The 81,833-nt window shown below is 62.0% G+C and carries 74 protein-coding genes (1 of these 74 cut by a window edge); 33 read left to right on the top strand and 41 right to left on the bottom strand.

Translation table 11 applies throughout. From position 1 onward, the window contains the following. Positions 1 to 182: 182 nt before the first annotated feature. Both lpxH and J1G35_RS12230 read right to left on the bottom strand, forming a co-directional pair. Positions 183 to 932 carry a UDP-2,3-diacylglucosamine diphosphatase gene (gene lpxH / locus J1G35_RS12235; RefSeq protein WP_053134038.1) on the bottom strand — a complete coding sequence of 250 codons (750 nt, stop codon included), beginning with the start codon at positions 930 to 932 and terminating at the stop codon, positions 183 to 185. Beyond that, on the bottom strand, positions 929 to 1,432 hold the full coding sequence (locus J1G35_RS12230) for a peptidylprolyl isomerase (RefSeq protein ID WP_032889796.1): 504 nt from the start codon (positions 1,430 to 1,432) through the stop codon (positions 929 to 931). Before J1G35_RS12230 ends, lpxH begins: the two co-directional genes overlap by 4 nt. 261 nt (positions 1,433 to 1,693) lie before the next feature. On the opposite strand from J1G35_RS12230, the gene J1G35_RS12225 reads away from it, so the two are divergent. Together J1G35_RS12225 and cysS are read left to right on the top strand one after the other, a co-directional pair. Next, complete coding sequence (locus J1G35_RS12225; RefSeq protein ID WP_223015076.1) at positions 1,694 to 3,394, top strand: glutamine--tRNA ligase/YqeY domain fusion protein; 1,701 nt, start codon at positions 1,694 to 1,696, stop codon at positions 3,392 to 3,394. Positions 3,395 to 3,414: 20 nt separating this feature from the next. After that, complete coding sequence (cysS, locus tag J1G35_RS12220) at positions 3,415 to 4,803, top strand: cysteine--tRNA ligase (RefSeq protein WP_223015075.1); 1,389 nt, start codon at positions 3,415 to 3,417, stop codon at positions 4,801 to 4,803. Here cysS and J1G35_RS12215 read toward each other — a convergent pair. The 8 genes from J1G35_RS12215 to J1G35_RS12180 all read right to left on the bottom strand — a co-directional run bounded on the left by J1G35_RS12215 (position 4,794) and on the right by J1G35_RS12180 (position 12,466). Further along, positions 4,794 to 4,955, bottom strand: coding sequence for a hypothetical protein (locus J1G35_RS12215; RefSeq protein ID WP_223015074.1), 162 nt, complete (start codon positions 4,953 to 4,955; stop codon positions 4,794 to 4,796). The genes cysS and J1G35_RS12215 overlap by 10 nt on opposite strands. A 417-nt stretch (positions 4,956 to 5,372) precedes the next feature. After that, on the bottom strand, positions 5,373 to 5,711 hold the full coding sequence (locus J1G35_RS12210; protein WP_027606290.1) for a Na+/H+ antiporter subunit G: 339 nt from the start codon (positions 5,709 to 5,711) through the stop codon (positions 5,373 to 5,375). Further along, a complete protein-coding gene (locus J1G35_RS12205) occupies positions 5,708 to 5,986 on the bottom strand; it encodes a K+/H+ antiporter subunit F (protein WP_003211751.1) in 279 nt (92 codons plus the stop codon). Before J1G35_RS12205 ends, J1G35_RS12210 begins: the two co-directional genes overlap by 4 nt. Further along, positions 5,983 to 6,471: a Na+/H+ antiporter subunit E gene (locus J1G35_RS12200; protein ID WP_053134049.1), complete on the bottom strand. Its 489-nt coding sequence runs from the start codon at positions 6,469 to 6,471 to the stop codon at positions 5,983 to 5,985. The genes J1G35_RS12205 and J1G35_RS12200 overlap by 4 nt, the downstream gene beginning before the upstream one ends. After that, positions 6,468 to 8,150, bottom strand: coding sequence for a monovalent cation/H+ antiporter subunit D (locus tag J1G35_RS12195; protein WP_053134051.1), 1,683 nt, complete (start codon positions 8,148 to 8,150; stop codon positions 6,468 to 6,470). The genes J1G35_RS12200 and J1G35_RS12195 overlap by 4 nt, the downstream gene beginning before the upstream one ends. Then, positions 8,147 to 8,491 carry a Na+/H+ antiporter subunit C gene (locus J1G35_RS12190; RefSeq protein ID WP_003192163.1) on the bottom strand — a complete coding sequence of 115 codons (345 nt, stop codon included), beginning with the start codon at positions 8,489 to 8,491 and terminating at the stop codon, positions 8,147 to 8,149. Before J1G35_RS12190 ends, J1G35_RS12195 begins: the two co-directional genes overlap by 4 nt. Continuing rightward, the gene (locus J1G35_RS12185; protein WP_053134054.1) at positions 8,491 to 11,412 is read right to left on the bottom strand and encodes a monovalent cation/H+ antiporter subunit A; all 2,922 of its coding nucleotides are present in this window, start codon (positions 11,410 to 11,412) and stop codon (positions 8,491 to 8,493) included. Before J1G35_RS12185 ends, J1G35_RS12190 begins: the two co-directional genes overlap by 1 nt. A 124-nt stretch (positions 11,413 to 11,536) precedes the next feature. Then, entirely contained in the window at positions 11,537 to 12,466 is a 930-nt protein-coding gene (locus J1G35_RS12180; RefSeq protein ID WP_053134057.1) for a DMT family transporter, read from the bottom strand. A 92-nt stretch (positions 12,467 to 12,558) separates the two neighbouring features. On the opposite strand from J1G35_RS12180, the gene J1G35_RS12175 reads away from it, so the two are divergent. From J1G35_RS12175 to J1G35_RS12125, 11 genes are all read left to right on the top strand, one after another. Continuing rightward, the gene (locus J1G35_RS12175; protein ID WP_223015073.1) at positions 12,559 to 13,122 is read left to right on the top strand and encodes an XRE family transcriptional regulator; all 564 of its coding nucleotides are present in this window, start codon (positions 12,559 to 12,561) and stop codon (positions 13,120 to 13,122) included. 154 nt (positions 13,123 to 13,276) lie between these two features. After that, a complete protein-coding gene (locus J1G35_RS12170) occupies positions 13,277 to 14,473 on the top strand; it encodes an SfnB family sulfur acquisition oxidoreductase (protein WP_223015072.1) in 1,197 nt (398 codons plus the stop codon). Between the two features lie 11 nt (positions 14,474 to 14,484). Continuing rightward, the gene (locus tag J1G35_RS12165) at positions 14,485 to 14,811 is read left to right on the top strand and encodes an acyl-CoA dehydrogenase (protein ID WP_223015071.1); all 327 of its coding nucleotides are present in this window, start codon (positions 14,485 to 14,487) and stop codon (positions 14,809 to 14,811) included. Then, on the top strand, positions 14,811 to 16,259 hold the full coding sequence (locus J1G35_RS12160) for an LLM class flavin-dependent oxidoreductase (RefSeq protein ID WP_223015070.1): 1,449 nt from the start codon (positions 14,811 to 14,813) through the stop codon (positions 16,257 to 16,259). The genes J1G35_RS12165 and J1G35_RS12160 overlap by 1 nt, the downstream gene beginning before the upstream one ends. A gap of 126 nt (positions 16,260 to 16,385) precedes the next feature. After that, entirely contained in the window at positions 16,386 to 17,234 is an 849-nt protein-coding gene (locus tag J1G35_RS12155) for an AMP-binding protein (RefSeq protein ID WP_223015069.1), read from the top strand. After that, positions 17,231 to 18,001: an ABC transporter ATP-binding protein gene (locus tag J1G35_RS12150; protein ID WP_053128436.1), complete on the top strand. Its 771-nt coding sequence runs from the start codon at positions 17,231 to 17,233 to the stop codon at positions 17,999 to 18,001. Before J1G35_RS12155 ends, J1G35_RS12150 begins: the two co-directional genes overlap by 4 nt. Then, positions 18,001 to 18,882: a branched-chain amino acid ABC transporter permease gene (locus J1G35_RS12145; protein WP_027606301.1), complete on the top strand. Its 882-nt coding sequence runs from the start codon at positions 18,001 to 18,003 to the stop codon at positions 18,880 to 18,882. The genes J1G35_RS12150 and J1G35_RS12145 overlap by 1 nt, the downstream gene beginning before the upstream one ends. A gap of 4 nt (positions 18,883 to 18,886) precedes the next feature. After that, entirely contained in the window at positions 18,887 to 19,936 is a 1,050-nt protein-coding gene (locus J1G35_RS12140) for a branched-chain amino acid ABC transporter permease (RefSeq protein ID WP_223015068.1), read from the top strand. A gap of 18 nt (positions 19,937 to 19,954) precedes the next feature. Next, positions 19,955 to 21,295 (top strand): ABC transporter substrate-binding protein, encoded by a 1,341-nt coding sequence (locus tag J1G35_RS12135; RefSeq protein ID WP_065948364.1) that lies wholly within the window; start codon positions 19,955 to 19,957, stop codon positions 21,293 to 21,295. Between the two features lie 3 nt (positions 21,296 to 21,298). Next, positions 21,299 to 22,066: an ABC transporter ATP-binding protein gene (locus J1G35_RS12130; RefSeq protein WP_053128442.1), complete on the top strand. Its 768-nt coding sequence runs from the start codon at positions 21,299 to 21,301 to the stop codon at positions 22,064 to 22,066. A gap of 12 nt (positions 22,067 to 22,078) precedes the next feature. After that, the gene (locus J1G35_RS12125) at positions 22,079 to 23,473 is read left to right on the top strand and encodes an FAD/NAD(P)-binding protein (protein WP_223015067.1); all 1,395 of its coding nucleotides are present in this window, start codon (positions 22,079 to 22,081) and stop codon (positions 23,471 to 23,473) included. 162 nt (positions 23,474 to 23,635) lie between these two features. On the opposite strand, the gene J1G35_RS12120 is transcribed toward J1G35_RS12125, so the two are convergent. The 4 genes from J1G35_RS12120 to J1G35_RS12105 are packed head-to-tail and all read right to left on the bottom strand — an operon-like array spanning position 23,636 to position 28,241. Continuing rightward, positions 23,636 to 24,880 carry an HlyD family efflux transporter periplasmic adaptor subunit gene (locus J1G35_RS12120; RefSeq protein ID WP_223015066.1) on the bottom strand — a complete coding sequence of 415 codons (1,245 nt, stop codon included), beginning with the start codon at positions 24,878 to 24,880 and terminating at the stop codon, positions 23,636 to 23,638. Next, entirely contained in the window at positions 24,870 to 26,348 is a 1,479-nt protein-coding gene (locus J1G35_RS12115; protein ID WP_223015065.1) for a TolC family protein, read from the bottom strand. The genes J1G35_RS12120 and J1G35_RS12115 overlap by 11 nt, the downstream gene beginning before the upstream one ends. Further along, positions 26,341 to 27,540 carry an ABC transporter permease gene (locus tag J1G35_RS12110; RefSeq protein ID WP_223015064.1) on the bottom strand — a complete coding sequence of 400 codons (1,200 nt, stop codon included), beginning with the start codon at positions 27,538 to 27,540 and terminating at the stop codon, positions 26,341 to 26,343. The genes J1G35_RS12115 and J1G35_RS12110 overlap by 8 nt, the downstream gene beginning before the upstream one ends. Further along, positions 27,537 to 28,241, bottom strand: coding sequence for an ABC transporter ATP-binding protein (locus tag J1G35_RS12105; protein ID WP_053128448.1), 705 nt, complete (start codon positions 28,239 to 28,241; stop codon positions 27,537 to 27,539). Before J1G35_RS12105 ends, J1G35_RS12110 begins: the two co-directional genes overlap by 4 nt. A gap of 360 nt (positions 28,242 to 28,601) precedes the next feature. Here J1G35_RS12105 and J1G35_RS12100 point away from each other — a divergent pair, with 360 nt between their 5' ends. Continuing rightward, positions 28,602 to 29,354 carry a TetR/AcrR family transcriptional regulator gene (locus J1G35_RS12100; protein WP_053128450.1) on the top strand — a complete coding sequence of 251 codons (753 nt, stop codon included), beginning with the start codon at positions 28,602 to 28,604 and terminating at the stop codon, positions 29,352 to 29,354. Positions 29,355 to 29,522: 168 nt separating this feature from the next. Here the strand turns inward: J1G35_RS12100 and J1G35_RS12095 are convergent, their stop codons facing one another. Both J1G35_RS12095 and J1G35_RS12090 read right to left on the bottom strand, forming a co-directional pair. Beyond that, positions 29,523 to 30,584: an FUSC family protein gene (locus J1G35_RS12095; protein WP_223015063.1), complete on the bottom strand. Its 1,062-nt coding sequence runs from the start codon at positions 30,582 to 30,584 to the stop codon at positions 29,523 to 29,525. Positions 30,585 to 30,633: 49 nt separating this feature from the next. Further along, positions 30,634 to 32,250: an NADP-dependent glyceraldehyde-3-phosphate dehydrogenase gene (locus tag J1G35_RS12090; protein WP_223015062.1), complete on the bottom strand. Its 1,617-nt coding sequence runs from the start codon at positions 32,248 to 32,250 to the stop codon at positions 30,634 to 30,636. A 152-nt stretch (positions 32,251 to 32,402) separates the two neighbouring features. Between J1G35_RS12090 and J1G35_RS12085 the strand changes: the two genes are divergently transcribed. The 3 genes from J1G35_RS12085 to J1G35_RS12075 all read left to right on the top strand — a co-directional run bounded on the left by J1G35_RS12085 (position 32,403) and on the right by J1G35_RS12075 (position 35,945). Next, positions 32,403 to 33,266 carry a Dyp-type peroxidase gene (locus J1G35_RS12085; RefSeq protein ID WP_223015061.1) on the top strand — a complete coding sequence of 288 codons (864 nt, stop codon included), beginning with the start codon at positions 32,403 to 32,405 and terminating at the stop codon, positions 33,264 to 33,266. A 120-nt stretch (positions 33,267 to 33,386) separates the two neighbouring features. Continuing rightward, a complete protein-coding gene (locus J1G35_RS12080) occupies positions 33,387 to 34,754 on the top strand; it encodes an MFS transporter (protein ID WP_223015060.1) in 1,368 nt (455 codons plus the stop codon). A 57-nt stretch (positions 34,755 to 34,811) separates the two neighbouring features. Next, positions 34,812 to 35,945, top strand: a complete 1,134-nt coding sequence (locus J1G35_RS12075; RefSeq protein WP_053128460.1) for an MFS transporter — start codon at positions 34,812 to 34,814, stop codon at positions 35,943 to 35,945. Position 35,946: 1 nt separating this feature from the next. On the opposite strand, the gene J1G35_RS12070 is transcribed toward J1G35_RS12075, so the two are convergent. After that, entirely contained in the window at positions 35,947 to 36,468 is a 522-nt protein-coding gene (locus J1G35_RS12070; protein WP_223015059.1) for a DUF3087 family protein, read from the bottom strand. Positions 36,469 to 36,602: 134 nt separating this feature from the next. On the opposite strand from J1G35_RS12070, the gene J1G35_RS12065 reads away from it, so the two are divergent. After that, positions 36,603 to 36,782 carry a hypothetical protein gene (locus J1G35_RS12065; RefSeq protein WP_053128464.1) on the top strand — a complete coding sequence of 60 codons (180 nt, stop codon included), beginning with the start codon at positions 36,603 to 36,605 and terminating at the stop codon, positions 36,780 to 36,782. Positions 36,783 to 36,794: 12 nt separating this feature from the next. Then, entirely contained in the window at positions 36,795 to 36,995 is a 201-nt protein-coding gene (locus J1G35_RS12060) for a DUF6021 family protein (RefSeq protein WP_053128466.1), read from the top strand. Between the two features lie 31 nt (positions 36,996 to 37,026). Here the strand turns inward: J1G35_RS12060 and J1G35_RS12055 are convergent, their stop codons facing one another. Then, positions 37,027 to 37,263 carry a DUF6555 family protein gene (locus J1G35_RS12055; RefSeq protein WP_053128467.1) on the bottom strand — a complete coding sequence of 79 codons (237 nt, stop codon included), beginning with the start codon at positions 37,261 to 37,263 and terminating at the stop codon, positions 37,027 to 37,029. Between the two features lie 120 nt (positions 37,264 to 37,383). Between J1G35_RS12055 and J1G35_RS12050 the strand changes: the two genes are divergently transcribed. The 11 genes from J1G35_RS12050 (at position 37,384) to tssK (ending at position 51,571) form a co-directional block, all read left to right on the top strand. Next, entirely contained in the window at positions 37,384 to 38,208 is an 825-nt protein-coding gene (locus tag J1G35_RS12050; protein WP_223015058.1) for an arylamine N-acetyltransferase, read from the top strand. A 253-nt stretch (positions 38,209 to 38,461) separates the two neighbouring features. Next, complete coding sequence (gene tssA / locus J1G35_RS12045; protein ID WP_223015057.1) at positions 38,462 to 39,496, top strand: type VI secretion system protein TssA; 1,035 nt, start codon at positions 38,462 to 38,464, stop codon at positions 39,494 to 39,496. A gap of 38 nt (positions 39,497 to 39,534) precedes the next feature. Beyond that, the gene (tssB, locus tag J1G35_RS12040) at positions 39,535 to 40,035 is read left to right on the top strand and encodes a type VI secretion system contractile sheath small subunit (RefSeq protein ID WP_223015056.1); all 501 of its coding nucleotides are present in this window, start codon (positions 39,535 to 39,537) and stop codon (positions 40,033 to 40,035) included. A gap of 79 nt (positions 40,036 to 40,114) precedes the next feature. After that, a complete protein-coding gene (gene tssC, locus J1G35_RS12035; protein ID WP_223015055.1) occupies positions 40,115 to 41,614 on the top strand; it encodes a type VI secretion system contractile sheath large subunit in 1,500 nt (499 codons plus the stop codon). A 31-nt stretch (positions 41,615 to 41,645) separates the two neighbouring features. Further along, positions 41,646 to 42,128 (top strand): type VI secretion system tube protein Hcp, encoded by a 483-nt coding sequence (locus tag J1G35_RS12030; protein WP_223015054.1) that lies wholly within the window; start codon positions 41,646 to 41,648, stop codon positions 42,126 to 42,128. 64 nt (positions 42,129 to 42,192) lie between these two features. Next, entirely contained in the window at positions 42,193 to 42,711 is a 519-nt protein-coding gene (gene tssE, locus J1G35_RS12025) for a type VI secretion system baseplate subunit TssE (protein WP_053128476.1), read from the top strand. Beyond that, positions 42,708 to 44,585, top strand: a complete 1,878-nt coding sequence (gene tssF / locus J1G35_RS12020) for a type VI secretion system baseplate subunit TssF (RefSeq protein WP_223015053.1) — start codon at positions 42,708 to 42,710, stop codon at positions 44,583 to 44,585. Before tssE ends, tssF begins: the two co-directional genes overlap by 4 nt. Next, on the top strand, positions 44,570 to 45,589 hold the full coding sequence (tssG, locus tag J1G35_RS12015) for a type VI secretion system baseplate subunit TssG (protein WP_262417261.1): 1,020 nt from the start codon (positions 44,570 to 44,572) through the stop codon (positions 45,587 to 45,589). The genes tssF and tssG overlap by 16 nt, the downstream gene beginning before the upstream one ends. After that, complete coding sequence (tssH, locus tag J1G35_RS12010) at positions 45,582 to 48,203, top strand: type VI secretion system ATPase TssH (RefSeq protein ID WP_223015051.1); 2,622 nt, start codon at positions 45,582 to 45,584, stop codon at positions 48,201 to 48,203. The genes tssG and tssH overlap by 8 nt, the downstream gene beginning before the upstream one ends. 36 nt (positions 48,204 to 48,239) lie before the next feature. Further along, positions 48,240 to 50,201: a type VI secretion system tip protein VgrG gene (locus J1G35_RS12005; protein ID WP_223015050.1), complete on the top strand. Its 1,962-nt coding sequence runs from the start codon at positions 48,240 to 48,242 to the stop codon at positions 50,199 to 50,201. 38 nt (positions 50,202 to 50,239) lie between these two features. After that, a complete protein-coding gene (gene tssK / locus J1G35_RS12000) occupies positions 50,240 to 51,571 on the top strand; it encodes a type VI secretion system baseplate subunit TssK (protein WP_053128586.1) in 1,332 nt (443 codons plus the stop codon). Between the two features lie 294 nt (positions 51,572 to 51,865). Here tssK and nuoN read toward each other — a convergent pair whose 3' ends face one another. The 22 genes from nuoN to J1G35_RS11890 all read right to left on the bottom strand — a co-directional run bounded on the left by nuoN (position 51,866) and on the right by J1G35_RS11890 (position 77,982). After that, a complete protein-coding gene (nuoN, locus tag J1G35_RS11995; protein ID WP_053128487.1) occupies positions 51,866 to 53,329 on the bottom strand; it encodes an NADH-quinone oxidoreductase subunit NuoN in 1,464 nt (487 codons plus the stop codon). A gap of 7 nt (positions 53,330 to 53,336) precedes the next feature. Continuing rightward, a complete protein-coding gene (nuoM, locus tag J1G35_RS11990; RefSeq protein WP_048728604.1) occupies positions 53,337 to 54,869 on the bottom strand; it encodes an NADH-quinone oxidoreductase subunit M in 1,533 nt (510 codons plus the stop codon). 39 nt (positions 54,870 to 54,908) lie between these two features. After that, positions 54,909 to 56,762, bottom strand: coding sequence for an NADH-quinone oxidoreductase subunit L (gene nuoL / locus J1G35_RS11985; RefSeq protein WP_053128488.1), 1,854 nt, complete (start codon positions 56,760 to 56,762; stop codon positions 54,909 to 54,911). Then, a complete protein-coding gene (gene nuoK, locus J1G35_RS11980; RefSeq protein ID WP_003174727.1) occupies positions 56,759 to 57,067 on the bottom strand; it encodes an NADH-quinone oxidoreductase subunit NuoK in 309 nt (102 codons plus the stop codon). Before nuoK ends, nuoL begins: the two co-directional genes overlap by 4 nt. 2 nt (positions 57,068 to 57,069) lie before the next feature. Further along, positions 57,070 to 57,573, bottom strand: a complete 504-nt coding sequence (gene nuoJ / locus J1G35_RS11975) for an NADH-quinone oxidoreductase subunit J (protein WP_003174726.1) — start codon at positions 57,571 to 57,573, stop codon at positions 57,070 to 57,072. 9 nt (positions 57,574 to 57,582) lie between these two features. Continuing rightward, a complete protein-coding gene (nuoI, locus tag J1G35_RS11970) occupies positions 57,583 to 58,131 on the bottom strand; it encodes an NADH-quinone oxidoreductase subunit NuoI (RefSeq protein ID WP_003174725.1) in 549 nt (182 codons plus the stop codon). Positions 58,132 to 58,142: 11 nt separating this feature from the next. After that, positions 58,143 to 59,150 (bottom strand): NADH-quinone oxidoreductase subunit NuoH, encoded by a 1,008-nt coding sequence (gene nuoH, locus J1G35_RS11965; protein ID WP_017737147.1) that lies wholly within the window; start codon positions 59,148 to 59,150, stop codon positions 58,143 to 58,145. Beyond that, positions 59,147 to 61,861 carry an NADH-quinone oxidoreductase subunit NuoG gene (gene nuoG / locus J1G35_RS11960; RefSeq protein WP_223015049.1) on the bottom strand — a complete coding sequence of 905 codons (2,715 nt, stop codon included), beginning with the start codon at positions 61,859 to 61,861 and terminating at the stop codon, positions 59,147 to 59,149. The genes nuoH and nuoG overlap by 4 nt, the downstream gene beginning before the upstream one ends. Positions 61,862 to 61,996: 135 nt before the next feature. Then, a complete protein-coding gene (gene nuoF / locus J1G35_RS11955; RefSeq protein WP_027606325.1) occupies positions 61,997 to 63,352 on the bottom strand; it encodes an NADH-quinone oxidoreductase subunit NuoF in 1,356 nt (451 codons plus the stop codon). Beyond that, complete coding sequence (gene nuoE / locus J1G35_RS11950) at positions 63,349 to 63,846, bottom strand: NADH-quinone oxidoreductase subunit NuoE (protein WP_003232080.1); 498 nt, start codon at positions 63,844 to 63,846, stop codon at positions 63,349 to 63,351. Before nuoE ends, nuoF begins: the two co-directional genes overlap by 4 nt. A gap of 2 nt (positions 63,847 to 63,848) precedes the next feature. Beyond that, positions 63,849 to 65,633, bottom strand: a complete 1,785-nt coding sequence (nuoC, locus tag J1G35_RS11945) for an NADH-quinone oxidoreductase subunit C/D (RefSeq protein WP_053128491.1) — start codon at positions 65,631 to 65,633, stop codon at positions 63,849 to 63,851. A gap of 72 nt (positions 65,634 to 65,705) precedes the next feature. Beyond that, positions 65,706 to 66,380, bottom strand: a complete 675-nt coding sequence (locus J1G35_RS11940; RefSeq protein WP_003174719.1) for an NADH-quinone oxidoreductase subunit B — start codon at positions 66,378 to 66,380, stop codon at positions 65,706 to 65,708. 10 nt (positions 66,381 to 66,390) lie between these two features. Further along, positions 66,391 to 66,804, bottom strand: coding sequence for an NADH-quinone oxidoreductase subunit A (locus J1G35_RS11935; protein WP_003219575.1), 414 nt, complete (start codon positions 66,802 to 66,804; stop codon positions 66,391 to 66,393). A gap of 593 nt (positions 66,805 to 67,397) precedes the next feature. Beyond that, positions 67,398 to 68,723, bottom strand: coding sequence for an isocitrate lyase (gene aceA, locus J1G35_RS11930; RefSeq protein ID WP_003219577.1), 1,326 nt, complete (start codon positions 68,721 to 68,723; stop codon positions 67,398 to 67,400). Between the two features lie 493 nt (positions 68,724 to 69,216). Beyond that, positions 69,217 to 69,954 (bottom strand): secretin N-terminal domain-containing protein, encoded by a 738-nt coding sequence (locus tag J1G35_RS11925; RefSeq protein WP_223015048.1) that lies wholly within the window; start codon positions 69,952 to 69,954, stop codon positions 69,217 to 69,219. A 168-nt stretch (positions 69,955 to 70,122) separates the two neighbouring features. Continuing rightward, the gene (locus J1G35_RS11920; protein WP_053128494.1) at positions 70,123 to 70,545 is read right to left on the bottom strand and encodes a GNAT family N-acetyltransferase; all 423 of its coding nucleotides are present in this window, start codon (positions 70,543 to 70,545) and stop codon (positions 70,123 to 70,125) included. Beyond that, entirely contained in the window at positions 70,538 to 71,704 is a 1,167-nt protein-coding gene (locus J1G35_RS11915; RefSeq protein ID WP_027606329.1) for a cupin domain-containing protein, read from the bottom strand. Before J1G35_RS11915 ends, J1G35_RS11920 begins: the two co-directional genes overlap by 8 nt. A gap of 84 nt (positions 71,705 to 71,788) precedes the next feature. Next, positions 71,789 to 73,159 carry an adenylosuccinate lyase gene (gene purB / locus J1G35_RS11910; protein ID WP_032889684.1) on the bottom strand — a complete coding sequence of 457 codons (1,371 nt, stop codon included), beginning with the start codon at positions 73,157 to 73,159 and terminating at the stop codon, positions 71,789 to 71,791. Between the two features lie 125 nt (positions 73,160 to 73,284). Then, on the bottom strand, positions 73,285 to 73,908 hold the full coding sequence (gene hflD / locus J1G35_RS11905; RefSeq protein WP_027606331.1) for a high frequency lysogenization protein HflD: 624 nt from the start codon (positions 73,906 to 73,908) through the stop codon (positions 73,285 to 73,287). Next, positions 73,905 to 75,029 carry a tRNA 2-thiouridine(34) synthase MnmA gene (gene mnmA / locus J1G35_RS11900; RefSeq protein ID WP_223015047.1) on the bottom strand — a complete coding sequence of 375 codons (1,125 nt, stop codon included), beginning with the start codon at positions 75,027 to 75,029 and terminating at the stop codon, positions 73,905 to 73,907. Before mnmA ends, hflD begins: the two co-directional genes overlap by 4 nt. A 59-nt stretch (positions 75,030 to 75,088) precedes the next feature. Continuing rightward, on the bottom strand, positions 75,089 to 75,535 hold the full coding sequence (locus J1G35_RS11895; protein WP_223015046.1) for an NUDIX hydrolase: 447 nt from the start codon (positions 75,533 to 75,535) through the stop codon (positions 75,089 to 75,091). 221 nt (positions 75,536 to 75,756) lie between these two features. Further along, positions 75,757 to 77,982 (bottom strand): NADP-dependent isocitrate dehydrogenase, encoded by a 2,226-nt coding sequence (locus J1G35_RS11890; RefSeq protein ID WP_223015045.1) that lies wholly within the window; start codon positions 77,980 to 77,982, stop codon positions 75,757 to 75,759. A gap of 493 nt (positions 77,983 to 78,475) precedes the next feature. Here J1G35_RS11890 and icd point away from each other — a divergent pair, with 493 nt between their 5' ends. After that, positions 78,476 to 79,732, top strand: a complete 1,257-nt coding sequence (gene icd / locus J1G35_RS11885) for an NADP-dependent isocitrate dehydrogenase (protein ID WP_053128506.1) — start codon at positions 78,476 to 78,478, stop codon at positions 79,730 to 79,732. Between the two features lie 79 nt (positions 79,733 to 79,811). On the opposite strand, the gene cspD is transcribed toward icd, so the two are convergent. Continuing rightward, positions 79,812 to 80,087, bottom strand: a complete 276-nt coding sequence (gene cspD, locus J1G35_RS11880; RefSeq protein WP_223015044.1) for a cold shock domain-containing protein CspD — start codon at positions 80,085 to 80,087, stop codon at positions 79,812 to 79,814. A 225-nt stretch (positions 80,088 to 80,312) separates the two neighbouring features. Between cspD and clpS the strand changes: the two genes are divergently transcribed. Both clpS and clpA read left to right on the top strand, forming a co-directional pair. Then, the gene (gene clpS, locus J1G35_RS11875; protein ID WP_010567912.1) at positions 80,313 to 80,681 is read left to right on the top strand and encodes an ATP-dependent Clp protease adapter ClpS; all 369 of its coding nucleotides are present in this window, start codon (positions 80,313 to 80,315) and stop codon (positions 80,679 to 80,681) included. 29 nt (positions 80,682 to 80,710) lie between these two features. Next, positions 80,711 to 81,833 carry the 5' end (the start) of an ATP-dependent Clp protease ATP-binding subunit ClpA gene (clpA, locus tag J1G35_RS11870; RefSeq protein ID WP_053128508.1) on the top strand. Its footprint extends 1,148 nt past the window's final position, so only the first 1,123 of its 2,271 coding nucleotides appear in the window; it begins with the start codon at positions 80,711 to 80,713; the stop codon falls past the right edge of the window.

The following is an 81,833-nucleotide window of genomic DNA, read 5'->3' as shown; positions in this document are numbered from 1 at the left end:
CAATAAGAGCACTGCAGTGTGCCAGACAGCTCCGGGGCTATGTTTTGGGGCTGCTTCGCAGCCCAACGCGGGGCAAGCCCGCTCGCCACAGTTACAGTGTTCATCCTTAACTGACTGGCATTAGGGCAAGACCCCTTCCACACTTTGATCTCTGTTCACATTGGATCAGTGGGGTTCGAGGATCAGGCGCCAGGCAACGCCAGCTGCGGATTGACGAAGTCAAACGCTGCCAACTGAAACCCTTGCTCATCTGCCTGCAACGCCCAGCCCTGCTTGTCCCAATCCCCCAGCACAATGCGCTTGGCCGCCTGGTCACCAATCTGCAACTTATGGATCGCCGGGCGGTGCGTATGGCCGTGGACCAGGGTGCGCACGCCGAACTGCTGCATCACCCGTGGTACTTCCTCGGGTGTGACATCGACAATATCGTTGGCCTTCATGCGCGTTTGCGCGCGGCTTTCACTGCGCAGCTTGCTCGCCAGGCGGTGGCGGGTGCGCAATGGCAAATGCCGCAGGATAAACAGCACAACCGGGTTGCGCAGGATGCGCCGCAGCTTCATATAGCCAAGGTCGCGGGTGCAGAGGCTGTCGCCGTGCATCAACAGCACGGGTTCGCCTGCAAGCTGCACGACACTCGGATCCTTGAGCAAGGTGGCGCCTGCTGCTTTGCAGAACGCCTTGCCAATCAGGAAGTCGCGGTTGCCATGCATGATAAAAATCGGGGTGCCGCTGTCGCTCAGCTCGCGCAGAGCCGCGCAGATCGAACGCTGGAAGGGCGTCATCCCATCGTCGCCAATCCAGGCTTCAAAGAAGTCCCCCAGAATGTACAACGCCTGGGCGCCACGGGCGCGGCCGTGGAGCAGATCCAGAAACGCCCGGGTAATGTCCGGGCGCTCCTCTTCCAGATGCAAATCTGAAATCAGCAATATCACCCAACGATCTCGGCTTTCTCGACGATCACGTCTTCTGCTGGAACGTCCTGGTGACCGGCTTTGGAAGTGGTCGACACACCTTTGATCTTGTCGACAACGTCCTGGCCTTCGGTGACTTTACCGAACACGGCGTAGCCCCAGCCCTGTACGTTCTTGCCGCTGTGGTTCAGGAAGGCGTTGTCGGCGACGTTGATGAAGAACTGCGCGGAGGCCGAATGCGGCTCCATGGTACGGGCCATGGCGACGGTGTACTTGTCGTTGGAAAGGCCGTTGTCCGCTTCGTTCTGGATGCTTGGGCGCTTGTCTTTCTTTTCTTTCATGCCAGGCTCGAAACCGCCGCCCTGGATCATGAAGTTACCGATGACACGGTGGAACACGGTGTTTTCGTAGTGGCCGGCGTTAACGTATTCGATGAAGTTGGCGACGGTGATCGGCGCTTTCTCGGCGTTCAGCTCGATGACGATTTCACCGTGGTTGGTGGTCAGTTTAACTTGGGTCATGTTCACTACTCTTTTCAGGGAATTCGTGGGTTTGGACGCCTGGGGCGCCTTACCGGGTTGGCGCAGTCGCGGCCAAGGCGCGCAGTTTAGCGTGCCCGGCAGGAATTTCGAGGTGGTTTTTTACCGCGTGCGCCATTAAAGCAGTAATTAAAGCAGCAGTTTTTGGTCGCGGCCTGTCAGTGTCTTGACTGCTTCGGCTATTATGAGCCCTTTGTTTTATCTGGCCCCACCTGGCCACGAACCTGTCTGTTCAAGGATCCTATGAGCAAGCCCACTGTCGACCCTACCTCGAATTCCAAGGCCGGACCTGCCGTCCCGGTCAATTTCCTGCGCCCGATCATCCAGGCGGACCTGGATTCGGGCAAGCACACGCAGATCGTCACCCGGTTCCCGCCAGAGCCCAACGGCTACCTGCACATCGGTCACGCCAAGTCGATCTGTGTGAACTTCGGCCTGGCCCAGGAGTTCGGTGGCGTCACGCACCTGCGTTTCGACGACACCAACCCGGCCAAGGAAGACCAGGAATACATCGACGCCATCGAAAGCGACATCAAGTGGCTGGGCTTCGAATGGTCCGGTGAAGTGCGCTATGCCTCCAAATACTTCGACCAGCTGTTCGACTGGGCCGTCGAGCTGATCAAGGCCGGCAAGGCCTACGTCGACGACCTGACCCCCGAGCAGGCCAAGGAATACCGTGGCACCCTGACCGAGCCGGGCAAGAACAGCCCGTTCCGCGACCGTTCGGTGGAAGAGAACCTCGACTGGTTCGCCCGCATGCGCGCCGGTGAGTTCCCGGATGGCGCCCGCGTGCTGCGCGCCAAGATCGACATGGCCTCGCCGAACATGAACCTGCGCGACCCGATCATGTACCGCATCCGTCACGCCCATCACCACCAGACTGGCGACAAGTGGTGCATCTACCCGAACTACGACTTCACCCACGGTCAGTCGGACGCCATCGAAGGCATCACCCACTCCATCTGCACCCTGGAGTTCGAGAGCCATCGCCCGCTGTACGAATGGTTCCTGGACAGCCTGCCGGTCCCGGCGCACCCGCGTCAGTACGAATTCAGCCGCCTGAACCTGAACTACACCATCACCAGCAAGCGCAAGCTCAAGCAACTGGTCGATGAAAAGCACGTGCATGGCTGGGACGACCCGCGCATGTCGACCCTGTCGGGCTTCCGTCGTCGCGGCTACACCCCGGCGTCGATCCGCAACTTCTGCGACATGGTCGGCACCAACCGTTCCGACGGCGTGGTCGACTTTGGCATGCTCGAGTTCAGCATCCGCCAGGACCTCGACGCGAACGCGCCGCGCGCCATGTGCGTGCTGCGTCCGTTGAAAGTCGTGATCACCAACTACCCGCAAGACAAGGTCGACCACCTCGAACTGCCGCGTCACCCGCAGAACGAAGCACTGGGCGTGCGCAAGCTGCCGTTTTCGCGTGAAATCTACATCGACCGCGATGACTTCATGGAAGAGCCGCCAAAAGGCTACAAGCGCCTGGAGCCCAACGGCGAAGTGCGCCTGCGCGGCAGCTACGTGATCCGTGCCGACGAAGCGATCAAGGACGCCGAGGGCAACATCGTCGAACTGCGTTGCTCCTACGATCCGGAAACCCTGGGCAAGAACCCTGAAGGCCGCAAGGTCAAGGGCGTGATCCACTGGGTGCCGGCCGCTGCCAGCATCGAGTGCGAAGTGCGCCTGTACGATCGTCTGTTCCGTTCGCCAAACCCTGAAAAGGCTGAAGACAGCGCCAGTTTCCTCGACAACATCAACCCTGACTCCCTGCAAGTTCTCACCGGTTGTCGTGCCGAACCCTCTTTGGGCGACGCACAGCCGGAAGACCGTTTCCAGTTCGAGCGCGAAGGCTACTTCTGCGCGGATATCAAGGACTCGAAACCCGGTCAGCCGGTATTCAACCGTACCGTGACCTTGCGTGATTCGTGGGGCCAGTGATTCTGTTTTAAGGAACTGTCGTGCTAACGATCTACAACACACTCAGCAAGACCAAAGAAGTCTTCAAGCCGCTGGATGGCAACAAGGTGCGCATGTACGTGTGCGGCATGACCGTGTACGACTACTGCCACATCGGCCACGGCCGCAGCATGGTTGCCTTCGACCTGGTGACCCGCTGGTTGCGTTTCAGCGGCTATGACTTGACCTATGTGCGCAACATCACCGACATCGACGACAAGATCATCAACCGCGCCAACGAGAACGGCGAGTCGTTCGACGCGCTGACCGAGCGCATGATCGCCGCCATGCACGAGGACGAGGCCCGCCTCAACATCCTCAAGCCGGACATGGAACCGCGCGCCACGGACCACATCCCTGGCATGCACGCGATGATCCAGACCCTGATCGACAAGGGTTATGCCTACGCCCCAGGCAATGGCGATGTGTACTACCGCGTCGCCAAGTTCATGGGCTACGGCAAGCTGTCGCGCAAGAAAATCGAAGACCTGCGCATCGGCGCGCGCATTGAAGTCGACGAAGCCAAGCAGGATCCGCTCGACTTCGTGCTGTGGAAAGGCACCAAGCCCGGCGAGCCGAGCTGGGAGTCGCCCTGGGGTGCCGGGCGTCCGGGCTGGCACATCGAATGCTCGGTGATGTCCACCTGCTGCCTGGGCGAGACTTTCGACATTCATGGCGGCGGCAGCGACCTCGAGTTCCCGCACCACGAAAACGAAATCGCCCAGAGCGAAGCCGCCACCGGCAAGACCTACGCCAACGCCTGGATGCACTGCGGCATGATCCGCATCAATGGCGAGAAGATGTCCAAGTCCTTGAACAACTTCTTCACCATCCGCGACGTGCTGGAAAAGTACCACCCGGAAGTGGTGCGTTACCTGCTGGTGTCCAGCCACTACCGCAGCGCCATCAACTACTCGGAAGACAACCTCAAGGACGCCAAGGGCGCCCTGGAGCGTTTCTACCATGCGTTGAAAGGCCTGCCATCCGTGGCGCCGGCCGGCGGCGAAGCGTTCGTGGCACGGTTCACCGAAGTCATGAACGACGACTTCGGCACCCCCGAAGCCTGCGCCGTGCTGTTCGAAATGGTGCGCGAGATCAACCGCCTGCGCGAGAGTGATCTCGACGCAGCGGCGGGCCTGGCGGCGCGCCTGAAAGAGCTGGCCAGTGTGTTGGGCGTGCTGCAGATGGAAGCCGACGACTTCCTGCAGGCCGGCGCCGAAGGGCGTGTGGATGCGGCTGAGGTCGATGCGTTGATCCAGGCGCGTCTGGCGGCGCGTGCCAACAAGGACTGGGCGGAATCCGACCGTATCCGTGACCAACTGACCGCGATGGGTGTGGTGTTGGAAGACGGGAAGGGCGGGACTACTTGGCGGCTGGCTGATCAAGCTTGATCGGTAAATGCTGAATGAAAACGCCCCGACTGGTTCGGGGCGTTTTTTTGCCTCGATTGCGGTGTGTCAGCCAACATACCTGCCAACAGTGCCGCCGCCTTCGAAGCCTCGCTAAAGCTCGACATCTCCCACAAGGGATTGGCGATATCCATGAGATCTACAGCCAGGCCGCTTTCTCCCTGCCAACAGCGATCAAATGTGGGAGGGGGCTTGCTCCCGATAGCCATGGGTATCTACACAACTTTTCAGACTCTGACAAATATCCCTGTGGCGAGCGGGCTTGTCGAATCGTCGCACCGCCCGCGTTGGGCTGCGAAGCAGCCCCAAAACCAGCCTCTACAGAGAGTCTGGTACACCGCGTTCTTTCCTGGGGCTGCTACGCAACCCAACGCGGGACAAGCCCGCTCGCCACAACAGCCCTATCTGCCGGGCGTTCAGCGTTGAGCCAAAGGTGTGTAGATATCCATGCCCCGATCGCGGTGGTTCAGCCAACATACCTGCCAACAGTGCCGCCGCCTTCGAAGCCTCGCTAAAGCTCGACATCTCCCACATTTTTTACCGTGTTCGCCTCAGCGGCGGCTGCTGACCTCGGCCGGTACATCATCACCGGCCATGCGCTTGCGAAACAGCGCCGTACGGGCCAGTAGCAGTGTGGTCACCGGCACGGTGATCGCCAACAAAATTGGAATCAGCCACCCGTGCAGCACCGGCCCGGACTTTAGCACCGAAAAATAGATAATCGACGCCAACGCCACACACCACGCGCCCAGCGTCGAGGCCAGTGCCGGTGGGTGCATGCGCTGGAAGAAGTCTTTCATGCGCAGCAAGCCAATCGCGCCGATCAGTGCGAACACGCTGCTCAACACCAGCAGGACCGCGACGACGATTTCCATCCATAACGGCATCATTCAATCACCTCCCCACGCAGCAGGAATTTCGCCAGGGCAAACGAGCCCACGAAGCCGAACAGCGCAATCAGCAGCGCCGCTTCAAAGTAGGTGTCACTGGCATAACGAATGCCGAGCACCAGCATCATCAGCATCGCCAGGATGTACAGGTAGTCCAGCGCCAATACCCGGTCCTGGGCCGACGGGCCTTTGAACAGGCGCACAAGGGTCAGCACCATGGCCAGGGAGAACAGGAACAGGCTGAACAGGATCGCATTGGAGAGCAGGGCGCTCATTCGAAGATCTCCATCAGGGGCCGCTCGTAGGTGGTCTTGAAGTGTTCGATAAACGACGCTTCATCCTCTAGGTCGAACACGTGCAACAGCAGGATGCTGCGGTCCAGCGCCAGTTCCGACCAGATGGTGCCGGGGACCACGGTGGTGATCATCGACAGGGCGGCGAGGCCGTTGGCATCGCGCAGGTCCAGGGGGATTTTGACGAAGTGCGAACGCGGTGGGCGTGAACCGCACATCAGCACGCCCCAGGCGACTTGCAGGTTGGAGACGATCACGTCGCGGCCGACCACGAAGAACAGGCGGATGATCACTCCGGGGCGGCGGATGCGGATCGGCAGCGGGCGCAGCGGCGCCATCAGCAGCGGTGCAAGCAGGCCCAGCAGCGCGCCCAGCAGCAGGTTGCCGGGGCTCACCGACAGGTTCAGCACCAGCCACAACAGCCACAAAGCCAGGGACAACCACGGCGCAGGGAGCAGGCGTTTCATGGTTGCACCTCCAGCGCGGCGGTCTTGGCTTCGGGGCTTGGAACCGGGCGGGTCGCCATCACCGCCATGACGTAGTTTTCCGGATTGTTCAGGCTCTGGGCAGTGGCCTGGGTGTAGCGCATCAGCGGTTCGGCCTTGAAGGTCAGCAGGATGCTCAGGCCCAGCAGAAAGAAGATCGGTACACACTCATAGCGGCGCAGCAAAGGCGACGGGCGTTCTTCCGGGGTCCAGAAGCGCTGGATACCCAAGCGGGCGAAGGCAATCAGCGAGGCCAGGCCGGACAGGATCAGCAACGCCATCAGGCCCCATGCCGCAGGGCGGATCGGGCCTTCCAGGCCAGTGCCCAGGCCCAAGGGATTAACCAGCGCACTCAACAAACTGAGCTTGCCGATAAACCCGGACAGCGGCGGCATGCCGATAATCAGCAGGGCGCAGGCGACAAAGCTCAAACCGAGGAAGGCCATGGTCCAGGGAATCACCTGGCCGACCACGGCTTTCTGCTCGTCATCGAGGTTGACGCCAGGGCGCGGATGCAGCGACTCCATGGCCTTGGGCAGTGCGTCGATCTCTTCATCCAGCGGCAAGTCGTTGGCCGAGCGCGAACGCTCGATCAATTCCGCCAGCAGGAACAGCGCACTCAGTGCCAGCGTGGAGCTGACCAGATAGAACAGCGCCCCGGCGGTCAGGCTTGGCTGGGCGAAACCAACGGCCGACAACAGGATCCCGGCCGAGACCAGGATGCTCAAGCTGGCCATGCGCTCCAGCCGCTGCGCCGCGACCATCGCCAGCGCCGCGCAGATGATCGTGGCCATGCCGCCGTACACCAGCCAGTCGCCGCCAAACAACGCCGACGCGCCGGCCTGGCCGGAGAACAGCAGGGTCCACAGGCGCAGCACGGTGTACACGCCGACCTTGGTCATGATCGCGAACATCGCCGCCACCGGCGCACTGGCCGAGGAATAGGCGGGTGCCAGCCAGAAGTTCAGCGGCCACATGCCGGCCTTGGCCAGGAATGCGGTGGCGAGGATCGCCGCACCGGCATGCAACAAGCCGCGATCGGCTTCCGGCACGAGCGGGATTTTCAGGGCCAGATCCGCGAAATTCAGCGTACCGGTAACGCCGTAGATCATCGCCGCGCCAATCAGGAACAACGACGACGCCAGCAGGTTGATCGCAATGTAATGCAGGCCCGACGACACCCGCGCCCGCCCCGAGCCGTGCAGCATCAAGCCGTAGGACGCCGCCAGCAGCACCTCGAAGAACACGAACAGGTTGAACAGGTCAGCGGTGAGGAACGCCCCGTACAGACCCATCATCTGAATCTGGAACAGCGCATGGAAACTGGTGCCGGCGCGGTCCCAACGGGCCATGGCGAACAGCAGCGCGCTCACGCCGATGATCCCGGTGAGCACCAGCATGAGCGCCGAGAGTTGGTCGACCACCAGCACGATGCCGAACGGCACCTGCCAGTTGCCCGGCAGGTACACGCCAATCGAGCCGGGGCCGCCTTTTTGCGTCCAGTACAACAGCAGGATTGCGATGCCCAGGCCAATAACGCTGGAGAACAGATTGATCTTGGCCTTCAGCGGACGGCGTTTTTCACCCAGCATCAGCATCAGCGCGGCGGTGAGCAGCGGCAGCAGGATGGGGGCGACGATCAGTTGGTTGACCCAATTCATTCCTTGGGCTCCCGGCCGTCCACATGGTCAGTGCCGGTCAGGCCCCGTGACGCCAGCAGCACCACCAGGAACAGCGCGGTCATGGCGAAGCTGATCACGATGGCCGTGAGCACCAGGGCCTGGGGCAGCGGGTCGGTGTAGTTGAGCAGGTCCTGCGGCACGCCGTCCTTGATGATCGGCTCCTTGCCGATAAACAGGCTGCCCATGCTGAAAATGAACAGGTTGACCCCGTAGGACAACAGGCACAGGCCCATCACCACCTGGAACGTCCGTGGCCGCAGGATCAACCAGACGCCGGAGGCCGCCAGGACCCCAATAGCAATTGCGATGACTTCTTCCATCAGGCGGCTCCTTCGGTGGCGGCGACTACTTTGGCCTGGTTGCTCGGTTTATGCGCACGCACCGACTGGTGGCCGAGGGCGGTGAGCATCAGCAGCGTCGAGCCGACGACCATGGCGTACACGCCGACGTCGAAGAACAAGGCGCTGGCGATATGAATATCGCCCAGCAGCGGCAGGCTGAGATGCCAGGTATGGGTGGTGAGGAACGGGTAGCCGACAAACAACGCGCCGATCCCGGTCAGCGTCGCCGAGAGCAGGCCGAAGCCCATCCAGCGCATCGGCCGCAGGCTCATCTGCGCCTCGACCCACTGGGTGCCGGCGACCATGTATTGCAGGATGAACGCCACCGACATCACCAGGCCGGCGACAAACCCGCCGCCCGGTTGGTTGTGGCCGCGCATGAACAGGTAGAACGACACCACCAGCGCAATCGGCAGCAGCAGGCGCACCAGCACTGCTGGCACCATCATGAAGCCCAGGGCGGTGTCGCTGGCCTGGCGCGGGTTGACCAGGTCGGTAGCCACGTCCGGTGCCAACTGGCGCTGTTGCGCGGGCAGTTGCATGCTTTCCTTGGACGGGCGGAAGCGCCGCAGCAGGGCGTACACGGTCAGCGCCACGGCGCCGAGCACGGTGATTTCGCCGAGGGTGTCGAAGCCCCGGAAATCCACCAGCATCACGTTCACCACATTGCTGCCACCGCCCTCGGGCAGGGCGCGGCTCAAGTAGAACGAGGAAATATCGTTGGGCGTCTGGCGCGTCAGCATCGCGTAGGACAGCAGCGCCATGCCGCCGCCCACCACGGTGGAGAGCAGGAAGTCGCGCAGACGACGGATGCGCGCCTTGCGCAGCGAACTGGGCAGTGGCGAAACTTCTTCGATCCGCCGTGGCAGCCAGCGCAGGCCGAGCAGGATCAGCACCGTCGTGACGACTTCTACGACCAACTGGGTCAGTGCCAGGTCCGGTGCCGAGAACCACACGAAGGTGATGCAGGTCATCAGGCCGCACACGCTGACCATGGTCAGGGCCGCGAGCCGGTGATACTTGGCTTGCCAGGCGGCGCCCAGGGCACAGGCAATCGCCAGCAACCACAGGGTGACGAACACGATGGAGCCCGGGATCTTCGGCCGGTCGCCCCAGGTAAGGCCGCTGTTGAGCATCGGGATCATGGCGCCGATCACCGCGACGATCACCAACAGGAACAATTGGGTTTGCAGGCGCTTGGTGCTGATGCGTTTCTCGATCTTGCGCACGCCGCGCATCATCACCACCAGGCTGCGCTCGAAGCCGCGCTTGCCGTTGAAGTAGCTGATGACCGGCGGGTACTTGAAGCGGCCGCGCTTGAGCTGCTTGCGTAGCAGCAGGTAGAGCACGACGCCGCAGGACATGGCCACCAGGCTCATGATCATCGGCGCATTCCAGCCGTGCCAGATCGCCAGGCTGTACTCCGGCAGCACGCCGCCGACCACCGGCAGTGCAGCGGCCGCGAGGATCGAACCGACCACCTGGGCCGGAAAGATCCCCACCAGCAGGCAGGTAAACACCAGCAGCTCAACTGGCGCACGCATCCAGCGTGGTGGCTCGTGGGGGGTGTGGGGCAGGTTGGTGGCAGGGGGGCCGAAGAACACATCCACGGTGAAGCGCAGGGCGTAGGCGACGCTGAAGGTCCCGGCAATGGTCGCGATCATCGGCAGGGCGATTTCTACCCATTGGGTCGACGAGATAAACACGGTCTCGGCGAAGAACATCTCCTTGGACAGGAAACCATTCAGCAACGGCACCCCCGCCATGGACGCACTGGCGACCATCGCCAGCGTCGCGGTAAACGGGATCAGCTTGACCAGGCCGCTGAGCTTGCGGATATCCCGCGTGCCGCTTTCGTGGTCGATGATGCCCGCCGCCATGAACAGCGAGGCCTTGAAGGTGGCGTGGTTGAGGATATGGAACACCGCTGCGACAGCGGCCAGCGGGCTGTTGAGGCCCAGCAGCAAGGTGATCAGCCCGAGATGGCTGATGGTGGAATAGGCTAAAAGGCCCTTGAGATCATTCTGGAACATGGCGCAGTAAGCGCCGAGGAGGAGGGTGAGGGCGCCGGCACCGCCGACGATCCAGAACCATTCTTCGCTGCCGGACAGCGACGGCCACAGGCGGGCCAGCAGGAACACGCCGGCTTTCACCATCGTCGCCGAGTGCAGATAGGCTGACACCGGGGTCGGTGCGGCCATGGCATGGGGCAGCCAGAAGTGGAACGGGAACTGCGCGCTTTTGCTCAGCGCGCCGATCAGCACCAGGGCGAGCATCACCGGGTACAGTGAATGCGCGCGAATCTGGTCGCCCGCCGCCAGCACACGGTCCAGGTCATAGCTGCCGACGATATGCCCCAGCAGCATCACCCCGGCCAGCAGGCACAGGCCGCCCGCGCCGGTGACCATCAACGCCATATAGGCACCGCGTCGCGCATCGGCGCGGTGGTGCCAGTAGCCAATCAACAGGAACGAGAACAGGCTGGTCAGTTCCCAGAAGAACACGATCTGGATCAGATTGCCGGAGATCACCAGCCCGAGCATGGCGCCCATAAAGGCCAGGAAAAACGCGAAGAAACGCGGCACCGGATCGTCCGGTGACATGTAGTAGCGCGCATACAGCGACACCAGCGTGCCGATGCCGAGCACCAGCATCGAGAACAGCCAGGCGAACCCGTCCATGCGCAGCACGAAGTTCAGCCCGAGGCTGGGCAACCACATGAATTCTTCGCGGATCACGCCACCGTGGGCGATCTGGGGGTAGAGCAGGGCGACTTGAACGGTTCCGACCAGGGCCACAAGGCCAGCCAGCAGGGATTCGGTGTTACGTGCATTGTGCGGCAGCAAGGCCGCTAGACAGCTGCCAATGAACGGCAGAAGCAGTAGAACTATCAGGGACATAGGCTTCTAATCTGCGGGAGTTTGGGATGCATCATACGTGCCGCTTTCACGATCACCAAACGGCAAGATGTGGCAGGATCCTACAAAGTAGGTCGAAAACTCCCATTTGGCCTTGTTTCCGACCCTAGCCCTGTTGCTCCTGTTCCCTCGCATCCTGCAGGTCGATGGCTTTTTGCCCTTTTGTCTTCATTTCACTCACAATCACCGCCACCACAATCAACGCCGCGCCCAGCATGGCAATCGGCGGGAACCGTTCCCCGGCGATCCGCCCCACAACGCCTGCCCACACCGGCTCACCGGCATAGATCAACGTGGCTCGCGTGGGCGAAACGCTTTGCTGCGCCCAGTTCATCGCGACCTGGATCACCGCACTGGTCAAGCCCAGGCCCACTGCGCTGAACAGCAGCAACCACGAAAACCCCGGCAGCGCCTCGCCCATCGGCACCACCATCAGGAACGACAGCAGCGACGCCGTCGCCAGTTGCACCACCGTCACCCGGCGTACGTCCACTTGCCCGGCAAATGCACTGATCAAAATGATCTCGGCCGCAATTGCTATCGCGCCGATCAATGTGGCGATTTCACCAGGGCTGAAATTCAACGAGGCACCGGCAGGACCGGTCAACAACATCAACCCGGCAAACGCCAGCATGATGCCGATGCTCGGCATCAACCCCGGACGGCGGCCCAGCACCAGCCACTGCAACAGCGGCACAAACGGCACATACAGCGCGGTAATGAACGCCGACTGGCTGCTCAAGATCGTCTGCAGGCCAATGGTCTGCAAGCCGTAGCCGAACATGATCGCCACGCCGATGAACACGCCCGCCTTCAGTTCGAACAGCGTCAGGTCGCGCAGGGTACGCAGGGAAAAGAACCCGACCACAATCGCCGCCGCCGCAAAGCGCAGGCCCACGAAAAACATCGGCCCGCTGACAGTCATGGCATGCTGAACCAGCAAAAACGTGCCGCCCCAAATCATGGTGATAAACACCAGGATGCATTCGGCTTTGCTGAAACGGTTGAAACGCGAGGGGGAGTTCGGCGTGGTCATGGCGGCTCGGTCTTGCAAGGGAAAGGCACGGACCGCACAATGCGCCGCACGCTGGGCAGTATACTGCGCACACCCACCCATTGAGCAATATAGTGCACAAAGAAAATCCACAACGGGCCTCGGTCCTGCAGCACGTCAGCCAGAACGTTCGTCGCCTGCGCCATGCCGCCGACCTGAGCCAGACCGCGCTCTCGGAAAAGTCCGGGGTCAGCCGGCGCATGCTGGTGGCCATCGAGGCGGGGGAGAAGAACGTCAGCCTGTCCACCCTCGACCGTGTGGCCGAAGCATTGGATGTGGCGTTCAGCGACCTGATCCAGGCACCGGATGTGCGCGATCACAGTCGCATCAACGAACTGGCCTGGGCAGGTGAAATCGACGGCAGCAAGGCGGTGCTGCTGGCCAAGGCCACGGCGCGGCGTGAGGTCGAATTGTGGGAGTGGCGTCTTGAACCGGGCGATCATTATTGCCCGGACCCCGACCTGGAGGGGTGGAGCGAGCAACTGTTCGTCTTCGAGGGCAGCCTGACATTGGTGGTCGGCGACCAGGAAAACAGCATCGGCGCCGGCGAATTCTTCATGTTCGCCAGCCACCAGCCCCATGCCTATCGCAATGACGGTGACGTCGCCGTGCGCTTTGTGCGCAATGTGGTGATCTAACTGTTTGCCAGGCAACAGTGGATGCACACTTTGCTGGTTTGAACCGCCGGTTGCGCGCCTGTTTACCCAGCAACCGCCTGATTTTACTGACGATTAAATTCAGGCACGACTCCTGCAAACACTCCAGTATCCCATCGGAGCCTGGAGTCGGCCCATGTCTGCCCACCCTCAACAACCTGCCCATATCATCCGCTCGGACGCGGAGGCCATCGAGGTCGCCAAACGCCTGGCCGAGCGCTTTGCCGTCGACGCCAGCGCGCGTGACCGTGAGCGGCGCCTGCCCGTCGCCGAACTGGATGAATTTTCCGCCAGCGGCCTGTGGGGTATCACCGTTCCCAAGGCCTATGGCGGCGCCGAGGTGTCCTATGTGACGGTGGCCGAGGTGATCAAGTTGATCTCCGCCGCCGACCCGTCCCTGGGGCAAATCCCGCAGAACCACCTGGGCGTGGTGGACATCCTGCTGCAAACCGCGACGGAGGAGCAAAAGCGTCACTACTTCGGCAAGGTCCTGGCGGGTTATCGCTTCGGTAACGCCTTCTCCGAGGCCAAGAGCAAAAACGCCGGCACCTTCGATACCCAGATCCGCTTTCACGACGACACCGCGCAAATCAACGGCGAGAAGTTCTACTGCACCGGCGCGTTGTTCGCGCATATCGTGCCCACCGTAGGTAACAACGAAAAAGGCCAGGCGTTCATCGGCCTCGTCGAGCGCGATGCGCCAGGCCTTACCGTCATCGACAACTGGGACGGCTTCGGCCAGCGCACCACCGCCAGCGGCGGCGTAACCCTCGACGGCGTGAGCGTGCCCTTGAGCGCGGTGATTCCCGCCCACCTGGCGTTTGACCAACCCACGGCCGATGGGCCGATTTCGCAAATTATCCAGGCCGCTGTGGACACTGGCATTGCCCTCGGCGCCCTTGAACAGGCAAAAATCTTCGCGCGCCAGGCCCGTCCCTGGATCGATAGCCAGCAGGATCACGGCTGGCAGGACCCGTTCACTATCGCCGCCATCGGTGATCTGCAATGGCGTGTGCACGGCACCGAAGCGATCCTCGCCAAGGCCGGCCTGGCCGTCGACCGCGCGCTCGCCGAACCGAATGAAGACACCGTCGCCCAGGCCTCGCTGGTCGTCGCCCAGGCCAAGGTCCTGTCGGCCGAAACCGCGTTGCTCGCCAGCAGCAAACTCTTCGAACTGGCCGGCACCCGCTCCGTCACCGCCAAGCACAACCTCGACCGCTTCTGGCGCAACGCGCGGACCCACACCCTGCACGACCCGGCCCGCTGGAAATACCACCTGATCGGCAATTACGTGCTCAACGGCGTCAAGCCTGCGCGCCACGCCTGGAACTGAGGACCTGACCCATGACCGCACTGACGCTCGCACGCCAACTGCTGGACAGCACCCGTCGCCACGTCGAAAAAAGCGACGACCCCTACGTGATCAGCCGCTTCGGCGATTGGCAGATTCGCGTGGATGTGGCGGCCGCCTTGCTGGAACGCGCCGAAACCGATCCAAGCCCGGTCGCCCTCACCGAAGCGCAGATCGCCGCCGCTGAAGCCTTGCTCTTTGCCAGCAACACCGAATTCGAACTGACCGGCCAACGCACCGCGCTGCCACCGACCCTGGATGATCCGTTGCGCCGCAAATACCAGGTCGTCGGCAACTACCACCTCAACGGAGTGCTGTGATGTCCCGTGAAATCCGCTTGAACGCCTTCGACATGAACTGTGTCGGCCACCAATCGCCGGGCCTGTGGGCGCATCCGCGTGATCGCTCGTGGCAGTACAAGGATCTTGAGTACTGGACCGACCTGGCGAAGATCCTTGAGCGCGGCAAGTTCGACGGCCTGTTCATCGCCGACGTGCTGGGCATCTACGACGTCTACAACGGCAATGGCGACGCGGCGATTCGCCAGGCGACCCAGGTGCCGGTCAACGATCCGTTATCGCTGATAGCACCGATGGCGCTGGTCACCGAGCACCTGGGTTTTGGCCTGACCGCGTCGCTGTCGTTCGAGCACCCGTATCCGTTTGCCCGCCGTCTCTCGACCCTCGACCACCTGACCAAGGGTCGTATCGGCTGGAACATCGTCACCTCCTACCTGGAAAGCGGCGCCAAGAACCTTGGCCAGAAAGCCCAGACCGAACACGACGCACGCTACGACTACGCCGAGGAATACCTGGAGGTCTGCTACAAGCTCTGGGAAGGCAGCTGGGAAGAGGGCGCGGTACTGCGCGACCGCGAACGTCGGATTTTCAGCGACCCGAGCAAGATCCACGAGATCCGCCATGTCGGCAAACACTTCCAGGTGCCCGGCATCCACCTGTGCGAACCGTCGCCGCAGCGCACGCCGGTGCTGTATCAGGCCGGTGCGTCCAGCCGTGGCAAGCAGTTCGCCGCCGAGCAGGCCGAATGCGTGTTCGTTGCCGCGCCGTCCAAGGTGCTGCTGAAAAAGACCGTCGCCGACATCCGCCGCCGTGCCGCCGAAGCTGGGCGCGACCCGAAGAAGATCCTGATCTTCAACTTGCAGACGGTGATCGTCGATGAGACCGACGCCAAGGCCAAGGCCAAATTCGACGAATACAAATCCTACGCCAGTTATGAAGGCGCGATGGCACTGATCTCCGGCTGGACCGGGATCGATTTCAGCCAGTTCAAGCCGGATGAACCGCTCAAGCATGTGCACACCAATGCGATTCAATCGGCGGTGGAAGCTTTCTCCACGGCGGACCCGAACAAGGTCTGGACGCCCAACGAACTGGCCGACTGGGTCGGTATCGGCGGCTTTGGCCCGCTGTTCGTCGGCGGCCCGGAAACCGTGGCAGACCTGTTGCAGGAGTGGGTCGAAGAGACCGACGTCGACGGCTTCAACCTCGCCTATGCGCTGACCCATGAAACCTTTGTCGACGCCGTCGAATGGCTGGTGCCGGAGTTGCAGAAGCGCGGCGTGTACAAGACCGAATACGCCCAGGGCACGTTGCGCGAGAAGTTATTTGGCGACGGTGCAAGGTTGGGTGCGAACCACCCGGGCGCCGGCTATCGCGATCTATCGAATGCACATAAATCCAATGTGGGAGGGGCGGTGCGACGATTCGACTTGCCCCCGATGGCGTTGGCTCAGTCAAAGGTGTTCTAACTGACACACCGCCATCGGGAGCAAGCCGAATCGTCGCACCGCCCCTCCCACAGTTGTCCTGTGTCGATCCAAATAATCAAGCCAGCGGACCACCGCACGCACACCCCCCAATAGGAGCAACCCCCTATGAGCGTGCACGAACCAACGGCCCTCCTGGAGCACCTGCAACGCTGGGCACAACTCACGCCGTTGCACATCGCCCTGCGCCACAAGCGCCAGGGCCAGTGGTACGCCTGGCGCTGGATCGACATCTTGCGCGACGTCGAACGCCTGGCCGATGGTTTGCGCCAGCAAGATTTCAGTCAACAGTCACGCTTGGTGCTCTGCGGCGCCTTTGAACCGAACCTGCTGTTGCTGGCGTTGGCGGCCCAGTCCGTCGGCGGGCAGGTGCTGACGCTGGCCGATAACCTCGAGCCGCAGGCCTTGGAGCAACAGCTGTGGCGTATTCATCCCAGCCACGCCTACGTTCAAGGTCGCCAGCGCGATTGGACGTTCACCCAGCGGTTGAATTTCGCCCAACTGCTCGGCCCCGTGGACCCGGCGCAACATCTGCAGCGGTGGTGGCAGCCAGCGGAAGAAACCGCGCTGTGGAGCGAAGAAGGCACCCAGTGGCAAGGCGGCCTGGCCGTGGTGCTCGAGCAGTGGCTGAGCAGCGGTCACGGCCTGGCCTTCCCGGAAAGCCTGGCCTCGGCGCGGCGTGATCGCAGCGAAGTCGCTCCCACCGGCCTGCTGCTGTCGCCCGCCCGTTTGCTGCACCTGGCCGACGAGATCGAAAGCCGCCTGGCACCCCACGGCACCTGGCGTCGACGCCTGTGCGACTGGGCCATCGCCCACCCGCACAGCGGCCTGCGCCGCCTGCTGAAAAACCGCGTGCGCAAACTGCTGGGTTTCCAGCGGCTGGTCTCTATCTGGCAGCCCCTCAAGTCCAATGCTGAGCCGACGTGGCTTGCCGAATTCAAACGGGAGCGTGCATGAGCCAAGCCATCCTCCAGGTGCGGGACATCTCGCTGTCGTTCAAGGGCGTCAAGGCGATCAATGGGCTGTCGTTCGAGGTAGCGCGCGGTGAAATCTGCGCGTTGATCGGGCCCAACGGCGCCGGCAAGAGTTCATTGCTCAACGTACTTAACGGCGTGTATCGCTTCGATGCCGGCGAGATCGTTTTCGAGGCGCAACACTTCCACCGCATCGACCCCCTGGGCGCCGCGCGCCGTGGTATCGGCCGTACCTTCCAGAACAACGCCCTGTTCAAGAAAATGAGCGTGCTCGACAACATCCTCACCGGCCTGTCGCGGCATATGCGCACCACCTTTATCGAACAGGCCCTCGGTTTGCCACGCGCACGCCGTGAAGCCGAAACCTTCCGCCTGCGCGCCCAGGGCATCCTTGAATTCCTGGAGCTGCAAGCCTACCGCGATGTGCTGGTGGGCAACCTGTCCTATGGCCTGCAAAAGCGCGTGGAGCTGGGCCGTGCGTTGATCGCCGGGCCGAGCCTGTTGCTGCTGGACGAACCCATGGCCGGCATGAACGCCGAGGAAAAACAGGAAATGGCGCGCTTCGTTGCCGACGTGAACCGCGACCTCGGCACCACCGTGGTGTTGATCGAACACGACATGGGCGTGGTCATGGGCCTGTCCGACCATGTGGTGGTACTCGACTACGGGCGCAAGGTCGGTGATGGCACACCCGCCGAGGTGCAGGCCAACCCCGAGGTGATCGCGGCCTACCTGGGAGTGACGCACTGATGACGTTCTTCTTCGAAACCCTGCTCGGCGGCCTGCTCGCCGGCACCATGTACTCCCTGGTCGCCATCGGCTTCGTGCTGATCTACAAGGCCAGCGGCGTGTTCAATTTTGCCCAGGGCTCGATGCTGCTGTTTGCCGCGCTGACCTTCGTCAGCCTCCATGACCAAGGCGTGCCGTTTGCCCTGGCACTGCTGTTGACGGTGATCGTGATGATTGTCGGCGCCTTGCTCATCGAACGCCTGGTGCTTCGGCCACTGGTGAACCGCTCGCAAATCACGCTGTTCATGGCGACGTTGGGCCTGTCGTTCATTATCGAAGGCCTGGCCCAAGGCGTGATGGGCTCGCAAGTACGCGCCCTGGACCTGGGCATCGACGACGTACCGCTGTTCGTCGGGCCGCTGATGCTCAGCCAGTTCGACCTGATCGCCGCAGCCGTTGCCGTGGTGCTGGTGACGGTGCTGGCGCTGCTGTTCAACAAGACCCGCATTGGCGTGTCGCTGCGCGCGGTGGCGGATGACACCACGGCCGCGCTGTCCATCGGCATCAACCTCAACCGCATCTGGCAGATCGTCTGGGCAGTGGCCGGCATTGTCGGGCTGGTGGCGGGGTTGTTGTGGGGGGCGCGCCAGGGCGTGCAGTTTTCGCTGTCGCTGGTGGTGCTCAAGGCGTTGCCGGTGTTGATCATCGGCGGCTTCACCTCGATTGGCGGGGCGATTGTCGGCGGGCTGATTGTCGGTGCGGCGGAGAACCTCGCCGAGGTGTATATCGGCCCGCTGATCGGTGGCGGCATCACGCCGTGGTTCGCCTATGTGCTGGCGTTGTCCTTCCTGTATATCCGTCCCGCCGGCCTGTTCGGCGAGCGTGCCATCGAGCGAGTCTGAAAGCATGTCGATCCCTGTTGCTGAACACACCGCACCGTTGCTGCTGATTCAACGGCGCGTGCCCTGGAGCCTGGTCGGCCTGCTGGCGGTGGCGTTTATCGTGGTGCCGCTGTGGGGCAATGACTATTGGCTCAATGCGATCCTGATCCCGTTCCTGGTGCTGTCGCTGGCCGGGCTGGGCCTGAATTTACTCACTGGCTACACCGGGCAAACCTCGGTCGGTGCCGCCGGGTTCATGGCCGTCGGCGCCTTCGCCACCTATGGGTTTCTGCTGCGCCTGCCGGAGCTGGGCCTGCCGGTGGCGCTGCTCGGCGGCGGGATCATCAGTGCGTTGGTCGGGCTGCTGTTTGGCTTGCCCAGCTCGCGGATCAAAGGCTTCTACCTGATGGTCACCACGCTGGCCGCGCAGTTTTTCCTGGAGTGGCTGTTCGTCAAATTCCCCTGGTTCTACAACTACGGTTCGTCCGGAACCATTTCGGCGCCGAAGCTGGCGTTGTTCGGCCATGACCTCAACACGCCGCTGGGCCGCTTCTGGCTGACCCTGGTCACGGTGCTGCTGTTGACCTGGGCCGCCGTCAACCTGGTGCGCAGCCAGGTGGGCCGCAACTGGATGGCGATCCGCGACATGGACACCGCCGCCGCCGTGGTCGGCATCCCGGTGGTGCGCTACAAGCGCCTGGCGTTTGCGGTCAGTTCGTTCTACCTCGGCATCGCCGGCGCGTTGTGGGCGTTTGCCTACCTGGGCACGGCCAGCGCCAGCAGCTTCGACATCAATCGCTCATTCCAGATTCTGTTCATCATCATTATCGGCGGCATGGGCAGCATCGCCGGCAACTTCGTCGGCGCGGCGTTTATCAGTTTGCTGCCGATCTTCCTTAGCCATGCCGGGCAGGCGTTGTTCGGTGGCTCGGTGGACGCGGGGCAGTTGCAGAACCTGCAGAAAATCATTTTTGGCGTGTTGATCATCGTGTTCCTGATCAAGGAGCCCGAGGGCTTGATTCGCCTGTTGCACAACCTTCGCGATCGGCTGCGTCAGTGGCCTCTACGTTTCTGACTGAATAAGAGAATCCCTATGCGTGCATCCTTGAAACGCTCCCTGGCCGGCGCCGCCTTCGCGCTGGCTGCCCTGGCCGGTGCCGTGCCCCAGGCGGTAGCCTCGGCCGACCAGCAGTTCTTTCCCTTGGCCACCTACCGCGTCGGCGCCTACGCGTCCAGCGGCGTGCAGGTGTGGGCCGGGATGATCGACTACCTGCGCTATATCAACGAGGTCGAAGGCGGCATTAATGGCGTCAAGCTGGTGTGGCAGGAATGCGAGACCGAGTGGACGGCGGAGAAAGGCATCGAGTGCTACGAGCGCTTCAAGAACGGCCTGGATGGCGCGCCGGTCGCGGTGTACCAGCCCAACGGCGCACCGGCGGCCTATGCGCTCAGCGAAAGGGCAGAGGTGGACAAGATCCCGCTGATCACCCTCGGCTACGGTCGCACCGAAGCCACCGACGGCACCGTGTTCCCGTACAACTTCCCGGTGATGCTGACGTTCTACAGCGAGGCGTCGACCCTGGTGAACTACATCGCCCAGCGTGAAGGCGGCTTCGACAAACTCAAGGGCAAGAAGATCGCCACGGTCTACCACGACTCGGCCTACGGCCGCGAAACCCTTGGCCCGCTGAAATTGCTGGCGGAAAAATACGGCTTTGAAAATATCCAGATTCCGGTGGCCGACCCGGGTAACGAACAGTCTGCGCAATGGCGCCAGGTACGCCAGGCCAACCCGGATTGGGTGTTCCTGCGCACCTGGGGCGTGTCTACCCCGGTGGCGGTGAAAACCGCCGCACGCTTCGGTTTCCCGGTGGACCATATCATCGGCGACATCTGGGCCAGTTCCAGCGAAGACGTATTGCCCGCAGGCGCCGCCGCCAAGGGCTACCTGGCGCTCACGCCTTACCCGGCAGGTGCGGATTTCGAGATCCACAAACGCCTCAAGCAATACATCCTCGACAAGGGCCACAGCGACCTCAAGGACCTAAAAAACTTCGGCAGCGTCTACTACAACTCCGGCCTGGTGAACGCCGCCGTGGCTGTAGAAGCGATTCGCACCGGCCAGGCCAAGTTCGGCAAGCGTCCGCTCAATGGCGAAGAAGGCCGCTGGGGCCTGGAACACCTGAATATCGATGACGCGCGCTTGAAGGACATGGGTTACCTGGGCTTGATGCAGAACCTCAAGTTGTCATGCCGCGACCACGAAGGCGGCGGTTCAGCGCGCGTGCAGCAATGGGACGGTGCCCACTGGACGCTGATCAGCGACTGGATCGCTGCCGACCGCGCGTTGCTGCGCCCGCTGATCGATGAAAAATCCGCCGCCTTCGCCAAGGAAAAAGGCCTGACGCCACGCACCTGCACCGGGGATGAATAAATCATGAGCCAGCTCGCTACCGAAGCCACCAGCCCGTCGTTGTTGACGGTCAACGATATTGAAGTGATCTACGACGGCGCGATCCTCGCCGTGGCCGGCGTGTCGCTGAGCGTGCCCAAGGGCGCTATCGTCGCCTTGCTCGGGGCCAATGGCGCCGGCAAGAGCACCACCCTCAAGGCGATCTCCGGGTTGGTGCGTGCCGAGCGCGCCGAAGTCAGCCGGGGCGTGATCGAATACGCCGGCGTCGACCTGGCCGGCGTCGACCCCAGCCAGCGCGTGCGCCAAGGCATGGTGCATGTGCTGGAAGGTCGCCATGTATTCGGCCAGCTCACCGTCGAAGACAACCTGCGCAGCGGCGGCTTTGTGCGGCGCCTGAGCCGCAAGGCCATGGAGCAAGACCTGGAGCGCATCTACGCCTGGTTCCCCCGGCTCAAGACCAAGCGCCACACCCGCGCCGGCCTGACCTCCGGCGGCGAGCAGCAAATGGTCGCCATTGGCCGCGCCTTGATGACCCGTCCTACTTTGGTACTGCTCGACGAGCCGTCCATGGGTTTGGCGCCTATGATCGTGCAAGAGATCTTCGAGATCATCGCGCAGCTCAACCGCGAGCAGCAGGTGAGCTTCCTGATCGCCGAGCAGAACATCAACGTCGCGCTCAACTATGCGTCCCAGGGCTACGTGCTAGATACTGGGCGCGTGGCCTTGAGTGGCAGCGCCGCCGAGCTGTTGGCGCGGGGCGATTTGCACGATATTTATCTGGGTAAACAGTAAAGGCGAATATGCATGACTGAATCCCTCCGCAACGCTGATGTCCTGATCATCGGCGGCGGCCTGAGCGGCACGATGCTGGCGGTGCAACTGCTGCGCCGGCCTGGGCAGCGCCGGATCCTGGTGATCGAACCGCGCGTGGAACTGGGCCGTGGCGAGGCCTACAGCGCCGTCGAACTGGGCCACACCTTGAACGGCAATGCGGCGCGCATGAGCGTCGACCCGGACAATGCCGATGACCTGACCCAATGGCTCACCGACTACATTGGCGCCGGTGGTTGGCCCGAGTCGGACCAGCAGCACGTGCCCATCAGCGAACTGTTCCCGCCACGCGGGATTTTTGGCCTGTATGCGCAGCAACGGCTGGCTGAAGCCAAGGCGTTGTCGGCGTCCACCGTCGAGCATATCCGCGCCGAAGTCGTCGACCTGCAAGTCGGCGACGATTCAGTGTTGCTGACCCTCGACAATGGCCAGCAACTGCGCGGCGCCCAGGCGGTGTTGGCCACCGGCATGTTCCCGGCGGCGCGCACGCCGCAGACCGAATCCAGCGGTTTGAACGCTGCTGCGGTGGATCCTTGGGACGTGCAGGCCATGACCCGGATCGACCCGCAGGCGCCCGTGCTGATCATCGGCTCCGGGTTGACCATGGTCGACGCCGTGGTGTCCCTGGAACAGGCCGGGCATCGTGGGCCCATCGAGGTGTTTTCACGCCACGGCTTGTTGCCCCATGTGCGCCGGCAGCCACCGGGCTGGGAGGATTTCCTCGCTGCTGACCACGCCTTGCGCAGCCCTCGGCAACTGCTGCACGAGGTGCGTCGCCAATGCCGCCTCGCACTGGCGCAGGGTATCGATTGGCAGTCGCCACTGGACACGGTGCGTGCGCATATCGGCCGGTTGTGGAGCCAGGCCAGCGAGGGCGAGAAACGTCAGTTCGTGCGGCATGTGCGGCCCTGGTGGGAAAGCCATCACCACCGCTCACCGCCGTTGAGTGCGCAGCTGGTGGCAAGGCTGCATGAAGTTGGGCGGTTGCGCATTCGCGCGGCGTCGTTCAAGGGGCTGGAGCCTGCGGGCGAGGGCGTGACCATTCGTTTGCGTTATCGGGGCGAACAGGCGATCACCCAGGAGTCGGGGGCAGCGCTGATCAATTCCAGCGGCATCGAATACGACTGGCGCCGCGTGGCCCGGCCGCTGCCGCAGCAGTTGCTCAAGCGCGGGCTGATCACGCCGGGGCCGTTGGCGTTGGGGATTGCGGCGGACACGTCCGGCGCCGTGCTGGATGCCCAGGGCGAGGTCAGCGCGCGATTGTTCGCCATGGGCCCACCGTTGCGGGGGATGTGGTGGGAGAGCACGGCGGTGACGGATGTGGCGCTTCAGGCCAAGGCATTGGCATTGAAGTTGGCGCATATCTAAATGTGGGAGGGGGCAAGCCCCAATGCCGGTCAGTTAAGGGACAGAACGGGCAACCCGTCACCTGTGGGAGGGGGCTTGCTCCCGATAGCGGTGTGTCAGACACAGGTTTTTAACTGATCCACCGCCATCGGGAGCAAGCCCCCTCCCACAGGGAATCTCCATTTATCTTGAGGTCTTTACGAAGCCGGGCTTGAGGCCGAACACCTCAACCCCCTGCGGCGTCGATTGCCCGGTGGTCACCTTCACCCGCTCCACCGGCTTATCCATCGCTTCTCGATACTCCACCGTCCTATCCGCCTGGATCGCCTCGCTCGGAATCACAATCGCCTGCGCATTGTTGTAGGTGACGATGGTCAACCGCGCGCTCATCCCCAGCCGCACCCGCTGCAACTGTTGCGGGGTCAGCTTGGGAATCGACAACGTCACCGGAAACTGCGCGCTGCCCTGGCTGTCGCCGGCAATCGCCAAGCCGCTGACCACACTCACCGAGCCGCTCAGCCGTTCGCCGTCAAAGCCATCGCCCAGCACTTCTACCGCCTGGCCCTGATGCAGTTGGTTGATGTCCAGCTCAGAGACCTTGGCGACGATTTTCAGCCGCTCGATATTGGCCAGGCCGAACAGCACCTGGCCCTGGCTGACCCTGCTGCCGGCCTGAATGGGCGCGTTCGTGTTGCCGCCGCCTGGGGGCCCATTATTGCCGGGCGCGGGCACGACGATGCCGGAGAACGGCGCCTTGATCTCCTTGCCTGCTAGCAACGTGCGCAGGGCCTCGTATTTCACCGTGGCGTTGGTCAGCTCCATGTCGGCGATCTGGCGGTATTCGCCCTTGCCCTGGTCGAGGGCCTGTTGCAGTTCGCTGCGGGCGGAGGCGAGGTCCAGTTGTTGCTGCTGGGTCTGCTGCTTGAGATCGTCCAGCTCATTGCGCGGGATGATGCCGCGCTTGAACAGGTTTTCGCTTTCAGTGAGTTTGCGTTGGGTGTTGCCGGCGGTCATCTCGGCAGTGCGCAGGCTACGGCGCGCACGGCTGACGGTGGGGCCGCTGTCCCAGTCCTGCATTTCCTGCACGGTGCGCCGCGCCTTGAGCTGGGCGGAGAGGGCCTCGCGCAATTGCACTTCAAGGGTGGCCGGGTCCATGCGCAGCAACACTTGGCCGGCTTCGACCCGCTGGCCTTGCTCCACCAGATTGGCCTGCACATTGCCATCGAACGGCGCGGTGAGGGTGAGGGTGGTGTCGGGCTCGATCTTGCCCACCAGGCCGATCTGGTGCACCAGCGGGTCGGGCTTGACGGCCAGCCATTGCTCGCCGGTGGTGGCCGGGCCTTCGGCCGGGCTGCGCAGGGCCAGGCCCGCGCCGGCCAGCAGCACGATCAACACAGCGCCCAGCAGGCCTTTCTGTTTAATAGTCATTGAGGGCGATTTCCCAACTTTCCAGCGTCATGCCCAGGGTCAAGTCGAGCTGGGTCTGGGCGTTCAAATAAGCGATCAGTGCGTTGAGCTGTGCGTTTTCGGCGTTGCGCAGGTCGTTCTCGAAACTCAGCACCTGGAAGTTGGTGGAGCGCCCGGCGCTGAGCTTTTCCCGCTCGATCTCGATCTTGCGCCGCGACAACTCCACCGCGCGCTGGGAGATTTCATACTGGCGCCAGCGGGTGCCGAGGTCGCGCACCACGTCGTTGACGTTGCGTTCCAGTTCCTGGCGGGCGTCGGTGATGCGGATCTCCTGGTCCTCCACGTTGACCCGCGCGCGCACTTCGGCCTGGCGCGTGCTGATGTCGCCGATGGGAATCTGCACCTGCACCCCGGCGTAGCTGTCCCAGGTGCGGTTGTTGGTGCTGCCGCCGTCGTTATTGTAGGCGTCACGTATCTGGTTCGCGCCGGCCACCAGGTCCACCTGCCAGCGCCCGGAGTCCTTGGCGATCACCAGGTTGAGGTCGGCCTGCTGGCTGCCGAGCAGGGCGGCGAGGTATTCCGGTTGCTGGGTCTGCGCGAGGTTGAAGGCCTGGCGCTTGTCGATCTGCATGGGCTTAGCTTCCAGGGCTTCGCTGGCGCGAATCGGCGTCGACAGGTCCAGGGCCAGCAGGCGCAGCAAGGCCAGGCGGCTGGTGTCCAGTTGGTTCTGCGCTTCTTCGACGCCCAGTTGCTGGGTGGCGATGTCGGCTTCGGTCTGCACGATTTCGAATTCGGCCATGCGCCCGGCACTGATCAAGGCCTTGTTCACCTCCAGCAACGTACCGGAGCGCTTGAGGGCGTCCTGCACAATGCTCAGTTGCTCCTGGGCCCGCAGCAGTTCGCGATAGGTGGCGATGATCTGGCTGATGGTCTGCGCCACGGTCGCCTTGAGGTTCAGGCGGTTGGCCTGTTCCGACAGGCGCGACAGGCGCAGCGGTGCGGTGGTGGCGTCCCAGCCGGCGCCGCGCATCAACGGCTGGATGATCGCCAGGTCGAGGCCGTCGCTGCGGTAGCGGCCGGCGCGGTCGGCGTTGTTCAACTGCTGGGTCCAGGCCATGCTCAGGCGGGTGCCGTACTCACTGAGCAAACTGGTGGCCGGTGCTACGTTGGCATTGCGCGCACTGTCCTGGGAGCCACGGGTGCTGCGGTAATAGCTGTTGAGGGTAAGCTTGGGGTTGAATACGTCTTCGGCGACGCGCAGGTCGAATTTCTGCGCCACCCGTTGCAGGTAGGCGCTACGGATCGCCGGGTTGTTGCGCAGGCCCAGGTACACGGCGTCACCCAGGGTCATGGTGGTGACCTGGGCATTCAAGGACACGCCCCGGTCGTAACCGCTGCGGATGCTGCTGGGGGCTGACGGCTTGATGACCACATCGGCGGCCATGCCGGGCAGGCTGATCAGTGCGAGTAGCCATAGCCATTTATTCATCCCGCAAGGCCTCCACCGGCTGCAACCGTGAGGCAGACACCGCCGGGTAGATGCCAAAGAACAAGCCCACCAGCAACGTACTGCCCACCCCCAAGGGCAGGGCGGCGACGGCCAGGTCGAAAATCCAGCCCGACAGCCAGGCATAGAGCCAGGCGGCGGTCATCCCGAGTACCGCACCGCACAGCGCGCCGACGGCGGTGAGGGTGACGGCTTCGAGCAGGAACAGGTTGCGGATGTCCCGCTGGCGAGCGCCCAGGGCCATGCGGATACCGATTTCGCGGCGGCGCTCCGACACGTTCATCAGCATCACGTTCATCACCCCCACGCCACCGCCGACCAGGGAGATGGCGCCGAGGGCCAGCAGCAGGTAGGCGAAGGTGCGGCTTTGCCGGGTCATGCCGTCGATCATTTGCTGGGGCACCTGGATGTCGACCGTGTGGTCGGTGAGCTGGGGCTGCAAGGCGACGGCGGCTTCCCGGGCAATGCGCTCCATGTCCTGGCCGGGCGCGGCGCGGATAATCACATTGCCGATCTGCGGCATGGCATAGATGCGGCGCATGCCTTCGGCGGGGATGAACAGCGACTCATTGGCCTGTACCGGCATCAGCATTGCCCGAGGTTGCTCACGCAGAATGCCCACCACCAGGAACAGGTAATCGTTGATGCGCACGCGATCGCCCAGTTGCAACGGATCACCTGGCGTCCCGAGGGCCTCGGCGATCTGGGCGCCGATCACACCATAGGTTTCGTTGGCGTCGAAGCTCGACAGGAAACGCCCCTGCTGCAGCACCATGCGCATCGCCTGGGGGATGTCCGGCGTAGTGCCGACGAAGTTCGCGTTGACGGTGCGGCCATGGAACACAATGGGCCCGCTGAACACGGTGAGTGCGCCGATATGGGCAATGCCCGGCACGGCCTGGCGTACCGCCTGCAGGTCGAGTTGCGTGCGCATCGGTACGTTGCTGCTGCCTTTGGGCGGGAACTGCACCACCAGGGTGTCGGTGCCCATGTCCTTGAAAATCATCGCGGCATCCACCGCCGCGTTATGGCCGATATTGATCAGTGCCACCACCGATGAACTGCCGATCACGATGCCCAGCAGAGCCAGTACCGAGCGCTTGCCCAAGGTGCGCAGGCTGACGAAGGCTTCATGCAGCAATTGGCTGAAGCTCTGTTCGACCCGCAGGCTCATAGGCGGTCGGCCTCGTGCACCACGCCATTGCGCACCAGGATCTTGCGGTCCAGACGTGCGGCGATCTGCGGGTCGTGGGTGACGATGATCAGCGTCACCTGCTGCTCGCGGTTCAGCGCTAGGAGCAGGTCCATGATGTCCTGGGCGGTGCTGCTGTCGAGGTTGCCGGTGGGTTCGTCGGCCAGGATCACCGAGGGCTTGCCCACCAATGCACGGGCAATCGCCACACGTTGGCGCTGGCCACCGGAGAGGTCGGCAGGGCGATGGTGGGCGCGCTCCGCCAGCCCGACCTGTTCGAGCATGCGCAGGGCCTGCTCCACCGATTCATGCCGCGACACACCGCGATAGCTCAGGGGCAGCGCGACGTTGTCCAGGGCGCTGAGGCGCGGAAGCAGGTTGAAGCTCTGGAACACAAAACCGATCTGCTGGTTACGGATCGCCGCCAGCTCGTCCGGGGAGGCGCTGAAGATATCGTGGCCGGCAAAGTGGTACTGGCCGCTGTTGGGCAAGTCCAGGAGGCCGAGGATATTGAGCAGGGTGCTTTTGCCGGAGCCTGAGGCGCCGAGGATGCCGCAGCTGTCACCGCGAGCGATGGACAGGCACACCTCATTGAGAATGGTCAGTTCTTGCCCGGCGAGCTGATAGCGCTTGCCGATGCCTTGCAGGGAGATCAAGCCTGGGTGCGCGCGGGTATCTGTCATCGTGACTACGCCTGCAGTCTCGACGCCGCCGTCATGCCCCCTGTAAATCTTTGTAACAAGTTCGGGAGCTGTCTGGTTCGCGTCACGGACTGGTTTTATTTCTTGTTTTTAAAATATTGTTTGAATACTAACCGTGTTCCGTGGGCTTCGCCAGCCATGGGTGTAGAGCGGTTTTACCCTTTGAAACGATTTCAGTCGCGAGTGTACGGGTCTACCAAAACACCCCTGACTCGCCTAAAAATGCCCGCTGGCAAAGGCTTTGGATAGTATGGCGGTGTGTCACTACTTGCTTTCAACCGGCCGCCCCGGTATAAAAAATCAAATTATTTTTTAAAACAATATTTCCGCCGTGGAACCCTTATGGTCGCGAAGAAACTCAGCGCTCCAAACGTTACCAAGACTCGATTGCTGGATGCGACAGAGGCTCTCTTCATTAAGTACGGTTATGACGCTGTATTGTTACGGCAGATTACCGAGCGCGCCCAGGTCAACCTGGCTGCCGTGAACTACCACTTCGGGGACAAGGACTCCCTGATGAAGACCCTGCTGATGCAACGCCTGGAGCCGCTCAATGAACAGCGTCTGGAGCTGCTGGCGCGCTGCGAAGCCGAATCCGATGGCCCGCTGGATTGCGACACCTTGCTCGGCGTGCTCTTCGCCCCGGCCATGGGCCTGGAGCGCAGCGACCCGGCGAGCGGCGAAGGACGTTCGTTCATTCGGTTCCTCGGGCGGGTGTACAGCGACACCTCGCCGTTTATCCAGGAATACCTCAAGGTGCATTACCAGCCGGTGTTCCAGCGCTTCTTCGAAGCCTTCGCCCTGGCCTTGCCGGACCTACCGCGCAATGAGCTGGGAGTGCGCCTGCAATTTGCCCTCAAGGCCATTTCCGGGGTCATGGCCGGCACCGAACTGCGCCTGCTGATGAACTCCATGAGCCTGGGCCGCCCGGCGACAGATGCCGAGGTGATGGCCAAGCTGATCACCCTCGTCTCGGCGGCGATTCGTGTGCCGCAGCAAAGCCCGGAAGCCGAGCACGCGCTGGCCAAGGTGCTGGATACCCAGCGTGCCATTCGTGAACAAGCGGCTGCGCCAGCTGCCAAGGCCTCGCGTTAACTCAAATCCCAGGCAAAAAAAAGCCCGCTGGGGCGGCGGGCTTGATGTGCAACATTTGTAACGGATGAGGCTTCACCCTACGTCTCGGGATGTGAATAAAACGTGAAAAATATGTAAGAGAAAGTGTGAAAGTGTTGATGTGAGTAAACAGGTCAACGGGCCACCTTTCTAGATCCTCCAACGTCCGGCGCTCTTCGCCAGCCGTTGGCGCATCGCGTCCACATTCGCCGCCAGTTGCACCGTCAACAATCGATACCCATCCAGTGCACTGTAAACCGGCGCATCCAGCATGGGCTCGCCGCCGCCAATAGGGCTGGGGCGCTCCAGGCGTTCTGTGACGCCTGACTTCAATGCCCGTGCCATCCCCACCAACTGCACTCGAATCTGCCGGTGCTCGGCTTTCAACATCACCTGCATGCGCGCCATCGCCTGTTCATCCCGAGGGTTCGGGCGGGTGTTGCCGAGAATCTCCAGGGTGCTGATGCACATGCGCAGATGACGTTGGATGGCGTCCAGTTCGGTCATGGAAATCCGCACTTCCTTGGACACCGACGGCATCAGCGAGCGCAATTGCAGCATCGCGGCGTTCAAGCGGTTGAGCACCTTGAGGTGCTCATCATCGGTGACCGACTGGCCATTGATGATCCGACTATAGATCGCGGCGCAGTCGCGCAACGCGCTGGCCAGGTTGTAGCGCCACGAGTACACGGCATACAGCGGCAGGGCGAAGGAGAAGGCCAGGGCCAACACGATGCCGATGAGGATGTCGACCGTGCGCCACAAGCCATCCGAGATCGGATTGTCACCGTGTCCGGCCACGATAAACACCGTGATCGCCGACAGCAGTGCGATGTAGCCGCCCTTGCCGATGGCGTGATAGGAAAAGAACCCGCACACCACCGACATCAGCAGGTAGGTCAGCAGCGGCTGGCCGAAGTAGGCCTGTTGCACCACCAGCAACAAGCCGACGCTGGCGCCGATCAAGGTGCCGTAGGCGCGCTCCACGGCTTTCTTGCCGATATTGCCGTGGTGCTGCAAGCCTCCGATCACAATCAGCATGGTCACCGACGCCCATTCACCGTGGGGCAGGTTGATGCCGGTGGTCAGCAGGATCGTCGCCAGCAAGCCGATGGACACGCGCACGGCGTGGATCAGCTTGGCGTGGCGATAGCGGCGGTACGGGTCGAGCAAGGGGCGCAGCAGGCGCCGGGCGAAGAGTGGCAGGTTCATCAGTACTAAAGTGGCCTCGGTGTTGGAGATGTGCACAATCCAAATGTGCTTAGAAGATATAGTCGGTGGTCAGGAAGCTTGAGTCACGGTTGCGTAGGATATCGCTGACCAGCGCCTTGTTGCTCTCCTGGAACTTGGTGGCCACCAGGGTGCGGATCGAAAACACGCGCAGCGCGTCATGTACCGACAACGTGCCCTCGGCCGAGTTCTTGCGTCCGTTGAACGGGAAGGTGTCTGGCCCGCGCTGGCACTGGGCATTGATATTGATGCGGCCGACCTGATTGGCAAAGGTGTCCACCAGGCGCCCGACTTCCACGGCGTTGGTGCCGAAAATACTCAATTGCTGGCCGAAGTCCGAGTCGAGTACGTACTCGATCACCGTGTCAAGGTCACGGTAGGGCACGATGGGCACCACCGGGCCGAACTGTTCCTCGTGGTACACGCGCATCTGCGGGTTCACCGGGTACAGCACTGCCGGGTAGAAGAACGAACCACGGCTGGTACCGCCATTGGCATTCACCACCTGGGCGCCATGTTGTTGCGCATCGGCCACCAGCCCGTTGAGGTAATCGACCTTGCCGACTTCCGGCAGCGGTGTCAGTGAGACGCCGTCTTCCCAGGGCATACCGGGCTTGAGGGTCTCCAGCTTGCGGTTGAATTTCTCGATAAAGCTATCGACCACGTCCTCATGCACAAACAGGATTTTCAACGCGGTGCAGCGCTGGCCGTTGAAGGACAACGAGCCGGTGACGGCCTCGCTGACGGCATTGTCCAGGTCCACCTCGGGCAACACGATGCCAGGGTTTTTCGCATCCAGGCCCAGGGCGGCACGCAAGCGGTGTGGCTTGGGGTGCAGCTTTTTCAAGTCACTGGCGGCTTTGTTGGTGCCGATAAAGGCAAAGATGTCGATCTTGCCGCTGGCCATCAATGCACTGACGGTTTCGCGGCCGCTGCCGTAGATCACGTTGATCACCCCGGCCGGGAAGCTGTCGCGGAACGCCTCCAGCAACGGACGGATCAACAACACGCCGAGCTTGGCCGGCTTGAACACCACGGTGTTGCCCATGATCAGCGCCGGGATCAGCGTGGTAAACGTCTCGTTGAGCGGGTAGTTGTAGGGGCCCATGCACAGCGCCACGCCGAGGGGCACACGGCGGATTTGCCCGAGGGTGTCCTGCTCCAGCTCGAAGCGGCTGCTGCGGCGGTCGAGTTCCTTGAGGGCATTGATGGTGTCGGTGATGTAGTCGCAGGTGCGGTCGAACTCTTTCTGCGAGTCCTTGAGGTTCTTGCCGATCTCCCACATCAGCAGCTTGACCACCGCGTCGCGCTGTTCGCGCATACGCCGCAAAAACGCTTCGACATGCTGGATGCGGTCTGCCACGCGCATCGTCGGCCATTCCCCCTGGCCACGGTCGTAGGCGCGCACGGCGGCGTCGAGGGCGGTGAGGGCGGTCTCGGCGTCCAGCAACGGCGTACTGCCGATGACTACGCGGCGGTCGCCCAATTGCACCGGGCTTTGCACCTGGGCCAAGGGGCCGTTCCACACCTGCAACTGGCCGTCCACCAGGTAATCACGCTGTTCGATGGGCGCCGCCAGGCGGTATTGCTCGGGAATATCGGCAACGCTGGTGGGAAACAGCTGGGCGAGCAGGTTGCTGGTGGTCATGTCACTTCCCCTGAAGTAGTTACAAAACATGACTAGAGAGTCATCCAACACAGGGCTCTATGGCAAGGCTTGTGCGCTTTGCAGTACGCACACGGGGCGTGTGGCCTGCTCTTCGAGATAGTAGACTGCGCGCCTTTCTTGAAGGAGTTCACATGAGTCAGTACCAGCCGGGCATTCTTGCCGCACCGGTGCCTTTGCAGGCACGCCATCTGTTTTTTGCCGTGGACACCCTGGCAGCCGTGCCCGCTGCGCTGGACGCACTGGTGCAGTTGACCGATTCGGCGGCAGTGGTCGGGTTTGGCGAGCCGCTGGTAAACGCGCTGGGTGCAACGGTTGATGGCTTGCGCAGCTTTCCAACCGTGAGCGCGCCGGGTGCACACAACCCGTCTACCCAGCAGGCGCTGTGGGTCTGGCTGCATGGCGTTGATCGCGGCGAGTTATTGTTGCGCAGCCGCGCTTTCGAGAAGGCCCTGGCTCCGGCGTTTCGCCTGGTACAGTCGACCGAAGGCTTCCGCTACAAGACCGGGTTCGACCTCACCGACTACGAAGACGGCACCGAAAACCCCCACGACGACGCCGCCGTTGAAGCCGCCCTGACCGCCAGCGGCGCCAGCTTCGCCGCGATCCAGCAATGGCAACACGACCTCGATGGCTTCGCCGCGTTGCCCGCCCAGGAGCGCGACCACATCATCGGCCGCCGCCATGGTGACAACGAAGAGCTGGAAGACGCCCCCGAGTCCGCCCACACCAAACGCACTGCCCAGGAAAGCTTCAGCCCGGAAGCCTTCGTGGTACGCCGCTCGATGCCCTGGGCCGAAAACGGCCAGGCCGGGTTGATGTTCCTTGCATTTGGCCATTCCTTCGACGCGTTCGAAGCGCAACTGCGCCGCATGAGCGGGTTGGAAGACGGGATTGTCGATGGCCTGTACCGCATCAGCACGCCGTTGACCGGTGGTTACTATTGGTGCCCGCCGACCCTCGCTGGGCGGCTGGATCTGAGTGCGCTGGCAGGCTGAGCGTCTCTGCCTGGTAATCGTGGCTGAACATGAAAATTCGGACAGCCACGCAATCCCCCACTGAAAAAATCCCCATCTGCCCGTAATCTAGACGCCTTCGCCACCCTGTCCGGATTGTTCATGTCTTCTGTTGCCGATGGGCTCCCCCTCAATAAACGCCTGCCAGCCGTGATCGCAATTTCCCTGGGGATCGGCATGGCGACCCTGGACACGGCCATTGTCAACACGGCATTGCCGACCTTGGCCGAGGGGATTGGTACCGATTCCGCCTCGGTGATCTGGGTGGTCAACGCTTATCAGTTGGCGATTATCGCCACGGTGCTGCCGTTTGCGTCGCTCAGTGATGTGCTGGGCCACCGCCGGGTCTATCTCGGCGGTTTGCTGCTGTTTATCGTCTCGTCGCTGTTTTGCGGACTGGCCGGTTCGCTGGTGACCCTGACTGCCGCGCGAGTGGTGCAGGGGCTGGGGGCGGCGGCGATCATGAGTGTCAACACAGCCTTGCTGCGGCATATCTACCCGTCAAAAATGCTTGGGCGTGGCCTGGGCTATAACTCGCTGGTGGTGGGACTGGCCTTTACCCTGGGGCCGACCGCCGCTTCGGCGATTCTGTCGGTGGCGACCTGGCACTGGCTGTACCTGATCAATGTGCCGTTGGGTTTGCTGGCGTTGGCATTGGGCCTGCGCTCATTGCCGACCCTGCCGATGACCGGGCATGCCTTCGACCGCCTCGCGGCCATGCTGTGTGCCGGCTTGTTCGCCTTGCTGGTGCTGGGGCTGGGCACGGCGGTGCATGGTGCGCAGGGGGCGTTGACCCTGGGCCTGATTGCGGTGGCGCTGGTGTGTGGCGCTTTGCTGCTGCGCCGACAGGCCGGGCACCCGGCGCCGATGCTGGCTTTGGATCTGTTCAAGCGGCCGGTGTTTGCCTTGTCTTCCCTCACGGCCATTTGCGCCTTCAGCGCCCAGGGCCTGGCCTTTGTGTCGCTGCCCTTTCTGTTGCAGGCGGTGCTGGGGCATAGCCAGGTGGAAACCGGGTTTCTGATGACGCCATGGCCGGCGGTGGTGGCGGTGATGGCGCTGGTCGCTGGGCGCCTGGCTGACCGTGTGTCCCTGGGCCTGCTGTGCGGTATCGGGCTGTTGATGTTGAGTGTGGGGATGGCCGCGTTGGCAACCTTGGGCAACGGTGCATCGGCCTTCGATATTGGCTGGCGCATGGCGTTGTGCGGTGCCGGTTTCGGCTTCTTCCAGTCGCCCAACCTCAAGGCCTTGATGACCAGTGCACCGTTGGTGCGCAGCGGCGGGGCCAGCGGCATCGTGGCGATTTCGCGGTTGCTGGGGCAGACGCTGGGGGCGTCGTTGGTGGCGCTGTGTTTTCACCTGTCCCTTGGCGGTGGTCCGCAGTATGCGCTGTGGCTGGGGTGTGGGTTTGCGCTGGTGGGCGCCGTGGCCAGTGGCTTGCGTTTACTGCCCTACGGGAAAAAGCCGTTGTAAAACCTGCGATGGGAGGGCTACCGTGGCGACCTGAATATTTCGGGATGTTTCAGATTTATGTCCAGCCTGGCCCTTCGCACTGCTGATACTCATTCCCGCCGCGCTGCGTTGACCCTGGCGTTATGCCTGCCCAGTGACGTGTTGCTCTATCTGCTGCTGCCCATGGAGTCGCAGGCCTTCGGCATCACGCTGGCCCAGGCCGGGGTATTGCTGGCGGCCAACCGCCTGGTGCGGATTTTCGGCTACCGGCATGTGTTGAATTTCTACGCGCGCAACGGTGATCGCCTGACCTGCATGATCGCCGCCGGCGCCGCAACGCTATGCGCCCTGGGCAATTCGGTGCTGTCGGGCTTTGCCGCATTGTTGGGACTGCGGCTGGTGTGGGGCTTGTGTTTCGCCGCGTTGAACCTGTCGACTCAGGTCTTGGCCACCTCCGAGCCGGAGGGCGCCGCGCGCCGGGCCGGGCGTTCGCGGGCCTTGATCGCCTGGGGGCCGATGCTGGCGTTACCGTTCGGTGGCTGGCTGACGCTGTGGGCCGGGCCACGTCCGATCTTTGTGATCCTCGCCGGCTGTTGCCTGGTGGGGCTGTGGATGGCGCGCAGCCTGCCCAGCGCCGCGCATGATTTGCACAGCACCCCGGGACGTCGCTTTAAATGGCCCGACAGCGTCGCGCTGTGGTCGTTTATCGAAGGCGTGGCGCTGGATGGACTGTTTATTTTCGGCCTGTCGATCCAGGCGCAAAAGCTGCTCGGCGGCGACGCGGTGCTGATCGCGGGCGGCTTGATGGCGCTGCGTTATGTCTCGGAAATGCTCTTGAGTCCCCTGGGCGGCCACGCGGCCCAGCGTTTTGGCGCCACCTCGATGCTGTTGCTGTTTTCGTTCCTGAGTGCCTTGGCGTTGACGGCGTTCGGCAGCTATTGGGTGATCGTCGGTGCGGCGGCGGTGTTGGTGCTGCGCGCGCTGCAACTGCCCCTGGTAACCACCCTGGTCGCCGAGCGCAACCCCGGTTCGATGCGAGTGTCGGCCCTGGCGTCCAATGCGGTATGGCGTGACATCGGCGCGGGCCTCGGGCCGCTGCTGGCGGGCCTGCTGTTGCCGGTGGCCTCGGCGCCCCTGGTGTTTGGCGTGGCAGGGGCGGCGATTGCGGTGAGTGCGGTGTTCTGCTGGCGTACCCGCGTGGCTGCAGACTGACTTACGCGCTTTTCAAGGTTTCCAGCCAGGCGGGATCAAAACGGCGTTGCTCGGTGTCGATCCCCAGCGCGTGCATCTTCGCCTGATGAGCTTCGATTTTCCCCACCAACTGCGCCTGGGCGCTTGAATTGGCGTCCAGGGCGTGCATCTGCGTCAGGCCCAGGTGATAGAACCGCAGCACCTTCATGGCCGTCGGATCATTCGCTTGCACACGCTCGGTGACGGTGTGCATCACATTGGTCACGCGCATCAGGTTGCGCTTGAGCTGCCAGCCATACACGGCCACCGCCAGCCACGGTTGGGTCCAGAACGGGCCGCGCACCAGGGCGAGGGTAATCAACACCCCGGCAAATACGCCGCCGACATTGAAGCGCACGTTATCACCGCCGGGTTCGCCGAACAGCATCACCGCCAGGCTCGACAGCAGCATGGCCAACGCCATGAACAGCACGGCCACGATCAGCGTGCTGCGCCGGGTCTGTTGGCGGTAGGTGACGGGGTCGCAGGGTTTGAGCTCGAACATCCGGTCCAGTTCTCCAGGGCGGGGTAGGGGCAGGCATCTTCTCATGGCCAGCGGTCAGCGGTGGGGCAATCAAGTTGAACCATGATCTGTGGCAGTTTCTCTAAACCGGTGTAGTCCCTTTGAGGTGAACCACCATGCCCGAATACAAGCAGCCCCCGCCCGGTACACCCGACCCGGATCGCACCCCCGGTGAAGAAGAGCGCGACAACGATGCCTTGCGCCCCAATGACCCGAAAGAGCGTGACGAACAGGATGACGCGCAGCGCGTCGAAGAAGACCTGGAAAACCTCCACGACAAAGCTCGCCCGCTATAACAGGAGACCGTGATGAACAAGCGCTCGGATGGCCCCCCCTCTAACGAACACGCCAGCGGCACGGATGAGCTGGGATTTGATCCGGACTCGCCCGATGTAGCTGATCCGCAGGTTGATCCGGTAGGTCCGGCCATCGCCCCGCTGGATAAAAAGGACAAGGATGAGGCGAAAAAAAAGCCGCCCTACGATCCGTTGGGCGACTTGAAGAAATGAGCTGAGCCCCGCCAATGAGCGGGGCTTTTGTTTATCTGGGCGGTGTCCAGGTGACTTCGGTAATGCCGTATTTCTCGGCCCACGGGCGAGTGGTTTTTTTCACCTGCTCATGGCCAACCCGGCCGATACGGCTGACATGCGCAATGTCAGCGTCAACGGCTGCCCAGTGCCAGGCCTCGGCGTTGTTCATCACTTCGGCACGCACCACAAAGGACTTCGGTTGGCCGTGCAGTTGGTAGTGGATGGTGTAGATTTTTGCGGTACTCATGTTGCCTCCCTGTCTTGTTATAGATGGATAGGAAACGGTTTAAAAAGGTTCATTCAAAATGACAATCTGCATGCCGGCGCGGCATAGTGCCGCATTCCTCCTGCGCCCAAGGATCGCGCCATGACCCTCCTGAACCACAGCCGTCTGTACCTGCAACGCCTGGGTTACGAGTCGCCGCCACCGCCCACCCTGCAGACCCTGCGGGATTTGCAACTGCGCCATGTGTGCACCTTCGCCTTTGAAAGCCTGTCGACCCTGCTGCGCCTGCCGGTGCCCATCGACTTGCCCAGCGTCGAGCAGAAAGTCTTGTTCGATGGGCGCGGTGGGTATTGCTATGAGTTGAACCAGATGTTCCTGGCGCTGCTGCAGGAACTGGGCTTCGACGCGCGCGGTATTACCGGGCGGGTGGTGATGGGCGGCCCGCCGGACGCACGCACCGCGCGCACCCACCGCCTGAGCCTGGTGACCCTGGAAGGCGTGCGCTACATCACCGACGTCGGCTTTGGCGGCATGGTGCCGAGCAGTCCGTTGCGGTTGGACACCGAGGCCGTGCAGGCCACGGCCCATGAGCCGTATCGCCTGGCATTCAATCAGCAGGAGGGCAGCTACACCTTATGGGCCGAGGTCGCGGGAGAATGGCGTGGCTTGTATGTGTTCGACCTGCAAGTGCAGGCGGCCATCGATTACGAAATCGGCAACTGGTACGTCTCGACCCACCCGGCTTCGCCGTTCCTGGGGCAATTGAAAGTCGCGCTGCTGGCGCCCGGTAAGCGCCATACCTTGAACAACGCCCAATACGCGATCCACTGCCTGGATCAGCCCAGCGAAAAGCGCGTGTTGAAGAATGCGCAAGAACTGCGGCTACTGCTGCGCGACACCTTCGGTCTCCGCGTGCCGACCCATCCGACACTGGAGGACGCATTTGTCGGTGGGTGGCCGACCTAAAGGTAGGCAGCAGTGTTTTTGGCGTGTGCGCCCTTAATCCACAAGCCCGGTATTCGCAGCTTATTCCTACGCCCTGCCATGATACTGCCTGCATTCGCGTGTAAGCCTCGCGCTATATAAATCCGCCCACGCTGATCATTTTCGGCCGTAGGCATAGCGATGGGCTCCAACCGGCTCAGTTTTTCTGAACCGTTGGATTCAACCTCTCGACGCATTGCTCTACAGCCAGAGCAATTTGCACGAGGGACACAGCATGGGGTTGCCTGCCGACGCTCAATCACTGGATTTCACCCGGTTGTCCTTGCCCCTGGGCGAGGCCGATGGCGGTGGCCAGAATTTCGAATATTCGGCGCAATTCTTCGCGCTGGAAGAAGAGACCCTGGGTAAACCCGAGGTGCAGTACGGCGACACGCTTACCCAGGCCATCGACCCGGACTGGAAGCGCGTAATGGCGCTGGCATTGCCGATGATGGAGCGTAGCCGCGACCTGCGCCTGGCCATCTGGGCCACGCGCGCCCAACTCAATCTGCACGCCTTCGCAGGCTTGGCCGCTGGCCTGGGGCTGGTGCAGGGGTTGCTGATTAACTGCTGGGACGGCCTGTACCCAAGACTCGACCCGGAGGATGGCAACGACCCGCTGCTGCGCATCAATATCCTCGCGTTTCTGTGCGCGCCCAACGGCCTGGTGTGTGATGTGTTGGATGCGCCGCTGATCAACGCCCGTGGGATCGGCGCGGTCAGCTTGCGGCTGGTCGATCTGGCCATGAGCGCACCCGGCGGCGAGGGCGGTCATCCGAGCCTGGCGATGATCGAAGGGGCGTTCGCCGATACCGATGCGCAACCGTTGCGGGCCGTTCACGCCGCGCTGACCGAGGCCTTGGCGCACAGCGTGCAGATTGAGCAATGGTTGACGGAAAAAGTCGGCGTGGACCGCGCCATCGACTTCAATGGCTTGGCCGCACCGTTGCGCCGTGCCGCTGAAATAGTCAGCCGGTTCCTGCTCGATCCTGCGCCGCAGGAGGCCGCTGCGGCCGCTGTCGCAACGCCAGCCGTGGCCGCCCCGAAACCACCGTACGCTGAGATCCGCAGCCGCGAGGAGGCACGCGAGGTCATCGACCGGCTGTGCAGCTATTTTCATGCCCACGAACCCGCCAGCCCAGTGCCGTACCTGCTGCAACGGGCAAAGACACTGATCGACAAGAATTTCATCGAGTTGCTGCAAGACCTCGCACCCGACGGTCTCGCCCAACTGGCGCAGGTCAGCGGCATTCACCACAGCGACAACTGAACGTTTACCTACCCACTCCACTTACCGGAGCCCGTTCCGTGGCCAAAGAAAGCAGTCAGAAGTTCATCGCCCGCAATCGTGCGCCCCGCGTCCAGATCGAATACGACGTGGAGATCTACGGTGCGGAAAAAACCGTGCAATTACCCTTTGTGATGGGGGTGTTTTCAGATCTTTCCGGGAAACCGGCAGAGCCGTTGCCGCCAGTGGCCGAGCGCAAGTTCCTGGAGATCGATGTCGACAACTTTGACGAACGCCTCAAATCCATGCAGCCGCGGGTGGCCTTCCAGGTGCCCAATACCCTCACGGGCGACGGCAACCTGCCGGTGGAGATGACCTTTGAGAGCATGGACGACTTCTCCCCAGGTGCCATCGCCAGCAAGGTGCCGAGCCTCAACCAGTTGCTGACCGCACGTCGCCAGCTGTCGAACCTGTTGACCTACATGGACGGCAAGGTGGGCGCCGAGGAACTGCTGGCCACTGTGCTCAGCGATCCCGGCTTGATGCAAACCCTGTGCGCGACCCCCCAACAACCCGAATAACTGACTGACTGTCGACTCTGCCGGTGCCCCGTTTGCCCCGGCATGGGGACGCTGTTGCCCAAATTTCAAGGATACCGTCATGTCCACCACGCAATCGGAACAGCCAGACCAGGCAACGGCGGCCACGGCCTTCGACGCCGGCGATTTTGCCAGCCTGCTGCAAAGAGAATTCAAGCCCAAGACCGAGAGGGCCAGGGATGCCGTGGAAAGCGCCGTGCGCACCCTGGCTGAACAGGCGCTGCTGGGCACGCCACTGATGTCCCATGGCGTCATGGGCACCATTGAAGGCCTGATCGCCAGCCTTGACCAGAAGCTCACCGAGCAGATCAACCACATCCTCCACCACGAGGAGTTCCAGGCCGTGGAAAGTACCTGGCGTGGCTTGCACTACCTGGTGAGTAATACCGAGACCGATGAGTCCCTGAAGATTCGGGTGATGAACATTTCCAAGGCCGAGGTGCACAAAACCCTGCGCAAGTTCAAAGGGGTGGCCTGGGACCAGAGCCCGATTTTCAAGAAGCTGTATGAGGAGGAATACGGTCAGTTCGGCGGCGAGCCTTACGGTGTCTTTGTCGCCGATTACTACTTCAACAACAGTGCGCCGGACGTCGAGTTGTTGAGCCAGATTGCCCGCGTCAGCGCCGCCGCGCACTGCCCATTGATCACTGCCGCCGACCCCAGTGTGATGCTCATGGAGTCCTGGCAGGAACTGGCCAATCCGCGTGACCTGACCAAGATCTTCCAGACCCCGGAACATGCGGCGTGGCGCAGCCTGCGCGCCAGTGAAGACTCGCGCTACGTAGGCCTGGCCTTGCCCCGGTTCCTCGCCCGTGCGCCTTACGGTGCAAAGAGCAATCCGGTCGAAAACTTCGATTTTGAAGAAACCACCGATGCCGCCGACGCCAAGGATTTCACCTGGGCCAACGCGGCCTATGCCATGGCCGTGAACATCAATCGCTCGTTCAAACACTACGGCTGGTGCTCGCAGATTCGCGGCATCGAATCCGGCGGCGTGGTGGAGGGCTTGCCAGTGCATACCTTCCCGACCGATGACGGCGGGGTGGACATGACCTGTCCGACCGAGATCGCCATCAGCGACCGGCGCGAAGCGGAGCTGGCCAAGAACGGTTTCATGCCGCTGGTGCACAAAAAAAACAGCGACCTGGCCGCCTTTATCGGTGCGCAGTCGCTGCATAAACCGGCGGAGTACGACGACCCGGATGCCACTGCCAACGCCCACCTGGCCGCGCGCCTGCCCTACCTGTTTGCCACCTGCCGTTTTGCTCACTACTTGAAGTGCATCGTGCGCGACAAGATCGGTTCGTTCAAAGAGCGCGACGACATGCAGACCTGGCTCAACAACTGGGTCGGTCGCTACGTGGAGCGTAACCCGGCGACCGCCACCGATGCCGACAAGGCGCGCAAGCCGCTGGCCGGTGCCGAGGTGGTGGTGGAAGAGGTGGATGGCAACCCCGGCTTTTACAGCGCCAAATTTTTCCTGCGACCTCACTACCAGCTTGAAGGGTTGACCGTATCCCTGCGGTTGGTCTCCAGGCTGCCCTCCACTAAAGCGTCATAACACAGCTGTTCAACCCTGAAAGGTACTCACCATGATCCTGCTGAACTTCAAAGGCAAAAAAATCAAAGGCACTGCCAAGGTCGACGGTCACAACGAGTGGATCACCATCGACGCTCTCCATATGAGCGTTGGCCGGGCGATTTCCAACGTTTGCCGCGCAGACCGTAGCCCCAGCACCCCGTCGTTCTCGGAGATGTCCCTGACTAGGGCCACCGACCAGGCCTCGCCTGACCTGTTTATGCAGTCCCTGCGCGGCGGGAGCCTGGGCGATGCCGAGATTCACTTTATCCATACGGGCACCCCGGAGCAAAACACACAGGTGTTCCTCAAGCTCATCCTGGGCGACGCGATCATCAGTTCCTACTCGGCCAGCAGTAACGGCGAGCGCCCGGTCGAAACCCTTTCCATCAGCTTCATCACCATCAGTTATACGGTCGACACCTTCGAGGGTAAAAGCGTGATCAGTGGTACGCCGAAGCAGTGGGACTTGGAAACGAATAAGGAAAAAATCTGATTCGGATGCCAGCGGACGGGCGCGTCAGTCCGCCCGCCGCACCGTCGATAAGAGGTCTCTCGCCATGGCTGAACTGACCAGTCTCGAACGCTTGCAGCCGTCCTTGCTCGATCGCTTGAGCGATGACTACCCCGAGCAGGTCGCAGAGCCTCGCGACCAGCGCATTTTGTCCATGCGCGGCTTGCGCAGGGCGGTACTGCGCGACCTGGGATGGCTGCTCAACAGCACCAGCCTGGGCAGCGTCCGTGATCTGAGTGAGTCGCCATTGGCGGGGCAATCAGTGGTCAATTTCGGCCTGCCCGATCTGGCTGGAAAAACCGCCGCCGGCCTGGACCGTGAAGCATTGGGGCGGCGCATTTGCCAGGCGATCCGGGATTTCGAACCGCGGATTTTGCGCGACAGCCTGCGTGTGGTGCCGGTTGCTCCCGCAGGCACACTCACCAGTCCCAACCAGATGGCCTTTGAAATTCATGGCGAGCTTTGGGGCCAACCGTTGCCCGAACGCCTGTACCTGAAGACCGAACTCGACCTCGAAGCAGGTGAAGCGCGGATCTTTGATATTGAGACAAGGGGCGTACGGTGAACGAAAAATTGTTGCGCTACTACGAGCGTGAACTGGCCCACCTGCGGGAAGTCGGCGGTGAATTCGCCCGCGACTACCCCAAGGTGGCCGGCCGCCTGGGGCTGGAAACCTATGCCTGTGCCGACCCCTATGTAGAGCGGCTGTTGGAGGGGTTCAGCTTCCTCGCCGCACGGGTGCAATTGAAGATCGATGCCGAATTCCCCCAGTTTACCCATCACCTGCTGGAGTTGGTCTACCCGCACTACCTGGCGCCGACGCCATCGATGGCGGTCGTGCAACTGCAGCCGGACATGGGCGAAGGCAACCTGGTCGCTGGCTACAAAGTGCCGCGCAACACGGCATTGCACAGCCAGTTGGGCAAGTCTGACCAGACCGCCTGCGAGTTTCGCACGGCCCACGAGGTCACCCTGTGGCCGGTGGCGTTGGTCGAGGCGCGTTACTTCGCCTGCGGCACGCACGTGGCCGGGGTCGACCTGTCGCGCCTCGGCACGGTCAAGGCCGCCCTGCGCCTGCGTCTGAGCGTGGGGGCTGGCCTGAGGTTCAGCGACCTGTCCCTCGACACGCTGGCGTTGCACCTGCGAGGTGGCGACGCCATGCCGTCGCGCGTCCTGGAACAGCTGCTGGCCCAGGCGGCGGGTGTGTTGGTGATGCCTGTGCAAGCGCCTGTGCCCTGGCACCAGATCCTGCCCAACAGTGCGCTGCGCAGTGCCGGCTATAGCGACAGCGAAGCCTTGTTGCCCTGCGGGCCACGCTCGTTCCAGGGCTATCGGTTGTTGCAGGAATACTTCGCCCTGCCGCAACGCTTCATGTTCGTCGACATCGTGGGGTTAGGCCCCAGTGTCAGCCGCTGCACGACCGAGCAACTGGATGTGATCGTGCTGTTCAAACAGGTGGACCCGCTGCTGGAGCAAAACCTCAGTGCGGCCAATTTCGCCCTGTATTGCACGCCGGTGATCAACCTGTTCCCGATGCGTACCGAGCGCGTGCATCTGACCCAGCAATGCCCTGAGTACCACGTCAACCCCGACCGCACGCGGCCGATGGATTACGAGATCCACCAGATTCAAGCGGTGACCGGTTATGGCAGTGGCGCCGAAGCCAGCCAGACCTTCGAACCCTTTTACCGCGCCAATGACCTGCATGGGGGCACGCCGCCGCGTGCTTACTACCAGGTACGGCGCGACACGCGGGTCTTGTCCGAGCAACAGCGCAGTCGCGGCCAGCGCTCCAGCTATGTGGGCAGCGAGTTGTTTGTATCGTTGGTGGACGGCGGGCAAGCCCCGTACCGCAGTGACCTGCGCCAATTGGGCATCGACGCCCTGTGCAGCAACCGCGACCTGGTGCTGAGCATGCCGGTGGGCACTGGTCGCACCGACTTCAGCACCGAATCTGCTGCGCCGCTGCAGTCAGTGCGATGTGTGGCGGGGCCCACGTTGCCGGCGCCATCGTTCGTCGAGGGCGAAACCGCCTGGCGCCTGGTCAGCCATTTATCCCTCAACTACCTGTCGTTGCTGGACCAGGACGCGGAGCAGGGCGCCGTCGCCTTGCGTGACCTGCTGCGCCTGTATTGCCGTGTCGACGACGCCGTCGCGCATAAACAGATCGACGGCCTGCGCGCCGTGACCGCCGTGAGCATCGTGCGGCGCCTGCCGTTGCCGGGGCCCGTCACCTATGGGCGGGGCTTGCAGATCAGCGTGAGCGTGGATGAAGCGGCCTTCGAGGGCACGGGCGCCTGGGTGCTGGGCTCGGTTCTGGAACAGTTTTTTGCCAAGTACGTGTCGCTCAACGCCTTCACCGAGACGCGGATCACGAGCACGGCACGTGGCGTGATCATGCAGTGGCCAGCGCGGGTGGGCAGATGCGAGATCCTTTGACCCTGCTCAGTGCCCTTGAAGCGCACCCGGCACGTTTTGATTTCTACACGGCCTTGCGCCAGTTGGAGTGCGCCTTTGCACACCTGCCGCGCCTCGGCCAGGCCACGCGCCCGGCGGATGAGGCGGTGCGTTTCGGCCAGCATCCGTCGCTGGCGTTCGAGCCGGCAATGATTGCCGGCCTGGTCCCGGGCGCCACGCCGAAACTGCTGCTGAATTTCTTCGGCCTGCTGGGCGCCAATGGCCCTTTGCCGACGCACCTCACCGAATACATCCGCGATCGGCAACGCAACCTCAACGACCCCACGCTGGCGGCGTTTTGCGACGTGTTCCATCACCGCATGATCAGCCTGTTCTACCGCGCCTGGGCGAGTGCACAGCCGACGGTGAGCCTGGACCGGCCGGGCGCAGATCGCTTCGCCGACTATTTGGGCGCATTGATCGGCATCGGCATGCCGTCGCTGCAGGCGCGTGATGGTGTGGTCGATGTCGCCAAGCTGCATTTCGCCGGACGCCTGGGACCGCAGACGCGCAATGCCGAGGGCTTGGCGGCATTGCTTGGCGACTACCTCGGCGTACCGGTGCAGGTCGAGCAATTTGTCGGCCACTGGATGAGCTTGCCCGACGACGGCCTGTGCACCCTGCGCAGCGGCCCCGACGCGGCCGTACTCGGCCAGGCCACGGTCCTGGGCAGGAAAGTCTGGAACGCCCAGCACAAGTTTCGCCTGCTGATCGGCCCCCTGGACCTGGCGCAGACCCGCCGCCTGCTGCCCGGTGGGGACAGCCTGCAACGTGTGCAGGACTGGGTGCGCCAGTACGTTGGCCTGGCGATGGACTGGGACGTCAACCTGATCGTCAAGAAACGCCACCTGCCGCGCTTTCGCCTGGGCTCCACGCGATTGGGCCGCACCAGTTGGCTGAGCAGCAGGACGCCCCGTAGGGATGATCGGCAATTGCTGATCAATCCTCGAACCGCATTTTTCTCGCAAGGACCTGTCCATGGCTGATATCAGTCGCGTCGCGCTTTTCGGCAAGCTCAACAGCCTGTGCTACCGGGCGATTGAAAGCAGCACCGTCTTCTGCAAACTGCGGGGCAACCCGTATGTGGAGGTGGTGCATTGGTTGCAACAGTTGCTGCAACTGACCGACTCTGACCTGCTGCGCCTGATCCGCCATTACGGCATTGATCCGGCGGTGCTGGACCGCGACCTCACCGCCGCCCTCGACCGGTTGCCACGGGGGGCGACGTCGGTCACGGACCTGTCCTCCCAGGTCGAGGAAACCGTCGAGCGTGCCTGGGTCTATGCAACGTTGATGCTGGGCGAGTCCCAAGTGCGTTCAGGCCATTTGCTGCTGGCACTGCTGAAAACCCCGGCCTTGCGCCACGGTGTGTATGGGCTGTCCCGCGAGTTCCATAAGGTCAGCATCGAAGCCCTCAGCGCGCAGTTTGGCGCACTGCTCCAGGGCTCGCCTGAGGCACAGATGACGGCCAGCGACGGATGCCAGGTACCGGGTGAGGCGGTTGGCGCACTGGCCCCCACCCGCTTGCAAGCCTTGCAGCGCTTTACCGTCGACCTCACCGAGCAGGCGCGCCAGAACAGCATGGACCCCATCGTCGGACGCGATGAAGAGATCCGCCAGGTCATCGATATCTTGATGCGTCGCCGCCAGAACAACCCGTTGCTGGTGGGCGAGGCGGGCGTGGGCAAAACCGCCGTGGCGGAAGGGTTTGCCCAGCGCATTGCCCGCGGCGACGTGCCGCCGAGCCTCAAGGACGTGCGCTTGCTGGCGCTCGATGTGGGGCTGTTGCAGGCCGGCGCGAGCATGAAAGGCGAGTTTGAACAACGCCTGCGCTCGGTCATCGATGAGGTTCAGGCCAGCGAACAACCGGTGGTGCTGTTTATCGATGAAACCCACACCCTGGTCGGTGCGGGTGGCGCCGCCGGGACCGGCGATGCTGCCAACCTGCTCAAGCCGGCGTTGGCCCGTGGCAGCTTGCGTACCCTGGGCGCAACCACCTTCAGCGAGTACAAAAAACACATCGAAAAAGACCCGGCGCTGAGCCGGCGCTTCCAGACCGTGCAGGTCGATGAGCCGGATGAAAGCCGAGCGTTGCTGATGTTGCGGGGCCTGGCCCACACCCTGCAGGCGCACCATCAGGTGCAGATCCTCGATTCGGCGCTGGAAGCGGCAGTGCGCCTATCCCACCGTTATATTCCGGCGCGCCAGTTGCCCGACAAGGCGGTCAGCCTGATCGACACCGCCTGCGCCCGCGTCGCCGTCAGCCTGCATGCCACCCCGGCTGAGGTGGATGACAGTCGCCGACGTATCGAGTCCCTGGAAACCGAGCTTGGGATCATCGGACGTGAAACCGCCATGGGCGTGGACACTGCCAGTCGCCGAGCTTCGGTCCTGGCGTTGCTGGCGACCGAGCGCGAGCGCCTGGATGGAGTGCAAGGACGTTGGGCCAACGAGTTGGCGGTGGTGGCGCAGATCCAGCGCCTGCGCAACCAACTCGCCGAGTCAGACGACCGCGCCGCCGGCCTGGTAGAGCTGCGCCAGTTGCAGCAGCACCTGGCGGCCTTGCAAGGTGAACACCCGTTGGTGCTGATCAACGTCGACGAACACGCCGTGGCCGCGGTGGTGCAGGACTGGACCGGCATCCCCGTGGGGCGCATGGTCAAGAACGAAATCGAAACCGTGCTACGCCTGGCAGAACGCCTGGGCCAGCGCATCATTGGCCAGGACCATGGGCTGGAGATGATTGCACGGCGCATCCACACCTCCCGCGCCGGCCTCGACAACCCTGGCAAACCGGTCGGTGTGTTCATGCTCGCCGGCCCCTCCGGGGTGGGCAAGACCGAGACCGCTCTGGCCCTTGCCGAGGCGTTGTATGGCGGCGAACAGAACGTCATCACGCTGAATATGAGCGAGTACCAGGAAGCCCATAGCGTCTCCACCCTCAAGGGCGCACCGCCCGGTTACGTGGGCTATGGCGAAGGTGGCGTGCTCACTGAGGCCGTGCGGCGCAAACCCTACAGCGTGGTGCTGCTGGACGAGGTGGAGAAGGCTCACCCGGATGTGCACGAGGTGTTTTTCCAGGTGTTCGACAAGGGCTGGATGGAGGACGGCGAAGGTCGAATCATCGACTTCAAGAACACCCTGATCCTGCTCACCACCAACACCGGCACCGACCTGATCAGCCACCTGTGCCGTGATCCGCACACCCGGCCTGTGCCGGATGCGATAGCCGAGGCTCTGCGCAAGCCGCTGCTGGAGGTGTTCCCGCCGGCCCTGCTCGGGCGCCTGGTGGTCATCCCGTACTACCCGCTGAGCGACGCCATGCTCGCGCGCATCATCCGCCTGCAACTGGGGCGGATCGAGCAGCGCATCGCCGAGGGCTACAAAATCCCATTCACTTACAGCGATGACGTGGTGCAGTTGATCGCCAGCCGCTGCACTGAATTGGAGAGCGGTGGGCGGATGATTGACGCGATTCTGACCCATTCCATCCTGCCGACCATCAGCGCGCAGATGCTCAGCCGTCTGCTCACTGGGCCACCGGCCGCCTGTGTGGCGGTCACGGTAGAGGGGGCTCAGTTCGGTTACCGGTTCGAGTAGTGAGCCGCTTTTTCATTGATGACAGGAGTGGCACCCATGCCCGCGACCCAAACCCACCGCGAAATCCAGGTCACCAGCGTATTGCCTGTCGATGTGCTGCTGTTTCGGCGCATGCAGGCGTTCGAAGGGTTGTCGCAACTCAGCGAGTACACGCTTGAGCTGTACAGTGAGCGCGGCGACTTGAATATCAACGACCTGCTGGCGACGCCGATGACCGTTGCGGTGGACCTGCCCAAGGGCGGCAGCCGTTACTTCAGCGGGCACGTCAGCCACTTTTCGGTGACCGGTCGCCAAGGCCGCTATGCCACCTATACGGCGGTAGTGCGCCCCTGGTTGTGGTTCCTGACGTTGGCCAGCGACTGTCGGATATTCCAGGCACTGAGCGTGCCGCAGATCCTCAAGCAGGTGTTCGCACCCTATAGCATCGCCGACGTCGACACCTCGGGCCTGAGCGGCAGCTACCCGGCGTTGACCTACTGCGTGCAATACCGCGAGAGCGACTTCAACTTCGTCAGTCGGCTGATGGAACGGGAGGGTATCTACTACTTTTTCAAGAGTGCGGCCGGGCGTCATACCATGGTGCTGGCCGATTCTTATGGCGCTCATTCACCGGCGCCGGGCTACACGCAGGTGCGCTTCAGGCCGAGTGACGACCCTGCCATCCGCCACAGCGAGGTGATCTATGACTGGCGCATGAGCGGCGAGGTGGCGCCAGGCGGCTACACCCTGCAGGATTTCGACTTTGAACGGCCGGCTGCCAACCTGCTCGCCAAATCGACCCTGGCCGGTGATTATCCGCAGTCGCACCATGAGCGATATGACTATCCAGGCCAGTACACCGAGCGCAAGCAAGGCGAAACCTACGCCCGGAGCCTGATCGAATCCGCGCATCTCGGCACCTGTCGCGTCACGGCGGCCACCGGCGCGCGCGGCTTGTTTCCAGGTGCCTTGATGACCCTTGTCGAGCACCCGCGCAGTGAGCAGAACGCCGAGTTTCTGGTGCTGGAGGCGCGCTATAGCGTGTCTTCGGCCCCCTATGAACCGACCCCAGCGGACGATCGCGCTCCGCTGTTCACCTGTGAGTTCGTCGCGCTGTCGTGCCAACAACCATTCCGCGCGCCGTGCCTGGCGCGCAAGCCGCTGATGCACGGCCCACAGACGGCCATCGTGGTGGGCAAAGAGGGCGAGGACATCTGGACCGACAAATACGGGCGCATCAAGGTGCAATTTCACTGGGACCGCGAGGGCCAGCGTGACGAAAACAGTTCGTGCTGGATCCGTGTGGCCCAGGGCTGGGCCGGCAAGCGCTGGGGCAGCCTGTATCTGCCGCGTATCGGCCAGGAGGTGGTGGTCAGCTTCCTTGAGGGCGACCCCGACCGGCCGCTGGTCACCGGCAGCGTGTATAACGCCGACACCCTGCCGCCGTATGCATTGCCGGAAAATGCCACACGCTCAACGATCATGAGTCGCTCGTCCAAGGGCGGCGGTGGTTACAACGAGCTGCGCTTCGACGACAAGAAAGGCGCTGAACAGGTGTTCCTGCACGCGCAGAACAACCTCGATCAGCGCGTGCTCAAGGACTCCCTGGAGTGGGTGGGCGGCGACCGTCATACCAAGGTCGACAAGGATCTGTGCGAGCAGGTCGGCGGTGACCGGCACTCGTCGGTCGGCGGGGCTCGCAACGAGAAAGTCGAAGGGGCGCTCTCGATGACTGCCGGCGCCGACATGATCCTCGCGGGTGCGTTGAAGGCAGGCGTCAGCGCCGGTACCGACGTGTATATCAAAGGCGGCATGAATGTGGTGATCGAGGCGGGTGCGGGCATCACCCTGAAAGTCGGCTCGACCTGCCTCAACATCACGCCGGGCGGGATCCTCGCGTCGGTCGCCCCCGTACCCTCGCCAGCGGCCGGTATGGCCGCCACGGCGCTGGCGCAGTCGGCTGCTACCGGTCCTGCGGGCGTACCGCAACTGCCCAAGGAGGCCGACGATGGCCAGTAATGTTCTGCAGCGGGCGCGTCCGCACCAGTGGGAAATTTATGGCTTGGAATAACAAAGTGGTCTGGTCCGAAGGCATGCTGTTGCAGCCCCAGCATCTGCAACAACACGACCGTTTCCTGCAGGCCCAACTGGAAGCGCGGGTCGGTCGGTTGCGCGCCTATGGGTGGGGCTTTTCCACACTGGAAATCGACCGGCAGCAACTGGCGCTGGGCAAACTGGCCTTGCTGTCCTGTGACGGGGTATTCCCGGATGGTACGCCGATGGGCTTGCCGTTCACCGATGAGATGCCGTTGCCCCTGGACATCCCTGCCGATGCCCGCGACCTGAACGTGGTGCTGGCGCTGCCCAGCCTGCGTCCCGGCGGGGTGGAAGTGGACGACGATCCGGGTTGGGAAAATTTCGCCCGCCATCGCAGCGTTGAATACGAAGCCTGGGACAGCAATGGCCTGGACAGCAGTGCGCTGATGAACGTCGGTAAACTGCGACTGCGCCTGGCATTTGCAGGCGACGTGGCTGACGCCCATACCACCCTGGGCATCGCCCGCGTGGTGGAGAAACGCGCGGATAACAGTGTGCTGCTCGACCGCGATTATTGCCCGCCGTGCCTGGACATTCGTGTCGCCGAGCCGTTGGGGCGATGTATTGATGAACTGTTGGGGCTGTTGCAGCAGCGGGGCGAAGCCCTGGCTATGCGCCTGATTGGCGCTGATGGCAGTGGGGAGACGCACATCGCGGACTTCCTGTTGCTGCAGGTGCTGAATCGCAGCGTGCCGTTGGTGCGCCACTTGTCGCTGATGACGGGCCTGCACCCCGAGCAGCTGTACCGCGACCTCGCCAGCCTGGCCGGGGAGTTGGCAACGTTTACCCGCTCCGATAAACGCGCGGCGACGTACCCGGTCTACCGTCATACCGCGCTTGCCGAAACCTTTACCCCGGTGATTGACGACCTGCGTCGCACGCTGTCGACCCTCACGGATGTGCGCGCGGTTGCCATCGCGTTGGAAGAGCGCCAGTTCGGCATTCGCGTGGCGGTGTTGGCGGACAAGGAACTGCTGAGTTCGGCGACGTTCATCCTGGCGGTACAGGCGCAAATACCGGCTGACAGCCTGCGCGACAGTTTTCCGCGTCAGGTCAAGATCGGCTCGGTGGAGAAGATCCGTGACCTGGTCAACCTGCAGTTGCCGGGGATCGGTTTGCTCGCGCTGCCGGTCGCGCCACGGCAATTGCCGTTCCATGCAGGCGCCACATATTTTGAACTGGATCGCGCCAGCGAGTATTGGCAGTTGCTCAGCCAGTCGGCGGGCTTTGCCCTGCATATCGCCGGGGCATTTCCGGGACTGGATATACAGTTCTGGGCGATTCGCAACTGACGGCGGGGGCTGCCTTTAATGCCGTTCAGTCCAGGGAGAACCCTGTACCTGTGGCGAGCGGGCTTGCCCCGCGTTGGGACGCGTAGCGGCCCCAGTAAAGCCGCTGCGGTGTGTCAGGTCGTTTGAGGGCGGCAGTTTTTGGGGCTGCTGCGCAGCCCAACGCGGGGCAAGCCCTCTCGCCACAGGTTAATGTGTGCCCCCGTTCTGCTTCTTAACTAAACGGCATCGGGGCTGCCCTGGAAATGCAAAACGGCGCCCGAAGGCGCCGTTTTGTTTACCGCATCGACTAAGCGATCAAACGCCCAGCACCGCGTGCTGCACCAGGGTGAGCAACGGTTGTGGGTACACGCCCAGGAAGAAGGCGAGCAGGGCGATGGCCAGCAGCATCACGCCACCGGCTTTCTGTTCCCAGTGCAGCTCGGCATCCACACGGCGCAGGTTTGGCTCGATCAGGTACAGGGTGACCATCACGCGCAGGTAGTAGAACACGCCGATGGCACTGCCCAGCACCAGGGACGCAACCAGCCACCACTCGTGGGCTTCGACACCGGTAGCCACAATGTAGAACTTGCCGATAAAGCCTGCGGTCAGCGGGATACCGGCCAGGGACAGCATCATCACGGTCAGTACGGCGGTCAGGTACGGACGGCGCCAGAACAGGCCGCGGTATTCGTACAGGGCGTCGGCGTCACGGCCTTTGTAAGGCGAGGACATCAGGGTGATCACGCCGAACGCGCCGAGGCTGGTGATCACGTAGGTGACCAGGTACACGCCGATGGCTTCCACGGCCAGGCCTTTGCTCGCCACCAGGGCGATCAGCAGGTAGCCGAAGTGAGCGATGGACGAGTAACCCAGCAGACGCTTGAGGTTGTTCTGGGTCAGCGCCAGCAGGTTGCCGAACAGGATCGACGCGATGGCGATCACGGTCAGCACGTCGCTCAGTACGCCGGTGTTGGCCGCAGGCGAGATCTGGAACAGACGCACCATCACCGCAAACACAGCGACCTTGGACGCGGTCGCCAGGAACGCCGCCACCGGCGCCGGGGCGCCTTCGTACACGTCCGGGGTCCACAGGTGGAACGGCACCAGCGACAGCTTGAACGCCAGGCCGATCAGCATCATCGCCAGGCCCAGTTGGGCAATCGGCGCGGGGCTGTTGGTGGCGGCCAGGGCGTGACCGATACCGGTGAAGCTCAGGCTGCCGGCTTCGGCGTAGAGCAGGGCCATGCCGAACAACAGGAACGCGGAACCGGCGGCCGACAGCACCATGTACTTGATGCCGGCTTCCAGGGAGCGCTTGTTGAAGAAGGCGTAGGCCACCAGGCCGTAGGTCGGGATCGACAGCAGTTCCAGGCCGATGAACAAGCCGGCCAGGTGCTGCGCGCTGACCAGCACGATACCGCCGGCCGCAGCCAACAGGATCAGCAGATACAGCTCTTCGCGGTTGCCCGGGTAGCCGGTGCCGCCTTCGCCGAGGTAGGCGTGGGCGAGGGTGACGCAGGCGAGGGTGGCGACGAGGATCAGCGCGATATACAGCAGCGCGAAGTCATCGACCATCATCAGCGGAGTCACCGCCAGTGGCGCGACCTTGAGTGCCGGGATAATCGACAGCAAGGCCAGGTTCAAACCGGCGCAGGACAGCAGGAACGTTTGTGAATGATTGCGGCGCCAGGCGATCGCCAGCATCACCACCACGATGGTGAGGCTGGTGATCAGCAGCGGCGCAAGCGCGATAAAGTGTTGGATCGTGAATTCCATAGCGCTCTTACCGGGCCGAAGCGAGTTGAGAGAAGGCGGTGCCGAACCACTGCTGCACGCCATGCATCGTCGCGGCAGAAGTGTCCAGGAACGGTTGCGGGTACACGCCGATGTAGATCAGCAATACCGCAAGGCCGAGCACCATGATCAGTTCGCGAGCATCCATCCCTTTCAGGACGGCGTCGGACTTGGCCGGGCCGAAGTAGGCGCGGTGGATCATGATCAGCGAGTAGACCGAACCGAATACCAGGCCGGAGGTAGCAATGGCGCTGATCCATGGCGTTTGCACGAAGGCACCCATCAGGATCAGGAACTCGCCGATGAAGTTACCGGTACCCGGCAAGCCCAGGGAAGCGGCGGCGAAGAACAGGCTGATCGCCGGCAGGTACGCAATGCGCGACCACACGCCGCCCATCTCACGCATGTCACGGGTGTGCAGGCGCTCGTACAACTGGCCACTCAGGATAAACAGTGCGGCGGCCGAGACACCGTGGGCCAGCATCTGGATCACAGCGCCTTGCAACGCCAACTGGCTGCCGGAGTAGATGCCGATCAGTACGAAGCCCATGTGGGAAACGGACGAGAAGGCAATCAGACGCTTGATGTCGGTTTGCGCGAACGCCAGGAACGCACCGTAGAAGATCCCGATCAGACCGAGGGTCATGGCAATCGGCGCAAACTCGGCCGAGGCATTCGGGAACAGCGGCAGGGCGAAACGCAGCAGGCCGTAGGCCGCCGTCTTCAGCAGGATACCGGCCAGGTCCACGGAACCGGCGGTCGGTGCCTGGGCGTGAGCGTCAGGCAGCCAGGAGTGGAACGGCACCACCGGCAGCTTCACCGCGAAGGCGATGAAGAAGCCCAGCATGAGGATGTACTCGGTGGTCAGGGACATCTTGGTTTTCAACAGGTCGGCGTAGTTGAAGGTAATCACGCCCGTCGAGTTGAAGTTGACCAGTACCAGGCCCAGGATCGCCACCAACATGATCAGGCCGGAAGCCTGGGTGAAGATGAAGAACTTGGTCGCCGCGTAGATCCGGGTTTTCTTGCCGTCCGAAGAACTGTGACCCCAGAGCGCGATGAGGAAGTACATCGGCACCAGCATCATTTCCCAGAAGAAGAAGAACATGAACAGGTCGAGGGCGAGGAACACGCCGACAACGCCGCCCAGGATCCACATCAGGTTCAGGTGGAAGAAGCCCACGTGACGCTGGATCTCTTTCCAGGAGCAGAGTACCGAGAGGATACCCAGCAGGCCGGTCAGCAGGATCATCAACAGCGACAGGCCATCAAGGGCCAGGTGCACGTTGATGCCGAAGCGTTGGATCCACACGTGCTTGAATTCAAGCGCGAACGTTGGATCGACACCCGGTGCCGGAGCAAATGAATAGTCGCCATGGGCCCACAGCCAGAGGCCGAGTGCGAGTTCCAGGGACATGGTCAGCAACGCAATCCAGCGGGGGAGGGTGGCGCCGAAGCGTTCACCCATCCAGCAGAGCAGGCCGCCGATAAAGGGGATCAGGATTAGCCAGGGCAGAATCATGACGGGCTCGTTTCCTTTCGCAAGTTCGCAAAGTTCATATCAGACCGCAACCACAACGATGGCGCCGATCACCAGCACGGCACCGACTGCCATGGACGCTGCATACCAACGCAACTGGCCAGTCTCGCTGCGGCTCAGGGCGTTGTGACCGGCCTTGGCGGCGCGCGGGATCAAACCGATGGTCTGGTCGAGCGGGTCTTTGCGCAGCACGTGGCTGATCGCAAGGTAAGGTTTGACGAACAGTTTGTCGTAGATCCAATCGAAGCCCCAGGCAGCGAACCACCAGGCCGAGAGGAAACGGCCAATGCCACTGTTGGCCACGGCGGTCACGAAGCGACGCTTACCGAGGAACAGCAGGGCGGCCAGCAGGATACCGGCGAGGGCAATGGCACCCGAGGCGATTTCCAGGCTGTGCTTGGCGGCGCCGCCGGCATGGCCAGCGCTTTCCGGCAGGACACCGGCCAGTGGCGGGGTGATCATGGCGCCGATGAAGGTCGACAGGATGATCAGCACCGACAGTGGCAACCAGTGGGAGATGCCATGGCCTGCGTGGGCTTCGGTCTTGGCTTCACCGTGGAAGGTGATGAAGATCAGGCGGAAGGTGTACAGCGAGGTCATGAACGCACCCACCAGGCCGGCGTACAGCAGGTTCTGGTTACCGCTGGCAAACGCTTCCCAGAGGATTTCGTCCTTGGAGTAGAAACCGGCGGTCACCAGCGGCAGGGCTGCCAGAGCGGCACCACCGACGATGAAGCTGGCGTAGGCCAGTGGCAGTTTCTTCCACAGGCCGCCCATCTTGAAGATGTTCTGCTCGTGGTGGCAGGCAACGATCACCGCACCGGAGGCCAGGAACAGCAGGGCCTTGAAGAAGGCGTGGGTCATCAGGTGGAAGATCGCCGCGTCCCAGGCGCCGACGCCCAGGGCCAGGAACATGTAGCCGATCTGGCTCATGGTCGAGTAGGCGAGGATACGCTTGATGTCGGTCTGCACCAGCGCGGCGAAGCCGGCCAGTACCAGGGTCACGCCGCCGACGATGCCCACCAGGTGCAGGATGTCCGGCGCCAGGGTGAACAGGCCGTGGGTACGGGCGATCAGGTAGACACCGGCGGTAACCATGGTTGCGGCGTGGATCAGTGCCGATACCGGGGTAGGGCCGGCCATCGCATCCGCCAGCCAGGTTTGCAGCGGCAGTTGCGCCGATTTACCCACGGCGCCGCCCAGCAGCATCAGGGTCGCCAGGGTGATCCAGAAGTCGCCGACCTGGAATTTCTGTGGTGCCAGCACCAGCAGTTCCTGGATGTTCAGCGTGCCCACCTGTTGGAACAGGATGAACAGGCCGATGGCCATGAACACGTCGCCGATCCGCGTGACGATAAATGCCTTGAGCGCCGCGTTACCGTTGTTGCGGTTGCTGTAGTAGAAACCGATCAACAGGTACGAGCACAGGCCCACGCCTTCCCAGCCGAAGTACAGGAACAACAGGTTATCGCCGAGCACCAGGAACAGCATGCTGGCGATAAACAGGTTGGTGTACGAGAAGAAGCGCGAGTAGCCCGCTTCACCGCGCATGTACCAGGACGCGAACAGATGGATCAGGAAGCCCACACCCACCACCACGCCGAGCATGGTGATCGACAGGCCGTCGACGTAGAGGGCGAAGTTGGGCTTGAAGCCTTCCACCGACATCCACTGCCACAGCACCAGGGTGTAGTGACCGCCTTCCGGCGGCGCCACGTTGAATTGCCAGATGACGTAGGCGGCCACGATGGCCGACAGGCCAATGGAGCCCACACCGATCAGGGCAGAAAGGTTTTCCGACCAGCGTCCGCGAGAGAACGACAGCAGCAGGAAACCGATCAGGGGAAATACGAAAGTCAGAAAGATCATGTTCATCCGCGCATCTCACTGGCAGCGTCGATATCAAGCGTGTGGAAGCGACGATACAGTTGCAGCAGGATCGCCAGGCCGATACTGGCCTCGGCGGCTGCCAGGCTGATCACCAGGATGAACATGACTTGTCCATCCGGCTGGCCCCAACGTGCACCTGCCACGATGAAGGCCAGTGCCGCAGCGTTCATCATGATTTCCAGGCTCATCAACACGAACAGAATGTTACGGCGAACCATCAGGCCGACCAGGCCAAGGCAGAACAGGATGCCGGCGACCGCCAGACCATGCTCCAAAGGGATAGCAGGCATCGTCATTGCTCCTTGGCTTCGTTGCGGCCCAAGTGGAAGGCGGTGATGGCTGCGGCGAGCAGCAGCATCGAAGCCAGTTCGACCACCAGCAGGTACGGGCCGAACAGGCTGATGCCCACGGCTTTTGCGTCCACGGTGGTGTGGCCGATGGCCTGGCCGCTCTGGTGAGCGAACAGCACATACAGCAGTTCACCCAGCAGCAGCGCTGCGAGGACAACCGGGCCGAGCCAGATGCCGGGCTTGAGCCAGACGCGTTCCTGGGCGACCGAAGCCGGCCCGAGGTTGAGCATCATCACCACAAACACGAACAGCACCATGATGGCGCCGGCGTAGGCGATCACTTCCAGGACACCGGCGAACGGTGCGCCGAGGCTGAAGAAGGTCATGGCCACGGCGATCAGCGAAATGATCAGGTAGAGCAGGGCGTGCACGGGGTTGGTGTTGGTGATCACGCGAAGCGTGGACACCACTGCAATACCCGATGCGAAATAGAAAGCGAATTCCATCTTTCTTCCTTAAGGCAGCAAGCTCTTCACGTTGATCGGCTCGGCTTCGTTTTGTGCGGCGCCTTTCGGCTTACCGGCAACGGCCATACCTGCAACACGATAGAAGTTGTAATCAGGGTTTTTACCGGGACCAGAGATCAGCAGATCTTCTTTCTCGTACACCAGGTCCTGACGTTTGAACTCGGCCATCTCGAAATCCGGTGTCAGCTGGATCGCGGTGGTCGGGCAAGCTTCCTCGCAGAGGCCGCAGAAGATGCAGCGCGAGAAGTTGATGCGGAAGAAGTCCGGGTACCAGCGACCGTCTTCGGTTTCAGCTTTCTGCAGGGAGATGCAACCCACCGGGCACGCTACGGCGCACAGGTTGCAGGCTACGCAACGCTCTTCGCCATCGGGGTCGCGGGTCAGCACGATGCGGCCGCGATAGCGCGGCGGCAGGTACACCGCTTCTTCCGGGTATTGCAGGGTGTCGCGCTTGCGGAAGCCGTGACCGAACACCATCACCAGGCTTCGCAACTGGGTACCGGTACCCTTAACGATGTCGCCAATATATTTGAACATGGGTCAAATCCTCACTGAACCGCGCCCGCTGGCGTGTTCAACAACACAACGGCAGCAGTCACCAGCAAATTGATCAGGGTCAGCGGCAGGCAGAAGCGCCAGCTGAAATCCATCACCTGGTCGTATCGTGGACGCGGAATGGAAGCGCGCAGCAGGATAAACAGCATGATGAAGAACGCGGTCTTCAGGAAGAACCAGAAGAACGCCAACTGCGGCAGGATGCCGAACGGACCGTGCCAGCCGCCGAAGAACAGCGTGACCAGCAGGGCCGAGATCAAGATGATGCCGATGTATTCACCGACGAAGAACATGCCCCATTTCATGCCGGCGTATTCAATGTGGTAACCGTCGGCCAGTTCCTGTTCTGCTTCCGGCTGGTCGAATGGGTGACGGTGAGTCACGGCCACGCCAGCGATGAAGAAGGTACAGAAGCCGAAGAACTGCGGAATGATGAACCACAGGTTCTGCGCCTGGTACTCGACGATGTCACGCATGTTGAACGAGCCGACCTGCACCACGATGCCCATCAGCGCGAGGCCCATGAACACTTCGTAGGACACGGTCTGGGCCGAGGCCCGCAGGCTGCCCAGCAGGGCGAACTTGTTGTTACTGGCCCAACCGGCGAACAGCACCGCGTAGACCGACAGGCCGGCCATGGCGAAGAAGAACAGCAAGCCGATGTTCAGGTCCGCCACACCCCAGGTCGGGGTGATCGGGATGATTGCGAAGGCAATCAGCAAGGCGCTCATGGCCACGACCGGTGCCAGGGTGAAGATCACCTTGTCGGCAAACGGCGGGGTCCAGTCTTCCTTGAAGAACATTTTCAGCATGTCGGCAGCGATCTGGAACATACCGAACGGGCCAACGCGGTTCGGACCGTAACGGTCCTGCCACCAGCCCAGCAGGCGACGTTCGACGAAGCTGAGCAGGGCGCCCGCAACGACCACGGCCAACAGGATCACGATGGCCTTGACGACCGAGATGATCACGTCGATCACTTCAGGGGTGAACCAGGTCATTGCGCTGCCTCCTGCAGACCGTCAACGGTTTTGCCAAAGATCGCCGGCGGGATACCGGCAAGGCCTTTAGGCAGGGCAACCAGGCCGGCACCCAACGCTTCGTTGATGCGCAGCGGCAGACGCAGGGTCTGGCCGGCCACGGTCAAGCTGAGCAGGGCACCGTCGTTGACGCCCAGGCGGTCGGCTTCGGACTTGGCCAAGGACACGTAGGCTTCGGGAATGCGCTCTTGTACCGGCGCGGCCTTGGAAGAGGTCTCTTCGCTGCCGAACAGGTGGAAGAGCGGCACGACCTGCCAGGTGCCCTGGGCCGGGTTGAACGGACGCGGTACCGCAGCGAACCAGTTCAGCGAGTCGCCCTGGGTTTCGATCAGGCGGGTGCCCGGGTCGCCAGCGCGGATATGCCCACCGACTTCGTCCTGGAACTTGTTCCAGGCCTGTGGCGAGTTCCAGCCCGGCGACCAGGCAAACGGCACCTGCTGACGTGGCTCGACCGAACCCGAGTAACCTTCCATCGAGAAGGCGAACGCGGTGTCGTTGTCTTGCGGCGTACGTGGTTCGTGCACGCTGATGTCGGCGCGCATGGCGGTCCGGCCGGAGTAACGCAGTGGTTCACGGGCAAGTTTCAGACCCTTGATGCGGAACGCGGCGGACGGTGCGGCGTCGACGATACGCGCCAGCTGCGGCGCGCTCGCGGCGGCTGCGGCGGTGACGTGGTCGAGCTGGGTCCAGTCGATCGGCTGGTTCAGCAGGGTCGCGCGCAGGGCATGCAGCCAACGCCAGCCTTCGTGAACCAGGATGCTGGCGTCCATGTACTTCGGATCGAACACCTGGAAGAAACGCTGGGCGCGGCCTTCCTGGCTGACCAGGGTACCGTCGCCTTCGGCGAAGGTGGCGGCTGGCAGCACCAGGTCGGCACGCTCGCTGGTGGCAGTCTTCTGGTGGTCGGCGACGATCAGGACCTTGGCGGCGTTCAGCGCGGCGTCAACCTTGGCGGCGTCGGTGCGGGTGTACAGGTCGTTTTCCAGCACCACGATCGCATCGGCAGCGCCGTCGATCACGGTTTGCAGGGCGGCGTCCAGGGACTCGCCACCGAGCATGGCCAGGCCGAGGCTGTTGGCTTCCGGCACGACCAGGCTGATGGAACCGTTCTTGTCGCGCAGCTTCAAGGCCTTGGCGATGTTGGCGGCGGCTTCGATCAAGGCCTTGGAACCCAACGAGGTGCCGGCAATGATCAATGGACGCTTGGCCGCCAGCAGGGCGTCGGCAATGCGTTGGGCCAGTTCGAGGGCTTCAGTGTCCAGGCCTTCGACGGCAGGGGCGCTGGCGTCGAGGGCGTGGGCCACGGCGAAACCGATGCGGGCCAGGTCGTCCGGTGCGGCGTGGACGCATTCTTCGGCGATGTCGTCGAGCTTGGTTTCGGCCAGGCTGGCGATAAACAGCGGGTTCAGCGCGTGCTGGCCGATGTTTTTCACCGCAGCGTCGAGCCAAGGTTGTACGCGCATGGCGTCGGCCATCTCTTCGGCCTTGCCTTTGACCGACTGACGCAGGGACAGCGCGATACGCGCGGCGGTCTGGGTCAGGTCTTCACCGAGCACGAAGATGGCGTCGTGGTCTTCGATGTCGCGCATGTTCGGCACTGGCAGCGGGCTGTCGTTCAGTACCTGCAGGACCAGGCGGATGCGCTCCAGTTCACCGGCTTCAATACCGCTGTAGAAGTGCTCGGCACCCACCAGTTCGCGCAACGCGTAGTTGCTTTCGAGGCTGGCGCGGGGCGAGCCGATACCGACGATGTTGCGGCCGCGCAGCAGGTCGGCGGCTTTATCCAGCGCCGCGTCCAGGCTCAGCTTGGCGCCATCGGCCAGCAGCGGCTGACGTGGGCGGTCTTCGCGGTTGACGTAGCCATAGCCGAAACGGCCACGGTCGCACAGGAAGTACTGGTTGACCGAACCGTTGAAGCGGTTTTCGATGCGACGCAGTTCGCCGTAGCGCTCGCCCGGGGAGATGTTGCAACCGCTCGAGCAGCCATGGCAGATGCTCGGCGAGAACTGCATGTCCCACTTACGGTTGTAGCGCTCGGAGTGGGTCTTGTCGGTGAACACACCGGTCGGGCAGACCTCGGTGAGGTTGCCGGAGAACTCGCTTTCGAGCACGCCGTCTTCAACGCGACCGAAGTACACGTTGTCGTGGGCGCCGAATACGCCAAGGTCGGTGCCGCCGGCGTAGTCTTTATAGAAGCGTACGCAGCGGTAGCAGGCGATGCAGCGGTTCATCTCGTGGGAAATGAACGGGCCCAGTTGCTGGTTCTGGTGGGTACGCTTGGTGAAGCGATAACGGCGCTCGTTGTGGCCGGTCATCACCGTCATGTCTTGCAGGTGGCAGTGACCGCCTTCCTCACAGACCGGGCAGTCGTGGGGGTGGTTGGTCATCAGCCATTCGACAACGCTGGCGCGGAACGCCTTGGATTCATCATCGTCGATGGAGATCCAGGTGTTGTCGGTGGCTGGGGTCATGCAGGACATGACGATACGACCACGGGTGTCGTTTTCGTCGGTGTACTGCTTGACCGCACACTGGCGACAGGCACCGACGCTACCAAGCGCGGGGTGCCAGCAGAAATACGGGATGTCGAGGCCGAGCGACAGACATGCCTGTAACAGGTTGTCCGCCCCATCGACTTCGAGCGCTTTGCCGTCTACGTGGATAGTGGCCATGGTTCAAAGTTCTTCGTTGGCCCGTTGTCAGCGGGCGTGGCTAATGGAATCTTGTTGTTCATGTGCATCTACACAGCCTTGATGGCGTCAGCACATGAGCAGGCTTGGGGCACGGACCCTTCGCCTGTTTAAGCGTTACGCGCCGACTACGATCGGCCTTGCCAGAGGCGGGACGGCGGCGCTGGTAGGCGCGATGCCGGCTTCGAACTCCGAGCGGAAGTATTTGATTGCGCTGCCCAATGGCTCCACGGCGCCCGGTGCGTGAGCACAGAAGGTCTTGCCTGGGCCAAGGAAACCGACCAGGCCCAGCAGGGTTTCGATATCACCCTCGCGGCCTTCGCCATTTTCCAGGGCCATCAGCAGCTTGACGCTCCACGGCAAACCGTCGCGGCAGGGGGTACAGAAGCCGCAGGATTCGCGGGCAAAGAACTGCTCCATGTTGCGCAGCAGCGAGACCATGTTCACGGTGTTGTCCACCGCCATCGCCAGGCCGGTACCCATCCGGGTGCCCACCTTGCCGATGCCGCCGGCATACATCTGTGCGTCGAGGTGCTCGGGCAACAGGAAGCCGGTGCCGGCGCCGCCTGGCTGCCAGGCCTTGAGGGTGTAGCCGTCGCGCATGCCACCGGCGTAGTCCTCGAACAGCTCGCGTGCGGTCACGCCGAACGGCAGTTCCCACAGGCCCGGGTTCTTGACCTTGCCGGAGAAGCCCATGAGCTTGGTGCCCATGTCTTCACTGCCTTCGCGGGCCAACGATTTGTACCAGTCCACGCCGTCGGCGATGATCGCCGGCACGTTGCACAGGGTCTCGACGTTGTTCACGCAGGTCGGCTTGCCCCATACGCCCACGGCGGCAGGGAAGGGCGGCTTGGAGCGCGGGTTGGCGCGGCGGCCTTCGAGGGAGTTGATCAGTGCGGTTTCTTCACCGCAGATGTAACGCCCGGCGCCGGTGTGCACGAACAGTTCGAAGTCAAAACCCGAACCGAGGATGTTCTTGCCCAGCAGGCCTGCAGCCTTGGCTTCTGCCACGGCACGGTTGAGGTGCTTGGCGGCGGTGGTGTATTCGCCGCGCAGGAAGATGTAGCCACGGTAGGTTTTCAGCGCGCGGGCGCTGATCAGCATGCCTTCGATCAGCAGATGGGGCAGTTGCTCCATCAGCATGCGGTCTTTCCAGGTGTTGGGTTCCATTTCATCCGCGTTGCACAGCAGGTAGCGGATGTTGATGGATTCATCTTTGGGCATCAGGCCCCACTTCACGCCCGTGGGGAAGCCTGCACCGCCGCGACCCTTGAGGCCGGCGTCCTTCACGGTCTGGACGATGTCGTCCTGGGCCATGTCGGCGAAGGCCTTGCGCGCAGCGGCGTAGCCGTTCTTGGCCTGGTACTCGTCAAGCCATACCGGCTCGCCGTCGTCACGCAGGCGCCAGGTCAGCGGGTGGGTCTCGGCCGAACGCTTGATCAGGTTGGCCGGGCCGAAGGAAGTCAGGGTCATGGGTAGCCCTCGAGCAATTGGGTCACGCCAGCAGGCTGCACGTCACCGAATGTGTCGTCGTCGATCATCAACGCCGGCGCCTTGTCGCAGTTGCCCAGGCAGCACACCGGCAGCAGCGTGAAGCGGCCGTCCGCAGTGGTCTGGCCGAGGCCGATGCCCAGCTTGGCCTGGATTTCGCTGACCACTGATTCGTGGCCACCGATGTAGCAGACCATGCTGTCGCACACGCGAATGATGTGGCGGCCGACCGGCTGGCGGAAGATCTGGCTGTAGAACGTCGCCACGCCTTCAACGTCGCTGGCGGGGATGCCGAGGATCTCGCCGATGGCGTAGAGGGCGCCGTCCGGCACCCAGCCACGTTCCTTCTGGACGATCTTCAAGGCTTCGATCGACGCCGCGCGCGGGTCTTCGTAGTGATGCAGCTCGTGCTCGATGGCCGAGCGCTCGGTTTCACTGAGGGTGAAACGGTCTGTCTGGATAAGCGTGCTGTTCATGCTTAGCGGTCCACGTCGGCCATAACGAAATCGATACTACCCAGGTACGCAATCAAGTCCGCGACCATCTCGCCTTTGATCACCGAAGGGATCTGCTGCAAGTGGGCGAAGCTTGGGGTACGAATCCGGGTGCGGTAGCTCATGGTGCCGCCATCGCTCGTCAGGTAATAACTGTTGATACCCTTGGTCGCTTCGATCATCTGGAAGGATTCGTTGGCCGGCATTACCGGGCCCCACGAAACCTGCAGGAAGTGCGTGATCAGGGTTTCGATGTGCTGCAGCGTGCGCTCTTTCGGCGGCGGCGTGGTCAGCGGGTGATCCGCCTTGTACGGGCCGGCCGGCATGTTGCGCATGCACTGCTCGATGATCTTCAGGCTCTGGCGCATTTCTTCGACGCGCACGATGCAACGGTCGTAGGCATCGCCATTGGCCGCCAGCGGTACTTCGAACTCGAAGTTCTCGTAGCCGGAATAGGGGCGCGCTTTACGCAGGTCGAAGTCGCAACCGGTCGAACGCAGGCCGGCACCGGTGACGCCCCATTCCAGGGCCTCTTTGGTGTTGTAGGCAGCGACGCCGATGGTCCGACCCTTGAGGATGCTGTTATCCAACGCAGCCTTTTGGTACTCGTCCAGACGCTTGGGCATCCAGTCGATGAATTCCTTGACCAGGCGTTCCCAGCCATTGGGCAGGTCGTGGGCGACACCGCCGATGCGGTACCAGGCCGGGTGCAGGCGGAAACCGGTGATGGCTTCGATGACCTTGTAGGCGCGCTGACGGTCGGTGAAGGTGAAGAACACCGGGGTCATGGCGCCGACGTCCTGGATATAGGTACCCAGGAACAGGAGGTGGCTGGTGATCCGGAAGAACTCGGCCATCATGATGCGGATGGTGTCGACGCGGTCCGGGACCTTGATGCCGGCCAGCTTCTCGACCGAGAGCACGTACGGCAGGTTGTTCATCACGCCGCCGAGGTAGTCGATACGGTCGGTGTACGGGATGAAGCTGTGCCACGACTGACGCTCGGCCATCTTCTCGGCACCACGGTGGTGGTAGCCGATGTCCGGTACGCAGTCGACGATTTCTTCGCCGTCCAGTTGCAGGATGATGCGGAAGGCACCGTGGGCCGAAGGGTGGTTCGGGCCCAGGTTGAGGAACATGTAGTCCTCGTTGGTGCCGGAACGCTTCATGCCCCAGTCTTCCGGACGGAAGCGCGCGGCCTCTTCTTCAAGCTGCTGCTTGGCGAGGTTGAGGCTGAACGGGTCGAATTCGGTGGCGCGGGCAGGGAAGTCCTTGCGCAGCGGGTGACCTTCCCAGGTCGGCGGCATCATGATGCGGGTCAGGTGCGGGTGGCCCGGGAAGTCGATACCGAACATGTCCCAGACTTCGCGCTCGTACCAGCTGGCGTTGGGCCAGATGCCGGTGACGGTCGGGATGCTCAGGTCGCTCTCGGACAGTGCGACCTTGATCATCACGTCGCTGTTACGTTCCAGCGACATCAGGTGATAGAACACGGTGAAATCGGCGCCGCTCGGCAGGCCCTGGCGCTTGGTACGCAGACGCTCGTCCACGCCATGCAGGTCATAGAGCATGACGTACGGCTTGGGCAGGTTGCGCAGGAAGGTCAGGACTTCGACGAGCCTGGCGCGCGCCACCCACAGCACCGGCATACCGGTGCGTGTGGCCTGGGCGGTGAAGGCGTCAGGGCCAAAACGGTTATTGAGTTCGACGACCACATCCTGGTCGTCTGCCTTATAAGGCGGGATGTACAGAGCACTGCCTGTAGTCATGGTTTTTTATCGCTTTCGGTCAACGTAAAGAATGAAGCCAGGTTTTCGTTCTATAAAAGAAGCGGTGCTGGATCAGACTTCGTCGGGGCTGCGCAGGTTGGTGACTGCGATTCGCTGTTCGCGGCGCTGTTCCTTTTGCGACGGCATCTCGGCGCGGTACACGCCTTGATCGCCGACGACCCAGGAAAGCGGGCGACGCTCCTTGCCAATCGATTCCTGCAACAGCATCAAGCCTTGCAGGAATGCTTCTGGGCGGGGCGGGCAGCCAGGCACGTAGACGTCCACGGGCAGGAACTTGTCCACCCCCTGAACCACGGAGTAGATGTCGTACATGCCACCGGAGTTGGCGCACGAACCCATGGAGATAACCCACTTCGGTTCGAGCATTTGCTCGTAGAGACGCTGAATGATCGGCGCCATCTTGATAAAGCAGGTACCGGCGATAACCATGAAATCCGCCTGGCGCGGTGATGCCCGGATAACTTCGGCGCCAAAGCGCGCGATGTCGTGGGGCGCCGTGAAGGCGGTGGTCATTTCCACGTAGCAGCACGAAAGACCGAAATTGTACGGCCACAGGGAGTTCTTACGTCCCCAGTTGACCGCGCCACTCAGCACGTCTTCCAGCTTGCCCATGTAGATGTTTTTGTGGACTTGGTCTTCTAACGGATCGGAAACGGTTTCCCGTTCGCCGATGGGGTACTGCTCGTTAGGAGCATCCGGGTCGATCCTGGTGAGATTGTATTGCATCGCCAAAGCCTCATTGTTTCAGCTTCGCTTGCCGCTTACGACGAGCTTCCGGAGCCCAGTCAAGGGCGCCCACTCGAAATAGGTAGACAAGGCCTGCCAACAGAATTGCTATGAAAACGAGGGCTTCGACGAATCCGGTCCAGCCGCTTTCGCGGACGGACACAGACCAGGCAAAGAGAAAGAGGGCTTCGATGTCGAAGATCACGAAGAGCATCGCGACCAGATAGAATTTGGCTGAGAGCCGCAAGCGGGCGCCACCTGTAGGTAGCATGCCGGACTCGAACGGTTCATTTTTGCTGCGGCCCCAGGCTTTTGACCCGAGGAGGCTGGAGACGCCGAGCATGAAGGCGCAAAGGCCGACAACACCGAGGAGGAAAATGGCAAAGCCCCAGTTGTGGGCCATGAGTCCTGTCGCTTCGGTCATGCTGGAAATCCTTAACAGAGAGCAAAGGTCTCTGAGCTCGAAAAAGTAACGATGCAGTGACGATATGTCGCACTGCAATCAATCGCGGTGATTTTATGGCTAAACACCGGGCAAGTAAAATTCCTATAGCGAAATTATTCGATGGAATAAGCACATAGTGCACCTTCTTGGGGCTGTAGCCCTTGCGGGACGGGCATTAGCGGGCGTTTGATCAATTGTGTTTTGTTTAACCTGCAACGAAGTTTTCATGTTCCAAATGATAATGAATATTGTTTGCGCGGGGTTTAAGCGATTGTTTCTCATGCAGCGGGGTAAGTTGCCGTTACTTGCTTGATTAGCGCTAGTTGCCGGAGCGGATCTTTTAACCGATTTATCTGCAGCGAATACCGCTCTGGATCAAGGTTTTGTACAAAATCTTCAGGTTGCGTGCGTTCCCTTGTGGGAGGGGAAAGCCCCCTCCCACATTTTGCCCTTATTGAATCAGTGAGATGTGCACCGGCAAAAAAACGCCCCGAACCAGTCGGGGCGTGATTGTCGTGCGGCACTGCGGTTAGCTCTTTAACGGGTCCGCAGTGGCCGTGTACTCACATCGATCAGTGGAACTGTTCTTCTTCGGTCGAACCGGTCAGCGCGGTCACGGACGAGGTGCCGCCCTGGATCACGGTGGTCATGTCGTCGAAGTAGCCGGTGCCCACTTCCTGCTGGTGGGCCACAAAAGTGTAGCCCTTGGCGGCGTCAGCGAATTCCTGCTCCTGCAGCTTCACGTAGGCGGTCATGTCGTTGCGGGCGTAGTCGTGCGCCAGGTTGAACATGCTGTGCCACATGTTGTGAATGCCGGCCAGGGTGATGAACTGGTGCTTGTAGCCCATGGCGGACAGTTCGCGCTGGAACTTGGCGATGGTCGCGTCGTCCAGGTTCTTCTTCCAGTTGAAAGAAGGCGAGCAGTTGTAGGACAGCAGTTGGTCCGGGTATTCCTTCTTGATCGCTTCGGCAAAGCGGCGGGCTTCGTCCAGGTCCGGCTTGGCGGTTTCGCACCAGATCAGGTCGGCGTACGGCGCGTAGGCCAGGCCACGGGCGATGGCCTGGTCGAGACCGGCGCGCACTTTGTAGAAACCTTCCTGGGTGCGTTCGCCGGTTACGAACGGCTGGTCGTACGGGTCGCAGTCCGAAGTCAGCAGGTCCGCAGCGTTGGCGTCGGTACGGGCCAGGATGATGGTCGGCGTGCCGGCAACGTCAGCCGCCAGACGGGCAGCAGTCAGCTTCTGTACAGCTTCCTGGGTCGGTACCAGTACCTTGCCGCCCATGTGGCCGCATTTTTTCACCGATGCCAGTTGGTCTTCGAAGTGCACGCCGGCAGCGCCAGCTTCAATCATGCTCTTCATCAGTTCGTAGGCGTTCAGTACGCCGCCGAAACCGGCTTCGGCGTCAGCCACGATGGGTGCGAAGTAGTCGATGTAGCCTTCGTCGCCCGGGCCTTTACCGGCTTTCCACTGGATCTGGTCGGCACGACGGAACGAGTTGTTGATGCGCTTGACCACGGTTGGCACGGAGTCCACCGGGTACAGCGATTGGTCGGGGTACATGGATTCAGCGGAGTTGTTGTCCGCTGCCACTTGCCAGCCGGACAGGTAGATCGCCTGGATACCGGCTTTCACCTGTTGAACTGCCTGGCCGCCAGTGAGGGCGCCCATGCAGTTGACGAAATCTTTCTCGGGGCGGAAGGATGGCTTGGCACCTTGGGTGACCAGCTTCCACAGCTTCTCGGCGCCGAGTTTTGCAAAGGTGTGCTCAGGTTGAACCGAGCCGCGCAGGCGGACGACGTCAGCAGCGGAATAAGCGCGGGTCACGCCTTTCCAGCGTGGGTTTTCAGCCCAGTCTTTTTCGAGGGCTGCAATTTGCTGTTCGCGTGTCAGTGCCATGGGGGAAAACCTCGTCGCATAGGTCTAGGTGGAAAATTCCATTTGCCAGCCACGGAGTGAATGCGTGGTTATGGCTGCTCGCTGACCAGAAGCTTAGGTGTTCAAGTCAAGTTCGGCGGGGTAGGCGACGGGATGAACGATGGCTCAAAGGGGAGTTGAGCAGGTAAGGGCGAACTGCGAACGGTCTTCGGGCGTCGTGGGCCTTTGTACGATCCATCAGTGTGTAGCCGGGTTACCTGGTTAGCTTCCGTCCCTCGGGACAACTTCGTTCCAGTCGCAACCTCGTCAAACACACCTTGTGGGCGGTACAGACACGAATCGGCTCAGGTGGGTAGCTTGGAGCGTCGATCCGAAGGCCCTTGCCAGGGCCCCTGATTAGCGGGAGCGAGGCCATCATGCCCATGCTTTTTTGGATCGTCAAATGTTTTGTAGTGCTTTTTTTCAGGCACTACATCTTTAGTCTAATAAGACTCATCAGTCAGTTTTTGGTGCTTCAGTTCAGGGTGTCGACCTTAACCCGTAATGTCAGGTCATCACGGCCCTGAGTAGAGTAGCTGCGGGTTGTAGAGGATTTGTCGGCCTGGGTCTCACGGTTGATGCCGGCAAGGGGGATCCATTCGCCAAGGCGCCCGCTGACGGTTGTGTCGGTGCTTTGCACATTCACTACATCAGGACGTTCCTGGCTCATGCGGTCACGGTTGGTACTGATCGCCAGATGCACGGTCTCGCCGGTGACGCTGGCGGTGACGTAGAAGCCCTGGGTTACGTTGCGATACTGGGTCTGGTTCTGCGCACGACCGTAGGCGTCGGGCTGGGTGGTGGTCAGTGGCACGCTCTGGCCGACCTGGATCAGCGCGGGTACGCCTTCGCTGGCCTGGATCTGCTGGATGCCGCCGTCGCGGCTGGCGGTGCCGTAGCTGATGATGCGGGTCTGGCTGTCGCCGCTGTTCTGCTGGTTGTTTTCGTTGGTGTCGACGGTGATCAGCAGGCGCTTGGCCGGTGTGTCCAGTTGGGCAAGCAGTGCGCGCAGGTCCTGGATCTTGCCGGGGTCGGCGTTGACAATAAGCTGATTGCCGTAGGCGCTGACGGTGCCGTCCTTGCCGATGAAATTCTGGGCCACGGGGAGCAGGTCGGTGCTGGTGCGGTTGCTCAGGTTGACGACTTCGGTGTCGGCCATGGCCGAGCAACTGGCGGTCAGGAGGAGGGCGGTGAGCAGGGTGCGTAGGGACATGTCCGTGATCTCTGCGAGTCATTTGGGCTTGATAGTGCCAGTTTGTCGGCCTGGTGGGTCGCAAGTTGAATCGTAGACGGCAAAATGCCCTGGCATGGCAGGGCATTGTTGGTGTTGCTGAAATAGCTATCGGGGGCTTGCCCCCGATGGCAGCGACGCGGTCTCGAATCAGTCCCCGCGCACCATATCGACATGGGGAATCCCGACTTCCAGGAATTCCCCGCTGACGATCTTGAAGCCCAGTCGCTCATAGAACGGCGCCGCATAGACCTGCGCGCTGAGGAACTGTCTGGTCTGGCCGCGCTGCTCGGCCACGCCAATCACCGCCTCCATCAGCTTGTCGCCGACCTTTAGCCCGCGCCAGTCCTTGAGGACCGACACGCGGCCGATCTCGCCGCTGGGCAGCAGGCGTGCGGTACCAATCGGAAAGTCGCCTTCGAATGCAAGGAAATGCACTGCGTCTGCGTCGTCCGCGTCCCACTCCAGCTCGGGTGGGACCGATTGTTCAGCGATAAACACCGCTTCACGAATGCGCCGAATCTCGGCGATATCCTTTTGCCAGTCCGCGACACTTACGTGAATCTTATTCATCGGCAAACCCCAGGCTTCCTTGCTTGACCAGCTCGCACAGCAGGTCGCGGGCGTCTTCGTCCAACAGCCATTCGCCGAGGTTTTCGGCGTGCAGGGCATCGGCGGCGCAGACCAGTTTCAGCAGTTCGCGCAGTTTGCCCGGCAGGTAACGGCTCTGGCCGCTGGCGAACAGCAATACGTCATCGTCGACTTCCGACCAGGCCATGCGCGCGCTTGGGTTGCGCACCAGGATCGCGCCGTCTTGCAGGCTGTTGATGAAGTCGTCTTCGCCCAGCTCTTCGCCTGCCACCAGTTCCGGATAACGCGGCTCGGTCATGAACTGGCCGAACCAGGTCAGCAGCATGCGCTCGTCGCTCATGTGTTCGGCCAGCAGGCTCTTGAGACGGTCGAGGGCGTCGCTCTGGATCTGGTGCGGGTCGCTGACCGGCTGCGCGTCGGCATCGGTGTAGCGCTCTTCGTCGGTCAGGTACTGGGCGAGGAAGTCGGTGAAGTGGGTCAGCACTTCAGCGGCGCTTGGGGCGCGAAAGCCCACCGAGTACGTCATGCAGTCATCTTCGGCGATGCCGAAATGCGCCAGGCGTGGCGGCAGGTAGAGCATGTCGCCCGGTTCCAGCACCCATTCGGCGCTTTCTTCGAATTCGGCGAGGATGCGCAGGTCGGCGTGTTGCAGCAGCGGGCTTTCGGAGCTGCACATCTGGCCGATCTTCCAGTTGCGCTTGCCTTGGGCTTGCAGCAGGAATACGTCGTAGTTGTCGAAGTGCGGACCTACGCTGCCGCCGGGTGCGGCAAAGCTGATCATCACGTCGTCGATGCGCCAGCTTGGCAGGAAGCGGAACTGTTCCAGCAGCTCGGCCACTTCTGGCACGAACTGGTCGACCGCCTGTACCAGCAGGGTCCACTCGCGCTCAGGCAGGGTGCTGAAGGCGTCTTCGGCGAACGGGCCGCGGCGCAGTTCCCACGGGCGCTCGCCGTGTTCGATCACCAGGCGCGATTCGACTTCTTCTTCCAGGGCCAGGCCTGCGAGCTCGTCGGCGTCGATCGGGCTTTCGAAGTCAGGGATCGCCTGGCGGATCAGCAGCGGTTTTTTCTGCCAGTAGTCGCGCAGGAATTCCCGTGCCGTGATGCCGCCCAGAAGTTGAAGAGGGATATCAGGATTCATGTGTAACCTATTGAAAAAAAGCACTTTTCAGACTGGAATAAAAACGCCCGGCGCGGCCGGGCGTCTCAAGGGGGCTTGCGCGAATCAGATGCGCTTGGCTTGCTCTACAGCGTTGCCGATGTAGTTGGCCGGGGTGAGCAGTTTCAGCTCGGCCTTGGCCGCGGCTGGCATGTCCAGGCCGTCGATGAAAGTTTGCAGTGCTTCAGGGCTGATGCCCTTGCCACGGGTCAACTCTTTCAGTTTTTCGTAAGGGTTTTCGATGTTGTAGCGGCGCATCACGGTCTGGATCGGCTCGGCCAGCACTTCCCAGCAAGCGTCCAGGTCAGCGGCGATTTTCTGCGCGTTGAGTTCCAGTTTGCTGATGCCTTTGAGGCTGGCTTCGTACGCGATCACGCTGTGGGCAAAACCCACGCCGAGGTTGCGCAGTACGGTGGAGTCGGTCAGGTCGCGCTGCCAGCGGGAGATCGGCAACTTGCTGGCCAGGTGCTGGAACAGGGCGTTGGCGATACCGAGGTTGCCTTCGGAGTTTTCGAAGTCGATCGGGTTGACCTTGTGCGGCATGGTCGACGAACCGATTTCACCGGCAATGGTGCGCTGCTTGAAGTAGCCCAGGGAGATGTAGCCCCAGATATCGCGATCGAAGTCGATCAGGATGGTGTTGAAGCGCGCAATGGCGTCGAACAGCTCGGCAATGTAGTCGTGCGGTTCGATCTGCGTGGTGTACGGGTTGAAGCCCAGGCCCAGCTCGTCTTCGATGAAGGCGCGGGCGTTGGCTTCCCAGTCGATCTCCGGGTAGGCCGACAGGTGGGCGTTGTAGTTGCCGACAGCGCCGTTGATCTTGCCCAGCAGTGGGACTGCGGCGACTTGAGCGATCTGGCGCTCCAGGCGGTACACCACGTTGGCGAGTTCTTTGCCCAGGGTAGTCGGTGAAGCGGGCTGGCCGTGGGTGCGCGACAGCATCGGTACGTCGGCGAAACGGATGGCCAGCTCACGGATGGCTTCGGCGGTCTGGCGCATCAGCGGCAGCATCACGTCATCACGGCCTTCGCGCAGCATCAGGGCGTGGGACAGGTTGTTGATGTCCTCGCTGGTGCAGGCAAAGTGGATGAATTCGCTGACCTGGGCCAGTTCCGGCAGCTTGGCCGCCTGCTCCTTGAGCAGGTATTCGATGGCTTTGACGTCGTGGTTGGTGGTGCGCTCGATCTCTTTCACACGCTCGGCGTGCTCCAAGGAGAAGTTTTCCGCCAGGGTATTGAGCACAGCGTTGGCTTCGGCGGAGAACGCCGGCACTTCGCTGATAGCGGGGTGAGCGGCCAGGCGCTGGAGCCAGCGCACTTCAACCAGTACACGAGCACGGATCAAGCCGTATTCGCTGAAAATAGGGCGCAGGGCCTGGGTTTTGCCGGCGTAGCGGCCGTCAACAGGGGAAACCGCAGTGAGCGAAGAGAGCTGCATGGGGTGTTCTCGGACAGTCGGGCAACGAAATGGGGCGCGTATCATACATGAAAAAATTCGCCGGTCCGTTGCCAACTGACCGGCGTATTACGCGTAACGGCTTGAAAATAGCCTGTTGGTGCGACTTATTCGTTGCGCATCAACGGGTAAAGCTCTTTGAGCAATTTGCGTCTGCTGATCACCAGCTGCCAACGATGACCGCCCAATTGTCGCCACAACCGTGCCGAACGAATACCGGCCAGCAGCAGTGCGCGGATTTTCGAGGCGTTGTTCGGTTGCTGCAGGTTGCGCATGTCGCCGTGCACCTGGATGCGCTGGCGCAAGGTGCTCAGGGTGTCCTGGTACAGCGCACCGCAGGCGGCGATCACGTTTTCGTGGGCCGGGCCGAAGTGTTCTACCTGGGACTGGATCTGTGGCAGGCGTTTGCCGATGGTTTCCAGCATGTCTTCGCGCTTGGCCAGTTGACGCTCGAGGCCGAGCATCGACAGGGCGTAGCGCAGCGGCTCGCGCTGCAAGGTGCTGGGGTCGCGCTCCAGGGCGCCGATCAGGGCGCGATAACCTTCACGCAGTGCGAGGTCGTCGCCGCCGTAGACTTCCAGGGTGTCCTTGGGGTCGCGGATCAGCAGGCTGCCGAGCATGCAGGTCAGGCCGGCTTCGGTGACCTGGCCGGTCTTGGCGATCTTGTCCACCAGAACGGCGGAGAGAAATACCCCGCCGAGTGCCGTCAATTGCTCCTGGGTCGGGCTCATGCCGGGTTGCTCCAGGCTTCGGCGACTTCAATCACGCCGCCGCCCAGGCAAATTTCGCCGTCATAGAACACCACGGACTGGCCTGGGGTGACCGCGCGTTGCGGGTCATCAAAGGTGGCGCGGTAGCCCGTCGCGGTTTTTTCCAGGGTGCAGGGCTGGTCGCTCTGGCGATAGCGCACCTTGGCCGTCAGGCGGCGCGGGGTGCTCAGGTCGATCGGGTTGACCCAATAGATCTCCGAGGCCAGCAGCGCGCCGGAGAACAGCAGCGGGTGTTCATTGCCCTGGCCGACGATCAGCACGTTGTGTTCCAGGTCCTTGACCAGCACGTACCACGGCTCTTCGCCAGCGTCCTTCAGGCCGCCGATGCCCAGGCCCTGGCGCTGACCGATGGTGTGGTACATCAGGCCGTGGTGACGGCCGATCACTTCACCCTCGGTGGTCTTGATCTCACCCGGCTGCGCCGGCAGGTACTGCTTGAGGAAGTCGCTGAAGCGGCGCTCGCCGATAAAGCAGATCCCGGTGGAATCCTTCTTCTTGGCGGTCGCCAGGCCGTGTTGCTCGGCGATCCTGCGCACTTCGGGCTTTTCCAGCTCGCCCACCGGGAACAGGGTCTTGGCGATCTGTTCACCGCCGACGGCGTGCAGGAAGTAGCTCTGGTCCTTGTTCGGGTCCAGGCCCTTGAGCAGTTCGGTGCGGCCATCGATGTCGCGACGGCGCACGTAGTGGCCAGTGGCAATCAGGTCGGCGCCAAGGATCATGGCGTAGTCGAGGAACGCCTTGAACTTGATTTCACGGTTGCACAGGATGTCCGGGTTCGGCGTGCGACCGGCCTTGTATTCGGCCAGGAAGTGCTCGAACACGTTGTCCCAGTACTCGGCGGCGAAGTTGGCGGTGTGCAGCTTGATACCGATCTTGTCGCACACGGCCTGGGCGTCCGCCAGGTCGTCCATGGCGGTGCAATATTCCGTTCCATCGTCTTCTTCCCAGTTCTTCATGAACAGGCCTTCCACCTCATAACCCTGCTCCATGAGCAGAACGGCGGAAACGGAAGAATCCACGCCGCCGGACATGCCGACGATGACGCGCTTCTTTTGTGTGTCAGAAGGGGCTGGATCACGCATAGGGTTTCAACGGGTGTCTTGAAAAAGGACGCGATTCTAGCAGGCCTGGGCCCGCAAGGCTAAAGAGAAGGGCGGATCAATTCCAGACTGTGACGCCGGCCGGCCAGATAATCATCGATACAGCGGATGATCAGCTCGCTGCGCCAGTCGTCGCGCACGGCCATCAGCTCGTCACGGCTCAGCCAGCGGGCGCGCACGATGCCTTCGTCAAGCTGATAGTCCGGGTGGTGTTTCAAGGCCTTGGCGGTGAAGCACACCCGTTGGTAGGTCACGCCGTTGCTGGGGGCGGTGTACAGGTAGATGCCGACGATGCCCGTGGCTTCCACGTCCCAGCCGGTTTCCTCGAGGGTTTCGCGCACGGCGGCCTCGGTCAGGGTTTCATGTGGGTCGAGGTGGCCGGCGGGCTGATTGAGCACGGCGCGGCCGCCCTTGAGTTCTTCGACCATCAGGAACTTGCCGTTGTCTTCGACGATGGTGGCGACGGTGATGTGGGGTTGCCAGGTCATGGGATGCCTCGATTCAAGATATGACGCGGTGTCTGGGCAGAATTACGGTCAGTGTGGGAGGGGTTCTACACCCCGATGACGGTGTGTCAGTTATCAATAGCTCGACTGATCCATCGCTATCGGGGGCAAGACCCCTCCCACATTTGATCCGGTTTCTTCCGTTGAACGGTAGAAACAGAAACCCCGGCACAGGGCCGGGGCTTCTTTGCAACCTTACAACCTTACTTCAACTTGGCAATTGCCGCGTTGAGGGTGTTGCTTGGGCGCATGGCCTTGCTGGTCAGCTCTGGGTTCGGCGCGTAGTAGCCGCCGATGTCCACTGGCTTGCCCTGTACGGCATTGAGCTCGGCAACGATGGTTGCTTCGTTCGCGGCCAGGGTTGTGGCCAGTTCGCCGAACTGCGCTTGCAGTGCAGTGTCTTCGGTCTGGGCGGCCAGGGCTTGGGCCCAGTACAGCGCCAGGTAGAAGTGGCTGCCGCGGTTGTCGATGTTGCCGACTTTGCGCGATGGCGACTTGTTGTTGTCGAGGAATTGGCCGGTGGCCTGGTCCAGGGTCTTGGACAGTACCAGGGCTTTCGGGTTGTTGTACGTCACACCCAAATGCTCGAGGGAGGCTGCCAGGGCCAGAAACTCGCCCAGGGAGTCCCAACGCAGGAAGTTTTCTTCCAGCAGTTGCTGTACGTGCTTCGGTGCCGAGCCGCCGGCGCCGGTTTCGAACAGGCCACCGCCATTCATCAGCGGTACGATCGACAGCATCTTGGCGCTGGTGCCCAGTTCCATGATCGGGAACAGGTCGGTCAGGTAGTCGCGCAGTACGTTGCCAGTCACCGAAATGGTGTCCAGGCCCTTGCGGGTACGTTCCAGGGTGAACTTCATCGCGTCGACCGGCGACATGATGCGGATGTCCAGGCCTTCGGTGTTGTGGTCTTTCAGGTAGGCCTGAACTTTCTCGACCACGACGCCGTCGTGAGCGCGCTGTGGGTCCAGCCAGAAGATGGCCGGGGTGTTGCTGGCGCGAGCACGGTTGACGGCCAGTTTGACCCAGTCCTGGATCGGCGCGTCTTGGGTCTGGCACATGCGGAAGATGTCGCCCGCCTCGACTTTCTGTTCCATCAGCAGGTTGCCCTTGCTGTCGGTCACGCGGACGACGCCGTCAGCCTTGACCTGGAAAGTCTTGTCGTGGGAGCCGTACTCTTCGGCTTTTTTCGCCATCAGGCCAACGTTTGGCACGCTGCCCATGGTGGTAGGGTCGAAGGCGCCGTTAGCCTTGCACTCTTCGATCACTGCCTGGTAGATGGTCGCATAGCAGCGATCCGGGATCACGGCCTTGGTGTCGTGCAACTGGCCATCGGTGCCCCACATTTTGCCGGAGTCACGGATCATGGCTGGCATCGAGGCGTCGACGATCACGTCGCTCGGCACGTGCAGGTTGGTGATGCCTTTGTCGGAGTTGACCATCGCCAGGGAAGGGCGAGCGGCGTAGACCGCCTGGATGTCAGCTTCGATCTGCGCCTGTTGCTCGGCCGGCAGGGCCTTGATGCGAGCGTACAGGTCGCCGATGCCGTTGTTCAGGTTGAAGCCGATCTGTGCCAGCACGTCTGCGTGCTTGGCCAGGGCGTCTTTATAGAACTCGGCAACGATCTGGCCGAACATGATCGGGTCGGAGACCTTCATCATGGTGGCTTTCAGGTGGACCGACAGCAGTACGCCTTGTTTCTTGGCGTCTTCGATTTCAGCGGCGATGAAGCTGCGCAGGGCTTTCTTGCTCAGTACTGCGCTGTCGATGATTTCGCCGGCCTTGACGCTGGTCTTTTCTTTCAGGACGGTGGTGGTGCCGTCTTGAGCGATCAGCTCGATTTTGACAGCGTCAGCGGCTTCGATCTGTACGGCTTTTTCGCTGCCGTAGAAGTCGCCGTTGTTCATGTGGGCAACGTGGGATTTGGAGTCGGCAGCCCAGGCGCCCATTTTGTGCGGGTGCTTGCGAGCATAGTTCTTAACCGACAGGGGGGCGCGGCGGTCGGAATTGCCTTCGCGCAGTACCGGGTTCACGGCGCTGCCCTTGACCTTGTCGTAACGTGCACGGGTTTCTTTTTCCGCGTCGGTGGTTACGGTTTCCGGGTAGTCCGGCAGGGCGTAGCCCTGGGCCTGCAGTTCCTTGATCGCCGCCTGCAGTTGCGGGGTCGAGGCACTGATGTTAGGCAGCTTGATGATGTTGGCTTCAGGCGTAACGGCCAGGTCGCCCAGTTCGGCGAGGTGGTCCGCGATAGCCTTGTCGCCCAGTTGCTCGGGGAAGCTTGCGAGGATGCGCCCTGCGAGGGAGATGTCGCGGGTTTCCACGGCAATATCAGCGGAAGCGGTGAAGGCCTCTACGATAGGCAGCAGTGAATAGGTGGCGAGGGCTGGGGCTTCGTCGGTGAAGGTGTAGATGATCTTCGAGCGGGTGGGCATATTCGGATTAACTCTCTTCTTTGCTGAAAGCGTGCGCAGAAACTCGAGATGCGCCGGGTGGAGCGCGTTCGTTCAAAGTCATCCATGAGCGAAAGGTCGAGGTTTCTTCGCGGTGATGTTGGGTTGCATCAGTCGAGCGTCAAGCGGGTGGACTATTGTATTAGTCCTGCTTTGTAGCGGAAGGCATTGTTCTAGAGCGGTCCGCCGTCGTGACTCTTTGGTCAGCGGCGGCATTATACATAGGTCGCTATGCTTACGCCGAGCCTTCATACAAAAGGTGTGTCGTCCATTGGTCTAAAGGTCGCAGGTACCGGGTTACGCCTAAAGTCGCATGATGTGCTCAAGATTGGCGCTTTTCCCTTTGCTTTCAGGCTTGTAGGCGACAATTTATGCTGTTTTCGATGCAAATGAGCATGGCGCGAGGTTTCAGTCGCCATTTATCTGGAGTAGGCTCGAACGCAGCCAGATGTTCAATCCATAGATGGAGTTCAGCATGGGATACAAGAAGATTCAGGTTCCGGCAGTCGGCGACAAAATCACCGTCAATGCAGACCATTCTCTCAATGTTCCTGACCAACCGATCATCCCTTATATCGAAGGTGACGGTATTGGCGTCGACATCAGCCCGGTGATGATCAAGGTGGTCGACGCCGCTGTTGAAAAGGCCTACGGCGGCAAGCGCAAAATCTCGTGGATGGAGGTTTATGCCGGTGAGAAAGCGACTCAAGTCTACGACCAGGACACCTGGCTGCCCCAGGAAACCCTGGATGCGGTCAAGGATTACGTGGTGTCCATCAAGGGCCCGCTGACCACCCCGGTTGGTGGCGGCATTCGTTCGTTGAACGTGGCCCTGCGCCAACAACTCGATCTTTATGTATGCCTGCGCCCGGTGCGCTGGTTTGAAGGTGTGCCCAGCCCGGTCAAGAAACCAGGTGACGTGGACATGACCATCTTCCGTGAGAACTCCGAAGATATTTACGCCGGGATCGAGTGGAAGGCCGGCTCGCCGGAAGCGACAAAGATCATCAAGTTCCTCAAGGAGGAAATGGGCGTCACCAAGATCCGTTTCGACCAGGATTGCGGCATTGGTATCAAGCCGGTATCGCTGGAGGGTACCAAGCGCCTGGCGCGCAAGGCCCTGCAATATGTAGTGGATAACGACCGCGACTCGCTGACCATCGTGCACAAAGGCAACATCATGAAATTCACCGAAGGCGCCTTCAAGGAATGGGCCTACGAAGTGGCGGCTGAAGAATTCGGTGCGACCCTGCTGGATGGCGGTCCGTGGATGCAGTTCAAGAACCCCAAGACCGGCAAGAATGTGGTGGTCAAGGATGCCATCGCCGATGCCATGCTCCAGCAGATCCTGCTACGTCCGGCTGAGTATGACGTGATCGCGACCCTCAACCTGAACGGCGACTACCTGTCCGACGCCCTGGCGGCAGAGGTGGGCGGTATCGGGATTGCGCCGGGCGCCAACCTGTCCGACACGGTGGCCATGTTCGAGGCCACCCACGGTACCGCGCCCAAGTACGCGGGCAAGGATCAGGTCAATCCGGGGTCATTGATTCTGTCGGCAGAAATGATGCTGCGCCACATGGGCTGGACCGAAGCGGCCGACCTGATCATCAAGGGTACCAACGGGGCTATCTCGGCCAAGACCGTGACCTATGACTTCGAGCGTTTGATGGAAGGGGCGAAGCTGGTGTCGTCGTCTGGTTTTGGCGATGCATTGATTTCGCATATGTAAAAGAGCACGAATAAAAACGGCCACCTCAACTTGGATTGAGGTGGCCGTTTTTTATCGCACCTACACACTCTGTGGCGGATCAGGCCGGTTGCGTGTTCTTATCAGCGTGCGGTGATGCGGCTTTTGCCGGTATTTCAGGTAGCACGGCCGCGATGTTTACAGCATGCAGTCCTTTGGGTCCTTGAATGATTTCAAAGGTGACTGCTTGGCCCGCTTTCAGCGTTTTATACCCGTCCATGGTGATCGCTGAGTAGTGAGCAAAAAGGTCCTCGCTTTTACCTTCTTCGAGAACAAAGCCATATCCTTTGGCGTTGTTGAACCACTTGACCTTGCCATTGATCTTGACGCCAGACATACCCATTTCCCTCTGCACCAGACTCCATCACTGGAGTATCATCCAGCTTATCCGTCCTAACCCGAATAAATAAGGTTGACTGCGCGGACCTTTTTTACCCACTGTGGGTTCTATTGGTTGTAACACCGATTTGCCGATAGTCAAGGCGACCGGGTGGTCAGGAGTTGAAATTCTGACAGGTCGCCCCCACCACTGTATTTGAACCACTGACGAACCTTTCTTTCCATGCATGCAATCAGCCAGATTCGACTAACATTCAATCAGGATCGACCGGATCACGAACACGATGACGACGGTTCTGCAGGCATTGCTGTTCAGGAGGCCAAGCCTGCTTTACAGGCGCCGCCGATGTACAAGGTGGTTTTGTTCAATGATGACTACACACCGATGGATTTCGTGGTCGAAGTACTCGAGGTGTTTTTTAACCTGAACCGCGAGTTGGCGACCAAGGTAATGCTGGCCGTTCACACAGAAGGACGGGCAGTATGTGGAGTGTTTACCCGTGACATCGCCGAGACAAAGGCCATGCAGGTCAACCAGTACGCCAGGGAAAGCCAGCATCCGCTACTCTGTGAAATCGAGAAGGACGGTTAACGCCGACCACTTGGGTATGAGGTGAAGCTATGTTAAACCGCGAGCTCGAAGTCACCCTCAATCTTGCCTTCAAGGAGGCTCGTTCGAAGCGTCATGAATTCATGACCGTCGAACACCTGCTGCTGGCACTTTTGGATAACGAAGCTGCCGCCACGGTTCTACGTGCGTGCGGCGCCAACCTCGACAAGCTCAAGCATGACCTGCAGGAGTTTATCGACTCCACCACGCCACTGATCCCCGTGCATGACGAGGACCGCGAAACCCAGCCGACCCTGGGCTTCCAGCGGGTGTTGCAGCGTGCTGTTTTCCACGTACAGAGCTCCGGTAAGCGTGAAGTCACGGGCGCCAATGTGCTTGTGGCGATCTTCAGCGAACAGGAAAGCCAGGCAGTGTTCCTGCTCAAGCAGCAGAGCGTTGCCCGTATTGATGTCGTCAACTACATCGCCCACGGTATCTCCAAGGTGCCTGGGCACGGCGATCATTCCGAGGGTGAGCAGGATATGCAGGACGACGAGGGCGGTGAGTCTTCTTCTTCAAGCAACCCGCTGGATGCCTATGCCAGCAACCTCAATGAGCTGGCGCGCCAGGGGCGGATTGATCCGTTGGTGGGGCGTGAGCTTGAGGTCGAGCGCGTAGCGCAGATCCTCGCGCGTCGCCGCAAGAACAATCCGTTGCTGGTGGGTGAGGCGGGCGTGGGTAAGACCGCGATTGCCGAAGGCCTGGCCAAGCGCATTGTCGACAACCAGGTGCCGGACCTGCTGGCCAACAGTGTCGTCTACTCCCTTGACCTGGGCGCGTTGCTCGCCGGGACCAAGTACCGTGGCGATTTCGAGAAGCGCTTCAAGGCGCTGCTCGGCGAGCTGAAAAAACGCCCGCAGGCGATCCTGTTCATCGACGAGATTCACACCATCATTGGTGCCGGTGCGGCATCCGGTGGGGTGATGGACGCCTCCAATCTGCTCAAGCCGCTGCTGTCGTCGGGTGATATCCGCTGCATCGGTTCGACCACCTTCCAGGAATTCCGTGGCATCTTCGAGAAGGACCGTGCCTTGGCGCGTCGCTTCCAGAAGGTCGACGTCTCCGAGCCGTCGGTTGAAGACACTATCGGCATCCTGCGCGGGCTCAAGGGCCGGTTTGAAGCGCACCACGGCA

Origin of the sequence: Pseudomonas sp. SH10-3B, assembly GCF_019891415.1 — a bacterium.
GTDB lineage: Bacteria > Pseudomonadota > Gammaproteobacteria > Pseudomonadales > Pseudomonadaceae > Aquipseudomonas.
This window is presented reverse-complemented; position numbering and strand designations above follow the sequence as displayed.

Coding starts and splice junctions, on each gene's coding strand:
- J1G35_RS12105 (WP_053128448.1), bottom strand. CDS start 28,241: ATGACAGATACCCGCGCGCACCCAGGCTTGATCTCCCTGCAAGGCATC.
- J1G35_RS12165 (WP_223015071.1), top strand. CDS start 14,485: ATGACCGCACTGACGCTCGCACGCCAACTGCTGGACAGCACCCGTCGC.
- J1G35_RS12210 (WP_027606290.1), bottom strand. CDS start 5,711: ATGATGCCGTTATGGATGGAAATCGTCGTCGCGGTCCTGCTGGTGTTG.
- tssC (WP_223015055.1), top strand. CDS start 40,115: ATGTCCACCACGCAATCGGAACAGCCAGACCAGGCAACGGCGGCCACG.
- tssG (WP_262417261.1), top strand. CDS start 44,570: ATGCGAGATCCTTTGACCCTGCTCAGTGCCCTTGAAGCGCACCCGGCA.
- nuoI (WP_003174725.1), bottom strand. CDS start 58,131: ATGTTCAAATATATTGGCGACATCGTTAAGGGTACCGGTACCCAGTTG.
- J1G35_RS12090 (WP_223015062.1), bottom strand. CDS start 32,250: ATGACCACCAGCAACCTGCTCGCCCAGCTGTTTCCCACCAGCGTTGCC.
- J1G35_RS12215 (WP_223015074.1), bottom strand. CDS start 4,955: ATGGATATCGCCAATCCCTTGTGGGAGATGTCGAGCTTTAGCGAGGCT.
- J1G35_RS12075 (WP_053128460.1), top strand. CDS start 34,812: ATGTCCAGCCTGGCCCTTCGCACTGCTGATACTCATTCCCGCCGCGCT.
- nuoE (WP_003232080.1), bottom strand. CDS start 63,846: ATGAACAGCACGCTTATCCAGACAGACCGTTTCACCCTCAGTGAAACC.
- hflD (WP_027606331.1), bottom strand. CDS start 73,908: ATGAGCCCGACCCAGGAGCAATTGACGGCACTCGGCGGGGTATTTCTC.
- J1G35_RS11935 (WP_003219575.1), bottom strand. CDS start 66,804: ATGACCGAAGCGACAGGACTCATGGCCCACAACTGGGGCTTTGCCATT.
- J1G35_RS12100 (WP_053128450.1), top strand. CDS start 28,602: ATGGTCGCGAAGAAACTCAGCGCTCCAAACGTTACCAAGACTCGATTG.
- nuoL (WP_053128488.1), bottom strand. CDS start 56,762: ATGAACATGATCTTTCTGACTTTCGTATTTCCCCTGATCGGTTTCCTG.
- J1G35_RS12110 (WP_223015064.1), bottom strand. CDS start 27,540: ATGAGCCTGCGGGTCGAACAGAGCTTCAGCCAATTGCTGCATGAAGCC.
- J1G35_RS12195 (WP_053134051.1), bottom strand. CDS start 8,150: ATGAATTGGGTCAACCAACTGATCGTCGCCCCCATCCTGCTGCCGCTG.
- nuoC (WP_053128491.1), bottom strand. CDS start 65,633: ATGACTACAGGCAGTGCTCTGTACATCCCGCCTTATAAGGCAGACGAC.
- J1G35_RS12185 (WP_053134054.1), bottom strand. CDS start 11,412: ATGTCCCTGATAGTTCTACTGCTTCTGCCGTTCATTGGCAGCTGTCTA.
- J1G35_RS11895 (WP_223015046.1), bottom strand. CDS start 75,535: ATGACCTGGCAACCCCACATCACCGTCGCCACCATCGTCGAAGACAAC.
- J1G35_RS12160 (WP_223015070.1), top strand. CDS start 14,811: ATGTCCCGTGAAATCCGCTTGAACGCCTTCGACATGAACTGTGTCGGC.
- J1G35_RS12055 (WP_053128467.1), bottom strand. CDS start 37,263: ATGAGTACCGCAAAAATCTACACCATCCACTACCAACTGCACGGCCAA.
- nuoM (WP_048728604.1), bottom strand. CDS start 54,869: ATGATTCTGCCCTGGCTAATCCTGATCCCCTTTATCGGCGGCCTGCTC.
- purB (WP_032889684.1), bottom strand. CDS start 73,159: ATGCAGCTCTCTTCGCTCACTGCGGTTTCCCCTGTTGACGGCCGCTAC.
- J1G35_RS12200 (WP_053134049.1), bottom strand. CDS start 6,471: ATGAAACGCCTGCTCCCTGCGCCGTGGTTGTCCCTGGCTTTGTGGCTG.
- nuoK (WP_003174727.1), bottom strand. CDS start 57,067: ATGCCTGCTATCCCTTTGGAGCATGGTCTGGCGGTCGCCGGCATCCTG.
- icd (WP_053128506.1), top strand. CDS start 78,476: ATGGGATACAAGAAGATTCAGGTTCCGGCAGTCGGCGACAAAATCACC.
- J1G35_RS12120 (WP_223015066.1), bottom strand. CDS start 24,880: ATGACTATTAAACAGAAAGGCCTGCTGGGCGCTGTGTTGATCGTGCTG.
- J1G35_RS11925 (WP_223015048.1), bottom strand. CDS start 69,954: ATGTCCCTACGCACCCTGCTCACCGCCCTCCTCCTGACCGCCAGTTGC.
- J1G35_RS12050 (WP_223015058.1), top strand. CDS start 37,384: ATGACCCTCCTGAACCACAGCCGTCTGTACCTGCAACGCCTGGGTTAC.
- J1G35_RS12115 (WP_223015065.1), bottom strand. CDS start 26,348: ATGAATAAATGGCTATGGCTACTCGCACTGATCAGCCTGCCCGGCATG.
- J1G35_RS12145 (WP_027606301.1), top strand. CDS start 18,001: ATGACGTTCTTCTTCGAAACCCTGCTCGGCGGCCTGCTCGCCGGCACC.
- J1G35_RS12030 (WP_223015054.1), top strand. CDS start 41,646: ATGATCCTGCTGAACTTCAAAGGCAAAAAAATCAAAGGCACTGCCAAG.
- tssH (WP_223015051.1), top strand. CDS start 45,582: ATGGCTGATATCAGTCGCGTCGCGCTTTTCGGCAAGCTCAACAGCCTG.
- J1G35_RS12140 (WP_223015068.1), top strand. CDS start 18,887: ATGTCGATCCCTGTTGCTGAACACACCGCACCGTTGCTGCTGATTCAA.
- aceA (WP_003219577.1), bottom strand. CDS start 68,723: ATGGCACTGACACGCGAACAGCAAATTGCAGCCCTCGAAAAAGACTGG.
- J1G35_RS12095 (WP_223015063.1), bottom strand. CDS start 30,584: ATGAACCTGCCACTCTTCGCCCGGCGCCTGCTGCGCCCCTTGCTCGAC.
- J1G35_RS12230 (WP_032889796.1), bottom strand. CDS start 1,432: ATGACCCAAGTTAAACTGACCACCAACCACGGTGAAATCGTCATCGAG.
- J1G35_RS11915 (WP_027606329.1), bottom strand. CDS start 71,704: ATGAATCCTGATATCCCTCTTCAACTTCTGGGCGGCATCACGGCACGG.
- J1G35_RS11940 (WP_003174719.1), bottom strand. CDS start 66,380: ATGCAATACAATCTCACCAGGATCGACCCGGATGCTCCTAACGAGCAG.
- J1G35_RS12060 (WP_053128466.1), top strand. CDS start 36,795: ATGAACAAGCGCTCGGATGGCCCCCCCTCTAACGAACACGCCAGCGGC.
- tssE (WP_053128476.1), top strand. CDS start 42,193: ATGGCTGAACTGACCAGTCTCGAACGCTTGCAGCCGTCCTTGCTCGAT.
- nuoH (WP_017737147.1), bottom strand. CDS start 59,150: ATGACCTGGTTCACCCCTGAAGTGATCGACGTGATCATCTCGGTCGTC.
- nuoF (WP_027606325.1), bottom strand. CDS start 63,352: ATGACCCTGACTTCCTTCGGCCCGGCCAACCTGATCAAGCGTTCGGCC.
- J1G35_RS12225 (WP_223015076.1), top strand. CDS start 1,694: ATGAGCAAGCCCACTGTCGACCCTACCTCGAATTCCAAGGCCGGACCT.
- J1G35_RS12170 (WP_223015072.1), top strand. CDS start 13,277: ATGTCTGCCCACCCTCAACAACCTGCCCATATCATCCGCTCGGACGCG.
- J1G35_RS12065 (WP_053128464.1), top strand. CDS start 36,603: ATGCCCGAATACAAGCAGCCCCCGCCCGGTACACCCGACCCGGATCGC.
- J1G35_RS12155 (WP_223015069.1), top strand. CDS start 16,386: ATGAGCGTGCACGAACCAACGGCCCTCCTGGAGCACCTGCAACGCTGG.
- J1G35_RS12205 (WP_003211751.1), bottom strand. CDS start 5,986: ATGAGCGCCCTGCTCTCCAATGCGATCCTGTTCAGCCTGTTCCTGTTC.
- J1G35_RS12130 (WP_053128442.1), top strand. CDS start 21,299: ATGAGCCAGCTCGCTACCGAAGCCACCAGCCCGTCGTTGTTGACGGTC.
- clpS (WP_010567912.1), top strand. CDS start 80,313: ATGCATGCAATCAGCCAGATTCGACTAACATTCAATCAGGATCGACCG.
- nuoN (WP_053128487.1), bottom strand. CDS start 53,329: ATGGAATTCACGATCCAACACTTTATCGCGCTTGCGCCGCTGCTGATC.
- tssK (WP_053128586.1), top strand. CDS start 50,240: ATGGCTTGGAATAACAAAGTGGTCTGGTCCGAAGGCATGCTGTTGCAG.
- cspD (WP_223015044.1), bottom strand. CDS start 80,087: ATGTCTGGCGTCAAGATCAATGGCAAGGTCAAGTGGTTCAACAACGCC.
- J1G35_RS12180 (WP_053134057.1), bottom strand. CDS start 12,466: ATGACCACGCCGAACTCCCCCTCGCGTTTCAACCGTTTCAGCAAAGCC.
- J1G35_RS11890 (WP_223015045.1), bottom strand. CDS start 77,982: ATGCCCACCCGCTCGAAGATCATCTACACCTTCACCGACGAAGCCCCA.
- tssA (WP_223015057.1), top strand. CDS start 38,462: ATGGGGTTGCCTGCCGACGCTCAATCACTGGATTTCACCCGGTTGTCC.
- J1G35_RS12190 (WP_003192163.1), bottom strand. CDS start 8,491: ATGGAAGAAGTCATCGCAATTGCTATTGGGGTCCTGGCGGCCTCCGGC.
- J1G35_RS12125 (WP_223015067.1), top strand. CDS start 22,079: ATGACTGAATCCCTCCGCAACGCTGATGTCCTGATCATCGGCGGCGGC.
- mnmA (WP_223015047.1), bottom strand. CDS start 75,029: ATGCGTGATCCAGCCCCTTCTGACACACAAAAGAAGCGCGTCATCGTC.
- J1G35_RS12085 (WP_223015061.1), top strand. CDS start 32,403: ATGAGTCAGTACCAGCCGGGCATTCTTGCCGCACCGGTGCCTTTGCAG.
- J1G35_RS11920 (WP_053128494.1), bottom strand. CDS start 70,545: ATGAATAAGATTCACGTAAGTGTCGCGGACTGGCAAAAGGATATCGCC.
- nuoG (WP_223015049.1), bottom strand. CDS start 61,861: ATGGCCACTATCCACGTAGACGGCAAAGCGCTCGAAGTCGATGGGGCG.
- nuoJ (WP_003174726.1), bottom strand. CDS start 57,573: ATGGAATTCGCTTTCTATTTCGCATCGGGTATTGCAGTGGTGTCCACG.
- J1G35_RS12135 (WP_065948364.1), top strand. CDS start 19,955: ATGCGTGCATCCTTGAAACGCTCCCTGGCCGGCGCCGCCTTCGCGCTG.
- J1G35_RS12150 (WP_053128436.1), top strand. CDS start 17,231: ATGAGCCAAGCCATCCTCCAGGTGCGGGACATCTCGCTGTCGTTCAAG.
- J1G35_RS12005 (WP_223015050.1), top strand. CDS start 48,240: ATGCCCGCGACCCAAACCCACCGCGAAATCCAGGTCACCAGCGTATTG.
- J1G35_RS12070 (WP_223015059.1), bottom strand. CDS start 36,468: ATGTTCGAGCTCAAACCCTGCGACCCCGTCACCTACCGCCAACAGACC.
- J1G35_RS12080 (WP_223015060.1), top strand. CDS start 33,387: ATGTCTTCTGTTGCCGATGGGCTCCCCCTCAATAAACGCCTGCCAGCC.